Origin of the sequence: Brevundimonas alba (assembly GCF_011927945.1) — a bacterium.
Classification (GTDB): Bacteria; Pseudomonadota; Alphaproteobacteria; order Caulobacterales; family Caulobacteraceae; genus Brevundimonas; species Brevundimonas alba.
On the sequence record NZ_JAATJM010000001.1, the window covers coordinates 1,917,318 to 2,025,981 of the forward strand.

Here is a 108,664-nt window from a genome sequence, read left to right on the forward strand (position 1 = left end):
CCGCAGATGGTCCCATGACTTCGGCCCATGCTCCATGTGCGCCACCAGCGCCGTCAGCGCCGTCACGCTCATCGGCAGCATGAAGAAGGCCCAGATGCCCGACGCATTGATCATCCACATGTCCCACGGCATCGGCCGCGTTCCGCGCAGCACCATGAAGAAGGCGAAGACCGCGATCAGCGCCGGCGCGGCGGCCGCCAGCACGGCCGCCAGCGACCGGTTCAGCTTGCGCGCCTCGACGAACAGCGGCGCGAGGAAGGGGGAGGCGGTCATCAGGCGAACTCCGGCTGGGCTTTGACGGCGGCGGTGGGCGCGGGCGGCGAAACCTCGCGGTAGATGCCCTCTAGCGAGCGCGACCGCGCCCCGATGGCGAACACGGCGATATCGGCCTCGATCAGCGCCCGGTTCAGCGAGGCGGAAGCCGTCCGCGCATCCTCCCCCGGCTTCAGCCGCGCCGTCAGCCCGTCCTCCGTCGGCAGGACGTCGAATCCGCGCGCCCGCGCCAGCGCCGTGGCCCGCGCCGCGTCGTCCGTCTGCAGTGCGATCTCCGGCGCCAGATCGGCCTTCAGCCGGCTCAGCTCGCCCTCCAGCACCAGCTTGCCGTGGCTCAGGATCCCCACGTGCGTCGCCGTCTGCTCGATCTCGCCCAGCAGGTGGCTGGACAGCAGCACCGTCGCCCCCGTCCGCTCCGGCAGGGCTCGCAAGAACCGGCGCATGTCGGCGATCCCGTCCGGGTCCAGCCCGTTGGTCGGCTCGTCCAGCACCAGCACCGGCGGCGCACCCAGCATGGCCCGGGCCAGCCCCAGCCTCTGCCGCATCCCCAGCGAATAGTCCGACACCCGCCGCCTTCCGTGCTCGGTCATCTCGACCACCTCCAGCACCCGGTCGATCTCCCGCGCCGGCAGGCCCAGCAGGCTGCGCGTCAGGTCCAGATTCTCCCGCCCGGACAGATTGCCGTAGAAGCCGTGCGCCTCCAGCAGCGCCCCGACCATCCGCGCCGCCCCGATCCGGTCCCTTCCGATGTCGACGCCGCACACCAGCGCCGACCCCCCGCTCGGCCGGATCAGCCCCAGCAGCATCTTCAGCGTCGTCGTCTTGCCCGCGCCGTTGCGCCCGAGGAAGCCGTACACCGCCTTGTCCGGAACCGTCATCGACACGGCGTCGACGGCCAGATGGCGTTTGAAGCGGCGCGTCAGGTCGTGGGTCTCGATGGCGGCGGGCATGGTCGCGCTCTCGTTTCGTTTAACTCTTGCATAAAGCTGCGGCCCGGCTATCTTTAAGTCAAGATTAAAGATCAGACAGCTTCGGACCCGCCTGATGAGCCAGCCAGACCTCACCCGTTTCCGCCGCATGTGCGCCCAGTTCCGCTGGCTCGCCGTCTTCATGGTCGTCACCATCGGCGCGGCCATGGTGCTGACTTGGGTCGGCGCGCCGCTGTTCTACTGGCTGCGCGACGCCCGGCCGCCCTTCACCGGCCGGACGCTCGGCTATCTGATCTGGTTCTCGCCGGTCGTCTTCTACCTGTTCGCCGTCTGGTCGATCGGCTCGGCCATGGGCCAGCTGTCGAAAGGGCGGCTGATCCAGCCCACCCTGTCCACCGCCCTGCGCCGCGTCGGCCTGTCGCTCGGCCTCGGCGGCGTCATGAGCGTCTTCGTGGTCTCCAACCTCGTCCGCCTCGTCGACCACGGCCGCGGGGCCTTCCTGCATTTCGACGTGGCCGGCATGACCCTCGGCATGATCGGCGGGGCCCTGTTCCTGCTCGGCCAGGTGGTCGAGCAGGCCGGCAAGGTCCAGGCCGAGCTGGACGAGATGATCTGATGCCGATCCGCGTCACTCTCGACCAGCTGATCGTCAAGAAGGGCCTCAAGGCCCGCGAGCTCGCCGCCGAGGTCGGCCTCTCGGAAACCCAGCTGTCCCTGTTCCGCTCCGGCAAGGTCAAGGGCATCCGCTTCCGCACCCTCGCCAAGCTCTGCGCCGCCCTCGACTGCAAGCCGAAGGATCTGCTGGACTACGACTTCGATCCCGCCGACCTGCTGGCGGCGGAGGAGGATTGAGAAAGGCGGCGCGCGGGTCCCCCGTCACGCCGCCTCTCACGGCCGGTTTCCCGCCCATCGCCTTCGGTCAGTTCGCCGTGTAGCGGTACTCGGTGATCTCGCAAACGTTGATGCGATACCGGTTCAGCACGTCGCCATCGACGAACCGCGCCCGGAAATCATAGACGCAGGCGCCGGTGCCGTCGTCGATGTTGATCCGGATCGAACGTCCGCTGGGCAGGACCTCGGAGCCCAGGATGTCCTCTTCCCAATTGTCCTGACCCGAGTTGGACGCGTAGAAATGGGTCATGGTGACCCCCGTCTGATTGATGATCAGGACCCGGCGATCCTGTCCGTCCCTCGACTGGAATCCCATGGATCCCAGGGTCGCCGCGGTCATCAGGGCAGCCACCATGGTCCGCCGCGCAAGCACGTTAAGCATCACAGTCTCCCTTGAATACGGACCGCCTTCTGGTCGGTCCGGCGATGAACTCAGTTGATCTGGATTGAGCCTGTCCGACCCGCAGCCACGCGAATGCGACCGCGCGCGTCGCCGACTCCGAGCGTCCCGGCCGCCACGTCCCAGCAGCCCGCTGACACCGTGAAGCTGTAGGAACCGCCCGGCGGGATCGCCATCCCCGACGGCAGCCGGTTGAGGCCATAGGTCGAGGCGTCGCAGCTGGAGATCAGCACGGCATGGAGCTGGTCGCTGGTGGCGTTGAGCACCCGGATCGTCCCCTGCGGCTCGCCCGGCCGGATCAGGGGGCCGCCCGTGACCATGTCGGCGCAGCCCGCGAGGGCGACTGTCAGGCCCAGCGCCCAAAGAAACCGAAAGGAGGATCTCATCGTCTGGTCTCCCGCAGGGCCCGCCGGCGCGCCGATCTCCATGATCGCCGAAGCCCGCGGGACGCCCCGTGTGAGACCACAATCCTCCCGCCGCCGGGCAGGCGTCATCATCAATACAGATGAGACGCTCCGCGCCCGCGCACGGCGTCGGTCGTGATGCTCCGTCTCAGTTCGGCGCAAGCGCCACGCCGGCCAGCAAGGCCACCACCTCGGCCTGCCGCGTGGACCCCGTCTTCTCAAGGACGCGGCGCACCTGGGACCGGATCGTGGTGACGGCCACGCCGCCATGGGCGGCGATCTCCTCGACGGTTCGTCCGGTGGCCAGCGCCTGCGCGACCCGCGCCTCAGACGGGGTGAAGTCGAACAGCGACCGCATCACCTCGATCGGCGGGGCGCGGCCTGCGGCGACCGGCGTGGCCAGCAGCAGGGCATAGCTCCGTCCGAAGATGTCGTTCGCCGACCGTCTCACGGGGATGAGGTGCAGCACCATCTGCGGCTTGCCGAGGTCGTCGCGCAGCGGAAACGAGCAGGTCGCCGCCTCGTGAGATGTCGACAGGCCGGCTATGGCCGCTGCGAGCATGGTGTTGGCCGCCTTGTCGCCGAGCACCAGACGGTTGTTCGCTCCGAACTTCACGCTTTCGGGCAGGGCCTGCATCAGGGCGTTGGCCTCGATCACAAGCCCGGTCTCATCCAGCAGCAGGGCGGGCAGGTTCAACGCCGTCAACGCCTCGCTCGCTCCTTGGGCGCGCTGCAGGCCGAGACGCGAGGTGACCAGCGCGCTCCTCGCGAGGTGGGGGCGCAGTTCATTCAGCCGCCGGACATGCTCCGGCTCGACCGGCCCTCGGTCGAAATCGCGTTCGATGCTGAAGACGATGCTGTCGCCCGTCGGTATCTGCAGGCCGGTGCCTGCCGACCACCCGAGGCCCCGCGGCCGGAAGAAGTCGCGGTAGATCGGGTCTGTGCGCAGCTGGTCTTCCGTCCAGAAGTCCTGCTCGACGAAGAAGGACGGCTGGCTCTGCCCCATCAGGCATACCCGCCGGCTGCAGCGCTCGAACCAGCCGTCGTTGACGTATTCGTCGAACACGCCGCGAATGTTTTCCGACGCGGTCCAGTAGAGCGCCTTTCGCGCCGAAAAAAGCAGTCCGCCGCGCGCTTCCGTCAGCAGGGCGAGGTCGTCCAGAACCGCAGGCCACAGCTCGGGCACGACGGAACATTCGTAAATGCGGTCGATGAACTCGGTCTGCATTCGTCCGCCGGATGGCTGTGTGTTGGCGCGAGCTTCGCGGCACATCTAGCGCCTTTTTGACCCGCCTCATATCGCCGACCCACGCGCCCGTCCGGCTGGTCGGGGCCGCTGGCGCAGATTATCAGACCGACCACCCCTGCCGCCCCGCCCAGGCCTGAGCCAGCGGGGGCCATGCCGCCGCCGGCCGGCCTTCGATCAACCGTATCCCGAACCCGTGCCCGCCCTCTTGGAACAGGTGCGCCTCGGCCGCCACGCCCGCCGCCCTCAGCGCCGTCAGCAGCTGCAGGCTGTTCTCCACCGGCACCGCCACATCGTCCATCGCGTGCAGCAGGAATGTCGGCGGCGCTCCGCGCCAGTCCATCCGCTCCAGCGAATAGCGCACGATCGCCTCTTCCGTCGGCGCCTGGCCCAGCAGCTCGCGCCGCGAACCGGCATGGACGAACGGATCGGCCATAGTCGCCACGGGATAGAGCAGGATCGACAGGTCCGGCCGGAACGAGGCGCCGTCCGCCGCGTCCACCGTCGCATAGGTCGCATCCCTCCGCGCCGTCAGCATCCCGGCCAGATGCCCGCCCGCCGAGGCGCCCAGCACGGCCACCCGCCCGGGATCCAGCCCGTCCGCCGCCGCCCGCGCTCGCACCAGCCTCAACGCCCGCTGCGCGTCCTGCAGCGGCGCATCCGCCCCCGCGGCCCAGCCGTCGCCGGGCAACCGGTAGCGCAGCACGAAACAGGTCACGCCCGCCGCCGCGAACACCCGCGCGCAGTCCAGCCCCTCCTTGTCCACCACCGCCCATTTGTAGCCCCCGCCCGGGATCAGCAGCAGCGACGCCCCATTTGCCCGCGCCGGCCGCAGGACGGTCAGCAGCGGCTCGGTCGTGTATTGCGCGAACCGGTCGTGGAACGCCGGGTCGCTCGACCGCTCCACCACCCTCGGCGTCACGGCGGCCCGCTCCCCACCCGGCGCCGCGCCCGGCCACAGCCGGATCGTCTCGACCGGATCGGCCGGCGCACGTGTTTGCGACACCGGTGTCATGGCGGCCGCGGCCAGGCCCAGGGCGGTGCGTCGGTTCAGGGTCATGGGAGGCCTCCTGACGGGAGGGTAGGGCGTGCAGCCGAGGCGGGGCAAGCTCTGGGCTTCCCTTCTCCCCTTGCGGGAGAAGGTGCCCCGGAGGGGCGGATGAGGGGTGAGACACCTATCTCACCGGTCAGCCGCTTCCGTCGGGTGCCGGAGAGGCTGACACAGCCCCCTCATCCGGGCCTCCGGCCCACCTTCTCCCTCAAGGGGAGAAGGACGCCCATGACGCTGTGCTTGCAATCCGGGTTTCTATAGTCGGATCGCGCCGACAAACCTTAGCGAGTTCAGCCACATCGGCTTTTCTCAACCCGATCTTCTGCGCACGCTATCCGGCGGCCGTATAATACGCGCGTTCGTTTCCGCCGTCGGTCTTTGACAATCCATCCCGCCCGCGCCGTCAAAGGTGCAGCCGCCACACACCCACTGAATTCGCTCAGCATTGCGGGCAAACCGCACGCTCCGCACGCTTCGCACTGAGCGGACTCTTCGGACGCTACGGCCTCTACGGACGCTGTTTTTTCAGTTTATACCCGGGTAAAACCGCCCTCAGGCCAGTTCGACCGCCATCGCCACGGCTTCGCCGCCGCCGATGCACAGGCTGGCCACGCCCTTCTTGCCGCCGCGCGCCTGCAGCGCCGCCAGCAGGGTGGACAGGACCCGGGCGCCCGAAGCGCCGATCGGGTGGCCCAGCGCCGTCGCCCCGCCGTTCACGTTCAGCTTCGAGTGTTCGATGCCCAACTCCTGCATGGCGATCATCGGCACCACGGCGAAGGCCTCGTTGATCTCCCACAGGTCGACGTCCGAGACGTCCCAGCCGGCCTTCTTCAGCGCCTTCTGCATCGCCGGCACCGGGGCCGTCGTGAACAGGCCCGGCTCCTGCGCATGGGCCGAATGGCTGACGATGCGCGCCACGATCGGCAGACCCAGCGCCCTGGCTACGCTCTCGCGCGTCATGACGACCGCCGCGGCGCCGTCCGAGATCGAGGCTGACGAGGCGGCGGTGATCGTCCCGTCCTTCGCGAAGGCCGGCTTCAGGCCCGGGATCTTCTCCGGCATGGCCTTGCCGGGCTGTTCGTCCTCGACGACCGTCTCCGTGCCCTTGCGGGTGGTCACCTCGACCGGCGTGATCTCGGCCTTGAAGGCGCCCGAGGCGATGGCGTGGCGCGCCCGCGTCAGGCTCTCGACGGCATAGGCGTCCTGCGCCTCGCGCGTGAACTGATAGGTCCCGGCCGTGTCCTCGGCGAACGAGCCCATCGGCTTGCCGGGCGCATACGCGTCTTCCAGCCCGTCCATCATCATCGAGTCGACGATGACGTCATGGCCGATCCGGGCGCCCGACCGGTGCTTGTTCATCAGATACGGCGCGCCGCTCATGCTCTCCATGCCGCCCGCCACGATCACGTCGGCCGTGCCGGCGGTCAGGGCGTCCGAGGCCATCATCATGGCCTGCAAGCCCGAGCCGCACATCTTGTTGACCGTCGTCGCCTCGACGTGGCGGCCCAGACCGGCGCCGATCGCCGCCTGACGCGCCGGGGCCTGGCCCAGCCCGGCAGGCAGCACGCAGCCCATGTAGATCTGCTCGACCTTCTCCGGATCGACCCCGGCCCGCTCGACCGCCGCCTTGACCGCCGCCGCGCCCAGTTCGGTGGCTTTCACGCCGGCCAGCGCGCCCTGGAAGCCGCCCATAGGCGTGCGGGCGAAGGAGCAGATGACGATGGGGTCGGACATGGCGGAAACCTTGGGAGGGGGTCTTGGAAATCGGTGGGCTAGATCGGCTGTTTGCGGGCGCGGTGCAAGCGTCCGGCTACTGGGGCGTCATCGGGCCGCGGCGCACCTCGCCGCCGCCCCAGCTGCGCGAGGCGGCGACGAAGCCGAACTCCGGCAGCCGGTCGCGGTGCGCGTGGGCGGGCGTCCGCATCAGGGCCCGGGCCAGCTTGTTCAGCGGGCCCAGCGGAGTCTCCGCCTCGACCCGCTCCAGCCACGCCGCCAGCTTCGGCCAGCGCGTGGGATCGACATTGACCTGCACCGCCCCCGCATTGACGAAGGCCGGCGCCACGCTGAGATCGGCCATCGACAGGTCGCCGAACAGGAAGCCGCTCTCCGGCGTCACGCCCTCGAGGTAGTCGAGGATGACCGGCAGCTCGACGTCGCGGGCGTGCTCGACCTTGGCCTGGTCGATCTCGCTGCCGAAGAAGCGGGGCTTCACCGCGATCTCGAAGAACAGACGCCAGCCCAGCACGTCGAACAGCCGCGTGTCGGCGAACTCCTCCAGCCAGCGCGCCTTCGCCCGCTCGACGGGATCGGCCGGCCACAGCGACGGACCGGGGCGCGTCTCCTCGATGTACTGGACGATGACGCTGGAGTCGCACAGCGTCACCTCGCCCTCGACCCACACCGGTATCCGCCGCAGTGGGCTGATCCGGCCGAAATCGTCATTGCCCATCAGGCCGACGATCGGGTCCAGCTGCACCTCCACCCCTTTCAGGGCGCAGGCGGCCAGCACCTTCCGGACGTAGGGCGAGACCGGATTGCCGACGATGGTGACCGGCTCCACGACTCAGGCCGCCTCTTCGTCCATGCGCGGCATCATCTCGCCGACCGTCGGACGGTTCTCGGCGAGGTTCAGCTGGATGTCCCGCGGCTTGACGATCTCGTTGCAGTGCCCGCAGGCGATGCGCGGCGCCAGGTCGTGACCGCAGGCCCTGTGCACCATCGCCACCCCGGCGTCGGCGTCGCCATAGACGTGCTTGGCGCCCCAGCCGTGCAGGGTGACCAGCACGCCGTACAGGTCCTTGCCCTTGGCCGTCAGGACATATTCGTTGCGCGGGGGCCGCTCGGAGTAGAGCCGCGGCTCCAGCACCCCGTGCTGCACCAGCGACTTCAGCCGCGCCGCCAGCACGTTGCGGGCGACGCCCAGCCGTTCCTGCCACTGCTCGAACCGGCTGACCCCGTTGAAGGCGTCGCGAATGACCAGCAGCGTCCACGGGTCGCCGATCACCTCGAGCGTCGCGGCGATCGAACAGCTCTGGCGAGAATAGTCTGCGGTGCGTCCCATGCGGCGAAAGTGACCCCGCGTCAGCCTTTTGGCAAGAGGGTTGCCAATCTAAACGGACTAGGTCAGTCTTGTTTGGCTACGGACACGCCGCGGCGTTTCCGGATCCCTCGACCTTGGGCGGGAGGCTTCGGCCTTCCGCCCGTCCTTTGCCCGCGATACTCCGGACCCATGACCCAGCAGACCCTCGCCGAGGCCCTGACCCTGACAGACGACGGTGCCGGCAGCCTGACCGCCCGTCTCGACGGCGGCTTCTCCAACGCCCCGCAGTCGGCCCCGCAGGAACGCGGCGCCCCGTTCGGCGGTCTGATGGCCGCGCTCGCCGCGGGCGCCATGCGGCAGGGGCTGGGCATCGAAACGCCGCTGCAGAGCCTGACCATCCAGTACCTCGCCGCCGCCCGCTTCGAGGAAGCGGCCTTCCGCCCCGTCCTGAACCGCGGCGGGCGCAACGTGGTCTATGCCTCCGTCACCGGCGGCCAGCCGGATCGCCCCGCCATCCAGGCCCTCGGCACATATGGCCGCGACGTCGCCGGCCCGGTGCTGACGCCTCTCGCCATCGCTGGCGGACGGCCCGACGACCTCGAACCCACGCCGCTCGACACCGGCTTCGGCCCCTGGTTCACCCGCCACATCGACCACCGCTTCGTCGCCGGCCCAAAGCTGTTCGGCGAGAACGCCGGCCGCACCCCCGAACTGGGCTGCTGGATGCGCACCGTCGACAGGGCCCCGCTGGACGAGGCCCGGCTCCTCTTCCTGCTCGACGGCCTCTATCCCACCTATTTCACGGCCTTCCCCGCCCCGCCGATCATCTCCGCCAGCATCGACCTCCGCGCCGACCTGCTGACCGAGATCACCCCCGAGACCTCGCCCGAGGGCTGGGCCTATTTCCATTTCACAAGCCGGGATGTGGGCGGCGGCTGGGCGGTCGAGGACGGCGTGGCCCATACCCCGGACGGCCGGCCCATCGCCCTGGTCCGCCAGCGCCGGAAACTGATGCCGACCCGCGGCGTCTAGCCCAGCGGATCGCCGCGCAGCGCTATCAGGGGGATGACGATCTCTTCCTCATCGTCCAGATGCCGGGTCAGCTCCGGCGCCACGCGGTCCAGAACCTCCGCCAGCCGCGCCGCCCGGTCCGCCGCATCCCCTGCGCCGCTCGCCACCGCCTGATGCATCGCCCGGCCCGTGTCGACCATGGCCTCGATATGGTGGTGGATGGCGTCGTGGTCCCGATCCAGCAGGTCGATGCCGGCCGCGATCCGCGGCTCCAGCTGCTGAAGTGCCGGGAAATAGTGGCCGCTCTCGATCCGGTGGTGCCCGTCCAGATGCTGCAGGAAGTCCTGCAGCGCCGGGATCAGCGCTCCATGAAGCGCCCGCACATCGATCTGCCCGCCGCGCCAGGCGCCGACCATCCCCGCCATCTGCGCCTGATGCGCCCGGAAGCCGCCGTGCATGTGCAGCCAGCGCCGCGCCGTCGGATGCAGCCCACCGAGGCTCCACCGCTCACGCGGAAAGGCCTCATGCAGGTAGCGATACTCAGGCGGCAACCCGGCGCGCGACGCGAGCGCCAGCGGATCGTCCGCCTCAGCCAACGGCCGCGGTCGTCTTGATGAAGCCGCCGCCCAGCAGCCGGTCGGGATCGGCGGGGTCGTAGAGGGCGCAGGCCTGTCCCGGCGCCACGCCTTCCTCGCCCGTGTCGAACGTCACCGTCACGGCTCCGTCCGCCAGCGACAGCCGGGCAGGCGAGGGCGGACGCGTCGAGCGCACCCGCGCCAGCACCGGCGCACCGGCTTCGGCCGCCGCCTCGATCGAGGCTTCGTCCCCCAGCCAGTTGGTCTCGTCCAGCGTCAGCGCCGCGGTCAGCAGCGCCTCGCGCGGCCCCACGATCACGTGCCGCCGGGCCGGATCCAGCTTCGTCACGAACAGCGGCTCGCCGACAGCGACGTTCAGCCCCCGCCGCTGGCCGATGGTGTAGTCGGTGATGCCCGAGTGCTTGCCCAGCACCCGGCCGTCCATGTGCACGATCTCGCCGGCCTCGCGGCCCTGAGGGCGCAGCTTGTCGATCAGTGTCCGGTAGTCGCCATTGGGCACGAAGCAGATGTCCTGGCTGTCCGGCTTGGCGGCGATGCGCAGGCCCAGTTCGGCCGCCACGCCGCGCACCTGCGGCTTCTCCAGATCGGCCAGCGGGAAGCGCAGATAGTCGAGCTGCTGCGCCGTGGTGGCGAACAGGAAGTAGGACTGGTCGCGCGAGTGATCGACCGCCTTGCGCATCTGCGCCCGCCCGCCCGCCACCGACCGGCGCACATAGTGCCCCGTGGCCATGGCTTCGGCCCCTAAGTCGCGAGCGACGTCTAGCAGATCGCGGAATTTGACCGTTTGGTTGCAGCGGATGCAGGGCACCGGCGTCTGGCCCGCCAGATAGCTGTCGGCGAACTGGTCAATGACCGCGTCCCGGAACCGGCTTTCGTAGTCCAGCACATAGTGCGGGATGCCCAGCATATCGGCTGCGAGGCGGGCGTCGTGAATGTCCTGACCGGCGCAGCAGGCGCCCTTCTTCTTCAGCGCCGCGCCGTGGTCGTAGAGCTGGAGCGTCACGCCCACGACGTCATAGCCCGCCTTGTGCAGCAGGGCGGCCACCACAGTGGAGTCCACGCCCCCGGACATGGCCGCCACCACGCGCGACCCGACCGGCAGCCCGACAGCCGCGCGCGCAGCCTCGACCGCCGCGTCCATATCGGCGCGGGCAATGGTCGGGACGGGGCAGATGTCCTCGGCGAGCGTCATGGCGCGCTATCTAGTGTGAAAGGCGTTCGATTTCGAGGCCGCCCGCGATTCAGCCGAAAACGACAACGGCCGCCCCCGTTTCCGGAAGCGGCCGTCGTATCGTCGGGGAGTGTCTTTAGCTGCCGCGTCCGTAGTGCTGGATGCGGGTGGTGCGCAGGCCCTGCATGCCCCACTTGTCGATCGCCTTCTGCCAGGCGAGGAATTCCTCGGCCGTCAGCCGGTAACGCGCCAGCGCGTCATCCAGGCTGATCAGTCCGCCGCGCACCGCAGCCACGACCTCGGCCTTGCGGCGGATCACCCAGCGGTCCGTATTGGCCGGCGGAAGATCGTGCAGGGTCAGGGGCGTGCCCGTCGGGCCGACCACGTACTGTTCGCCTTGATTGTTAAGGCGTCGCTCTTGCAACATGGGCTTATGCCTCATTGACCACCATCACTATGGTTCGAACCGTAGCGGTCGGCGGCTAAGGGCCGTTTAAGCGTCGTGGTGAAGGAAAAGCTAAAATGCTCCCCCTTCGCCGGCTCCCTGTTCAATGAAGATTTCATTGAGGTTTACGCCCCCTTACCCCGAGATCAGCGTTTGATGCTGATGAGTTCAGCGAGCATTTCGTCTGCGGTGGTGATGATCTTGGACGAGGCGGAATAGGCCCGCTGGGTCGTGATCAGGCCCGTGAACTCGGCGGAGAGATCGACGGTCGAGGCTTCCAGCTGCGAAGACCCGATCGTGCCCGCGCCCCCAGTGCCGGCGGCTTTCAGGTTGTAGGTGCCCGACCCCTGGCTAACGCGGAAGGCGTTGCCGGTGGACTCCAGCAGGGCGTCCGGGCTCGGGAAGGTGGCTAGGGCGATCTGGGCGATGCGGCGGGTCACGCCGTTGTCGAAGATGGCGGTGACGAAGCCGGTGTCGTCGATCTTGACCTCCGACAGGTTGCCGAAGGCGGTGCCGTTGGTCAGCACGGCCTGAACGACCGAGGCGCTGTCGTACTGGGTCAGACCGCCGGCGGCTGCGGTCAGGTCGAAGGCCAGCACCTGGTCGTCGATGCCGAGGCCGGTGGCCCATTTGACAGCGCCGGCAGCCGGAGCCGTAGCGTCCGAGGCTGCAAAGTTAAGAGTGGCGGCCGACGGGTCCGGGAACAGGGCGGCGGCGCCGAGGGCTTCCATGGCGTCCACGTCCAGACGGCCGTCCTGCGTGAAGGCTACAAGGCCGGTCTTGAGCTGGCCGTTCGCCAGCCCCGCGCCCGTGGTCACGTCCGACGCGGGGATGGCGCGGATCTCGGCGTACCATTGGTTCGGCACGGTGCTCTTTAGGAACGACAGGGCGATGGTGCGCTGGCCGCCCTTGGAGTCCGAAACGGGGATGGTGAGTTCGAAATCGGGCTTCACGCCGGCGCCCGTTTCGGGATCCCACATCGCCATCGAGTTGGTCGTGGGGCTGTAGGCGTTCGCCCCAGGCGGCGTCGCCGTGGCGTCGCTCGCCTCGGACGAGATGGCCTGGCTGGACTTGATGTTGGCGTTCAGTTGCACGCGGGTGGTCGGCTCGGCGGTGCCGCCGACGGAGCCGACGTTGATGGTGCGCAGGCGGTTCAGGTCCGACGGGTCGCTGGCGATGTTGCCGTCGGCGTCGACGGGCCAGCCCTGCAGATAAAGGCCGGCGGTGTTCTTCAGATAGCCCAGATTGTCGACGCGGAAGGCGCCGGCCCGGGTGAACAGGCGGGCGTCGGTGACCTGGACGTTCTCGGCCTTCTCGGTGACGACGAAGAAGCCCTGCCCGGCGATGCCGAGGTCGGTGTTCGAGGTGGTCCGCTGCAGCTGGCCGGCCTGGCTGGTATAGTGGCGGGCGCTGGAGAGCACGCCGCCGGCCGAGTAGCCGGCGCCCTGCACCTGGCTGTTGATCACGGTCTGGAACTCGGCGGCCGAGCGCTTGTAGCCGACCGTATTCACGTTCGCGATGTTCTGGGAGATCGCCGCGAGGGCGGCGGAGTTGGCGGTCAGGCCGGACACGCCGGCCAGTAGTGCGCTGTTGATGCTCATGGCGCGGGGCTCCTTACGAGAACAGTTTCATGGGATTGAGCGACGAGGCGATCGAGGCCAGCAGGCTCTCGTCCTCTTCGTCGGCGGGAGGGGGCGTTGCGGCGGTGCGGGCTTCCTCCAGCGCGATCACGCTGGACAGCGGCAGGATGGAGTTGCCGACGGTCAGATAGGCCTCGCCGTCGTACATCTCGACGCCGGTGATGCGGCCCTTGGTCAGGACCTGGGCGTCGATGGCGCCGCCGGCGGCGTTCTTGGCCGTGATCCGGAGGGAATAGACCTGGCCCTCCTGTCCGTCGTTCCCGCTGGTGGCCTCGCCATCCCAGGCGAACTCGTGCACGCCGGTGGTCTTGTTCGGCGCATCGCCCGACCACACCACATTGCCGGAACCGTCCAGCACCTCCAGCTTCACGGAGGCGGCGTTGGAGGCGATCTCGTAGTTCCACTCGGCCTCGCCATCCGTGAACTTGGTCGCCGACCAGGCCGCGGTGGCTTCCTTGCCGATGTAGTTGGCCGCGCCGGCCAGACCGCCGCCGCCCTGGGCCGAGACGAGGCTCTTCAGCAGGTCGTTGGTCAGCAGTTGCTGCTCGACACCGGCCATCTGGGTCAGCTGTGCGGTGAACTGGTTGGAATCGACCGGCGACAGGGGGTCCTGATTCTTCAACTGCGAGGTCAGAAGGGTCAGGAAGGTCTCAAAATTCGAGGCCAGCATCCCCGTGCCGGCGTTAATCCGGCTTGTCGCATTGTTGGTGGTGGTGACGGCGTCGACCATCGTCAGACCTTCATGTCCACGCCCGAAGGCGAGAGGGAGAGCGCCAGCCATTTCGGCGGCTGCGCCATGTCGATTTCGTTGTTCAGGCGCGATGCCGAGGCGAAGGCTCGTGCCTGTTGGTGGCGCGTGTCCTGCCCCCGGTCGAAGGCGCTGGAGCCGCTGTCGCGGTCGACAAATTCGAACGCGTCATCGGCCATCTGGAAGCCGGCGGCCTCGAGTTGGCGGCGCAGTTCATCGGCCCGTCCGCGCAGGTCCGTCGCGGCGGCCGGATTGTCGAACGCTAGACGAGCGGCCAGGCGGCCCTCCGAGTCGATGTCCAGCTTGACGTCCACACGGCCCAGTTCGGCCGGGCGAAGGGCGATCTCGAACCGGGTCGATCGCCCTTCCAGCTTGCGCAGTATCTGCGCGGCGATCTGCGCCGTCGCATCGATAGTGGCGCGGGAGAGGGTCGAAAGGCTGTGCTCGCGCACGGGAGCCGCGGGCGCGTCCGCCTGGGCCGCGGCGCCGTCGCTCACGGGAGAGGTTTCGGCGGGCGCAGCGTCCGTCTCTCCGGCCGGAGCCGGAGCAGGGGACGGCCCAACGGGCGGCGCCGAGGGTTTTTCACCTTCGGCGGTCGGAGCGGATCGACCTGTCGGAGCCTCTGCCGCGCCCTTCAGCTCGGCGGTCGCCGCCTCAGCGGGCTTCGCTGTTTCATCCAGCGGTTTCGCGGTCCGCTCCGCCAGCGCCCGTAGCGGCGCCGGCGGAGGGACAGGAGCTTCAGCCGCGTGACTGCTCGTCCGTGCGGCGGCCTCGGCGGCCGGCGTGTCGGCGACGGGTTCAAGCGCCGCTTCGGCCGGCAGAACCTGCGGCTCTGTCGGTTTCCCGGAGGGCTGCGCCGGAAGGACGAGGGCATCCTCGCCCTTGCCGGGCGGGGTTCCGGGTAGGACCTGTGGGCCAGGACCCTTGCCCGCCGTCGTGCCGGGGAGAACCTGGGGCTCCAAGCCTTTGGGCGTATCGGCGCCGGGCAGAACCTGCGGTTCCAGACCCTTGATGTCGGGTGCGCCCGGGAGGACCTGAGGCTCGGTCCCCTTGGCGTTGATAATGGCGGGCAGGACCGAAGGCTCTGCATCGGTGGTGTCCGCGACACCGGGAAGGACCAGAGGATCGGTCGCGGCGTCAACAGACGGCTTCGCGCCATCGATCGTCAGGGTCGTATCGTCTCCGCCCGCGAAGGTGTCGCGGTCGATGCCCGTGCGAGCCTCGACCCCCGCCCTCGTCCGGAGTGCATTGCGCGGAGCGCCTTCGTTCGACAGCTCGACCGCCAGCAGGTTTCCGAAGCCGGATGCGCCAGGCCCCGACGACCCACGAGGAGTCGCCTTGTGGACAGGCGCCAGTATGGAAAGCACGGCTTGCGCGGACATGGTCCCGAGGGGGTGTCGCCGGAGCGAAGGTGGCTTGGGCGCTTGCTGCGCCGAACATTCGGAACCCACGGCGCAAGTCGCGGGCCAGTTCACCAATCACGAACAACCATCGGAAAACACGAGAAACTTCGCCGAGCTCGCGGAGGCCGCGGCAGTGAAGAAGCGGTCGAATCTTGCCGCGTGCCGACGTTTCTTGCCCGGCGCCAGCGCTCGGCGCCTTCGGCCCGGCGGTTGGCCCGCCGCTTGCGCTCCTTGCCGCTCATGACACAGGCGCGAATTACGATCTCGCGAGAATTCAGTGACTTGGCCGGATCGCTTGCGGGCGAAGCCGGGCAAAAAGGGCGCGTCGGCTGGCAGGCCTTGCCGGGCGCCAGTGTAATGGAGGCCGCTGCATGTCCCTGAACGCGATCATGAACACGGCGACCAGCGGCCTTGCCGCGGCCCAGACCCAGTTGCGTGTGGTCTCGGACAACGTCTCCAACGTCAACACGCCCGGCTACGTCCGCAAGATCGCCGACCAGGTCACCCTGACCAGTCAGGGGATGGGCGCGGGCGTCGAGGTGGCGCGCATCCGTCTGGCGACCGACCGCTTCCTTCAAGCGGCCAGCCTGAACGCCGGCGCGGAGGCGGCGCGTCAGGGCGTTCGTTATGAACTGTACGACCGCATTCAGTCGCTGTTCGGCGATCCCGGTGGTGACAGCGGCTTCTTCTCGCAGGTCGACGGCATGTTCTCGGCCTTCGCGGCCAGCGCCGAAGACCCGACCTCGTCGCCGCGTCGGCAAGACGCCCTGTTCCGCACCCAGGCCCTGTTCGACGAGGCCGGACGGATCGGCGAACAGATTCAGGCGGTCCGCGAGGATGCGGACGGCCGCATCCAGAGCGCCGTCGAGAAGGCCAACAACCTGCTGCAGCAGATTGAGGGGCTGAACCTCGAGATCGCCCGGGCGACGGTGGTCAGCGGTGACGCGTCGGGTGCGGAGACGGCGCAGTCGGCCCTGATCGGTCAACTGGCGGAGCTGATGGATATCCGCGTGTCGGTGCGGCCGGTCGGCGGCGTCTCCATTCGAACGGGCGCCGGAACCCTGCTGGCCGGGGAGGGGGCGGCGACGCTCAGCTATACCCGGGCAGGAACGGTCACCAGCGAGACGGCCTTCAACGAGATCTGGGTCACCGAGCCCGGGGGGCAGAAGCGCTCGCTGCTCGACAGCGTGGTGTCCGGCGAGATCAAGGGGCTGGTCGAGCTTCGCGACGTCGAGGCTCCCGCGACGGCCGAGCGTCTGGCGGAACTGGTCTCGCATGTCGCGGACGAACTGAACCGGGCCCACAACGCCAACAGCTCGGTGCCGGCCCCTACCAGCCTGACCGGCCGCAACGTCGGCCAGACTTTCGAGAGCGCGATCGCCGGCTTCACGGGCGGGACGACGGTGGCGATCACCAACGCCGCCGGCGTCGTGCAGAGCCGGGCCGATATCGTCTTCAGCGGCGCGACGATGACCGTGAACGGCGTGGCGGCCACCCCGACCACCTTCCTGAGCGTGCTGAACGCCCAGCTCGGCGGCGCAGCGACCGCCAGCTTCGTTGACGGCAAGCTGACCATCGCGGCGAGCGGCGGGAACGGCGTGGCCGTGGCCGACGATCCGAACAGCCCCTCGGCCAAGGCCGGGCGCGGCTTCTCGCACTACTTCGGCCTCAACGACCTCATCTCGACCGACCGCCCGGCCTTCTACGAGACCGGGATGACGGCGGCGTCGCAGCATGGGTTCACGGCGGGCGAGGCGCTCAGCTTCCGCTTCACGGGCGCGACCGGCTCGAAGCTCCGCGACATTCAGGTGACGGTGCCCCCGGGCGGAACCGTTGGCGATCTGGTCACGGCGCTGAACGATCCGGCCACCGGCGTCGGCCGCTTTGGCTCGTTCGCCTTGGCCGCCGACGGCTCCCTGAAGTTCACCGGCAACGGCAGCCCGCCGCCGACGATGAGCGTCCTCGAGGACACGACCATCCAGGTTCCGTCTGGGGTTTCGGTCACCGAACTGTTCGGCATCGGCGGCGTGCGTGCCTCGCGGGCGGACGGCTTCTCGCTGCGGACCGATATCCGGCAGAGCCCTGCGAAGCTTGCGCTGGCCCAGCTCAACCTGACCGCCGCGGTCGGCACGTCGGCGCTGAGCACAGGCGACGGACGAGGGGCCCTTCTGCTCGCCGACGCCGGCGAACGGGCGACCACCTTCTCCGCAGCTGGCGACTCCTCGGGCGGAGTGATTTCCGTCTCGCGCTACGCCTCCGAACTGTCCGGCGAGATCGGCGGGAAGGCGGCGGCGGCCAAGAACCGCAACGACACGGCCGCCGCGCTCGCAACCGAGGCCTCGTCCCGCCAGACCGCCTTCGAGGGCGTCAATCTGGACGAGGAACTGGTGCTGATGACCACCTATCAGCAGGCCTTCAACGCCTCGGCCCGGATGATCCAGGCGGCCAAGGACATGTACGACACGCTTCTGGGGATGATTTGATGACCCGCGTCGCGACTTTCGGAAACTACCAGTCCGCCCTGCTCGACCTGATGAAGGCGCAGACGCGGGCGGCGGACGCACAGGAGCGGGTCTCGACCCAGAAGAACGCCACCGATCTGACGGGCTTTGGCCGACAATCCGAGACCCTGACCGCGCTCAAGGGCGCACAGAGCCGGATCCAGGGCTTCATCGACACATCGAAGGCGGTGTCGGCTCGCCTGACGACGCAGGACCTGGCCATGAACCAGATCGGCGACGGCATCGCGGGTCTGCGGCAGGCGGTGGGAAGCGCCCTCTCCACGGATTCGGCCGGCTCGCTGATGCTGGAACTGGAGGGCCATTTCCAGGAAATCCGCGGCGGTCTGACGATGCGGCATCAAGGCGGCTATCTGTTCGCCGGAGCCTCGACGACGACGAGTCCAATGACAGTGGCCAGCCTTGGTGAGTTGGCGGCGGCGCCGGACGTGCCGTCGGTTTTCCAGAACGACACGCTAAAAACCGCCAGCCGGGTGGCCGAGGGAACGACCCTCGAGACCGGCTTCCTCGCCGACGAATTAGGCGGAGAAGTGCTGGAAATCCTGCGCGACATCCAGACCTTCCATGCCGGGGCCAACGGGCCGCTGACCGGCAAGATGACCGAGGCGCAGAAAACCTTCCTGACGACCCAGCTCGGTCGGCTGGAGCAGGCGGCGACCGCCGTGATCGACAAGATCGCCAAGACGGGCTCGATGGCCAATCAGGTCGAGAGCATCACCAAGAGCCACGAAGCCCAACTCGGGTCTCTCGACGAACTGGTGTCAGATCGCACCGACGCCGACATGGCCGTGGCCATCACCGATCTGCAGCTGTCGCAGGTCGCGATCCAGGCCTCGGCGCAGGTGATTTCGCAGCTGCGGCAGGTGTCGCTGCTCAACTATCTGACCTGACGCGACAAAACGCCTCTGCAGCTACGCTGGACGCACCGTTCCGGGCGGAACATAGTGCGAACACATGGCGCAGATCGATCTCCGGCGAAAGCTATCCATCCTCGCGGACGCGGCGAAATACGACGCCAGCTGCGCCTCATCCGGCACATCGAAGCGGGACTCGCTGGGCGGCAAGGGCGTGGGTTCCACCGAAGGCATGGGCATCTGCCATGCATACACGCCCGATGGCCGCTGCGTTTCGCTGCTCAAGATACTGCTGACCAATTTCTGCATCTACGACTGCGCCTATTGCATCAACCGGGCGAGCTCAAACGTGCCGCGGGCGCGGTTCTCGGTCGACGAGGTCGTCGAGCTGACGCTGAATTTCTACAAGCGGAACTACATAGAGGGCCTGTTCCTCTCGTCGGGCATCATCCGCTCGGGCGATTACACGATGGAGCAACTGGTGCTGGTGGCGAAGAAGCTGCGCACTGAGCACGACTTCCGCGGCTACATCCATCTCAAGCTGATCCCGGAAGCCGACCCGAAGCTGGTCGAGGAGGCGGGCCTCTACGCTGATCGGCTGTCCGCCAACATCGAACTTCCTCGAGACGAGGCGCTGAAGCGACTGGCTCCGCAGAAGGACGTCGGCGTCATCAAGAAGGCCATGGGCCAGGTGCGGCTGGCGGTCGAGGCCGCGAAGCCGGAGAAGCGCGACCGCATCAAACCGCCGAAGTTTGCGCCCGCCGGCCAGTCGACCCAGCTGATCGTCGGGGCGGACGGGGCGCCGGATACCGAGATCATGGATCGCAGCGCCTCGCTCTACGGCGGCTACGGCTTGCGGCGCGTCTATTATTCGGCGTTCAGCCCGATCCCGGATTCGTCCAGCGCCCTGCCGCTCGCCAAGCCGCCGCTGATGCGCGAGCACCGGCTGTACCAAGCCGACTGGCTGATGCGTTTCTACGGGTTCTCCGCGCCCGAGATCGGCGAAGCGGCGACGGATGGGATGCTGGACCTCGCCATCGATCCCAAGCTGGCGTGGGCGCTGAACCGGCGGGAGCAGTTCCCGGTCGATGTGAACACCGCGCCGCGAGAGATGCTGCTGCGCGTGCCGGGATTGGGCGTGAAATCGGTCGACCGGATCGTGTCGGTCCGGCGCTGGCGGACGCTGCGGCTGGAGGACATCGCCCGCCTGTGCCGCGGCATCGACAAGGTCCGCCCCTTCATCACGACCCTGGACTGGACCCCGGGCGGGCTGACCGACGCCGCCGATCTGCGCGCCCGCATCGCGCCCGATCCGGCGCCGGTGCAGATGAGCCTGTTCTGATGCACGTCGGGGCGCTGGCCGGGGAAACGGATTTCGAAGGCTGGCGGCAGTCGGCGCGTGCGTTCCGGCTGGCCGGCGTGCCACCGGAACGGGCGGCATTTCGGGTCGGGGCCGGCGGCGACGGGCTGTTCGACGAGAGCCTGCCGCCGCCGTCCCCGGATGCGGCGCCGTTCACAGTCCCCAAGGCCTTCGTGGATCTGGCGCAGGAGGTGATCCTGCACCGGTCGGAGGACCGGTTCGATCTGATGTACCGCCTGCTGTGGCGGCTGGAGGCCGAGCCTGATCTGATGAAGATCGTCACCGACGCGGATGTCGCCGACGCTTTGGAGAGAACGAAGAACGTCAGCCGTGCCAGCCACAAGATGAAGGCCTTCGTCCGCTTCCGGCAGATCGAGGAAGACACCGGCGAGCGATGGATTGCCTGGTTCGAGCCCGCGCACCGGGTGGTGGAGAAGACCGCACCTTTCTTCGCGCGAAGGTTCTCGACCATGCACTGGTCGATCCTCACCCCGGACGGCTCGGCGTTCTGGGACGCGGAGACGCTGACGTTCGGGCCGCCGGCAACGCGCGACATGGCGCCGACCGAGGATGAGATCGAGGAGTTCTGGAAGACCTACTACGCCTCGACCTTCAACCCGGCGCGGTTAAAGACGAAGACGATGCAGGGGGAGATGCCGCGCCGCTACTGGAAGAACCTGCCCGAGGCGTCGCTGATCCCGGAACTGGTGGCGCAGTCGACGGTTCGGACGGAGGCCATGGTCGCCGCGCCCGCTCCAGAACCCAACGCCCGTCTGGCCAAGACCCTCTCGCGAATGAACCGCGACCAGTCGTTCGAGAAAGGCTTCGTCCCCTCGACGCTGCAGGAACTGGATCAGGCGGTGCAGGCCTGCCGCCGTTGCCCGCTGTGGCGCGACGCCACGCAGGGGGTCTGCGGCGAAGGTCCGAAGAAGGCGCGGCTGATGATCGTCGGCGAGCAGCCGGGCGACCAGGAAGACCTCGCCGGGCATCCCTTTGTCGGCCCCGCGGGCAAGGTGCTGGACGTCGCGCTGGACGAGGCGGGCATCGACCGCGACGACGTTTTCGTCACCAATGCGGTCAAGCATTTCAAACACGAGCCGCGCGGAAAGCGGCGCATCCACAAGACTCCGGCGGTGAGCGAGGTCAGCGCCTGCCGCTGGTGGCTGGACGCCGAGCGCCGTCTGGTGAAACCGAAACTGATCGTGACGCTGGGCGCGACGGCGGCGCTGGGCGTGCTCGGGCGGAAGGTGGCGGTGACTCAGGAGCGCGGTCACGGCATCGATCTGGCCGATGGCGCGAAGGCGCTGCTAACCGTCCACCCGTCCTATCTGCTTCGTATACCCGAAGCCGCGGCCAAGGCGGCGGAGCGTGAACGCTTCACGCTCGACCTGAAGCGAGCCAAGACGCTGCTCTGACAATACATTTTCAGCGTGGCTGAACGATTACGCCCGGGCGGCGTTCTTCCGCTCTGCCCCAGCTTTGCCGTGGTCGGACCGTAGGCAAATCGAACGGCGCAATCTAGGTAGGGGCATGGCCGCAGCGGACTTCGAGATCGACGAGGGCGGGGGGACGTTGACCCTGCGCCTGACGGGCGACTGGACCGCGACCAGCCTTGGCCGGATTTCGCGCCGGCTGGACGACGACCTGCATCAGCGCTGCGTCGACGCCGTCGATCTGAAGGATCTCGGCCGCTTCGACACGGCGGGAGCGCTCGCCATCGTTCAGGCCAGCAACTGCGTTCTGCCAGCCTCGGCCTGGAGTCAGCGCCCCGAAGCGGGGCGGACCTACGCCATGGTCGAGCGGCTGGAGCGCGAGAGCGCCGGTCCGCCGCGCCGGTCGCCCGGATGGGTGCGGGGCTTCGCCAAGGTCGGCCGTGGCGTTCAGGACATCGTCGCCGAGGCTACGCTGTCGATGGCTTTCCTCGGGCGACTGATCACCGCCTCGGGCACGGCGATGAAGCATCCCGGCCGCATCCGCTGGGCGGCGTGGTTCAGCCAGGGTGAGCGCTCGGGTCTCGACGCCATGCCGATTGTGGCTGTCACCAACTTCTTCATCGGCGCGGTCATCGCCTTCCTCGGCGCCAACCTGCTGACCCAGTTCGGCGCCGGCGTCTTCACGGTTCAGCTGGTGGCCGTCGCCACCTTGCGGGAACTGGCGGTGCTGATCACCGCCATCCTGTTGGCCGGGCGTTCGGCCTCGTCCTTCGCCGCCGAGATCGGTTCGATGCGAATGAACCAGGAGGTCGACGCCATGCAGGTCATGGGAGTCAATCCGTTCCAGGCGCTGGTCATCCCGCGGCTGACCGCGATGATCGTGATGATGCCGCTGCTGACCTTCATCGGTATTCTGGCGGGGCTGTTCGGCGGTCTGCTGGTGACCTGGAGCCAGCTCAGCTACGGGCCTGCCTTCTTCGTTCAGCGGATCAGCGAAGATCCGATGATGGGAACGCATCTGATGGTGGGTATGACCAAGGCGCCGGTCTTCGCGGTCGTTATCGCCGCCATCGGGTGCCGGCAGGGCATGGCCGTCGCCGGCGATGTGGAGAGTCTTGGCCGACGGGTGACCGCGGCCGTGGTGCAGGCCATCTTCGCCATCATTCTGCTGGACGCCATCTTCGCGCTGATCTTCCTGGAGCTGAACCTGTGAGCGCCGTCGAAGCACAGGCCAAGCCGGCTCCAGAACCCGAACGCCTGATCGAGGTGCGCGGACTGCTGAGCCAGTTCGGCGAGCGGACGATCCACGAGGACCTCGACCTCGATGTCGAGCGGGGCGAGGTGCTGGGCGTGGTGGGCGGCTCGGGTACGGGCAAGACGGTGCTGCTGAATACGATCATCGGACTGAAGGAGCCGGAGGGCGGCACGGTGAAGGTGCTCGGCCACGACCGCGCCGACCTGAGCAAGGAGCAGGAGGCGGACTTCGAGCGCCGCACCGGCATCCTGTTCCAGCAGGGCGCGCTGTTCTCGTCTCTGAGCGTGATCGACAACGTCGCTTCGCCGCTCGTCGAGCATACGCGGCTGTCGAAGGACGTGATTCGGGAGCTGGCCGAGATGAAGATCGCCATGGTCGGGCTGAAGCCCGAGGCGCATCATCTCAAGCCGGCCGAGCTGTCGGGCGGGATGCGCAAGCGGGTCGGACTGGCCCGGGCGCTGGCGCTGGATCCGGAACTGCTGTTCTTGGACGAGCCGACGGCGGGCCTGGATCCGATCGGCGCCGCGGCGTTCGACGACCTGATCCGCCAGCTGTCCGATGATCTCGGGCTGACGGTCTTCATGATCACCCACGACCTCGACAGCCTCTATGCCATCACCGACAAGGTGGCGGTGCTGGCGGACAAGCACGTCGTGGCCAAGGCTCCGGTGCAGGAACTGGAAAAATCGGACCATCCGTGGATCCGGGAATACTTCCTCGGCCCGCGCGGTCGCGCCGGCAAGAAGGCCGCCTGAGGAGAGCGGAGAGATGGAAAGAGACGCCCACTATGCCGCCGTCGGCATCGCCACCGTCGCCCTTCTGGCGGCGCTGGCCGTGTTCGCCATCTGGCTGGCCCGGCTGCAATTCAACAGCGACTACGACGTCTATGACATCGTCTTCTACGGTCCGGTTCGCGGTCTGTCAGAGGGTGGCGAGGTGCATTTCAACGGCATCCGCGTCGGCGAGGTCACGGACCTGAACCTCGATCCGAACAAGGGCGATCAGGTGATCGCGCGCATCCGTATCGACGGCACCACGCCGGTTCGCGTCACGTCGCGCGCCCAGCTGGAGCCGCAGGGCATCACCGGCCTCAACTACATCCAGATCACCGCGGGCAATCCGAACAGCGCGATCCTGAAGACCCAGTATCCCGACAACGTCGTGCCGGTGATCCAGAGCCAGCCGTCGCCGATCGCGGAGCTGCTGTCGGGGTCCGGGACGGTGCTGGCGCAGACGGTGGATGCGCTGAACCGGATCAACCGGGTGCTGTCGGACGACAATGTGCGGTCCTTCTCGACCAGCCTGAAGAACATCGAATCCCTGTCGACCGAGCTTGAGGCGCGGAAGGGAATGTTCGAGCAACTGGAGCAGGCCCTGACCCGCGCCAACGCGGCCATCGAGGAGTACCGCCTGCTGGGCGCCGACGCACGGCGGATCGTAGACACCGACGGCCGCGAGGCCATCGCCAACATCAACAAGGCGGCGCAGCAGGCGGAGCAGGCGGCGGCCTCGGCCAACCGCACGATCGGCGGCCTCGAGCGGCCGGTCGGCGACTTCGCCACGACGACGCTGCCGCAACTCCAGCAGACCATCCAGTCGCTCGACGAGGCGACGCGGTCGCTGCAGGGCCTCATCGACGAGGTCCGCAGCAGTCCGCGCGACTTCATCGGCCGTCCCGCCTCCAATGAGATCGAGGTCCAGCCATGACCCTTCGCGCCATTACCCGCCTCGCCGCCGCCGGAGCGCTCGCCGCCCTCGTCGGCGCCTGCGCCCTGCTGTCCTCGCCCGATCCGGTGCAGCTGTACCGGTTCGGTTCGGACGCCAGCACGTCGCCGACGAGCCCGATGGCGCAGTCGCCGATGCCGGTGCTGATGCGGCCCGTGAACTTCCCGGAGGCGTCCAAGGGCGATCGCATCCTCGGCGTGACAGGCCTTGAGGCGGCCTACATCAAGGGAGCCCGCTGGGTATCGCCCGCTGAAGATCTGTACGGCCAAAGCCTGCAGGCGGCGTTCGCGAGCCAGGCGACGCGGGTGCGGATCATCGGCCTGCGCGAGGCGTCGACCGCCGTGCGGACGCTGGACATCGACATTCAGGCCTTCGAGGCGCGTTACGCCGCCCCGGGAGCCGTGCCGGAGGTGCTGGTCACCGCGCGGGCGCGGATTCTGCGCTATCCCGAGCGGACGGTGGTGACGGAGAAGGCCTTCACGGTCCGGCAGCCAGCGGCCGAGAACCGGATCGGCGCGATCGTCGAGGCCTTTGATATGGCCAGCCGCGACCTGAATACGCAGATCGTCAGCTGGACCGAGGCGAACGTCGGCTGATCAGAGCGGCGCGCGCAGGGCGGACAGGCGGCCCTCGATCTCGCCGCGGCGGGCGCGGGACGCGGTCAGTTCGGCGAGCGTGCGGTCAATGCGGGCCAGCAGGGCGTCGCGCAGGCTTATCAGCCGCTCGCGATCGGGGCGCACCTTCTTCGGGCGTTTGCCGGCGAGACCGAGGGCTTCGCTCCAGCCCTGTCGCCATTCCACGAAGCCGTCGCCGCAGGCTTTGAGCGCCTCCGCAGCGCGGGCGTCTGCGTTCTGGGCACCGCGGATCAGGGGCAAGGCGCCGAGGGCGGCGGCGCGGCAGGCGTCGAGTGTCGCCTTGCGCTCTTCCAGAGGATGCGGCGGGGCGTCGTCGGCGGCGACGTGGCCGGAGAGGCGGCGGGCGGCGGCGAGGAGGTGGGCGTCGATCTCGACCATGGCGTCGCGTAGTTCGGACCAGAGGCCGTCCAGAGCCCCGGAGCGGCGGGCGGCGTCCTCGATCCGGCCGGTCAGATCGTTGGCGACATCGGAGACGGCGGCCGCAGCGTGGCGGAAGCTTTCGCGGAAGGCCTTGAGCCGGCCGTTGCGGCTGTCGAACAGGCCGGCGAGGCCGCGGCGGGGTTCGAGCGCCGACGGATCGAGCCGGGCAAGGGCGGCGCGGGCGTTGGCGAGACGTTCGGCGGCCGCGGCCAGATCGCCGGTGCGGGCGGCGGCGAGCGCCTGTTCCAGTTTGGCGACGGCGGCGGCCCGGGCGGGCTCGGCGAAGGCGTCGGTCGTGGCGTCATCCGAGGCGGAGTGGATCGCCTCGACGCGGGCGGCGTCGGGCGTCGGGGCGTGGCCCTGCCAGCGGTAGGCTCCGTCGGCCATCACTCAGACTCCGGCTCCGGCACCCTGCCGGCGCGAGACTATGGCTACGACTTGGGCGCGGTGGCAACGGCGACGCTTGAGCCGATTGCTGCTTCGGGCGGCGGATGATACCCGGCTGGAGCCCTCCGGCCCGGGAGATCGACACTGGACGCTCAGTTGCACCGAAGGATGGTCCTGGCCGGGCTGGGGTATGCCGGACTGGCCGGATGCGCCTCGGGGCCCGCCGCTCTGACGACATCGACACGGCCGCGTTTTCAGCCCCAGCCCTTCGCGCGGCTGCTGACCGATCCGGGGCGGCTGAGCCGGATCACGGTGTGCCTGAGGCCTTTCCGGGCGCAGGGGCCGCGGATCGAGGTGGAGCGGGTCGGCGACAAGCGGGTGGTTCACAACTATGGCCATGGCGGCTCGGGCTGGTCGCTCTCGTGGGGATCGGCCGTCGCGGCGCGCGATCTGGCGCTGGAAGGTGGTCAGCGGCAGGTGGCCGTCATCGGCTGCGGCGCGCTGGGCCTGACCGCGGCGCTGCAGATCCTGAGGGCGGGGGCGCAGGTCACGATCTATGCGACCGAACGGACGCCCTATACGCGGTCCGCGCGGGCGACCGGCGTGTGGTCGCCCCAGTCGCGGCTGTCGCTGGAGGGCGGCACGGATGCCGGCTTCCCGGCGCGCTGGGAGGCGATGGCGCGGGCGTCCTGGGCGGCGCATCACAGCTTCATCGGGCTGGACGGCGATCCGGTCCGCTTCATCGACACCTACGAGCTGGAGGATGGGTCGGGGGGCGGCGGGGCGGTTGGACCGGCGCCCGTCGACACGTCGGTCCGGTTCCAGCATCTCCGGGGCCAGCTGACCGATATCGGCCCGGACGGCCGCGACCTTACCGCGGATGAGCATCCGTTCCCGGTCGCGAGCGCCCTAGTCTATCCGAACATGACCTTCAACGTCGCCGAATATGCGCGGCAGATCACGGAGGCCTTCCTGATGGAGGGCGGGCGGATCGCGCAGCGGACGTTTCACGCGCCGTCGGAGCTGGCGGAGCTGGCCGAGCCGGTGGTGGTCAACTGCACCGGATATGGCGCGCGGGCGCTGTTCGGGGACGAGAGCGTGATTCCGGTGCGGGGCCAGATCGGCTGGCTGACGCCGCAGCCGGAACTCACCTACGGGCTGAACTACCGGTCGATCAGCATGGTGCCGCGCCACGACGGGATCGTGATCCAGGCCAATGGCTCGGGCGAGCGGGTCGGTTATGGCATCGACGACGAGACGCCGAACCGGGCCGAGACCGAAGAGGCCCTCGCGGTGCTGGCGACGCTGTACCGCGAACGTTAGCCGACGCCGGGGGCGACGGTGTAGGTGGCCTCGGTCTTGGAGGCGACTTCCTCGAGGGTGACGCCGTCGGCCAGTTCGATCAGTTCGAGGCCCGCGCCGTCCGGCTTGACGTCGAAGACGCACAGGTCGGTGATGACGCGGCTGACCACGCCCGTGCCGGTCAGGGGCAGGGTGCAGGCCTTCAGCACCTTGGACTGGCCGTGCTTGTTGGCGTGATCCATGACCACCACCACGCGCTTGACGCCGGCGACGAGATCCATGGCGCCGCCCATGCCCTTCACCAGCTTGCCCGGGATCATCCAGTTTGCGATGTCGCCGTTCTCCGCCACTTCCATGGCGCCGAGGATGGACAGGTTGATGTGGCCGCCGCGGATCATCGCGAAGCTGTCCGAGGAGCTGAAATAGGAGCTCTCGGGAATCTGGGTGATCGTTTGCTTGCCGGCGTTGATCAGGTCGGCGTCGACGTCTTCGTCATAAGGGAAGGGGCCCATGCCGAGCATGCCGTTCTCGGACTGGAGGGTGACCTCCATGCCTTCGGGGATGTAGTTGGCGACGAGCGTCGGGATGCCGATGCCGAGGTTCACATAGAAGCCGTCCTGCAGCTCCTTCGCGGCGCGTTCGGCCAGTTGTTCGCGGGTGCGGGGCATGGGATCAGCCTTGTTGCGGGGCTTCGGCGGCGGCGGCAGGCGCCGCGGACCGGGTCGACTTGCGGAGGTCGCGGGCGGCGTCGGACAGGTCGTCGCTCAGCGAGCAGGTGTTGAGCATGATCAGGATCAGCAGGATGACGATCCAGACGAGCTTGTCGTTGATCTTCTTCAGCAGGTCGTAATGGGCCTGGTCATTCATCACGCGGTCTCCCGCTGACGGATCGTGCGCTGTTCGATGCGCTTCTCGGGCACGGTCAGGACGATGCGGTCGACGTAGATGCCGGGGGTGTGGATGTGGTCCGGGTCGATCGAGCCCGTGGGGACGATCTCCTCCACCTCGACGACGCAGGCCTTGCCGGCCGTCGCCATCATCGGATTGAAGTTGCGGGCCGTCTTGCGGAAGACGAGGTTGCCGCGCTCGTCGGCCTTCCAGGCCTTGACGATGGACAGGTCGGCGACGAGGCCGGTTTCCATGACGTACTGGCGGCCGTCGAACTCGCGGACTTCCTTGCCCTCGGCGACGAGGGTGCCGACGCCAGTGGCGGTGAAGAAGGCGGGGATGCCGGCGCCGCCCGCGCGGATGCGCTCGGCCAGGGTGCCCTGCGGGTTGAACTCGAGTTGGAGCTCGCCGGCCAGATACTGGCGTTCGAACTCCTTGTTCTCGCCGACGTAGGACGAGATCATCTTGGCGATCTGGCGCGTCTCCAGCAGTTGGCCGAGGCCGAAGCCGTCGACGCCGGCGTTGTTGGAGATGACCGTCAGACCCTTGGCGCCGCTGTCGCGCAGGGCCGCGATCAGGTGCTCGGGGATGCCGCAAAGGCCGAAGCCGCCGGACATGACGGTCATGCCGTCGAACGTCAGGCCCTCCAGCGCGGATTTCGCGTCGGGGAAGATCTTCCGCATCGCTTCCTCTTATTTTTCACCGCCTGATGAATATCGACGGCCTTTCGCCGTCCGTAACGCGGGCAGGGGCGGGGAGCAAGGGCGGCGGGGCGCCGTGGCGATGGCAGTCGAACGGGGCTGAGGGTGGTTTTACCCGGGTACAAACTAAAAAAAGGGGTCCGAAGAGTCCGGAGAGTCGGTTTTGCTCTTGGGGACGCCTGTGGCGGCGAGAGCGGATTTCGATTGTCAAAGACCGGTGGCGGAAACGAGCGGGAGCATTATACGGCCACTGGATAGCGTGCTCAGAAGATCAGCTCGAGAAAAGGCGATGTGGCTGAAGTCGCACGGGTTTGTCGCCGCTATCCGACTACAGATCCGCGGATTGCAAGCACAGCGTCGTGGCGATTTCGTCTCCCCCTGTCGCGGGCGATGGGGAGGAGACGAGAGTGGCACGTTAACCTTTTTCTTCGCGTGAGGCGGGCGTGCGATGGTCAGGGGGCGGGGATAGCGTAAAAGGCGAGGCTTGGGTGACTGGCGTTCGGGGGACGAGTTGCGGGCTGGCGTCAACACATTGACGGTGACCTTCGTGGTCGGGGTGCTGGCCGGACTGCTGCTGACGCCGGACGGGCGGCACTGGCTGCGCAATCCGACGGTGATGCTGGGCGACCGGGCGAATGCCTCGGCCCCGGCCGAGCGGCTGCCAGCCGCCCCCGCACCGGTCGTGGCGGTCGCCGCACCCGCCATGCCGGCCGTTACGCCGCTGTCGGCGCGGCTTACGCACGGGCCGCTGCGGATTGGCGTGTTCGGTGACTCGATGGCGGACGGCCTTTACGCCGGCCTGTACCGCGACCTGCGCGACCAGCCGAAGGTGACGGTGACGCGGTTTTCAGAGGTGTCGACGGGCCTGTCGCGATACGACTACGTCGACATCCAGGCCAAGACCGAGCGGCAGATCAACGAGACGCCGGTCGATGTGGCGGTGATCCTGTTCGGCACCAATGACGCCCAGGGCATCAGCCTGGATGGCGTGATCCACGACTTCGGCACCGAGGGCTGGAAGGCCGCCTATGCGACGCGGATCGACAATCTGGTGGCGATGCTGCGTAGCCGCGACGTTGCGGTCTACTGGGTCGGACTGCCGCGCATGAAGAGCGAGCGGTTCGACGGCCGGATGGCGCTGATCAACGGCGTCGTCGAGGCCCGGATGAAGGCGCTGGGCGTGCCGTATCTGGAGACCACGGGCCTGACCTCGAACGACGAGGGGCGCTACGAGGCCTATCTGCCGAACCCCAGCGGGCGGAAGGTGCTGATGCGGGCCAACGACGGGATCCACATGTCGATGGCCGGCTATCTGCGCATGAGCGGACCGGTGGCCGAGCGGCTGAAGCGGGACGCCGGGCTGTCAGTTCCTTCTACCGCTCATCCCCGCGAAGGCGGGGATCCAGTCCTGTCCAGCGAAGCGCCGGGGCTTGAGGACAATGGGCGTGGGGACTCCAGGGCACGACCGGTCACCCAAAGAACTGGGTCCCCGCCTTCGCGGGGATGAGCGGTTGAGAAGGGGGCGCTTCAATCCGGGTCTGGCGGGAGCCGTGCTGGCCACGCTTCTGATCGCCGCGCCGGCCGCCGCCCAGACGGCCTATGAGGCCATGGCGCCGCTGGAGCCGGGGACGGGGGTGTGCCCGAGCGGCCTGTGCCAGCCCGAGGGGCTGCAGACGTTCTTCACAGGGCTGGCGATGACGGAGGCGGGGCGTCGAACCCGACCGGTGCATGTGCTGCAGATCGGGGACAGCCACACGGCCGGAGACCGGATCACCGGCAAGCTGAGGGTGGAGCTGCAACAGCGGTTCGGCCGCGCGGGCCGGGGCGTGCTGCCCCCCGGCGTGCCCTATGACGGTTACGCGCCCTTTCATGTCGCCGTGGGCTCCGCGGGCTGGGTGACCGAAATAGCGCCGCTGCAGCCGCCTGCTGGGACGGCCTCGCCGCGTGTCGGGCTCAGCGGGGCTCGGTCGACCGGCGCCGGCGATGCGGTGATGGGCTTTGAGCTGGAGCCCGGGTCGGAAGCCACGGGGGTCGGCGTCTGCGGCCGGGCGAGGGGGCCGGGCCCCGGTCTCGCGATCGAGTTCAGGGGCACGATCCAGGCGCTCGACTTCAACGGCGGGGGACCGGAGGCCGAGGTCTGCCGGTCGATGGCGTTCGGGGGTGCGACGAACGACGTGCGGCTGCGGCCGCTCGGCGATGGCGTGGTGATCGATTCCGTGAGGCTGGACGGGGCGGGGCCGGGCGTCGTGCTTTCGAACCTGGGGCGGGTGGGCGCCACCCTGCGCGATCTGGCGGCGCGGGACGAGGGGACCGTCTCGGCCGAGCTGGAGGCGTGGCGACCGGACCTGATCGTGCTGGCGTTCGGCACCAACGAGGGGTTCGACGACGCCTTCGAGCCCGCCGCCTACGAGGCGCTGCTGCGGGGGCAGGTGGCGCGGCTGAGGACACTGGCGCCCGGCGTGTCCATCATGATCCTGGGCGCTCCGGACGGGCAGCGCAGTGGGGTCGCGGGAGGGTGCAGCGCGGATGGCGTGCGGGCGCCGCCGCCTTCGCTGGCGTTGGTCCGCGACGTGCAGGGACGGGTCGCCGCCGACATGGGTGTGGCGTTCTGGGACTGGCATGGGCGGATGGGCGGCGACTGTTCGGCGGACCGGCTGGCGTTGAGGGCGGAGCCCTATATGCGGGGCGACCGGGTGCATTTCAGCAGCGCCGGGTCGGACTGGATCGGCGGCGTGCTGGCCGGCGATCTGCTGGGCGCCTACGACGCGTGGAAGGCGACCGGTAACACGGGTTCTGGGGGCGCGGAGTAGATGCTGTTCCCCACGCTGGCGTTCGGCGTCTTCTTCCTGATCGTCTATTTCACCGCCTGGTCGCTGGATCGCGAGAACGGCAAGCGGAAGCTGTTCCTGCTGCTGGCCAGCTGGTTCTTCTATGCGCAGTGGGACTGGCGGTTCGTCGGCCTGCTGATCGGATCGGCAATCCTGAACTGGGGCGTGGCGGCGCTGATCGCGCGCGACCGCGAGCGGCGGGGCGTCGGCCCGGGTGAAAAAGGCGGCAACGGCTGGCTGGTGGCGCTGGGCGCGACGGCCAATCTGCTGATCCTCGGCTTCTTCAAATACTACGGCTTCTTCGTTCAGGAGGCGGGGGAGCTGCTGGCGCGGTTCGGATGGGAGCGGGACCTGCCGCTGCTGCAGATCGTGCTGCCGGTCGGGATTTCCTTCTTCACCTTCCAGGGCGTCAGCTACGTCGTCGACGTGCATCGCGGGAAGACGCCGCCGGCGAAGAGCCTGCTCGACGTCATGCTGCTGATGAGCTTCTTCCCGCATCTGGTGGCGGGGCCGATCGTGCGGGCGTCGGACCTGCTGCCGCAGTTCGACCGGACGCCGCGGCTGACCCGCGAGATGGCCACCCACGGCCTGCTGCTGATCGTGTGGGGCCTGTTCAAGAAGACGGTGATCGCGTCGGAGCTGTCGACGCATCTGGTCGATCCGGTGTTCTTCGATCCGACCGCGTTCGGGGCGCTGGACATCGCGGCGGCGGTCTATGGCTATGCGGTCCAGATATACTGCGACTTCTCGGCCTATTCGGACATGGCGATCGGGCTGGCGGCGCTGCTGGGCTATTCCTTCCCGAGGAATTTCGACCAGCCGTACCGGGCGGCGTCGATGCAGAGCTTCTGGCGGCGCTGGCACATCAGCCTGTCGAGCTGGCTCAGGGATTATCTCTACGTGCCGCTGGGGGGCGGCCGACGGGGGCTGTTGGCCAGCTGCATCAACGTCTTCATCACCATGGTTCTTGGGGGGCTATGGCACGGGGCGGCGCTGACCTTCCTGGCGTGGGGCGCGCTGCACGGGGGCGTGCAGGTGATCGAGCGGCTGGGACGGGCGGTGTTCAGGCGGCCGGAGGGGGCCGAGGAACGACGGTCCGTGCTGCTGACGGTGGTGGGGGTGCTGGTGACCTTCCACATCGTCTGTCTCGGCTGGATCCTGTTCCGGGCCGAGAGCTTCGATCTGGCGCTGCAGGTGCTGGAAGGGCTGGGGCGCGCGGGACCGGCGGTGATGCTGACGCCGCTGCTGCTGGCGCTGATCGTCGGCGGGCTGGCGATGCACTGGCTGCCGCCGCGGGCCATCGAGGGGATGGCCGAGCGGCTGAAGGGGGCGCCGTCGATCACGCTGGGCCTGCTGATCGGGGCGGCCATACTGCTGGTCGAGGCGGTGCGGCCCGAGGGCGTGGCGCCCTTCATCTATTTCCAGTTCTAGGGCGTTGGAGGGAGGCATGACGAACTATCGCGACGAGCCGCCGATCCCGCTGGAGCCGTTCCCGACGGTGCGCGGCGACTCGCCGTTCCCGCCGCTGGCCGAGAGCGTGGCGCCGCCGGCGGCCGCCGAGCCCGACCCGCCGAGCGACTGGATCGAGCGGGCCGACGCCCACGACCTGCCGACGCGGGAGAATGCGCTGGTGGCGCTGGGGCGGTTCGCCTTCCCGCCGGCGCCGCCGCTGGACGAGGAGGGCGTGGCGGCGCGCGACCGGCGCTGGACCAGCCGGACGGTGATGGTGGCGGCGGTCTTCCTGCTGGTGTTCAACGCGGTGTCGCCGCTGAACTGGTCGCGGCAGCAGCCGCCAGGCTGGGTCCCGGAGACGGTGCGTCAGCTTTCGGAAGTGTGGGTGGCGCGGCTGGCGGTGTTCGGCGTGGACATGCCGCGGCAGGGCGTGCGCGAGGGCTGGGATGCGGCGCGGCGGGCGCGGTTCGTCGGGCAGACGCAGGATTCCGGAACGGCGGCGGACGGCTCGACAGCGGCGGCGGAACCGTGAAAGCTGCGCCCTAGCCGGCGCACGCGCAGGGCTGTGGGGACGGGGGCGTTTCGATGAGAATGAACCGGCGCGCGGCGCTGGCCGGAGGGGCTGCGGCGATCATGGCGGCGGGCGCAGCGCAGGCGCAGACGCCAGCGCGCATCCGCAAGGGCGCGGGCTCGCTGACGGTGACCAGCGACGACGTCGTCGCGTTCGGCGAGGCGGTGCGGACGATGAAGCGGCGCAACGACGCCCTGTCGTGGACGCGCCAGACGCAGATCCATCACCGCAGTTCGCAGCACAACAACGGCCTGTTCTTGCCGTGGCACCGGCAGCAGCTAGTGCATATGGAACGGATCGTTGCGCGGCTGACGGGGCACGACAGCTTCGCCATGCCGTACTGGGACTGGCAGGAGCATCGGTTCCTGCCGGACTGGGTCGCGGGACGGGATGCGCCGCTGTACGAGCGGGAGCGGGCGCGGGGGGTGGAGACGCTGGACTTCGCGGCGGCGCGCTGGGCGGAGTCGCCCTATTCGGCCAAGTTGGCGTCGGACGATTTCCCGACCTTCTTCGGCAAGCTGCCGGAGGGGGCGGGGATGGTCGAGGGCTACGGCCACAACCACGTCCATCAGCTGATCGGCGGGGCGATGAAGCACCCACGGACCTCGGCGCAGGACCCGATGTTCTGGCTGCACCACAGCAATGTCGACCGGGTCTGGGCGACCTGGCATCGCAACCGGGGCGGAGAGGGGCTGTATCCGGCGGATTGGACGGGGCTGACGGTGACCGGCTTTGTCGATGCGGACGGGCGCGAGGTCAGACAATTGCCGGTGGGCGGGACGCTGGAGACGCGGCCGCTGGGGTATGACTACGACCGGCTGTATCCTTTCCCGGTGTTCAATGTGCCGGAGGCCGGGCCGCCCGGGGCGACGCGGCGGGTTCCGGTCGGTGGACAGAGCTGGACGGTGCGGGCCGACGCCGCGCCGGGGAGCGGCCGGATGCGGCTGGACCTGCCGGACCAGGCGGTGGCGCGGATGCGGGAGGCCGACGACACGCTGATGATCGTGGGCGAGGGGGCGGTGGCCTATGCCCGGGAGGCGGGGCTGGAGGACCGGTCGCTGGAGATCCGGCTGACGACGGGAGGGCGGGAGCGGCCGCTGGGCTCGTCTCCGACCTTCGTGCACCTGCCGGAGCCGGGCGAGCATCAGCATCATCGCGGGCCCTATGTGCTGCCGTTCCGGTTCGGGGAGGAGGTGCTGAACCTGCTGGCCTCGGGCGACGGGCCGGCGGCGGTGACGGTGTTCGCGGAGGACTTGGATCCGGCGGCGGGGCGGGCGGATGCGCGGGCCGAGTGGATCGAACTGAAGCTGACGCTGACGGAGACGCGCTGGGCATGACCCGTTTGAGACTCGTCCTGATGCTGCTCCTCGCTGCGCTGGCCGCGGCGCCCCTGGCGAGCTGTTCGATCTTCCAGCAGCAGGAGCCGTCCTACATCCCGCCGCCACCGCCGCCACCGCCGCCCCCTCCGCCGCCACCGCCTCCGCCGCCGCCCCCTCCGCCGATCGTCACCGCGCCGCCTCCGGCGCAGGCCGACATGTGGCCGGCGGGGCTCGTGCCGATGTGCTTCCAGAGCCCGGCGGAAGAGGACGGCTGGGCGCGAGCCAAGGTGCTGGATGCGGCCGCGGCTTGGGAGGCCGTGGCCAGGGTGGACTTCGACATCCGCGCCGACTGCGCCGACAGCCCGACGATGGGGCCGAACCGGCGCATCCCGATCCGCATCGTCCACGACCCGGAGCTGTTCGCCTCGGCCAGCCATCTGGGCGTCAATCTGGTGCGCGGCGGGACCGTGACGCTGAACGCCGAATATCTGGTCACCAACCGCATCTGCGGGCGCCGCGGCAGCGTGGGCGGGGAGAGCTGTTTCTACGCCGACGCCCTGCACGAACTGGGGCATGCGCTCGGTTTCAGCCACGACCACGTCAGCCCGCGCGCGCCGGACTGCGTGGCGCGGATGGAGACGCCGGAGCCGGAGGACGCGGAGGAGACCTATTACGACGCGGCCTCGATCATGAACTACTGCAACGCCGAGCGGTGGAAGGGCCAGTTGAGCCCGGCGGACATCTGCTCGATCCGTGCGGCCTATGGCGACCGGGAGGGGCGGATGCCGACGCGGGCGAGCTGCTATGCGATGACCGGCGCGGCGCCGCGGCGGCCTTGACCCGCGCGGACGGGCGACCCTAGCCTGCCCCGCCCGCTGGACGGACCGGCGGCACTGGGGAGTGAACATGCGTCATCGTCTTCTCGGCCGGGCCCTGCCCGCCTTCGTGCTGATCGCCGCGCTCGCCGGGCCCGCGCTGGCTCAGGACGGGCTGACCTATCAGCAGCCACCGGCGCCGATCGCGGACATTCTGGACGCGAAGCCGACGCCGACGCCGAGCCTGAGCCCCGATCACGCGACCCTCGCGCTGTTCGACCGGTCCAACCTGCCGCCGATCGCGGAGCTGGCGGAACCGATGCTGCGGCTGGGCGGATACCGGATCAATCCGAGGAACAACGGCCAGTCGAATAGCCGGGTGACCTGGCTGACGGGGCTGGATCTGCAGCAGGCCATTCCAGGCGGCGCGACCGCGAGGATCGTTCTGCCCGCCAACGCCCGCTTCCTGTCACCGTCGTGGTCGCCGGACTCGCGCTCGATCGCCCTGCTGATGGATGCGCCGACCGGGCTGGAGCTGTGGGTCGTCGACGTGTCGCGCGGCATGGCGCGGAAGTTGACGGACGCGCGGGTCAACGCGGCCGGGGGCGGGGCGTTCGACTGGCTGCCCGACAGCTCGGGCCTGATCGTACGCATGACGCCCGAGGGCCGGGGCCCGGCTCCTGACGTAAGCCGCGCGCCGAGCGGCCCGACGATCGAGGAAAGCATGGGCCGGGCGGCTCCGGCGCGGACCTATCAGGACCTGCTGTCCAGTCCGGGCGACGAGGCGCTGTTCGACTACTATTTCACTTCGCAGCTGACGCTGGTTCCGCTGAACGGCGCGCCGAGGACGCTGGGAGAGCCGGCGATCTATCTGGGCTCGAGCGTGTCGCCGGACGGCCGCTATGTGCTGCAGACGATGGCCAGGCGGCCGTTCAGCTATGTCGTGCCGGCCTCGCTTTTCCCGGCCACGGTGAGGGTGACGGACCTGCAGGGGCGTGAGGTGCACCGGATCGCCGACCTGCCGCTGCGCGACAATATCCCGACGCCCTTCGACGCCGTGGCGCCGGGACCGCGCTCGGTGCAGTGGCGGGCCGACGCCCCCTCGACGCTGGTGTGGACCGAGGCGCAGGACGGAGGCGATCCGCGCACGCCGGCGGAGGTGCGCGACCGGGTCCTGATGCTGGCCGCGCCGTTCAGCGGGCAACCGACGACCCTGGTCGATCTGAAGGAGCGCTATGGCGGCCTGACGTGGGGCGATGCGGATACGGCGCTGGTCTACAGCCGCTGGTTCAACACCCGCCATGAGACGCGGATCGTCGTCGATCCGTCGAACCCCGGAGCGGGGCGGGTGCTGCTGGAGCGGAATTATCAGGATCGCTACAACGATCCGGGCTTCCCCCTGACCGAGCCGAATGCGGCCGGCTTCCCGGTGGCGCGGTTTGCGTCGGATGGACGGGTACTGATGACCGGCGCGGGGGCGACGCGGGAGGGGGAGTATCCGTTCCTCGCGGCCATGGATCTCAACAGTGGTCAGACCGAGCGCCTGTGGACTTCGGCCAACGGCGACTACGAGAGCGTGGTCGGCATTCTGGACGACGCGGGCCGGCGGCTGGTGACGCGGCGCGAGACCCGCAACGATCCGCCGAACCTGTATCTGCGCAATCTGGACGACGGCCAGTCTGACGCTCTGACGGCCTTCCCCGATCCGGCGCCGCAGCTGGCCGGCGTGTCTAAACAGCTGATCAGCTACACCCGCGCCGACGGGGTGCAACTGTCCGGCACGCTGTATCTGCCGGCGGGCTACGACAAGGATCGCGACGGTCCGCTGCCGCTGGTGATGTGGGCCTATCCGGCCGAGTTCACCGACGCGGCGGTGGCGGGGCAGGTCGTCGATACGGCCAACCGGTTCACCCGGCCGGGCGGCATCAGTCATCTGTTCCTGCTGACCCAGGGCTATGCGGTGCTGGACGATCCCTCGTTCCCGATCATCGGCAAGGACGGGGCCGAGCCGAACGACACCTATATCGAGCAACTGACGGCGGACGCGCAGGCGGCGGTCGATGCGGTCGTCGGGATGGGCGTGGCGGACCGCGACCGGATCGCGGTCGGCGGGCACAGCTACGGCGCCTTCATGACCGCCAACCTGCTGGCCCATACCGACCTGTTCCGCGCCGGTATCGCGCGCTCTGGCGCTTACAACCGCACCCTGACGCCGTTCGGCTTCCAGTCCGAGCAGCGGACCTACTGGGAGGCGCCGGAGACCTATGACGCCATGTCGCCTTTCGCCTATGCGGACAAGGTCAACGAGCCGATCCTGCTGATCCACGGCGAGGCGGACGACAATTCGGGCACCTTCCCGATCCAGTCGGAGCGGTTCTATGCGGCGTTGAAGGGGCACGGCGCTACGGTGCGCTACGTGGTCCTGCCGCTGGAGGCGCACGGCTATCGCGCGCGGGAGTCGGTGGGCCACACGCTGTGGGAGATGACCCGATGGCTGGATACCTATGTGAAGAACGCCCCGCCGCGGTAGGAGCGAGGCTCCCGGCTGCAGAGGCGACAAAGAAAAAGGGCCCGGGGGGTGAACCCCCGGGCCCTTCGTCACGCTGGAGGGCGGATCAGCCCTTTTTCGCGTCCGCGGCGCTGCCGACGCCGCCGTCGGAGACGTCTCCGACGATGGGATTTGCGGCCTGGGTCTTCTGCTCACCCGAGGCCTCGGTTCGAGGGCGGCTCTGTCGCCAGGTGTCGAAGTCGGATGAGAATTTCTGGCGGCGTTCGTCGCGCCAGGACTTGTAGTCCTGATCGAAGGCCGAGAGCTGCTGTTCGCGCCAGTGCAGGTAGTCGGGCTCGAACTCGTGGTGCTCATGCGTCTGGCCGCCCATGCCGCGGCCGGAGCCTTCCCAGATCTGCGAGCCGGGGGCGTAGGCGTGCTGGCCCTGCTGGCCGGCGTGCTGTTGGCCGCCGCTGTAGTTCTGGGCGCCGTAGTTCTGGCCGCCAACATTCTGGCCTTGCGACCCGCCGCCGTAGCCCGGCTGAGAGCCCGACTGCTGGTAACCGGAGGGGCCATACGGACCGGAGGGACCGCTCTGTGGTGACCAGCCGCCGGACGAGCCCTGACCATACTGGCTCTGGCTCGACTGTCCCTGCCCATACTGGCCTTGGCCGTACTGGCCCTGCGCGGACGAGCCCTGCTGGCCGTAATAGCTCTGAGCCGACGGGTTGGGCTGGTTCTGGCCGTGGCCCCAACCGCCCTGGCCCTGCCGGCCCTGCTGGTCATTGCCTTGGTGGCGGAAGGCCTCGGCGGTGCGGCCGCCGTCGCCATTGCCCCAGGTCCAGCTGCGATCCTCGGTGGCGCGCTGTCCGTCGCCGCCCTGCGAGCGCCAGTTGTCGTGATCGGGCCGACCGCTCTGGTCCTGATGACGGAAGGGATTCTGCATCGTCCTGCACTCCGTTGGTGAGACTTTCCAAACGGGGCGTGGCAAGGGGATGTTCCGGGGAACGGCCGCGCTCACGAAGGTGTCAGCGCCGGTCGCGGCGGTGCAACATTCCTGTTGCGCAAGCGTAACTTATCGGGCCACGCTCGTGGTTCGTTGCAGCGGGAGCGGCATGGCCTTCGACGAGATGTCAGGAGACGCGACCGCCTATGGGGCGGACGTCCGGGAGAGCTATCGGGGGCTGGCGCGCTGGCTCGCCGATGCGCCCGACGGCCTGCTGCAATCCCGTTCGCGCCAAGCCGAGCTGTTCTTCCGGCGGATGGGGATCACCTTCGCCGTCTATGGCGATGCGGAATCGAGCGAGCGGCTGATCCCCTTCGACGTGGTGCCGCGGATCATCGGCGCCGCGGAATGGGCGGGGCTGGAGGCCGGGCTGGTCCAGCGGGTCAATGCGATCAACCTGTTCCTGGCCGATGTCTACGGACGGCAGGAATGCCTGAAGGCGGGCGTGGTGCCGGCCGAACTGATCCTGACCAACCCGCACTATGTGCCCGAGATGCAGGGCCGCCGGCCGCCGCGCGGCGTCTGGGTGCAGATCGCCGGCGTCGATCTGGTGCGCACGGGCGAGGATGGCTTCTACGTGCTGGAGGACAATTGCCGCACGCCCTCGGGGGTCTCCTACATGCTGGAGAACCGCGAGATGATGATGCGGTTGTTCCCGGACCTGTTCGCCGACTATCCGGTGCGGCCGGTCGAGACCTATGCGGACATGCTGCTGGCCAGCTTGCGAGCCTGCGCGCCGGAGGCGGCGGGGGCCGATCCGACGATCGTGGTGCTGACGCCCGGGCCGTTCAACTCGGCCTATTACGAACACAGCTTCCTGGCCGACAAGCTGGGGGTCGATCTGGTCGAAGGACGCGACCTGTTCGTCGACGACGGCAAGGTGTTCATGCGCACGACGCAGGGCCGCCAGCAGGTCGACGTGGTCTATCGCCGGATCGACGACGATTTCCTCGATCCCCTGACCTTCCGGCCGGACTCGGCGCTGGGAGTGCCCGGGCTGATGGCGGCCTATCAGGAAGGGTCGGTGACGCTGGCCAACGCCGTCGGGACGGGCGTGGCCGACGACAAGGCGGTCTATACCTACATGCCGGAGATCATTCGCTTCTTCACCGGCGAGGAGCCGATCCTGAAGAATGTGCCGACGTGGCGGTGCCGCGAGCCCGAGGCGCTGAAGCACGTGCTGGCCAATCTGCAGGATCTGGTGGTCAAGGAGGTCGGCGGGTCCGGCGGCTATGGCATGCTGGTCGGGCCGGCGGCGTCGAAGGCCGAGGTCGAGGCCTTCCGCAAACGGCTGATCAACGATCCCGACGACTTCATCGCCCAGCCGACGCTGGAGCTGTCCACCGCGCCGACGCTGGACAAGGGCGAGCTGGCGCCGCGCCACGTCGACCTGCGGCCATTCGTGCTTTCGAGCCCCGAGGGGGTGAAGGTGGCGCCGGGCGGGCTGACGCGGGTAGCGCTGAAGCCGGGCTCGCTGGTGGTCAACTCCAGTCAGGGCGGCGGGACCAAGGACACCTGGGTGCTGGACGTCTGATGCTCTCAAGAACCGCAGACAGCCTGTACTGGACCGGCCGCTATATCGAGCGGGCGGATTTTCTGGCGCGCATCCTGGAGGCCACGATCCGGTTGGCGGCGATTCCGACGCGCGGCGACGGAGACGCGAGCACCGTCTGGGCCAGCGCCCTGGCCAGCGCGGGCGCACCGAAAGCGCTGGGACGGTCGCCGACGGAGAAGTCGGTGCGCGAATACCTGGCCTTCTCGCCCGAGAATTCGTCGTCGATCACCGCCAGCATCACCCGGGCGCGGACGAACGCCCGGTCGGTGCGCACCGCCCTGACGGTCGAGCTGTGGGAGGCGATCAACGGGGCGTGGAACGGGCTGGCCGAGCAGGGACAGCCGACGCGGCGCGACGACTTCACGCGGTTTCTGGAGTGGGTGAAGGGCGTGACCCTGGCGGTCGAGGGCGCGACCTCGCGGACCATGCTGAGGAACGACGGCTACTATTTCCTGCGGTTGGGGGCGGCCATTGAGCGGGCCGACAACACGGCGCGGCTGCTGGACGTGAAGTATCATCTGCTGCTGCCCGAGGGTGAGCGGGTCGGCGGACAGCTTGACTATTTCCAGTGGACCACGCTGCTGCGCGAAGTGTCGGCGCTGACGGCCTATCGCTGGGTCTATCGGGACAGCGTCAAGCCGTGGCTGGTGGCGGACCTGCTGGTGCTGAACCGTCAGATGCCGCGCTCGCTGGCCAGCTGTCAGGCCTCGATCGTGCGCTATTTGGAGCGGCTGGCCGGCGACTACGGGCGGCGGGGTCCGGCACAGAGGCTGGCGGCGGACCGGATGCGGTCGTTCGACAATTCGCGCATCGAGGCCATCTTCCAGTCCGGCCTGCACGAATATATCCAGGCCTTCCTCGCCGAGAACGGGCGGCTGGGTCAGGCCATCCACGACCAGTACCTGAGTTAGGGCGTCCGTGCGCATCCAGATCGACTACGCCACGACCTACGCCTACGACCGGGCGGCCCGGTTCATCATCCAGACGCTGAGGCTGACCCCGCGCTCCAGCGAGGCGCAGCAGGTGCGCCACTGGCAGGTGGAGACGGACATCGATTCCAGGCTGCACCGGTCGGAGGACGCCTTCGGCAATGTGGTGCACACCCTCTACACCGAACAGCCGACGCAGAGCCTGACCGTCCGGGTTTCGGGCGAGGTGATCACCAGCGACACGGCGGGGGTTGTGCCGCCGGATCAGGAGACGCTGTCGCCGCTGGTCTTCCTGCGGGACACCCATCTGACGAAGCGGGACCGGCTGATCTCGGTGTTCGCATCCGAGTTTTCGGCCCATCCGCCGCTGGACCGCCTGCACCGGCTGATGGCGGCGATCCACGGCTCGGTGGCGTTCGAGGTGGGGGTGACGACGCCGACGCACACGGCGGCGGAGGTGCTGGCCCTGGGCCGGGGGGTCTGTCAGGACCACGCCCACGTCTTCATCGCCTGCGCCCGGCAGATGGGGGTGCCGGCGCGCTATGTGTCGGGGCATCTGCTGCGGCGGGATACGGCGGATCAGGAGGCGGCGCACGCCTGGGCCGAGGCGTGGCTGGAGGATCTGGGCTGGGTCGGGTTCGATCCGGCCAACGGCGTCTGCCCGACCGACCGCTATGTGCGGATCGCGACGGGGCTGGACTATCTGGGCGCGGCGCCGGTGCGGGGCGCCAGCTACGGCGGCGGGGGCGAGCGGCTGGCGGTCCGGCTGTCCGTGCGTGATGCCGACATGCAACAGAGCCAGCAACAGGCGTAGTCGCGGGATCGACGGGGCAGGGAATCTGTTACCGTTCCCTGATGACGGACGTTGGTCGGATGCGGCGCACCTCATGACCTACTGTGTGGGGATGCTGGTCGAGGACGGGTTGGCGATGATCGCCGACACCCGGACCAATGCCGGCGTCGACAATATCTCGTCCTATCGCAAGCTGCATGTCATCGATCAGCCGGGCGACCGGGTGCTGGGCGTCTGTACGGCGGGCAATCTGTCGGTGACCCAGACGGCGATGGCCATGGTCCGCGAGGGCGTGCACCTGAAGGTCGGCGAACCGCCCGAGACGCTGGAGACGGCGCCGAGCCTGTACCGCTGCGCCCAGTTGCTGGGCCATGCGCTCCGCAGCGTCCGGCAGTCGATTGCGCCGGCGCTGGAGGCGGACAGCCTGAACACCTCGGCCTCGATGCTGCTGGGCGGTCAGATCGCCGGCGGGGAGATGGGGCTGTATCTGATCTACAGCCAGGGCAATTTCATCGAGTGCGGGCGGGACACGCCCTATCTCCAGATCGGCGAGCTGAAATACGGCAAGCCGATCCTCGAGAGCGGACTGGCCTATGACACCCCGCTGGCGGAGGCGGTGAAGCTGGGGCTGATCTCGTTTTCGACGACGATGCGGTCGAACGTGTCGGTCGGCGCGCCGTTCGACATGCTGACCCTGCGCCGCGGCTTCCTGAGCGGGGACGTGCGGCGGATCGAGGAAGACGACGCCTATTTCAACGACCTGCACGACCAGTGGACGCGGGCCCAGTCGGCGGCGCGGCGGGCCATGCCCGAGCCCCCGTGGATGATGGGCGGACCGAGGCTGGCGGTCAGCCGCTAAGACCGGCGGTTGCGGCGCGGCGTCATCGGGATACGGTGACGCATGATCCGATCGAAGATGCACCGCCGCTCCGCCCTCGCCCTGATGGGCGGTTCCGTTCTCGCCGGGATGTCCGGTCTGCCCGCCGCCGCGCAGTCAGAGGCGGCCCAGCCGGAGGACTGGGCTGCGCTCGGCGCCGATGTGAAGGCCGAGTTCAGATGGGCCTGGGACCACTACGTCGACAGGGCGTGGGGCAAGGATGAGATCAATCCGGTGTCGGGGACGGCGCAGTCCTTCTTCATCGAGGGGCATGATCTGGGCCTGTCGCTGGTCGAGGCGCTGGACACGCTGTGGATCATGGAGCTGGACGCAGAGTTCCAGCAGGGAGTCGACTGGGTGAAGTCGAACCTGCACTTCGACATCGACGGCTATTCGCAAGTTTTCGAGACCAACATCCGGCTGGTGGGCGGCCTGCTGTCGGCGCATCTGGCGTGCGGCGATCCGGTGTTGCTGGCCAAGGCTAAGGATCTGGCCGACCGGCTGCTGAAGGCGTTCGAGGCGTCGCCGCACGGGCTGCCGTACCGGTATGTGAACCTGAAGACCGGAGCGGTGCGCGACCCGGAGACCAACCTCGCCGAGATCGGCACCTATGCGACCGAGTTCGGAGTGCTGGGCCAGCTGACGGGCGACGAGCGCTACTATGCGGCAGCCAAGCGGGCGATGAAGCACGCGCTGGATATGCGGTCGGACATCGGCCTGATGGCGGCGAACATCCATGCCGAGACTGGGCAGTTCACCAGCCGCAACGCGTCAATCGATGTCTACGCCGACAGCTTCTACGAATACCTATGGGACAGCTGGGAGCTGTTCGGCGACGAGGACATGAAGCGCTGGGCGCAGGAGTGCCTGGCGGCGATGGTCGCGCATCAGGGCCGGCGCTACGCCGGGCGGCTGTGGTTCCCGATGGTGGATTACGAAACCGGGGCGGTGACGGGGACCTCGCAGACGGTGCTGGGCGGGTATCTGGCGGGGCTGCTGGGGCAGGCGGGCTTCAAGGCGGAGGGGGATGACTTCCTCGCGACCTACACCGCCATGCAGGAGCGCTACACTATCGTTCCGGAGTCGATCGACGTCACGACGGCGACGCCGCGCGGGAAGCGCACCGGCCTGCGGCCGGAGTTCGCCGACGCGTGCCTGAACCTGTGGCAGCATGACCGCGACGACCGCTACCGGGCGCTGACGGCGATCCACTGGCGCAACATGAAGGCCACCTCGAAGGCGACCTATGGCTACACCTCGCTGGCCGACATCACGACGCGGCCGATGGCGCAGGGCGACAACTGCCCCGGCTACTGGTGGTCGGAGCAGATGAAATACTACTTCCTGATGTTCGCCGAGCCGAAGCGGGTGGACCTGAACCGGCTGGTCCTGAGCACGGAGGCGAATGTGCTCAGGGGGTTTGTGCGCACTTAACGGTCAGTCGGCCGTGCTCATCGAATACGGCCGCGCCTCGGGCCCCGCGCCCCACGCCGTGTTCGGCTCCGCTCCCATCACGAACCGCAACTCCCCGCCGGCCATGATCTCGTCGTGGCCGATCCAGGTGCGGGCGAGGGGGCGGCCGTTCAGGGTGACGGACTGGATGTAGGGGTGGTCGTCCGACAGGCCCTCGGTCGCGATGGTGAAGCGGCGGCCGTTGGCGAGGTTGAGGACGGTGCGGTCGGTGAAGGGGCGGCCGATGACGTATTGGCCCGAGCCGGGCGTCACCGGATAGAAGCCCATGGCGCTGAACATCAGCCATGCCGACATCTGGCCGACGTCGTCGTTGCCGGCGAGGCCATCGGGGCGGGAGTGGTACTGGCTGTCCATGATCTGCTTCAGCCGCGCCTGCGTCCGCCATGGGGCGCCGGCGAAGACATAGGCGTAGGCCGAGTGGTGACTGGGCTCGTTGCCGTGGATGTACTGGCCGATCAGACCGGCGATGTCCTCGGCGTGCGAGTAGTCGAGGCCCGAGTTGTCGAAGTCGAACATGGCGTCGAGCTTGGCCACCGTGGCCGCGTCGCCACCCATGGCTCCGACCAGCGCGGCCATGTCCTGGGGCACGAACCACGAATACTGCCAGGCGTTGCCCTCGGTGTAGTCCGATCCGTAGTTGATGGCGGTCGGGTCGAACGGCTCGCGGAAAGAGCCGTCGGCGAGGCGGGCGCGAACGAAGCCGGTCTGCGGGTCGAAGGTGTTGCGCCAGAAGCCGGCGCGGCGGTCGAACCCGGCGGCGACATCCGCCTTCCCCAGCCGCTCGGCCATGCGGGCGATGGTCCAGTCGTCATAGGCGTATTCGACGGTCTTGGACGCGGCCTCGGGCTCGCGATCGATGGGCACATAGCCGAGGTCCATATAGTCGCCGAGGCCGCCGTAGGGGCGGTAGCTGGCGCTGGCGATCATGGCGTTCAGGGCGGCCTCGCCGTCGACGCCGGGCAGGCCCTTCAGATACGCATCGGCGATCACCGGGACGGCGTGATAGCCGATCATGGTCCAGGTCTCCTGACCCGCGAACGACCAGACGGGCAGGATGCCGTAGGGGCTGACCCGCTGGGCCGCGATCAGCGAGTTGACCATGTCGGCGTTGCGGAAGGGCGGCTGGACCAGGGTCAGCAGCGGGTGTTCGGCGCGGAAGGTGTCCCACAGGCTGAAGGTCGAGTGGACGGTGAAGTCGGCCTGATGCACGCCGTTGTCGGGCCCGCGCCAGCGGCCGTCGGCGTCGCTGTGCACCGAGGGGGCGATCAGGGTGTGGTAGAGGGCCGTGTAGATGCTGGTGCGCATCTCCGGCGCGGCCTCGATCTGGACGACGTTCAGGGCCTCCTCCCACTGGGCGCGGGTGTTGGCGCGAAGGCCGTCGAAGTCGAAGGCCCCGCCTTCGGATTCGAGATTGGCGAGAGCGCCGGCCTCGTCGACCGAGGAGATGGCGACCTGGACCAGCAGCGGCGCGTCGATTTCGCCGAAGTCGAAGGCGGCCTCGAGCTGGCGGCCCTCGACCTGCTGACGGTCGTCGGGGGTGCGCCCGGGCTGGCGGAAGCCGCGGTAGGGGACGTTCTCCTCGCGATCGCGCAGCTGATAGCCGGTGACCGGTTTCGAGAAGCGAATGGCGAAATAGAACTGGCGGCCGGGGGCCCAGCCGCGGGTCTCCCGGAAGCCGGTGACCGTGCCGTCGGCATGCACCCGGATGCGCGACCACAGGACCTTGCCCGGGTAGTCGTAGATCGAGGGGCGGAAGTCGATCAGCACGCGCGCCGGCCGGCCTTCCGGGAAGGCGTAGCGATGCAGGCCGACGCGGACGCCGGTGGTCAGTTCGGCCCGCACGCCGGAGTCGGTCAGGTTGACGGCGTAGTAGCCGGGCTCGGCGACCTCGGAGGCCTTGTCGTAGCGCGAGCGGTAGCCTGAGCCGGGCTGGTCCGCGGCGCCGGCGTCCCATTGCAGCTCCCCCGACTGAGGCACGACCAGAAGGTCCCCGAGGTCGGAATGGCCGGTGCCGGAGAAATGGGTGTGGGAGAAGCCGAGGATGGTCGGATCGTCGTAGCGGTAGCCCGAGGCCCAGTCGTAGCCTTCGCGCAGCAGCTTGTAGTCGGTGTCGGGGCTGAGCTGGACCATGCCGAACGGGGCGACCGCGCCGGGGAAGGTGTGGCCTTTGCCGGCGGTGCCGATGAAGGGATCGACCGCGTCATAGGGGGAGGGGACATCCTGCGCCCCCGCCGCGCCCGCCAGCCCGACCGCCAGAACCGCCGCCATGATCGCCATCCGCATCAGCCCGTCCCTCCGTCGACGAGGGTGAGCCTAGCAGTCCGGCGGACCGACGCCAGTCGAAGCGGCGTCAGAACCAGCCGTTCTCGCGATAGGCCGGCAGGCCGGCCAGCTGACCGTCCGGATCCAGCGCGATCATCCAGTCGCCGATGAAGGCCAGATGGCTGTCCAGCCGCGCCTCGAGGGCGAGGAGAAGAGGCGCGTCATCTTCGGCGCCCGGCAGAACCAGCGGCTCGTCGGCGATTTTGAACGCCTCCGCGTCGGGCAGGACGAGGGGCTGGTCGTCGACGAGGGCCGGAAGGACCAAGCCGCCGTCGTGCACGAGGGTTGGCAGGACCTGGGCGCTGAACGCCTTGCCGACCGGCTCAAACGGCGCCGGTCCGGCATAGGTCAGGGTCATGGTCGTGTTGTTGGCGAAGCGCAGGACCTCGACCGAGGTGACGAAGGTCGAGCCGTCGCGGCCGGCGACGCTGTCGACGATCCGCCAGCCGGCGCCTTCGGCGGTGATGGTGTAGTTGGCGGCGACGCCGCGCAGCTGGACCTCGTCAGTCCCGAGACCGCCGTTGATGGTGTCATTGCCGCCCTTGCCGCTGAAGATGTCATTCAGGGCGCCGCCGGTCAGGACGTTGTTCATCGTATTGCCGTTGCCGACGAACTTGCCCGGGCCGGTATAGATCAGGTTCTCGACGTTGTTTCCGAGGGTGTAGGTGCCGACGCGGGCCTGAATGGTGTCGACGCCCTCGCCCGCGGACTCCACCACGGTATCGAAGGCGTCGAGAATGTAGAGATCGTCGCCCATGCCACCCTGGAGCTGGTTGGCCGCTCCGCCGGAGCCGCCCATCAGGATGTCGTTGCCGCCCAGACCGAGGAGGACGTCGGTGCCGTTGCCGCCCTGGATGACGTTGTCCCCGGCAGTGCCGAAGATGGTGTCGTTGAAGTTCGAACCGATGGCGTTTTCGATCGAGGTGAAGGTGTCGATGGCGCCGTCGCCGTCGGCGGTCGCCTTCTGCAGGTCCAGGCGGATGGTCGCCCCGGCAGCCGCGAGTGTGTAGTCGACGGTGTCGAGGCCGCCGCCGCCGTTCATCGTATCGGCCCCGCCGCGGCCCCGCAGGACATCGTCGCCCGCGCCGCCGGACATGACATTGGCCGCCGCATTGCCCGTGCCGGCGAAGTTGCCGACGCCGCCGAAGATCAGGTTCTCGACGTTGTTGGCCAGCACATAGGTGTTGATCCGGGCGTCGACCGTGTCCGTGCCGTCGCCGACGAACTCGGTGACCGTATCGGCCGCCTCCAGCACATAGGTGTCGTCGCCGGCGCCGCCCTGAAGGGCGTTCAGCGCACCCGCGCCCCCCCACAGGACGTCGTTCCCGCCGAGACCGAGGAGGGTGTCGGTGCCGAGCCCGCCGCGCAGGACGTTGACGCCGCCATCACCGATCAGGGTGTCGTTGAAGGCGGAGCCGGTCAGGTTCTCGATGCTCGTAAAGGTGTCGGTCCCGCCGTCGCCGTCGTTGGTCGACTTGTTGGCGTTGAGCTGGGCGTTTACGCCCGCGGCCGCAGTGGAATAGTCGGCCGTGTCGATCCCGCCGTCACCGTTCAGCACATCCACGCCTGCGCCGCCCGCGAGGACATCATTGCCGCCGGCGCCGTTCAGGGTGTCGTTTCCGAGATTGGTGCGGATCACATTGGCTTCGGCATTGCCGGTGATCGTGTCGTTGCCGCCGCCGGTGATGACGTTCTCGAAGGTGGTGTAGATCTCTCCATAGTTGGTCGCGCCGCTGACCATGTCGATCACGTAGTCCCCGTCCCAGGTCCGGGTGTCCAGCGTGTCGATGCCCGAGCCGCCGTCCAGCACCTCGTTGACCGAGTCCGTCAGGCCAGCGATGATCAGGTCGTCGCCGCCTTCGCCGTAGTAGTGGCCCTCGCCGCCGGAATAGAGGATGTCGTCACCGCCCTCGCCGTGGACATCCTCCTCGGTTCCGTCGCCGCCGTGGATGGTGTCGGCGCCCTCGCCCCCATAGATGGAATCGATCCCGTCTCCGCCGTCGATCAGGTCGTCGCCCCCGCCGCCATCGATGACGTCGTCTCCGATCCCGCCGTTCAGGATGTTCGCGCCGGACGTGCCCAGCAGGTAGTCGCCGTTGCTGTCCTGACCCTGGATGGTCACGGTCACCGTCGCCGTTCCGCCTCCGGCAAGGGTGTAGGTGAAGGTGTCGGCATAGGTCTGGTTGGACGCCCCGGACGCCGGGCCGGGCAGGAAGAGGAAGACGCCGTTGGGGTTGTAGTTGAACGTCCCGTTGGCGTTCAGCTTCAGCAGGGCGCCGGAGGGCAGGGCGATCTGGATTCCGACCGCGGCGCCCGATCCGTTCACGGCGGAGACGCTGAGCGCCGGGCCGTCAGGATCGGTGTCGAGCCCCGAGCCATTGTTGAGGAAGACACTGCCGCTGAGGATTGCGCTCTCGTTTACCGAGACCGCGTCATTGACCGCGATCGGCGCGTCGGGGACGTTGGCGATGACGGCTGTCGCGGGGCTGGTGCCGGATTCGGACCCGCCGTTCAGATCGACGTAGCTGATCACCACCCGCATGATCCCGCCCACGTCGGCGTCTCCGAGGGTGTAGGTCGCCTGGTCGAGACCGACATTGACGAAGCCGGAGCCGGTGTCCCGCTGCCACTGATAATGGAGGACGCCGAGGCCATCTACATCGGCCATGGTCGAGACGGCCGTCAGAACCTGGTCTTCGGTCGCCGTGCCGGTGATCGAGGCTCCACCGGTGTGGGGGTCGTTGACGTTGGCGATAGTCGACGTCGCGGCGCTGGTGACGGCCTCGGACGTGCCCTGCTGGTCGACATAGCTGACGACCACACGGACCACGCCCCCGACGTCGGCATCCCCGAGGGTGTAGGTCGGCTGGTCCGCGCCGGCGTTGACGAAGCCGGACCCGACGTTTCGCTGCCACTGGTAGTGGAGCGTGCCCAGGCCGTCCGGATCGAACAGAGAACCGGTGTCGGCGGTCAGCACCTGGTTCTCCGTGCGCGTGCCGGTGATCGAGGGCGCGCCGGAGGGCGAGTCATTGACGTTCGAGATCGACGCGCTGGACGGACTGGTGGCGCTCTCGGAGAAGCCCTGCTGGTCCGTGTAGCTCACGACAACCCGGACCACGCCGCCGACGTCGGCGTCGCCGAGGGTGTAGGTCGACTGGTCCGCGCCGACGTTGGAGAAGCCCAGTCCCACGTTGCGCTGCCACTGGTAGTGCAGGGTCCCGAGGCCGTCGACGTCGGCCAGCGTCGAGACGGCGGTCAGGAGCTGGTCCTCGGTCGGCGTCCCGGTGATCGACGCCCCGCCGGTATGGGGGTCGTTGACGGCCGAGATCGAGGCGGTGCCGGAGCTGGAGGCGGACTCCGCCGTGCCATGGCCGTCGGTGTAGCTGATGATGACGCGAACCACTCCGCCCACGTCCCCGTCGCCGAGCGTGTAGGTCGACTGGTCCGCGCCGACGTTGACGAAGCCGAGGCCGACGTTGTGCTGCCACTGATAGTGCAGGGTTCCGAGGCCGTCCGGGTCGGCCATGGTCGAGACCGCGGTCAGAACCTGGTTCTCGGTCGGTGTGCCCGTGATCGAGGCGCCGCCTGAGTGCGGATCATTGACGTTGGAGATCGGAATGGTGGCGGCGCTGGTGGCGGACTCGGCCGTGCCCTGCTGATCGACGTAGCTGATGACAACGCGGACCGTCCCGCCGACATCCGCGTCGCCGAGGACGTAGGTGGCCTGGTCGAGACCGACATTGACGAAGCCGGCTCCGGCGTTCCGCTGCCACTGGTAGTGAAGCGTGCCGAGACCGTCGACGTCGGCGAGCGTGGAGACCGCCGTGAGCGTCTGGTTCTCGACACGGACGCCCGAGACCGAGGCGCCGCCGGTGTGGGGATCGTTGATGTTGGAGATCGAGGCGGTTGACGCGCTGGTGGCGGACTCCGGCGCGCCGTTGCCGTCGGTGTAGCTGACGATCACACGCACGATGCCGCCGACGTCTCCGTCGCCCAGCGTGTAGGTCGCCTGGTCCGCACCGACGTTGACGAAGCCCGAGCCGACGTTGTGCTGCCACTGGTAGTGGAGGGTCCCAAGGCCGTCGGCGTCGGCCATGGTGGAAACGGCCGTCAGGACCTGGTCCTCGGTGGCGGAGCCGGAGATGGCGACGCCGCCGGTATGGGGCGCGCTCGAGGGACCGGAGCCGGCGGCCGCCCCGAGGAGGATCTGCGCCTCCCGGCCGGCCGCGCGGTGGTCGGCGTTTCGGTCAGTCCGGATTGAACGCATGGTCGGGTCCTTCGCGGGGAGCGGGGACCAGGCAGCCACCGCAGTACCACCGCGCACATCGCGGCTCGGAACGCACGGCTACGGATACCTATCGATGTTACATAAGCACCACCCCGACCGGGGGTCCACTCCCCGCGGAGGGAAGGCAAGACGGGCGGTGCGGCCTTCGACCGCCGGCGATTGCGTCAGGAAGAACGGACGATGGTGGGTGATGTAGGGTTCGAACCTACGACCCGCTGATTAAGAGTCAGCTGCTCTACCAACTGAGCTAATCACCCGGACCATTCGTCGGGCAGGGCCTCGCAAGGTCCGTGCCGTCCCGCGCTGTTCCGGTCTGGGACCGGCCCCGGCGAGAGGGGGCGTTCCTAATGGCATTGCCTCTCGCGTGCAAGGGGATTTGCCGCTCCGTTCCGGTTTGTCGCAGGAGGGGCTAGGCTGTGCGGAATCAGCCGCCGGGGCGGCGAGGGGGAGACGATCATGGCCTTCTGGAACCGCCGCCGCTCGATCGATGCGATGACGGCCCCGCACAGCGGGCCGGCGCTCAAGAAGACGCTGGGCTGGCCTCACCTGATGGCGTTGGGGGTGGGGGCCATCGTCGGCACCGGCATCCTGACGCTGATCGGCGTCGGAGCGGGGCTGGCGGGACCGGCGGTGATGGTCAGCTTCGCCATGGCCGGGCTGGTCTGCGCCTGCGCGGCCCTGGCCTATGCCGAGCTGTCGACGATGATGCCGACGGCGGGCAGCGCCTACACCTATTCCTACGCGGTGCTCGGCGAGCTGATCGCCTGGATCGTGGGCTGGAGCCTGATCCTCGAATACTCGCTGGTGGTGTCGGCCGTGGCGGTCGGCTGGGCCGGCTATGCAACGCCCTTCCTGCACGGCATCGGCATCGACCTGCCGCTGGCCCTGACAGCGGGGCCGCACGCGGGCGGGATCATCAACCTGCCGGCGGTCTTCATCATCGGCGTGGTGACGGGTCTGCTGCTGCTCGGCACGCGCGAGAGCGCGACGGTCAATGTGGTACTGGTGCTGATCAAGATCGCGGCGCTGGCGGTGTTCGTCTTCATCGCCCTGCCGATGTTCGACGCCTCCCACTTCCAGCCCTTCATGCCCAACGGCTTCGGGTCGCCGCAGCTGCCGTTCATGGAGCAGATCACCGGCCATCCGGCGGTGGCGCAGACCGGGGTGATGGCGGCGGCGGCGATCATTTTCTTCGCCTTCTATGGCTTCGACGCTATCTCGACGGCGGCCGAGGAGACCAAGAAGCCCGAGCGCGATCTGGCTATCGGCATCGTGGGCTCCATGCTCGTCTGCACGGCCCTGTATCTGCTGGTGGCGGCGGCGGCGATCGGCGCGCGGCCGGTGTCGGAGTTCGCCTCCAGCACCGAACCGCTGTCGCTGATCCTGAGGGAGCTGGGCTCGCCGTGGGCGGCGCAGGTGGTGGCTGGAGCGGCGGTGATCGCCCTGCCGACCGTGCTGCTGGCCTTCCTGTTCGGCCAGAGCCGCATCTTCCTCGGCATGGCGCGTGACGGCCTGCTGCCGCGGCGGCTGGCCCATGTCTCGGTGCGGGGCGTGCCGGCGGTGGTGACGGTCTTCACCGCCGTGGTGGTGGCGGTTCTCGCCGGGCTGCTGCCGCTGGACGAGCTGGCCTCGCTGGCCAATGCCGGGACGCTGTGCGCCTTCGCCGCCGTCGGCGTTTGCCTGATGGTGCTGCGGGTGCGCGATCCGGGCCGCAAACGGATGTTCAGGGCGCCGCTGTGGTGGCTGGTAGGGACGATCACCATCGTCGGCTGTCTGCTGTTCTTCTTCAGCCTGAGGCCCTTCACCCAGACCGCCTTCTTCATCTGGAACGGCATCGGTCTGGTCATCTACCTGGCCTGGTCGGCGTGGAACTCGCGTCTGGCCAAGGGCGAGGAGGCCGAGGGCTGATGGCCCGCCGGGATCTGTCCGGGGCGGTCGACTTCGCCGTGCTGGAGCGGATGACCGGCGTGGACGACGCGGTCAGCGAGGAGGTGCTGGGCCTGTTCGCCCAGCAGGCGGCCCTGTGGTCGCCGATGCTGGACGTGCGCGAGGACGGATGGCGGGACGGGGTGCATACGATCCGCGGGGCCGCGGCCGGGATCGGAGCCGGGGCGCTGGCCGAGGCCTGCGCGGCGGCCGAGGCGGCGGAAAAGGCGGATGCGCCGCCGCTGCTGGACCGGGTGCGGGACGCGCTGGACCTGGCGCTGGCCGACGTGGCGGCCTGGCGGCACGAGCTGATGCTGAAATCCCTGCGCTGACGCCGGAGCCCCTTGGCACTGTTTTCGGAATTCGGCGTGCCAACAGTGCCACGGGCTCTGTTTTCACAGAGAAAACGGGGGACGCTTGGCTCAGGCGTGCCAAACGGAGTTCACGGCCCCGAGGGGTTCGCGCCGACGATGTCAAAGACCATCGCAGCAGATGGCGGGGCGCGGTCGGCGCCGCAAGATGTGATGAGGAATATATTCCTTATGACCGCCTAGGTTCGCGTGCGGTCGAACGTCTCGAACTCGTGGGCGATACAGCGGTCGATGAGCAGGCGCCACACCGGCTCGGCGATGGCGGGCGAGAGGCCGGCGGGGCCGGCGGCGGCGAGCACCTTGCTCACCACGTCCTCGATGCGGGCGTCGTCATGGACGACCGAGCGGTCCGGCTTGATGCGGGCGGCGGCGTCCATATAGCGCTGGCGTTCGGCCAGCAGGGTGACGAGGGCGCGGTCGAGGGCGTCGACCCCCTGACGGACCTCGGCCATCGACTGGCAGGCCTCGGGCGCGACGCGGGCGTCGATGGCGACCGTGACCGGCGCGTCATTCAGGTCAGCCGACAAAGGCGCGCTCCAGCACATAGTCGCCGGGCTCGGCGTTCGAGCCCTCTTTCAGGCCAAAGGTCTCCAGCAGTTCGCCGGCTTCCTTGATCATGGCCATGGAGCCGCACAGCATCACCCGGTCGGTCTCGGGGGAGAAGCCGGCGGGGAGGCCGAGATCGGCGAAGACCTCTCCCGAGCGGATGCGGTCGGTGATGCGGCCCGGCGTTTCGAAGGCTTCGCGGGTGACCGTCGGATAATAGGTCAGCTGTGCCCGCGCCTCGTCGCCGATCAGGGGATCATCGTGGATTTCGGAGGTGAAGAAGTCCCGATAGCTGAGGTCGGCGACGTTGCGCACGGTGTGGCAGACGATGACCTGACCGAAACGGCTGTAGGTGTCGGGGTCGCGGGCGACGCTGAGCCAGGGCGCCAGGCCGGTGCCGGTGCCGATCAGCCAGAGGCGTTCGCCGCCAGTCAGGGCGTCCAGCACCAGGGTGCCGGTGGGCTTCTTGCCCATCAGGACCGTGTCGCCGGGCTGGATCTTCTGCAGGCGGGAGGTGAGGGGGCCGTCCGGCACCTTGATCGACAGGAATTCCAGCGCCTCGTCCCAGCTGGGGCTGGCGATGGAATAGGCGCGGAGGACCGGCTTACCGCCGTCTTCGCCGGGCAGGCCGATCATCACGAACTCGCCCGAGCGGAAGCGGAAATCCTCGGGCCGGCGGATGCGGAAGCTGAACAACTGGTCGGTCCAGTGATGGACCCACAGCACTTCCAGCTCGTGGAAGGGCGAGGCTTTGGCGGGCGGAGCGGTGACGGCGACGTCGGTCATTCGGGGCTTATTAGGGGGCGGAAGCCGGAGGGGGAAGGGATGGGGTGTCGCGCGGGCCCAACAAGGGGATGACGGCGGCGGAATTCGCCTTTAGCGTCCCCTTCATGCGCAACATTCTCCTCGCCTCCACCCTGTTCCTTGCGGCCCAAACGCCGTTCTCCGCCGCAATGGCGCAAACGCCGGACCCGGCGGTCCTGACACCTGAGCGGGTGTTCGCCAATCCGTCCCTGTCCGGTCCGGTGGCCAAGGGCGTCAGCCTGTCGCCGGACGGCGAACTGGTCGCCTTCCTGCGCTCGCGCGAGGACGACGCGGACGTGCAGGACCTGTGGGCCGCGCCGACGGGCGAGGGCGAGCCGTTCAAGCTGATCGACGCGCGGGCGCTGGTCCCCGACGCGGGCGAACTGTCCGAGGCCGAGAAGGCCCGGCGCGAGCGGATGCGGATCAGCGCGCGCGGCGTGGTCGAATATTCGTGGGATGAGCAGGGCCGCTACATCCTGGCGCCGCTGGAAGGCGACGTCTTTCTGGCCGAGCGCGCGGGCGGGGCGGTGCGCCGCCTGACCGAGACCGAGGCGGACGAGATCGACGCCAAGGTGTCGCCGGAAGGCAATTTCGTCTCATGGGTGCGGGATCAGGATCTGGTCGTCTATGACCTCGCCAACGGCCGCGAGACGGAAGTGACGACAGACGGCGACGGCCTGATCAGCTGGGCCACGGCCGAGTTCATCGCCCAGGAAGAGATGGACCGCGACACCGGCTACTGGTGGAGCCCCGACGAGCGCTACATCGCCCTGCAGCGGACCGATGAATCGACGGTCGACATCGTGCCGCGGCTGGACATCACCGGCGGCGGCGCGACGGTGGTCGAGCAGCGCTATCCGCGCGCCGGCCGGCCCAACGCGGTGGTCGAGCTGTATGTGCATGACCGCCAGAGCGGCCGCCGCACCAAGGTCGATCTGGGCGAGAACACCGACATCTATCTGGCGCGGGTGAACTGGTCGGCGGACGGGCGGACGCTCTATGTCCAACGCCAGTCGCGGGATCAGAAGACGCTGGACCTGCTGAGCGTCGATCCGGCGACGGGCGCGTCGAAGGTGATCGTGACCCAGCGCTCCGACGCCTGGGTGCCGCTGAGCAACGACTTCAAGGCGCTGGAGAACGGCGACTTCATCTGGTCGTCGGAAGAGTCCGGCTGGAAGCACCTGTATCTCTACGCCCGTGACGGGCGCCGCCTGCGCGCGATCACGAGCGGGCGTTATCCCGTCAAGTCGTTGAACGGGGTCAACCAGCAGACAGGCGATGTCTTCTTCACTGCCTCGATGCGCGACGGGCGCGAGGCGCCGACTGAGCAGCAGCTGTTCCGCACCAGCCTGCGACGGACCATGCGGCCGGTCGCCGTGACGCCGGAAGGCGGATGGTGGAGCGCCTCGGTCAACCGGACCGGCACCGCCTTCGTCGGCAACTACACCGATCTGGATACGCCGCCGCAGTCTGGCCTGTACCGCGCCGACGGGACCTTCATCCGCTGGATCGAGGAGAACCGGCTGGACCAGAACCACCCCTATTATCCGTACCTGTCGCGGCGCGGCCAGGTGACGTTCGGTTCGATGCAGAGCCATGGCGAGACGCTGGTCTGGCAGATGACCACGCCTCCGGGCTTCGATCCGACGAAAACCTATCCGGTGGTCATGCAGGTCTATGGCGGCCCGTCCGGGGGCGGGGTCAAACAGGGCTGGCAGCCGGCCAGCAATCAACTGTTGACTGAGGCGGGCTACATCGTCTTCCGCCTCGACAACCGCGGCGAGGGCGACCGCTCGGCGGCGTTCAAGCAGGCGCTCTATCTGAAGATGGGACAACCTGAGATCGAGGATCAGGTTTTGGCCGCCGACTATCTGAGATCATTGCCTTTTGTGGACGATGACCGCATCGCCATGATGGGCTGGTCCTATGGCGGATTCATGAGCCTGAGGGCCATCACCGAGCCCCGAATGGGCCTCGCCGCCGCCGCCGTGGGCGCGCCGCCGACCCGCTGGGACCTGTACGACACCCACTACACCGAGCGGTTCATGTCGACGCCGGAACTGAACCCGGAAGGCTACGCCGCCTCGGACGCCATTCCGCGCCTGCCGAACATGACCGGGCGGATGCTGCTGATGCACGGCATGGCCGACGACAACGTCATCCTCGAGAATTCCACGCGGGTGATCGATGCGATGGAAGCCGCCTCGCACCCCTTCGAACTGATGCTCTATCCCGGCCAGCGCCACGGCGTGCGGGGCAATGAAAGGCAGCTGCACCAATGGCGGACGTATCTCGACTTCTTCGACCGGACCATCGGTTCGCGGTCGCCCGCCGCACAGGACTGATCGCGGGGGCGGCGGCGGTTCTGTGGGGGTGCGCGGGCGACCACACAGCGCCATCCCACCCCGTGCCGCGGATGCCGGGCGCGGCTTATTACGTCGATGCCGGAAACCGGTCCTATATGGCCGCCGGTCTGGAGCAGGCGATCCGCTTTGATCAGGGCCGAACTGACTCGTCCAACAGTGTGATCCGGGTTGCTGCCGACGTCAGTCAGCAAGCTCTCCGCGCCCGCGGCGAGCTCCAGGGGCTGCCGATCCTGCTGAAGGACAACATCGAGACCACGGACATGCCGACCACGGCCGGCTCCTTGGCGCTGATGGACAACGCGCCCGGTCGCGACGCGCCCCTGGTCGCCCGCCTTCGCGGCGCCGGAGCTGTCATCCTCGGCAAGGCCAACCTGTCCGAATGGGCCAACATCCGCTCTTCGAATTCGATCAGCGGCTGGAGCGCGGTCGGCGGGCAGGCGCGCAATCCCTATGATCCGGAGCGAACGCCGTGCGGGTCGTCGGCGGGGAGCGCGGTGTCGGTGGCCATTGGGCTGGCGCCGGCGGCCATCGGGACGGAGACGGACGGCTCGATCACCTGCCCTGCCTCGGTCAACGGCGTGGTCGGGTTCAAGCCGACGGTGGGGCTGGTGTCGCGAACCCACATCGTGCCGATCAGCCATTCGCAGGACACCGCCGGGCCGATCACGACCACTGTGGAGGACGCGGCCATCGTGCTGTCGGTCATCGCCGGCTCTGACCCGCTGGACCCGGCGACGGCCGAAGCGGATGCGCGCAAGGTCGACTATCGCGCGGCGCTGGACGCCGACAGCCTGCGGGGCGCCCGGATCGGGGTCATGCGCTATGCGGTGGCGAACTATTCGGCGGAGACGCAGGCGGCGTTCGAGCGGTCGCTGCAGGCGATGCGCGACGCGGGGGCGGAACTGGTCGAGATCACCGAAGGGCCGAACCAGCAGGGGCTGGGCGCCATGGAATTGACGGTGCTGATGACCGAGCTGAAGGCGGATCTGAACACCTATCTGGCCTCGACCGACCCGGCGCAGGTGAAGACCCGGACGCTGGCGGACCTGATCGCCTTCAACGAGGCGGAGCCCCGCGAGACGGTTCTGTTCGGCCAGGAGCTGTTCCTCGCGGCCGAGCAGACGAAGGGTCTGGACGATCCGGCCTATCTGGAGGCGCGGGCCAGTTCGCTTCGGATGGCGGGCGCGGAGGGCATCGACCGGATGATGCGCGAGAACAATGTCGTGGCGCTGACGGCGCCGACGACGTCCCGGGCCTGGACCAACGATCCGAATGACGAGGATCGGGCGCAGGGATCGGTATCGCGGATGCCCGCCATCGCCGGCTATCCGCACCTGACCGTGCCGATGGGTTTCGATCGCGGGATGCCGGTGGGCATCAGCTTCATCGGCGGCAAATGGGATGACGCGAAGGTGCTGTCGCTGGGCTATGCCTTCGAACAGCGGACGCACGCGCGACGGGCGCCGGACGCGGTGCAATAGATCAGGTCCGCCACGGCGGAAGGGGAGACGAAATGAACGGGCTCAAGGGACTCTTGGTCGGCGTCGCTCTGCTGGCGCTTGGTGGCTGCGCCACGCCGAACGAGGACGGCTCCTGGACGATGCACGGCTCCGCCGGCGAGTCGGTCTTCGCGCCGCCGAGTGTCGCGGCCATCGTTGATGGCCGTGTCGCCGGCCGGGACGCCCTGGACGGCTCGATCGCGGTGATGCTTAGCGCGGACAACCTCGAAGCGGGGTCCTTGAACGCGATCATCGCCGGTCACCCCGCTATTCTCAGCGACGAGGAAATCGTGATCCCCGCGGGCCCGCTGAATGGCCTCCCCATCCTGCTGAAAGACAATATCGAGACGCGGGACATGCCGACGACGGCGGGGTCGCTGGCGCTGGCGGACAATGCGCCGGGGCGGGACGCGCCGCTGGCGGCGCGGCTGCGCGAGGCGGGGGCGGTGATCCTCGGCAAGACCAATCTGTCGGAGTGGGCCAATATCCGATCGTCGAACTCGACCAGCGGCTGGAGCGCCGTGGGCGGGCTGACGCGCAATCCGCACGCGCTGGACCGCAACGCCTGCGGCTCGTCCTCGGGCAGCGGGGCGGCGGTGGCGGCGGGGCTGGCTCCGGCGGCCATCGGCACCGAGACGGACGGCTCGATCACCTGCCCGGCGGCTATCAACGGCATCGTCGGTTTCAAGCCGACCGTGGGGCTGGTGTCGCGGACCCACATCGTGCCGATCAGCCATTCGCAGGACACCGCCGGGCCGATGACGCGGACGGTGGAGGACGCGGCCATCGTGCTGTCGGTCATCGCCGGCTCTGACCCGCTGGACCCGGCGACGGCCGAAGCGGATGCGCACAAGGTCGACTATCGCGCGGCGCTGAACGCCGGGTCGCTGCGCGGCGCGCGGATCGGCGTGATGCGGTTCGCGGGCGGCTATACGGCGGACACCCTGGCGGTGTTCGAGCAGAACCTGCAGGTGCTGCGGGACGCAGGCGCCGTGCTGGTTGACCTGACCGAGGCTCCGTCAGACGAGGGGGCCATGGGCTCGGCCGAGCTGACCGTGCTGCTGTACGAGCTGAAGCACGACCTGAACGCCTATCTGGCCTCGACGCGGCCGGATCAGGTGCGAACGCGGACGCTGGCCGAGGTGATCGCGTTCAACGAGGCGGAGCCGCGGGAGCTGTCGCTGTTCGGACAGGAGCTGTTCCTGCAGGCGCAGGCCAAAGGCGGGCTGGACGAGCGGGAGTATGTGGAGGCGCGGGCCACCTCGCTGCGACTTGCCGGGGCCGAGGGCATCGACAAGCTGATGCGGGAGCACAGGCTGGTCGCCCTTGTCGGGCCGACGACCGGCCCCGCCTGGACCACCGACGTCGTCAACGGCGATCACTACGGCGGCGCCGTGTCGACCATGCCCGCCATCGCCGGCTATCCGCACCTGACCGTACCGATGGGCTTCGTCGACGGGCTGCCGGTCGGGATCAGCTTCATCGCGGGCAAGTGGGACGACGCGAAGGTGCTGTCGCTGGGCTATGCCTTCGAGCAGCTTACGCATGCGATCCGGCCGCCGACGTTCGTGCGAACGGTGGACGAGACCGACAGCCTCGCGCCGCTGCTCGCGCCCGTGGCCCGCTGACGCCGGGAACCTGCGGAGGCGGTCAAGCCTTTGGGGCGGATGAGCTTTGCCGCCAACGCCGTCGGGTCCGCCGCCGCCCTGTGTTCGATCACCAGTTTCGCGCCGCAGATGGTCAAGATCTGGAAGACCAAGGACGCGTCGTCCGTCTCGCTGAAGACCTATTCGCTGACGGTGACCTGTTTCGTGCTGTGGACGGCCTATGGCGTCATGACCGAGGCCTGGCCGATCACCATCGCCAACGCCTGCGCCCTGGTCATGTCGGGCGGGGTGCTGGCGATGAAGTGGAAATTCCGCGACGGCTGAGGGTCAGATGCGGTCGCGGATCGCCTCGATGATCCGCTCGCACGCCTGTTCCGGCGTCAGGGCGGCGGCGTCGATGCGGATGTCCGGGTTCCCGGGCCGCTCGTAGGGGCTGTCGATGCCGGTGAAATTGGTCAGGTCGCCGGCGCGGGCCTTGCGGTAGAGGCCCTTGACGTCGCGGGCCTCGACCACCTCCAGCGGGGCGTCGACGAAGATCTCGACGAACTCGCCCGGAGCCATCCGTTCGCGCGCCATGCGGCGCTCGGCGGCGAAGGGCGAGATGGCGGAGACCAGCACGATCAGGCCGGCGTCGGCCATCAGCCGGGCGACCTCGGTGATGCGGCGGATGTTCTCGACCCGGTCGGCGTCGGTGAAACCGAGGTCCTGATTGAGACCGTGGCGGACGTTGTCGCCGTCCAGCATGAAGGTGTGCCGGCCGTCGGCGAACAGCCGCTTGTCGACGAGGTTGGCGATGGTCGACTTGCCGGCGCCGGACAGACCGGTGAACCACAGCACCAGCGGCTTCTGGCGCTTCAGCGCGGCGCGTTCGGCGCGGCCGACGTCGAGCGCCTGCCACTGGACGTTGGCTGAGCGGCGCAGGGCGAAGTTGATCAGGCCGGCGCCGACGGTCTCATTGGTCTGGCGGTCGATCAGGATCAGGCCGCCGAGGTCGCGGCTGACCGAATAGGGCTCGAACACAAGAGGCGCGTCGAGGTGCAGGTGGCAGACGCCGATGTCGTTAAGCTCAAGCGTGCGGGCGGCGAGCGGCTCCAGCGTCTCGACATTGACCTTGTGGCGGATGTCGGTGACCTGGCCCGTGACGGTGGCCGAGCCCAGTTTCACCACATAGGCGCGGCCGGGCAGCAGGGGCGCGTCGGCCATCCAGACGACGTGGGCCTCGAACTGGTCGGCGGCCTCGGGCGGGGCATCGGCGGCGGCAAGCAAGTCGCCGCGGGAGACATCGAGGTGATCGGTCAGGGTCAGGGTGACCGACTGGCCCGGGCCGGCCTCGGTCAGATCGCCGCCCATGGCGACGATGCGATCGACCGTGGCGTCGCGACCGGAGGGCAGGACCCTGAGGGCGTCGCCGGGCCGCACGATGCCGCTGATGATCCGGCCGGCATAGCCGCGGAAGTCGGCGTCGGGCCGATTGACCCACTGCACCGGCATGCGGAACGGGCCGGGTTCGGCCTCGGCCAGATCGGTGGTCTCGAGCCACTCCAGCAGGGTTGGGCCGTCGTACCAGGGCTGGTTGGCGGAACGAGCGACGACATTGTCGCCCTCGAGGCCGGAGACCGGGATGGCTGTGACTTCGGTCAGGCCCAGCTCGGCGGCGAGGGCGCGGTAGTCGGTTGCGATCTCGTCGAACAGGTCCTGCGACCAGCCGACCAGATCCATTTTGTTGACCGCCAGCAGCACGCGCCGGACGCCCAGCAGGCTGACCAGATATGAATGCCGGCGGGTCTGGGGCAGAAGCCCCTTGCGGGCGTCGACCAGAACGATAGCGATATCGGCCGTCGAGGCCGCGGTGACCATATTGCGCGTGTACTGCGGGTGGCCCGGCGTGTCGGCGAGGATGAAGCGGCGGCCGGCCGTCTCGAAATGGCGGTAGGCGACGTCGATGGTGATGCCCTGTTCGCGCTCGGCGTCGAGGCCGTCGAACAGGCGCGAGAAGTCGGGCTCGCCGGACGCGGTGCGGATGGCGGCCAGCTGGTCGTCGGGCACGGCGCCGGCGTCGTGCAGAAGGCGACCGATCAGGGTCGACTTGCCGTCGTCGACGGAGCCGCAGGTGATCAGGCGGACGAGGTCGCGGGCCATCAGAAATAGCCCTCCCGCTTCTTGATCTCCATAGAGGCGGAGGGGTCGCGATCGATGGTCCGGCCCTGCCGCTCGGAGGCGCGGGAGGCGGCCATCTCGGCGATGACGGCGGGCAGGTCGGCGGCGTCGCTGTCGATGGCGCCGGTCAGCGGATAGCAGCCCAGGGTGCGGAAGCGCACGCGCCGCCTCTGCACCGTCTCGCCGGGGTGCGGGGCCATGCGGTCGTCGTCGAGCATGATCAGGGCCCCCTCCCGCTCGACCACCGGACGTTCGGCGGCGAAATAGAGGGAGACGACCTCGATCTCCTCACGCCGGACGTAGCGCCAGACATCCATCTCGGTCCAGTTGGACAGGGGGAAGACGCGGACCGACTCGCCCTTGTGAACGCGGGCGTTGTAGAGCCGCCAGAGCTCCGGCCGCTGGGCCTTGGGGTCCCAGACGTGGGTCCGGGTGCGGAAGGAGAAGATGCGTTCCTTGGCGCGGCTCTTCTCCTCGTCGCGCCGGGCGCCGCCGAAGGCCGCGTCGAAGCCGTAGTGGTCCAGCGCCTGCTTGAGGCCCTGGGTCTTCCAAAGGTCGGTATGGACGGTGGCGCCGTGATCGAAGGGGTTGATGCCCTGCGCCTCGGCCTCCGGATTGCGCCAGACCAGCAGATCCATGCCGGCCTCGGCCGCCGCGCGGTTGCGGAAGTCGTACATCTCGCGAAATTTCCAGGTCGTATCGACGTGCAGCAGCGGGAAGGGCGGCGGGGCCGGGAAGAAGGCCTTGCGCGCCAGATGCAGCATGACCGCCGAATCCTTGCCAGCCGAGAACAGCATGACAGGGCGGGCGCACTGGGCCGCGACCTCACGCATGATCTGGATGGATTCCGCCTCCAACTGGTCGAGATAGCGGTCGTCGGGCAAGGGCAAGGCGGTGGTCCGGCTGGGAAGTGCGCGACCCTGACCGAGCGGGGCCGTGGGATCAAGCGGTCAGGCGACAGGAACGACGGCGGTGGTTTCGATCTCGACCCGGGCGGCGTCCTCGATCAGGCCCTTCACCTCGACCACGGCCATCGCCGGGTAGTGGGCCCCGATCCGCTCGCGCCAGACCGCGCCGATCTCCCGCAGGGCGGCCAGGTATTCGGCCTTGTCGACCACGTACCAGGTCATGCGGACCATGTGTTCGGGGCCCGCGCCGGCTTCGGCGAGGACGGCGAGGGTGTTGTCGAGGGTCTGCCGGAACTGGGCGGCGAAGCCGGTGGGGAAGCGGCCCTGTACGTCCCAGCCGATCTGGCCGGCGACGAAGACCATCCGGCCGCTCGCCTCGACGCCATTGGAATAGCCCCTGGGTCGGGGCCAGCCTTCGGGCAGCAGGACGCGGTTCATGCCGGGGTCTCCACGAAGGGCTGGATGCGGGCGCGCAGGGCGTCGGGCCACGGCTCAGGCTTCAGGGAGGCGCCGACGTAGACGATGGTCTGGGTCGCCTCGAAACGGAGCTGATCTCCGGCGCTGATGCGATGGCGCAGGCCGCAGGAGGCGCCGCCCAGACGAGTGACGGTCAGGGCGAAGGTCAGGTCGTCCTCGAGCCGCGACGGGGCGATGAAGCGGGCCTCGACGGCGGCGGTCGGGACGCTGACGTGGCGCTCGAGGTGGAGTTCGCGGAAGGAGGCGCCCAAGGGCCCGGCGAACCAGTCCTCGACGACGCCATTCAGCATCTCGAAATAGCGCGGGAAGAAGACGATGCCGGCGGCGTCGCAGTCGGCGAAGCGCACGCGGCGGGCGGTGGTGAAGGTCTGGCCGGTCATGCGTCGGCCTTCAATCTGAAACGCTGCAGCTTGCCCGTCTGGGTCTTGGGCAGGGCGTCCACGAAGTCGAGCGCGCGGGGGTATTTGTAGGGGGCGATGACGGATTTGACGTGGGTCTGCAGGCCGGAGCGGAGGTCATCGGAGGCCTCGTGGCCGGGGTTGAGGACGATGAAGGCCTTGACGATCTGACCGCGTTCCTCGTCCGGGGCGCCGATGACGGCGGCCTCGGCGACCGCGGGATGGCGCAGCAGGGCGTCCTCCACCTCGGGCGCGCCGATGTTGTAGCCGGAGGAGATGATCATGTCGTCGGCGCGGGCGACGAACCAGAAATAGCCGTCCTCATCGAGCCGATAGACGTCGCCGGTCAGGTTCCAGCCGTTCTGGACGTAGGCGGACTGGCGCGGATCGTCGAGATAGCGGCAGCCGGTGGGGCCGCGGACGGCGAGGCGGCCGGTCTCGCCCGGCGGCAGCGGGTGGCCCTCGGCGTCCATGATGCGGGCCTCGTATCCAGGGACCGCCCTGCCGGTGGAGCCGGGGCGAATGTCGTCGCCGCTTGCCGAGATAAAGATGTGGATCATCTCGGTCGAGCCGATGCCGTCGATGATGCGCACGCCGGTGGCCTCATGCCATGCGTCGGAGGTTGCCGCGGGCAGGGCCTCGCCGGCGGAGACGCAGGTGCGCAGCGACGACAGATCGTGCTGGTCCGCCAGCTTGAGCAGGGTGCGGTAGCCGGTCGGGGCGGTGAAGATGGCGGTGGCGCGGCAGCGCTCGATGGTTTCCGCAAGGGCGTCAAAGCCGGGGCAGGGCACGAAGGCGGTGGCGGCGCCGGCGGCGGCCGGGAAGACCACGAGACCTCCGAGCCCGAAGGTGAAGGCGATCGGCGGGGTGCCGACGACGACATCTCCAGGCGTGAGGTCGAGCGTGTGCCGGGCGAAGGTGTCGGCCATGGCGAGGACGTCGCGATGGAAATGGACGCAGCCCTTGGGCTTGCCAGTGGTGCCGGAGGTGAAGGCGATCAGGGCCGGGTCATCGGCCGCGGCAGCGACGGCATCGAAGCGTGTGCCGGCCGGCAAGGACTGGGCGGCGCGCTGCAGTTCGGCCGAGGTCATGACATGGGTGAGGCAGGCCGTTCCGGCGCGTGCTTCGGTCACGGCGTCGGCGAGCGTCTCATAGACGAGGGCGTGGCTGATCCGGGCCTTGTCGATCACCGTCGTCAGTTCGGAGGCGCGGAGCATGGGCATGGTGGCCACGACCACGCCGCCGGCCTTGAGGATGGCGAACCACGCGAGGACGGTCCACGAACTGTTCGGGCCGTGCAGCAGGACGCGATTGCCGGGGACCAGACCCATCTGCTCGACCAGCACCTTGGCCATCCGGTCGGAGATCAGGTCTACCCGGCTCCACGAGAACTCGTGGTCGTGATCGATCAGGGCGCGACCGTCCGGCCCGGCGGCGGCAATGGCGCGGCGGAGCAGCTCGGCGCCGGCGTTGAGCCGCTCCGGATAGACCAGTTCAGGCAGGCCGAAAATGAACTCCGGCTGCTGGTCCTTCGGCGGCAGGTGGTCGAGGACGAAGCGGTCGAGGTGGGCCGTCTCAGCCATGGGCGCCGCCCGCCATGGCCGCCAGCGCCTGCCGGGCGATGACGATCTTCTGCACCTCGGAGGCGCCCTCGTAGATGCGCAGGGCGCGAATCTCGCGATAGAGCCGCTCCACCGGATGGCCCGCCGTGACGCCGAGGCCGCCGAATATCTGCACGGCCGCGTCGATGACCTGCTGCGCCTCGTCCGTGGCGTAGAGCTTGGCCATGGCCGCCTCGCGGGTCACGCGCGGCGCGCCCTGATCCTTCAGCCAGGCGGCGCGGTAGATCAGCAGGGCCGAGGCGTCGATCTTTAGCGCCATGTCCGCCAGCGAGGCCTGCACCAGCTGGAGGTCGCTCATCGGGGCGCCGAACAGGGTGCGCGACGTCGCGCGGGCGGCGGCCTCGTCGAAGGCGCGGCGGGAGAAGCCGAGGGCGGCCGCGGCGACGGTGGAGCGGAACACGTCCAGCGTGGCCATGGCGATGCGGAAGCCCTCGCCCGGCGCGCCGAGGATGCGGTCGGCGTCGATGCGGCACTGATTGAACCGGATCGTGGCCAGCGGGTGGGCGGCCATCAGGGGGATGCGCTCGACGATCTCGCAACCGGGCGTGTCGGCGTCCACCACGAAGGCGCCGAGGCCCTTGGCGCCGCCCTCGCCGGTGCGGGCGAAGACGACATAGCGGTCGGCCAGGCCGCCGTTGGAGATGAAGGTCTTGGTCCCGTCCAGCACCCAGTGGTCGCCTTCGCGGCGGGCGGTGGTGGACAGGGCGGCGACGTCGGAGCCGGCCTCGGGTTCGGACAGGGCGAAGGCGGCGATGGTCTCGCCGGAGGCGACGCCGGGCAGCCAGCGGGCCTTCTGGTCGTCGGTCGCGAACAGGCTGATCGGGCCGGAGCCAAGACCCTGCATGGCGAAGACGAAGTCGGCGAGACCGGAGCGGCGGGCGAGCGTCTCGCGGGTGAGGCAGAGGGTGCGGACGTCAAGCCTGCCGTTCGCGTCGGGCACGGCCTTCCGGAGCCATCCGCCCTCGGCCAGAGACCTGAGGATGGCGCGGCAGTCGCCGTCGAGGTCGTGGTCGCCGTGCAGTTCCAGCGCATCGGTGTTCGCCGAGGCCCACGCCTCCAGATCGGCGGCGAAGGCGCGGTGGCGGTCCTCGAAGAAGGGCCAGTCGAGGAAGGTGCGGTCGCCCATGCTCAGTCCCCCTCGAACACCGGCTCGCGTTTCGCCGCGAAGGCTTCGTAGGCGCGGCGGAAGTCGTTGGTCTGCATGCAGATGGCCTGGGCCTGGGCCTCGGCCTCGATGGCGGCGTCGAGGCTCATGTCCCATTCGACGTTGAGCTGGTTCTTGGTGACGCCGTGGGCGAAGGTTGGTCCCCTGGCCAGCGAGACGGCCAGATCACGGGCGGCTTCCAACAGGGCGTCGGGCTCGACCAGGCGGTTGTGGAAGCCCCAGCGCTCGCCTTCGTCGGCGGTCATGACCCGGCCGGTGAACAGCAGTTCGGACGCCCGGCCCTGACCGATCTGGCGAGGCAGGATGGCGCAGGCGCCCATGTCGCAGCCGGCCAGACCGACCCGGGTGAACAGGAAGGCCGTCTTCGTCCGCGCAGTGGCGATCCGCAGGTCCGAGGCCATGGCCATGATGGCGCCCGCGCCGACGCAGACTCCGTCCAGCGCGGCGATGATCGGCTGCGGACAGCCGCGCATGCCCTTGACCAGATCGCCGGTCATGCGGGTGAAGTCGAGCAGGGCAGGCATGGCCATTTCGGTCAGTGGACCGATGATCTCGTGCACGTCACCGCCGGATGAGAAGTTCCCGCCCGCGCCGGTGACGATCACCACCTTGCAGTCGCGCGCGTGGACCAGGGCGCGGAACAGGTCGCGCATCTCGGCGTAGGACTCGAAGGTGAGCGGGTTCTTCCGCTCCGGCCGGTTGAGGGTCAGCACGGCCACGCCGTCGTCATCGACGGACCAGAGGAAATGTTCGGCCTTGTATTCGCGCGCCTTCATGGGTGGGCATCCTCGTGAACAGCGGCCCGGAGCGAGCGTTTGGTCTGCTCGAGCAGGGCGGTCAGGTCTTCGGCCTCGACCCCGGTCAGGCCGCCGAGAAGGGTCTCGATCCAGTGCTCGTGCGCCCGGGCCATGGCGGCGAAACGGGTGCGTCCGGCGGCGGTCAGGCGGACGCGCTGCACCCGGCGGTCGGCGCCGGGAAGGTGTTCGATCAGGCCATCGGCCTTGAGCCGTTGGGACAGGCCAGTGACGTTGCCGTTGGAGACCATCAGCATGCGGGAAACCTCGCCCATGGTCAGGCCGGCCTCGCCCGCGCGGTCGAGCGCCGACAGCATGTCGAACCGGGGGAGGGTCGAGCCGAACTCGTCGCGCAGCCGCTGGGAGATGGTCTGTTCGATGGTGGTGGCGCAGGTCAGCAGCCGCAGCCACAGGCGGAGGGAGCGCTTGCCGTCGGGCGCGCCGCCGAGTCTGTCCGGCAGGGGAGCGGCGGCGGTCACAGCTCGCCTCCCGCCACGGGCAGGGCCGCGCCGTTGATCCCGGAGGCGCCGTCGCCGCACAGCCAGACGATGGTCTGGGCCACTTCGTCGGGGGTGATCAGCCGGCCTTGAGGATTGGAGGCGGCGAGGGCGGTGCGCGCCTCGTCTTCGCTACGGCCGGTCTTGCCGACGATGGCGTCGACGGAGCGGGCGACGAGATCGGTGTCGGTGAAGCCGGGGCAGACGGCGTTGACGGTGACGCCCTTCGAGGCGACCTCCATGGCCAGCGCTCGCGTCAGGCCGACGAGGCCGTGCTTGGCTGCGACATAGGCCGAGACGTAGGCATAGCCCTTCACTCCCGCGGTCGAGGCGACGTTGACGATGCGGCCCCAGCGGCGGGTCAGCATGCCGGGCAGGACCAGCCGTGCGGCCTCGGCGGGCGCCTCAAGGTTCAGGGCCAGCATGGCGCGGAGGTTGTCGGCGCTGGTCTTGAGGAAGGGCGCGGAGGTGGCGGCGCCGGCGTTGTTTACGAGGATGTCGATCGGCCCGAACCGGTCGCGTCCGGCCTCAATGGCCGCGGCGAGGGCGTCGGGGTCCGTGACGTCGGCGGGGGCGGCGAAGGCGAGGTCGCCGATGCGGTCCGCGCTCTCGTTCAGTCGCCCGATGTGGCGGCCGATGAGGGTGACCTGACAGCCGGCCTCGGCCAGCCGCTCGGCGGTCGCGCGGCCGATGCCCGAGCCTGCGCCGGTGACCACGGCATGATGTCCGGAGAGGCTCATACGGGGCCGGCCTGCTGCTGTTTTTCGAGGTTGCGGGCCAGTTGGGCGAAGCCTTGGCGGTACTGCACCGGCGGCTGGACGCCGCGCCAGCCGAGCTCCGCGGCAGCCCTCAGGCTCCAGTTCGGATCGGCCAGATGGGGCCGGGCGAGGGCGCACAGGTCGGCGCGGCCGGCCGCGAGGATGCTGTTGACGTGATCGGTCTCGTAGATGTTGCCGACGGCCATGGTGGCGACGCCCGCCTCATTGCGGATGCGGTCGCTCAGGGGCGTCTGGAACATGCGGCCGTAGACGGGTCGCGCCTGTTCCGAGGTCTGGCCCGCCGAGACGTCGATCAGGTCGCAGCCGGCGTCGGCGAAGGCGCGGGCGATGGCGACGGACTCCTCCGGCGTGATGCCTTCGTCGACCCAGTCGGTGGCGGACAGGCGGACGGACATCGGCTTGTCGTCCGGCCATACGGCCCTCATGGCGGCGAAGACCTCGAGCGGGAAACGAAGGCGGTTGCCCAGCGAGCCGCCGTATTCGTCGGTGCGCTGATTGGAGAGCGGGGTCAGGAAGGACGACAGCAGATAGCCGTGGGCGCAGTGCAGTTCGACCATGTCGAACCCTGCCTCGTCCGCCCAGCCCACGGCGCGCACGAAGTCGTCGCGGACGCGGTCCATGTCTGCGCGGGTCATCGCCCGCGGAACTTGATCGCCGTCGGACCAGGGGATGGAGGAGGGGGCGATCAGCCCCCAGCCGTCCTGAATCAATGGTTGATCGGCGCGCGGGCCCCACGGCCGTTCGACCGAGCCCTTGCGCCCTGCATGGGCGAGCTGGAGCGCGATGCGCGAGCCTTGAGCATGGACGAAGTCGACGATGCGGGTCCAGGCGTCGCGGTGCTCCGGCCGATACATGCCGGCGCAGCCGGGGGTGATCCGGGCGTCGGCGGAGACGTCGGTCATTTCGGTGAAGACGAGGCCCGCCCCGCCCAGCGCCCGGCCGCCGAGGTGCACGAGGTGGAAGTCGCCGACCGTGCCATCCTCGGCCGAATACATACACATGGGCGAGACGACGACGCGGTTCGGCACCGTCAGGCCGCGCAGGCGCAGCGGCGCGAACATGGGCGGCGGCGGTGCGGAGGAGGGCGGAGCGCCGGCGGCCTCGGCGAACCAGCGCTCGACCCCGGTCAGGAAGTCGCGGTCGCGAAGGCGCAGGTTCTCGTGGCTGACGCGCTGGCTGCGGGTCAGCAGGCTGTAGGCGAACTGCATCGGATCGAGGCCGACATAGCGGTCGACCGTCTCGAACCACTCGGTCGAGTTGCGGGCCGCGCTCTGCAGCTTCAGCACCTCGACCCGGCGCTCGGCCTCATAGGCGGCGAGGGCGGCGTCGAGGTCACCGCCTTCGGTCAGGGCGCGGGCCAGGTGGATGGCGTCCTCGAAGGCCAGCTTCGTCCCCGAACCTATGGAGAAGTGGGCGGTGTGGGCTGCGTCGCCCATCAGCACGACCTTGCCGTCACGCCAGTTCGAACAGGCCACCCGCGGGAAGTTCAGCCAGGCCGAGCCGCGCAGGTGGCGGGCGTTGCTGATCAGGGCATGGCCGCCCAGCCACTCGGCGAACAGGCCCTCGGCCGCGCGGCAGGTCTGGTCCTGATCCATGGCGTCGAAGCCAAGGCCGCGCCAGGTCGCCTCCGAACATTCGACGATGAAGGTCGAGGCGCCCGGCTCGAACTGGTAGGCGTGGGCCCAGATCCAGCCGTGCGGCGTCTCGACGAAGGCGAAGGTGAAGGCTTTGAACGACTGGTTCGTGCCCAGCCAGATGTATTTGTTGGTCCGCACGTCGATGTCGACGCCGAACGTCTCCGGGTTCTCGTTGCGGACCCGGCTGTTGAGGCCATCGGCGGCCACGATCGTGTCGGCGTCAAGCGCCCGGATGTCGGCGACCTCGCTCTCGAACCGCAGGCCGACGCCGAGGGAACGGGCCCGATCCTGCAGGATGTTCAGCAGACGCTTCCGACCGATCCCCGCGAAGCCGTGGCCGCCGGAGCGAATGGTCTGGCCATGGATGTGGACGTCGATGTCGTCCCAGTGGACGAAGGCCGCCTCGATGATCGCTGCGGTCTCGGGATCGTTGGCCTTGAGGTTGGCGAGCGTCTGGTCCGAGAAGACCACCCCCCAGCCGAAGGTGTCGTCGGGCCGGTTACGCTCATGCACCACGACGTCGAGCGATGGATCGCGCAGTTTCAGAGAGATGGCGAGGTAAAGGCCGCCGGGACCGGCGCCCACGATGGCGATGCTTCTGACGGCGGATCGCGTCGACATATTTGAAGCTTGAAATATTTTTTGGCCCGAGTCGAGGCCCGGGATCAGACCTCGGCGTGGCGGTCTACGTGGCTCAGCTCGTGGAGCATGTGACTGCGCATGTCTCTGGGCGTGAGGCCGTATGCGCTCTTGAATGCCCGGTTGAACCCCGAGAGGTCGGCGAAGCCGCTGGCGAACGCAATGTCGGCAATGGAGCGATGCGCCTCTGCGATGTCTTTCAGGCAGCGACGCGCTTCGGTCAGCCGGCGCCGAACCAGCGACTGGCGGAAGCTCATGCTCGAATGTTCGAACAACCGGTGCAGATAGCGTTCCGACACGCCGGCTTTCACGGCGACTGCCCGTGGTGTCAGGCCGGGATCGCGATAGTGTTTGTCGATCTGTCGCAGCATGGTCTCGAGACGGGCCGAGCGCAGCGTCGCGGGCCCGGTCTCAAGGGTGTCGATCGCCGTGCCGAAACTGAGCGCGATCAGGTCGTGGAAACCGCCCTCGAGCCAGGCGCGGGCCCGCTCGTCCTGGGTGGGAGAGAGGCGCAGCACCATCTCCGTGTAGTCATTCAGCAATACGCCGGCGGGACTGGTTGCGGACAAGGTGCGCGCGGTCATGTTTTCGAATTCGTCTATCCGCCGCCCCAGCGCACTCCGTGGCATGACGATGCACTGAAGAGAGCCGGCGGCCGCCATCGCCCCGCTCATCGGCGACGCGGAATCGAGCAGGATGAAATCGCCACGTTCCAGAGCGGCGTTCCGGCCGTTCTGAGAAAATCGTCGCCCCCCCGACCGCTCACGCATCAGCGCGACGACATCCATCGGAGACCGGCTGATCTCCTGCGAGCCGCGTATGACGTCGTACTGGCTGGTGGCGGTATCCATGAAGACGGTTTCGCCGACGAGCAGAGCCGTGTGCGTGCCGGTGAACGCCTCTTCGTTGCGGAAGATGGGCGCGGAATACATGTACGGCTGGCAGACTTCCTCGCGCCAGAAGGCCTTGCGGTCCACCTCCGGGAGCGCGTTCGTATCGATCCGCACGCCCATGACGCCGTCATCCCCGATGCGCGGCAAGAAATGACGACTTCAACCGCAGTCGTCAACTGACGAATACATCAACCAAGAGAAATGAAGGTTTCCCGGTTAAAGTAAACATGATCGGCTTCATTAAGTGGCGCGATGTGCGCGCTGCGCCCATTCCATGCGGTCAGCGCCAAGACGGTGCACACGACGCCTCCTAAGCCTCGTCGCAGGTCTGCCGCTCTGTGGCGGCCTTGTGGACGGATCAATCTGCCGGCTGCGCCAGGCGTGGACGGGCGAGGACGCGGAATATGGCTGTCACCACAACATACGGTCTGGCCCACCTTGGAGAAGGCGCCGCAGGAACCATGGACGCGGAGGCGGATGTCTTCGGCCTTGCCAGCGGCGGATACGGCTTCGCCGGCACGGATGCCGGCACCACTTCAGGCAACACAGGCTTGGCGCCATTCAGTCTGGTGACCGGCGTTGACCCTTCCGCGGCCGAGCTGACCAACGGGAACATCGTCATCGCCGGCGAAGACGCCAGCAGCATCCTGTTCCGCATTGTGGGGCCGAACGGCGCGACCGTGCTGAATACGGTGAGCGGGATCGACGCCAACACCTCGAACGCGGACGTCGCCGCATTGACGGGCGGCGGCCTCGTCATCGTCTGCGAGGATCATTTTGGGGCAACGGACAGCGACATCGACATCCGCATCTTCGACAATGCCGGCGGCGTGATCGCCAACTTCGTGGCCGACGGCACGACCGCCGATGACCGCAACGCCAAGGTCGCAGCCCTGGATAACGGCACGTTCGCCGTGGCCTGGACCCGCACGATCGGCGCGGAAACCGAGATCTGGTTCGCCGTCTACAGCGCCACCGGCGCCGTTATCGCGGCGCCCCAGCTGCAGGACACGGTCGGAACGATCAACCGCAACGTCAGCATCTGCGCGACGTCGACGGGTTTCGCCATGGCCTATGAAGACAACGGCTGGAACGGCGATGTCGACATCACCCTGAGCCGCCGGGGCTTCACCGGGACCTTTATCGGCAACACCGAGATCGCAGGCAACGCCACCGCCGACGAAGGGCCGCAGATCGCCCGATTCGGCAACGGCATGCTGGCGGTGTCGTATGGAGACAATGCCGCGGCCGGGAATACCGACGTCGTGGTCAAGCTCGTCGACCCTGCGACCGGGCAGGTCATCGCAAGCCAAGCGGCCCGTGGTATTCCGCTGCTCGGCAATGATGTCGTCAACAACGCCCTGACTGGCTACGGCTATTCCACCATCGTTAGTCTGGAAACCAATCTGACGACGGGTCAGGTTTACTACGATCGCCTTCAAGTGCGGCGTTCTTCTGCGGGTGACGGCGCGGACGACGTCATCGTCGGTGACGACCTCGTCGACCTCATGAGTGGGGGAGAAGGCGCGGATCAGCTGTCGGGTATGGGCGGGGCCGATGTGCTCTCGGGCGGAGGCGGGAACGACCAGCTGGACGGTGGCGCGGACATCGACATCATGAATGGGGGTCTCGGCGACGACGTCTTCACCGCCAACAATACGGCGGATCAGGCGGTCGAATTGGCGAACGAGGGCGTCGACACGGTCGTCTCATCGACGAGCTATACGCTCGGGGCCAACGTCGAGAACCTCTTCCTCGTTGGTGCAGGCAACTGGGCGGGCGTCGGCAACGACCTCGTCAATCAGATCCACGGCAACAGCGACGCCAACTTCCTCGACGGCGGCGGCGCCGCCGATGTGATGACCGGCGGCCTTGGGAACGACACCTATATCTTCGACAACGCCGGCGATCTCGCCGTCGAACTGGCGAACGAAGGTCTGAATGACGGCATCTCGAGCGGCGTCATCGACCTGGTTCTACAGGATGGCGACAACATCGAACGGATCGAACTGACCGGACTCGCGAATTTGAACGCCACCGGCAGTTCGACCGACAACGGCGTGAAGGGCAATGCCGGCAACAATGTTCTGAATGGCGGCGCAGGCGCCGATTTCATCGAGGGCCAGGGTGGTGCGGATACGCTGATCGGCGGCGAGGGTGGCGACGTCATGCTCGGCGGCGCAGGAGACGACACCTACTTCGTTGATTCGAAACAGGACTCTTTCCACGAATTCGACAATGAAGGCGTGGATCACGTCTTTTCGACGGTGACGCTGAGCCTGTTCTCGGCCGTTGAAAACGCAACCCTTCAAGGCGGCTCCAACGTCGACGTTTTCGGGAATAATCTCGTCAACGTGATCACTGGCAATGCCGGGAATAACTACGTCGACGGCGCAGGCAGCAACGACACGCTGTTCGGGGGCGACGGCGACGACACCTTGGTTGGCGGAACGGGCGCTGACACCCTGACCGGTGGCCTCGGTAACGACGTCTTCGTCGTCGACAGCGCGGGCGACGTGGTCGTCGAGCTCGAAGGGCAGGGGGTCGATCGGGTGGAGAGCTCGGTTCACTACAGCCTGTTCGGCGATGTCGTTGAGGACCTGACCCTGCTGGGGTCGGCGCACATCGACGGCACGGGAAACTCGCTTGGCAACCGGATCACCGGGAACAGCGGGAACAACACGCTCGCGGGTTACGACGGGAACGACATCCTGACGGGCGGAACCGGCGGCGACCTGATGTATGGCGGCTGGGGCGACGATGTCTTCTATGTCGACGACATCGGCGACTCGGCGGTGGAGTTTGACGGCCAAGGGACCGACCTGGTCTATTCCTCGATCAGCTTCAGTCTTGTGGGCCAGCATCTCGAAAACGCCACCATGATCGCTGGGAACAGCGGCGATCTGACCGGAAACCAGCTCAACAACCGTCTCGCAGGCAGCGCCGGGTCGAATATTCTGAGCGGAGCCGGCGGGAACGACATCCTTGTCGGCGGCGCTGGGGTCGATACCCTTGACGGCGGCGCTGAAACCGATCTGGCCGACTACTCCACGGCCGGATCCGGCGTCACCGCAAACCTCGAAGCCGGTGTGACCAGTAATGATGGCGACGGCTTCACCGATACCCTGATCTCGATCGAGAACCTGACCGGCTCGGCCTTCGGAGATGTTCTGACAGGCTCAGGCGCTGCTAACACGCTGATCGGCGGCACCGGCGTCGATGTGCTGAACGGCGGCGGCGGGATCGATACCGTGAGCTATGCCGACGCCTTGAGCGGCGTGGCCGCCCAGCTGAACGCCAACAAGGCGACGAACGACGGGCAGGGTGGCACGGACACCTTCTTGAGTATCGAGAATCTGACTGGATCGAACTTCAATGACACCCTGATCGGCGACAGCGGCGTCAATGTGCTGCGGGGCGGGACGGGGACTGACACCCTGCTGGGTCTCGGCGGCGCGGACGTTCTGTGGGGCGGCGCCGGGGCGCTGAATGCTCTGCAGGGCGGCGCGGGCGACGACATCTACGTGCTGGAAGCCGCCGACAGCGTGACCGAGTTCGTCGGCGACGGCATCGACACCGTCGACGCCCGCATTCTCACCTATGTCCTGGCCAACAACGTCGAGAATCTGCTGTTCGGCGGGAACGGCGACTTCAACGGCACCGGCAATGCGCTGGGCAACACCATCACCGGGGGAGCGGGATCGGATAACCTGCGCGGTCGTGGCGGTGTGGATGTGCTGATCGGCGGGCTGGGAACGGATACGGTCGATTATACGCTCGCCGCCGCCGGGGTGACCGCCCGGCTGGACCTGCAAAAGGCCACCAACGACGGGGACGGCGCGACCGATACCTTCACCTCGATCGAAAACCTGACCGGTTCGAACTTCAACGACCTTCTGATCGGCGACGGCAACTCCAATATCCTGATGGGCGGCGTCGGCTCGGACACTCTGCTGGGCGGCGGCGGCGCCGACCTGCTGATGGGTGGCTCGGGCGGCGCGAACAACCAGCTGCAGGGCGGGCAGGGCGACGACTGGTACGTCCTCGACGCCTTCGACACCTGTGTCGAGTTGGCGGGTGAGGGGCTGGACACCATCGAGGCGCGGGTCGGCACCTATACGCTCGGGGCCAATATCGAGAACCTGCTCTACACCGGCCCCGGCAAGTTCGTGGGCAACGGCAACACCATGGACAACGTCCTGACCGGCGGCGCGCTGGACGACATCATGCGCGGCAAGGGCGGCAATGACACCGTCTTTGGCGGCGCCGGCAAGGATGAGGTGCAACTGCGCGGCGTCGCGGCCGAATACACCGTTGCCGTCGAAGGCAACGGCTACCGGATTGTCGACACCGTCGCCGGCCGCGATGGATCAACCTTCGTCGATAGCGTCGAGGTCCTGCGCTTCGTCAACAACACGACCGTGACCCTGAGCTACCCCCCGCCGGCTGAGAAGATTCTGGCCCCCCAGATCCTGCCGACGCTGTTGGACGACGACGCCTTCGTCCTGCCGCACGTGACGGACGATCAGCCGCTGGTCCTGCCGGGTTCGGAGACGCTCAAGTTCCACGGTGATCCGCTGGTCCTGCCGCAGATCGAGGCGCCGCTGTTCGTCAATCTCGAGTTCCATCTGCCGCCCTCCAGCGACTGGATGATCACACTCGGACATGACGGAGGCATTCTCGGCGACCCGATCTGACGGGAGACCAGGGACAAAAAAAGGGGGCCGCGCTGTCACGCGGCCCCCTTTCCGTTTTCGGAGAGGTCAGAAGCGGTAGCGGGCGCCGATGAAATACTGGCGGCCGGTGTGGTGATACACGGAGGTGCTTTCGCGATCCGCGCCATCGCCGACGAACTGATGGTTCTCCTCGTCGGTCAGGTTCAGCGCCTCGAAGGTCACCTCGACCTGGTCGGTCAGCTGATACGAGGCGGAGGCGTCGATGTTCAGCGTCTCCTTCTTGCCCTCGACCTGGTTGCCGTTCCGGCCCGGGACGTTCTGGATGTAGCCGTCACGCGACGCCGCCGAGACCCGCGCCGAGAACTTGTCGTCCTCGTAGTAGAGGGTGGCGTTCCACGACTGCGGCGACAGATTGATCAGGTCGTCGGTCTGGAAGGCCGTGCACAGGGCATTGGCGCAGTAGTCGATCTCGGATTCGACGTGGGTGTAGTTCAGCTGAACCCCGGTGTTGCCGAGCGGACCCGGCAGGAAGCGGAAGGGCTGCTGGTAGCTGACCTCGAACCCCTTAAGCGGGCCGCCTTCGGTGTTCACCGCGGCGGTCAGCTGGAAGATCGTGGTTGGCGAGCAGGCGCCGCTGCAGAAGCCCGGCGCAAAGGCGGACGGGTTCAGTGCGGTCAGGGCGGTGTAGGGCAGGTCCTGACGCAGGATCTGAATGTAGGTGTCGATGTCCTTGTAGAAGTAGGCGAAGGACAGCAGGCTTTCCTCGGCGAAATACCATTCCACGCTGAGGTCGTAGGTATTGGCCCGGAACGGCTCCAGCTTCACATTGCCGATCGAGGCCGTGAAGTTCGGACCTGACGCCGCCAGCGACGTCGTCGGAACCAGATAGTTGGTGCCTGCCAGGGTGTTGCCGATCTGCGGCCGGGCCATGACCTTGGCCGCGCCGAAGCGGATCAGCAGGTCCTCGACCGGCTCGAAGGTCAGGTTCAGCGAGGGCAGGGTGTCGGTGTACTCGTTCTCGCCCTGGACAAGTGTGCCGCCGCCGGTCGAGCTGTAGCCTTCGGCTTCGAGCCACGTCGTCACCTGGCGGACGCCGACGTTGCCGCGGACCGGCATGCTGAACAGGTCCAGATTGAAGTCGGCCTGGAGATAGAAGGCCAGATCTTCTTCGTGGATGCTCCGGTTGCCGCCCCGCGCGTTGCCGTTGGTGATGCTGGTCAGGCGGAAGTCGCCGCCCGGCACGCCGGTGTCGCAGTTGCAGTAGATGTCGAACAGATCGGCGATCGCGTTCAGGTCGGGGCGCAGCCACGAGCTGTCCGTGCCGCCGGGGATCAGGTTCGTGCCAAAGCCGGTCAGCAGGTTCGAGATGTCCGCCACGGTCACGCCGGGCGGCAGCGCCGGCACCACCGTCTCGTCCGTGCGGCGGAAGTCGAAGGAGGTCGAGTCGTAGCTCTTCCAGTTGACCCCGGTCTTCACCGTCAACCACTCCTGGGCGTCATACTCGAGGTCGGCCTGCGCCGAATCGAAGACGGTATCGACGCCGTTCGGGCGCAGGCGGATTTCCGAGCGGGGAACCGCTGCGGTCGAGGGGCGCCACTGCCAGTTGGCCGGATCGGTGACGTCGAAGCCGTAGTTGATGACCGGCGCGTCCGGATTTCCCCGGAAGTCCCACGAATAGCCCTGGGTGTTGGACCGGTCGAGGGTGACCGTGGTCTGGATCGGGTTGTCGAAATTCGATTCCGCCCGACCGAAATAGTAGCTGCCGCGCAGGCGATCGCTGAAGTCGTGCTGGGCCGTCAGGCTGACCTGCAGGAACTCGGTGGACAGCACGTCGAAGCGGCTTTCCGAGCGGACATCGACGTTGTCGAACAGGCCGTAGACCAGCATGTTGTTTTCGACGACGGCGTCACGGACGCCGATCTGGGTCTGGCCGCCGGCGGCCGCGTTGCGGCTGAACGACAGGGCTTCGAGGAAGTCTTCCTGGCGTGTGGCGTCGAGCTTGGAATACAGAACGTCGAGCGAGAATAGGGTCGTGTCGGCGGGACGCCACTGGAAAGCGCCCGTGACGCCAAGACGCTCCTGCGTGTGGCTCAACCGGCCATAGCGCGGCAGGCGGGGAATGAAGACGTTGGGATCATTGGCGAGGGCGAAGGCGGCATTGTTGGACGCCGTATTGGTCGGCCGGAGCACGCCGGTGGCGCAGTTGGTCGCGCTGGCGCCGTTGCCAGACGAGGGATTGCGCTGGATGCCGGCCGTCGTGGGATCGACGTCATAGTCGAAGGGGCTGCAGAAGCCGCCGCTGTTGCCGCTGCCCGGCGCGGCGGCCGGGGCCCAGCGGACCGAACTGAAACCTTCTTCCAGCGAGTCGCGCTCGCTGTAGGCCACGGACACCAGGGCCCCGAACTCGTCGTTCTGACCGAAGGTGTTGCTGAGCAGCAGAGCGGTGCGCGGGCTCCAGGTTTCCGACAGGTCGTTGTAGCCCCCCTGCACGGAGAGGGCGGCGGTGGCGCCGCGATAGTCGAACGGGCGCGAGGCCTGCAGGTCGACGGTCGCGCCCAGCGAGCCTTCCTCGGTTTCGGCGGCGGCCGTCTTGCGGACGGTGATGCTCTGGAAGAGTTCGGAGGCGAAGACGTTGAAGTCGAAGCCGCGGCCGCGGTTGGCGCCGCCGGAAGAGTCCGTGCCGCCGGCCGTGGCTTGGGCTTCCATGCCGTTGATACGGGTGCGGGTGAAGTCAGCCCCCAGTCCGCGAACAGTGATCGAGCGGCCCTCGCCGGCGTCGCGGTCGATGGCGACGCCCGGCACGCGCTGGATCGACTCGGCCAGGTTGAGGTCGGGGAAGTCGGCGATGTCCTCGGCGACAATGACGTCGACGACATTGGTCTCGCGCCGCTTGGCGTCGAGGCTGGCGCTGAGGCTGGCGCGGAACCCGGTGACGATGATTTCGTCGACCTGGGTCGGGCCCTCCTGCGGATCCTGGGGCGCGGTCTGGGCCGCGGCGGCCCCCACTCCGAGTGAAAGGGCGACCGCCAGGCCCGAGGCTCCGGCGAACAGGGTGCGACGCAGGGCGCGCGGCCCCGACTGAATGGCTTGCATCATATGCCTCCTCCCAATGGGCATACAGGACGCCGGAGTGACCCCGGTCTATCGATTTTTGCGGGCGGGTCCTTGCTGGCCTTCCCGTTTGACACCGGTGTCATCTTCGCGCGAGATGCGCCCTGACACCGGTAGCAATTGAGAGCGTAACCCGATGATCCGCGTTTTCGCAAGGCCGCTTCGACACAAAGCCGCCACAAGCGCTGCGGTAACGGCGCTATGCGTGTCGCTGTGGGCACACCCCGTGGCGGCGCGCGGCCAGACGCTCGCCTTCCCGGGGGCTGAAGGCGCGGGGCGTTACGCGGAAGGCGGGCGGGGAGGGGCCGTCTGGCGGGTCACGAACCTGAACGACGCCGGGTCCGGAAGCCTGAGGGCGGCGGTGGAGGCCGAGGGCCCACGCACCGTCGTCTTCGACATTGGCGGGACGATCCGGCTCGCCACGCCCCTGACCGTCCGGCGGGGGCGGATCACCATCGCCGGGCAGACCGCGCCCGGCGGCGGGATCACCCTGCGCGACCATCCACTGGTCATTGCCGCGGACGACGTCGTCATCCGCCACATCCGCTCGCGGCTCGGAGACGAGAGCGGAGTCGAGGCGGATGCGATCTCGATAGAGCGCGGACGGCGCATCATCCTGGACCATGTCTCCGCCTCATGGTCGGTGGACGAGACCCTGTCGGTGGGCAGCCGGTACGATCCGCCGGAGCGCGGAATCTACGATGTGACGGTGCAGTGGTCGGTGATCGCGGAGGCCCTGAACGCCTCGGGCCACGCGAAGGGCGATCACGGCTACGGGTCGCTGGTCCGGGGTGGTCACGGCGCGCGCATGACCTTCCATCACAATCTGTGGGCGGCGCACCGGGCGCGGATGCCGCGACCGGGCAACTACAATCCGCCTGCCGCGGATCCGGTCGGCCCGCTCTTCGAGTTCCGCTCCAACGTCTTCTACGACTGGGGCGGTTCGCATGCCGGCTACAATGCGGACACGGAGAGCCTGTCGACCTATGCCTTCGACGGTAACGCCTACCTGCCCGGACCGGACTCCGGGGGCCTGTGGGCGTTCGAGGAATCGAACCCGCTGGCCCGGGCGTGGTTCGCGGACAACGCCATGGACGGCGTCGTCCCCGGAGATCCGTGGAGCCTCGTTCGGGAGAGTGATCGACCGGGCTATCGGCTGCCGGCGCGACCCGAATGGGCCGAGGCAGCCGGTCACTCGCCGGAGGAGGTCGTGAACCGGGTACTGGATCAGGCCGGTGCGAGTCCTCGCGACTCCGCAGACGAGCGGATCGTCTCAGGCGTTCGCGGACGCAGCGGCCGCATTATCGACAGTCAGGCGCAGGTCGGCGGCTGGCCCGAACTCGAGGCCGGGCGTCCGTGGGAAGATAGCGACGGCGACGGCCTCCCTGACAACTGGGAGCGGGCCAAGTCCCTCGACCCGTCGAATCCGGCGGACGGCGCCGCCGATCCCGACGGCGATGGTTTCACGAATCTCGAAGACTGGCTGAACGCGTTGGCAGGGCGGTGACCCGCTCGTCCTCGCGGCGGCGGGCGATGTCGATCCACTGATCGGCAAGCTTGAGCAGACCTTCGCGGCGGGCGAGGTCCCGCTCGCTGACGGCCTCAGCGATGAGCTCTTTCACTTTGGGGGGCAACCGGCGGGGTAGGGGCGGGGAATCATAAGTTGGCTTCACGACATTGGGACCTGTCGAACCGCCCCCCGTCGCCATGGTTCCGTACGGCACAGCCGGATGGGCTGGCTAGCGGGCGAGCCAGCCTCCGTCGACGGGAAGGATCGTGCCGTGGACGTAGGCGGCGGCGTCCGAAGCCAGAAACACCGCCGCGCCTTTCAGGTCCGCCGGATCGCCCCAACGGCCGGCGGGTATGCGGGCGAGGATATCGCGGTTCCGCGTCTCGTCAGCCCGCAGGGCCTCCGTGTTGTTGGTGGCGAAATAGCCGGGCGCGATGCCGTTGACGTTGATCCCCTTGCCCGCCCATTCGCAGGCCAGCAGGCGGGTCAGCCCGGCCAGACCGCTTTTCGACGCGGTATAGGAGGGCACACGAATGCCGCCCTGGAAGCTCAGCATTGAGCAGATGTTGATGATCCTGCCGCCGCGGTTGGCGCCGACCCATGTCCGCGCCACCGCCTGCGAGAGGAAGAAGGCGGTCTTCAGATTGGTATCAATGACCGCGTCCCAGTCTTCCTCGGTGAAATCGAGGCTGTCGGCGCGGCGGATGATGCCGGCGTTGTTGACCAGAATGTCGATCGCTCCGACGGCCTCAACCGCCCGGGCCACCACATCGGCGATGGGGGCGGTCGAAGACAGGTCGGCGGGAATGGCGTGCAGCGCCCGACCGGCCGCGGCCACGAGTTCGGCCGTCTCCGTCGGGGCCGAACGGCCGACCGCGACGATATCCGCACCCGCCTCGGCGAGGCCGACGGCGATGGCCTGACCGAGTCCGGTGTTGGCGCCAGTGACGAGGGCCTTGCGGCCGCTGAGGTCGAAGGGGCTCATTTCAGCTGGCAGATGTCGAGGACGTTCATGTCGGTGTAATCGAGGTTCTCGCCGCCCATCGCCCAGATGAAGGTGTAGTTTGACGTGCCCGAGCCCATGTGGATCGACCACGGGGGCGACACCACCGCCTCGCTATCGGCGACCACGATATGCCGCTGCGCGCCCGGCTCCCCCATGAAGTGATAGACCCGGTCGTTGTCGGACAGGCCGAAGTAGAAATAGACCTCGGACCGGCGATCGTGCAGGTGCGGCGGCATGGTGTTCCAGACGCTGCCGGTCTTCAGGATCGTCAGGCCCAGCAGCAGTTGGCACGACTGGCAGGTCGCCGGGACGATGTACTGGTAGATGGTCCGCTCATTCGACGTCTCCAGCGCGCCCCGCTCGAGCGGCACGGCCTGGCTGAGCGAGATATGCTTCGTCTCGTAGCGGGCGTGGGCCGGGGTCGACGCCAGATAGAAGCGCGTGTCGCCGACGAAGGTGACCGCCTTCGACCCCATGGCGATGTAGAGGCCGTCGTTGGCGGCCAGCGTATAGGCCTGACCGTCGACGGTGACCGTGCCAGTTGTTCCGCCGACGTTGACGACGCCCAGCTCGCGCCGCTCGAGGAACGGGTGGCCCGCGGCCGAGGCCGGCTCGGTCTGGTCGGGCAGTTTTACGGTGGCTCCGCCGGGCTGCACGCCGCCGATCACGAACCGCTCGTAGTGGGTGTAGTGCAGCCTGATCTCGCCCGCGGCGAACAGGCCGTCGATCAGATAGCGGTCGCGCAGCTGGTCGTTGGTGACGCCGTCCATCATGTCCGGATGGGTCGCGTGATAGGTCTTGCAGTACATGGAGATCACCTTGTCCGGGTCGAAGCGCGTCGTCTAGGTAACCGGTGTCATGACGCGGAGCAAGGCGCGGCGGGCGAGGGCGTTATGTCGGTTTGGGGGTGCTCCAGAGCACCTCGTCGCTTCCGGGCAGTTCTGATTTGGGCGCGAAACAGTTTCGTTCAAGAATGGCGCGCGGACTTTTTATCCGCAGACTGCGGCACCCTCAGCGGAAGAGGGGGATCAAATGCGTTTCTTGCTGTCGACCTACGGGTCGCGAGGCGACACCGAACCCTTGGCCGCACTCGCGTTGGCGCTGAAGGCGGAGGGCGCGGACGCCGTCGTATGCGCCCCGGCGGATCAGGAGTTCGTGGATCTTCTCGCCCGGGCTGGAGTGGAGTTCGCGCCCGCCTTCATGCCGGTTCGCCAGTGGATCGACGAGGCCCGCAAGGCGCCTCGGCCGCTGCCGGAGCTGGCCGCGATCATGATACCGGCGCAGTACGAGGCGATTTCCGCCGCCGCCGCCGGATGCGACGCGATCGTGGCTACGGGACTGTTTCCGTCCACTGCCGCCGCGTGGTGCGTGGCCGACAGGCTGGGCCTCCACTACGCACAGGTCGCCTTCTGTCCGCTGACCCTGCCGTCGCATCATCACAGCCCGTTTCCGCGACCCGGCTATCCCCTGCCGCCCGAAATCACCGATGCGAGGCAGTTGTGGGCGCTGAACGCGGAGCACATGGACGCCCTGTTCGGCGAGGCGACCAATGCGCAGCGCGTCGCGGTGGGATTGTCGCCGGTCGAGAATGTCCGGGACCATGTCCTCACCCGCCGGTCCCTGCTCGCCGCCGACCCGGTGCTGTGGCCTTGGGAGCCGACCGATATGAGCGACCCCGTCCAGACCGGCGCATGGATCCTTCCGGACCATCGGCCACTGCCGGCGAATCTGAGGGCCTTCCTGAACGCGGGCACGCCGCCGGTCTATGTCGGCTTCGGCAGCATCGCCCTGCCGACCACCCGGGCGGCGGCGCAGACCGCGATCGAAGCGGTCAGAGCCAAGGGCTATCGGGTCGTCCTCGCCAGCGGCTGGGCCGACAGCGCGCCGATCGAGTCCCGCGATGACTGCTTCGTCGTGGGGGAGGTCAACCAGCAGGCCCTGTTCAGTCGCGTGGCTGCCGCGGTGCACCACGGCGGGGCCGGCACCACGACGGCGGCCGCGCGCGCTGGGGCCACCCAAGTCATCGTGCCCCAGATCGTGGACCAGCCCTTCTGGGCCAAGCGGGTCGCCGGGCTTGGCGTGGGGGTGGCGCACGAGGGTGCGGTTCCGACGCCGGAGTCGCTGTCCGCGGCGCTCGACGCCGCCCTGTCGCCCGAAATGCAGGCGCGAGCGACGGCCGTGTCGGTCCGGATGTCCGATCAGGGGGCGATGGTGGCGGCGAAGCGGCTGATCGAGGCGGTCTCCACTCGCGGCTCGCCGGCTTGAGGGTTACCGGGTCGGCGCCGCCGTCGAGTCGCGCACCACGAGCGAGGGATCGACCTCGGGCTGGACCAGCGTGGCGGGGTCCAGTCCGCGCAGGCCGGCGGTCAGCTTCTCGGCGGCCATCCGGCCCATGTCGCGGATCGGCAGGCGGACGGTGGTCAGGTTCGGCCAGACGCGCGAGGCCATCGGCAGGTCGTCGAAGCCCACGATGGAGAGGTCGCGCGGCACATCGAGGCCGGCGTCTCGAGCCGCCTTCATGACCCCGATCGCCATCTCGTCGTTGCCGGCGAAGATGGCGGTCGGCGGCTCCGGCATGGCGAGCAGGCTGTTGGCCGCCTCGACGCCGGATTCGAAGGTATAGGCGCCCTGCCGGACATAGGCGTCCTCGAGCTTCAGACCGTGCTCGGCGAGCCCGTCACGGAAACCCGCGCCCCGCTCGTGCGAGGACCGGAAACTGTCGGGGCCGGAGATGAAGGCGATGCGCCGGTGGCCCAACTCGGCGAGGTGCCGGGCGGCCTGGGCCGCGCCGCGGCTGTCGTGGGTCACAACCATGCAGGCGGGCTCGTCCAGCGACACCGAAGCGATGCGGACATAGGGACAGTCGGCGTCCCTGAGGATTGCGATGACGCGGTCGTCCTCGGAAACCGAGGGCGGCATCACGACCCCGAACAGCTTCTGGCGCACGACGAAGCCGCGCACCTCCTCGAGGAAGGTGTCCGAGGCCCGGTTGCAAGGGTGGACCACCAGTTCGAGGCCGGAGCCGCGCACCCCGTCCAGCACCCCCTGCTGCATGTTGACGACGTAGTTCGGGCTGGGGTTGTCGTAGATCATCCCGACCAGGAACGATCGGCGGAAGGCGAGCCCCCGCGCCTGCGGATCGGGGGTGAAGCCGTGCTCCGCGATGACGGCCTGGACGCGCTTGCGGGTCTCTTCCTTGACGAAGGGCGAATTGTTGATGACCCGCGAGACGGTCTTCTTCGACACCTCGGCGAGGCGAGCGATGTCGTTGATGGTCGCGGGCTTGCCGCCCGTCCGTTTGGTCTCGTTCACGCGCGGTCTCTCTGATCGAACGCTGTCCTTAGACGGAAGCGCGCCCTCTGTCAGCGCCGCTCAGGTGCCGCGCCGCTGGGCCGGACGGTCCAGCACCTCGTCGCGCAGGGGCGTCATGAAGCGCAGGTCCCAGTCGTCCGGATTGAACGGCTTGCGGGTCGCCTCGACGATCGCCGGATAGCCGCCGACCTCCCGTTCGTTGTCGATGATCTCGCCCCGGCCCTCGGCCACCTCGGCGATCAGCAAGACATCGCGCATGTCGCGGTCCCAGGGGCGGGCGCCGGCCTGCGACAGGACGGAGACCTGCACCTGCTCCGCCGGAATGGGCGTCAGGCCGTCCCACCAGACGGGCGGACGGCGGGTCTCGATGATCCGCGCCGGGGCGGTGGTGTAGCGGCCGAACATCCGCAGAGGCTCGCCGACCTGATCAACGGCGATATTGTCGCGGCCGTAGAATTCCACGTCGCCCGCGCCGCCGATCATCATGAAGGCGAGGCGGTCGGTCGGCGTGGAGGGGCCGGCGCGCAGGACGTTGCCGACGACGGTCATCTTGCCGACCTCGTAGGGATGGTTCAGCCACTCCTCCGGCGCGAGGTTGTAGTGAATGGCGCGCGGACCGGGATCGTAGATCAGGTTGTTGGCGATGACGCCGTGCACCCCGCCCTTGAACAGGGGGCTGCGCTCGTAGTTGTGGGCGTACAGGTTGCCGACGATCAGCAGTCCGGTGACGTTGTCGTGGATCAGCGAACCCTTGGAGTGCTCGCCCTTCGAATGGCTGGCGTAGGCGAGGCTCTCGGCGACAATGTTGTTGGAGAAGGTGATGTCGTGGCTGGTCCCGGCGCGCCATTCTTCCGGGGTGGAGCCGGTGAAGCGGGGGCCGGACGCCGACAGATTCTCGTCAGTGCCCCATTCGAGGCTGCAGTGGTCGACAATGACGTTGTACGCCGTCTGGGTGGAGATGCTGTCCTCGTCCCAGCCGCTCATCCACTCCTGACCGGCCGAGCCGGGACGGATGCGGATGTGCTGCACGATCACGTCGTGGCCGCCGATGTCCATGCCGCCCCGGATCAGGGTGATGCCGGGCGAGGGGGCGGTCTGGCCCGCGATGGTGATGAAGGGGTTGGCGATCTTCAGCGTCTTGCGGTTCAGGTCGATGACTCCGCCCACCTCGAACACCACGATCCGGGGACCATCGGCTTCGATGGCCGCGCGCAGGGAGCCGGGTCCCTCGCTGTTCAGATTTGTGACGCGGATGATCTCGCCGCCGCGCCCGCCGATGGTTCTCGCCGCCCAGCCTTGGGCTCCCGGGAAGGCCGGCAGACCAGCTTCTGCCGCGGCGGGGGCGGGCGTCTGCGCCACTCCGACCATGGGAAAGGCGAGGGGGAGCGCGAGGGCGGCGGCGACGGCCGCGATGCGGGCGAGGGTCATGTTTCCATCCTGTCACAGGGTCGCCTGTGGCCGCGACCTTCATCATGGGCGCCGCCACTGGAGCGCCGCCGGATTCAAATTGACACCGGTTTCCTTCCTGCGCAATGTCTGGCGTAACAGGGAGGCGGCGTGAGCCACGCACACGACAATTCAAGCGGTTCGCCGATCGCGCGCGCCTTCGTGGACGCCCGCCGCGCCGGGCGTGCGGTTGCGTCCTACCCGGGTGTTCAGCCGGGCTCAATGGACGCCGCCTATGCGATTCAGGACGAGGCCATCGCCGCATGGCCGGACGACGTCGCCGGCTGGAAACTTGGCCGGATCAACGCGCCGCACGACGCCCGCTTCGGCGCAGGACGGTTGGCGGGACCGATCTTCTCGAAGGCTGTCTGGACCGCCGGCGCTGCGCCGACGCCCTTCCGTGTCATCGATGGCGGCTTCGCGGCCGTGGAAGCCGAATATCTTCTCGAGCTCGGAGAGACCGCGCCCGACCGCGATGGCTGGACGGCGGACAGCGTGGCCCCGCTGGTCGCGCGCGTGTTCACCGGCGTCGAGATCGCGGGCAGCCCGTTTGCCGGCATCAACGATCACGGGCCGGCGGTGACCGCCTCGGACTTCGGCAACAACGCCGGCCTGATCCTCGGGGCGGAGATCGCCGACTGGCGGGATCGGCTCGCTGGACTGACCTGCTCCATGAGCATCGACGGGGCGGTCGTCGGCCGGGGCGGGGCCGCGTCGATCCCCGGTGGCCCGCTCGATTCCCTCGCCTTCCTGCTCAATCTGCTGCACCGTCGCGGACGGCGGCTGGAGGCGGGGCAGCTCATCTCGACCGGCGCGGCGACAGGCGTGCACGACATCCTCGCCGGCCAGTCGGCGGTTGCGGACTTCGGTCCCGACGGACGCATCGAATGCGTCGCCGTTTCCGCAGGGAGAGAGCCGTCGTGAGCCTTACGCGCAGAACGCTCGGGCTCGCCGGATTCGCGGGCCTCGCCGGTCTCTCGGCCTGCGCGCCGCGGCAGGCGGCGAATGGACAGACCGTGTTCAACGCCGTTGACGTCCACCCCGCGGATTATCCGACCGTCACGGCCGTCAAATGGATGGGCGAAGAGCTCGGCCGCCTGACCGATGGTCGGCTGGGCGTGCGCCAGTTTCCGGCGGGCCAGCTCGGCACCGAGGACGATTCCATTGGCCTGACCCGTTTTCAGGCCGTCGATATTTGCCGTGTCGCCGTGGCCGCCCTGAACAACGCCTTCCCCGAGACCCGTCTGCTGGCGCTGCCCTATGTGTTCCGTTCGGTTGGGCACGTGCGTGCCGTGGTCGACGGCGAGATCGGCACCGAACTGCTCAACGTCTTCGAGCACCGGGGCCTTGTCGGACTGGCCTATTACGACGCCGCGCCGCGCTGCTTCTACAATGTGCGCCACCCGGTCATCGAGCCGGGGCATCTGCGCGGGCTGAAGATGCGGGCTCCGCAGTCCGACATCTTCCTCGACTCAATCCGGGCCATGGGCGCCAATCCGACGCCGCTGACCTTTGGCGCCGTGTTCTCGTCGCTGCAGACTCATCTGATCGACGGGGCCGAGAACAACTGGCCCAGCTATCAGTCGAGCCGCCAGTTCGAGGTCGCCCGCCACTGGAGCCAGACGGAGCACTCCTTCTCGCCGGACGCCCTGCTGATGTCGAAGGCCAGTCTGGAGCGGTTGAGCAAGGCGGATCAGGACCTCGTTCGCGACGTCGCCCGCCGCTCGGTGCCCCTGATGCGCGTGGAGTGGGACCAGCGCGAGGCCAAGGCCCGCGAGACGGTGCTCGCCTCCGGGGTGCAGGTGTCCGAAGTCGACAAGGCCGCCTTTGCCGCCACCGTCCGTCCGGTGCTGGACAAATATCTTGCCGAGCCGCGCCTGCGCGCGCTCCACAAACGTATCGCAGCGGTCGCCTGAACGACCGCGCAAACCTCGGCGCTCAGGGAGGGCCCGAATGTCTGAACCCCGACGCGGACCCGTCCGCGCCCTCGACGCCCTGGCGGGTCTCGTCATGGGACTGGCCGGCGCGGCGCTCGTGGGCATGGCGCTGGTGCAGGCCTGGCAGGTCTTCGCCCGCTATGTGCTGAACGACAGCCCCGGCTGGACCGAGCCGCTGGCCCTGTTGCTGATGAGTTTCGCCGTGATGTTCGGCGCGGCCGTGGCTGTGCGGCGCGAGACCCATTTTGCCTTCCAGACCTTCCGTGACGCGGCGCCCGAGCGAGGCCGCTGGCTGCTCAAGTCGCTCTCGCGGCTGATCGCTGCCGCGTCGGGGGCAGGCCTGATGGTGCTGGGCGGGACGCTGGTGGTCGACGAATGGCCGGTCGCCATGGCGGGGGCGCCCCTGCCGTCGGGTCTGAAGTTCGCCGGCCTGTGCGTCGGCGGCGCGCTGATCCTGCTGTTCGCCGTCGAGCGGCTGCTGACCGGAGACTATCTCGCGCCGGAAGCGGTCGCCGGGGCGGAGGACTGAGCATGGAATACGTCATCCTCTTCGGCCTGCTTGCCATCCTTCTGGCCATCGGCGTTCCTGTCGCCTTCTCCCTGCTGGCGGCGACGCTGGCGACCGTCCTCTACCTGGCCCTGCCGCCGATCGTGGTGTTCCAGCAGATGGGGTCAGACATCACCTCGGTCGCCCTGCTGGCCATTCCGCTGTTCATCTTCACCGGCGAACTGATGATGAAGGGCGGCCTGTCGGACCGGATGATCGCCCTCGCGTCCTCAATGGTCGGTCACGTCCGGGGCGGTCTGGGACAGGTCACCGTCGTCGGCTCGACCCTGTTCGGCGGCGTGTCGGGCAGCGCAATCGCCGACGTCTCGGCCATCGGCGGCACCATGATCCCGCAGATGCAGAAGCGGGGCTATGAGGCGGATTACGCGGTCAACGTCACCATCTCAGCGGCGCTGGTGGCCCTGCTGGTGCCCCCGTCGCACAACATGATCCTGTATTCCGCCGCGGCCGGAGGCGGGGTGTCGATCTCCGACCTGTTCGCTGCGGGCATTCTGCCGGCCCTGATGCTGGCGGCCGCCCTGATGGTCACCGCCTATGTCGTGGCCCGCAGGCGAGGCTATGCCGCGGAGCCCTTCCCCGGTTTCGGCGCGGTGGCGACCCGGCTGGTCGCGGCCATACCGGGCCTGCTGCTGGTCGGCATCATCTTCGGCGGCATCCGCGCCGGGGTCTTCACCGCCGTGGAGAGCGCCTCGATCGCCGTGGTCTACGCCACCGTCGTCACCGGCCTGATCTATCGCCACATGACCTGGACCGCGTTCAAGGCAGCCTGTGTGGGAGCGGCGCGGACCTCGGGCATGGTGCTGTTCATCATCGGCTGCGCCGGCGCCTTCGGCTGGCTGATGGCCTATCTGCAGGTTCCGACCATGATGGTCAGCCTGCTGCAGGCCCTGACCGACAATCCCATCCTGATCCTGCTGCTGATCAACGTCATCCTGCTGATCCTCGGCACCTTCATGGACATGGCGCCGCTGATCATCATCTGCACCCCGATCTTCCTGCCGGTGGCCAAGGCCTTTGGCGTCGATCCGGTCCAGTTCGGCGTCATCCTGCTGCTCAACTGCGGCATCGGACTGATCACCCCGCCGGTCGGCTCGGTCCTGTTCGTGGGCAGCGCCATCGCCGGCATACCCATGACGCGGGCTCTGAAAAGCATCTGGCCGTTCTGGCTGGCTTGCGCGGCGGTCCTGATGCTGGTCACTTTCATCCCGGCGCTTTCGCTGTGGCTGCCCTCGCTGATGAAATGACCGACCTGCTGGCGTTACGCCGCGCCGAAGACTGCCGCTGGGACTGTGTCGCGCTCGGCGAGGTGATGCTGCGCCTGGACCCGGGCGAGGGCCGCATCCGCACCGCCCGCAGCTTCCAGGTCTGGGAGGGCGGGGGCGAATACAACGTCGCTCGCGGTCTGCGGAAGACGTTCGGCCTGCGGACCTCTGTGGTGACCGCCCTGCCGCGCAACGAGCCGGGGGCCCTGTGCGAGGACCTGATCCTGCAGGGCGGCGTCGACACTTCGCACATCCTCTGGCGCGAGGCGGACGGCGTCGGCCGCAATACCCGCATGGGCCTGAACTTCACCGAGCGGGGCTTCGGCGTCCGCGCGGCCCTCGGCGTCTCGGACCGCGCCAATTCCGCGGCCTCGCAGATGCACCCCGCGGAGGTGGACTGGGACGCCCTGTTCGGCGGCGAGGGTGTCCGCTGGCTGCACACCGGCGGCATCTTCGCGGCCCTGTCGGAAAGCACGGCGGAGACGACTCTGGCCGCCATCCGCGCAGCGAAGCAGCATGGGGTGGTCGTCAGCTATGACCTAAACTACCGGGCCAGCCTGTGGTCCAGCCATCCCGATCCGGATGCCGCCCGGCGGGTCAATCGAGAGATCGCGGGGCTGGTCGATGTGCTCGTCGGCGACGAATACGCCTGGGCGTCCTGCCTCGGCGTTCAGTCCGACGACGCCCGCGCCGACTCCTGCGACAGCGCGCCGTTCGACCGGCTAGTCCAGCGCGTCGCTCCGGACTTCCCGAACGTGAAGGTGTTCGCCGCCACCCTGCGCGATCCGCTGTCCGCCTCGGTCAACCGCTGGGGCGCCGTGCTGTGGGCGGGCGGGCTCCGTTACGAAGCGCCGGTGAAGGAGATCGCCGTCCTCGACCGTGTCGGCGGCGGCGACGGTTTCGTCTCCGGGATGGCATGGGCGTTCCTGACGGGCAGGGGACCGCAGGCGGCCGTCGAGCTGGGCGCGGCGCACGGTGCGCTCGCCATGACGACGCCGGGCGACAACGCCATGACGTCGCTCTCAGAGGTCGAGGCTGTCGCGGCCGGCGGTGGAGCCGCAGCGATCCGCTAAGCGCAGCTCGCCTCTGGGACGGCCGCGTTTCACGCCGGCTGCAGAATGTTTTGGAAACCCCGGAGAGCCCATCATGGGTGCGCGGCGCCCACCCCGGATCGCCGACGGCTGGCGGCGCCCGGAACCCTGTAGATGACATCCTTGCGAGGCGATCGGCGAAAACGGGCTCTTGCGATCGCCGCCTTGCTGCTGATCCTTGCGGTGCTGATCCTCACCGGGTTCGAACTGCTCAAGGAGTTCGGCAGCAGCCGCGCCGTTCGGGCGGAAGTCGACCGCTCCTACCAGACCCGGCTGCAGATCCAGGGCGTGTTCTCGCTGCTTCAGGACGCCGAGACGGGCCAGCGCGGCTATGTCATCACAGGCGACGACCGGTTTCTCCAACCCTACGACGAGGCGCTTCGCGACCTCGACCGGCAGATGGATCGTCTGGGGGAGATGTTCAGCGATCAGCCGGAGCAACAGCGGGATTTCCGTGAGCTCAAGTCTCTCGCCGCGCGCAAGTTGACGCTGATGGAGTCCGGAATCGTCGCCCGGCGGGATGTCAGCGCCGAGGCAGCCATGTCGGTCGTGGCCAGCGGACAGGGCAAGATAGTCATGGACGATGTCCGTGTCGTCGTGGCGAGGATGATCCGGGCGGAAGCGGCGCAACTGGACCGTCACTCCGCCGCGGCGGAAGCGCGCACGCGTCAGACGGAAATGCTGGCTGCAGCGGTCTTCGCCGCCCTGTTGATCGCGGTTCTGACTTCCGCGTTCCTGGCCTGGCGTTATGTGCACAGCCGGCGGGCCATGCTGGCCGATATTCGCGCCGTCGCGGCCCGGCAGCAGGCCATTTTCGACGGCGCCATCGACGCCATTATCACCCTGAATCCCAGTGGCACCATCGAGACCTTCAACAAGGCCGCCGAACGCATGTTCGGCTATCGCGCCGGTCAGTTGGAGCGCCGCGATGTCTCGCTGCTGGTCGATGTCGCGCCGGACGGCGTAGGACCGTTCCTGTCCCGTCTGACCGCCTCGCAGGGCCTGCTCGAGAACGGGCTGGTCCGTCAGGTCGATGCGCGGCGGAGCGACGGGACCACCTTCCCGGTCGACGTCGCCCTGGGGCCGATGGAGCTGGAGAGCGGCACCCATGTGGTCGCGGTGGTCCGTGACATCTCCGAACGCCGCCGGGTCGAGCAGATGAAGGAGGAGTTCGTCTCCACCGTCAGCCACGAACTGCGCACCCCCCTGACTTCGATCGCCGGATCGCTCGGCCTGCTGACGGGCGGCGCCGCGGGCCCGCTGCCAGAGAAGGCCGGCCGGCTGATCCAGATCGCCCACGCCAACAGCCAGCGGCTCGTGCGGCTGATCAATGACATCCTCGACATCGAGAAGATCGAGGCCGGCAAGATGAGGCTGGACATGTCCGCCCTCGACCTGCGCGACATCGCGCGGCGCTCGATCGAGGGGGTGCAGGGCTTTGCTGACGGAATGGGCGTCAGGCTCGATCTCGCCGAAGGTCCGCCGACACCGGTTCGAGGCGACGCCGACCGCCTGATTCAGGTGGTGACCAACCTGTTGTCCAACGCCGCCAAATTTTCGCCCGAGGGTAGTGAGGTGCGGGTCACCGTCGATCCGGAAACCCGCATCGCGAGGCTCAGCGTCTGCGACCAGGGGCCGGGTATCCCGGACGCCTTCCGTTCGCGCATCTTCTCCAAATTCGCCCAAGCCGACGGCTCGGACACGCGGGCCCGCGGCGGCACGGGCCTGGGGCTGGTGATCGCACGTGAGATCGCCGAGCGGCACGGCGGCCGGCTCTGGTTTGAATCGGCGGAGGGGGAAGGGGCCACCTTCCATCTCGATCTTCCACTGGCGGTCGAGCCGGCGGTCCGCGCGGCCGGCGAAGAGCCCCGCCTGCTGATCGTCGAGGACGACGCCGACGCGGCGCAGATTCTCAGCGAAATGCTGCAACACGACGGCTTCACGACCGACATTGTCGGGACGGGTCGGGAGGCTCTGGCCGCCGCGCGAACAGGAACCTACGCGGCCCTCCTAGTCGATCTGCAGTTGCCGGACGCCGGCGGCATTGCCCTGATCCGGGCCTTGCGGTCGAACCCGGAGACCCGGGATATTCCGGTCGTCGTAGTCTCCGCCGACACGGCCAGGGGCAAGGCGCGCGGGCGCTCGCTTGAGGTCGTCGACTGGATGGAGAAGCCGTTCGACCAGTCCCGGCTGCGGGCGGCGGTCGCCGCCATCGACCAGCGCCGCTCCGACCGCCGGGCGCACATCCTGCACGTCGACGACGACCGCGACATCCTCGAGGTCACGGCCGCCGCCCTGTCCGGCATGGCCGACATCACCCCGGCCGCCAGTCTCGCCGAGGCGCGCGCCGTGCTGGGCCGGATGACGCCCGATCTGGTCATTCTGGATCTGGGTCTGCCCGACGGTTCCGGACTGGAGCTTCTGGCTGACATGGGGGACGAGGAGGGCCGCACGGTCCCCGTCATCGTCTATTCGGCCCAGGAGATGGACTCGGCGCTCGGCGACCGGGTCGAGGCCGTGCTGACCAAGTCACGCGCCTCGCTGACGGTGCTGACCCGCACCGTCCGGCGTTTGACAGACGACAGGAGACCCTGACCGATGCTCAAGATACTGCATGTCGATGACGAACCCGACATCCGCGAGGTCGCGGCCCTGTCGCTGGAGATGGACCCGGAGGTGGAGGTGCGGTCCGCCGCCTCGGGCGATGAGGCGCTGGAGATTCTCGGTGGGGGGTTGAGGCCCGATGTGATCCTGCTGGACGTGATGATGCCGCGACTGGACGGTCCGGGCACGCTGGCGCAGCTCCGTGAGCTGACCGGCCTTGAGGCGACACCGGTGATCTTCATGACCGCCCGGGCGCAGGCGCACGAGCATGGCCGCTTTATTGATCTTGGAGCCATCGGGGTGATCGTGAAGCCGTTCGATCCCATGACCCTGGCGCGGCAGGTCCGTGACCTGCTGGCGCAGGAGCGGCCGTGACCGATCCGCTGGCGCCGCTGAAGGCGCGGTTCCGCCTCCGTGCCGCCGAAGACCTGGAACGGCTTGAGCGCCTGTGGACCGAGGAGCCTGATTCGGCCGACATCCGTCGCACGGTCCACGATCTGGCCGGCTCGGCCGGCATCTTCGGCCATCCGGCCCTCGGAGAGGCGGCGTTGGCGATCGACGACCGCTACGCGTCGGGAGGCCATCCGGAACAGCCGCAGATGGACCTGCTCCTGCAGCGGCTCCGGGAGGCCGCCGGCTAGTCGCGGACCAGATCGTTCAGATACGGGCGGATCGCGAGGATCGCCTGGGTGCGGTTGTTGACCGCCAGCTTTCGGAAGATGGCCGAGACGTGCTGTTTCACCGTGCCCTCGGTGATGTCCATCTCCGCCGCGATCTGCTTGTTCAGCCGTCCGTCGGCCATGGCCACGAGCACCCGAAGCTGGGTCGCCGATAGGCTGGCCAGCTGGTCGCGGAAGCTTGCCTCCGCGGGCGCCTCCTCCGCCGGCTCGGAGAAAGGCGCTTCGCCGCGCAGGATGTCGCCGACGGCGTTGACCAGTTCGCTGACCGGCGCGGATTTGCTGAGATAGGCCGCGACCCCGAATGTGCGCGCCATGGCGATCGAGTGGGCGTCCGCGCGGGCGGAGACGATGGCGATGGGCTTGCCGGGCAGGATCTGCTGCAGCTGCAACAGCGCGCTGAAGCCGGTCGCGTCGGGCAGCATCAGGTCCAGCATGACCAGTGCGATCCGCGCTGCGTTGGCCCGGGCGTAGGTCTCGGCGTCCGCCGCCGACGTCACCCGCCCCACGTCCATGTGCGGGTAGGCCGCGCGGATGGAGAGCTCGAACGCCTCCCCGACCAGCGGGTGGTCGTCCACGATCATGACGATCCAGCGCATCTAAAGGCTCCAGCCGCGTCGGTGCACGGCGTTTGCCCCCTCTGGGGCGGCACTGTTGGCGGCGCTAGTTAACAAAGTATTTACAGCAACCCGTGATCGCGTACCGTTGGTGTCTCATTCCGATACACTTGGAGATATGACTTCGAATACTTGGGTTCAAACCTATAACTTTGGTTCGATTTGGGCGTTATTGGCGGACCGCAACGTGGACTGGCTGATCGGCCGGGAGCATTTGCCCCTCACCGAAACGCAGCCAATCACCCCGGAGCCACCCATGAACAAGTTCCTCGCCGCCGCCGCCGCCGTCGCCCTCACCGCCATCGCCGCCCCGGCCATGGCCCAGTCGACCGCCTCCACTACGGGGACGGGTTCGATCACCGTCATCCGCCCGCTGACCATCACCAAGAACGCTGACCTCAAGTTCGGCACCGTCGTTCGCCCCTCGACCGGCGCGGGCACCGTCGCCGTCAGCGCCGCCGGCGCCCGGACCGTGGCGGGCGGCGTCGTCGGCCTCGCCTCGGGCGACACGCCGCAAGCCGCCCAGTTCACCGTCGACGGTGAAGGCGGCCAGTCGATCTCCGTCACCATCCCGGCCACCTTCACCATGGCCAACGGCACCGACAACCTGACCGTCACGACCACCAACAACCTGGTCGGCGCCGCCGGCTCGCAGACCCTCAGCAATGCGCTGGGCTCGGCCGGTTCGATGTCCTTCCGCGTCGGCGGCACCGTGCCGGTGGCCTCGACCACCGCGACGGGCGCCTACACCGGCACCTTCACCGTCTCGGCCGCCTACAACTAGGCCGCCTGCATCTGCCCGGGCCGCCTGACAGGGCGGCCCGGTTAACCCGTCTGGAGGCGAACGGCGCTAGCCTCGCCTCCAGTACCGCGTTCAGGACCGATCATGTTCAAAGCCGCCGCCGTCGCACTCGCCGCCCTCGTCATGACGCTGGCTGGACCGGCCGCGGCCCAGGTCGGCGCCGATCTGAACATCTCGCCGCGCCGGGTGACCTTCGACGGCTCCGAGCGGTCCGCCTCGGTCTATGTCTTCAATCAGGGCGACGCCCCGGCGACTTATACCGTCGAACTCGTAGACCGGCTGATGCAGTCGGACGGCCAGATCGTCGCCGTCTCTGATGCGCCCGACGCACCCCAGCCGCGCTCCGCCGCGGCCTACATCCAGCATACGCCCCGGCGGGTGACGCTCCAGCCGCGCGAGAGCCAGGTCATCCGTCTGCGGCTCCGCCCGCCGGCGACCGGCGAGGCCGGTGAGTATCGCACCCACCTGACCGTCACGGCCCTGCCGCCCGAGGACAGCGGCTTCACCGCCGCCCAGGCCGCGACCGCCGGCGCGGACGAGGTCTCGCTGCAGATCGTCGCCCTGTTCAGCGTCAGCATCCCCCTGATCGTGCGCGAGGGCGAAGTCGATGTGCGCGCTGATGTGGGCGCTCCGGTACGGCTCCCTGCGGCCGATGGGGCCCCCAACGGCGGCGTGCAGCTGGACCTGGTCCGGCTCGGCGCCAACTCGGTCTATGGCGACGTCGAGATCTACGCTGGGCAGGGCGCGCGCGAACGCCTTGTCGGGGCCCTGCGTGGCGTGGCCGTCTATCCCGAGATCGAGCGCCGCTCGGTCGCCGTGCCCTTCGCCGAGCCGGTCGGCGCCGACGAGCCGATCCGGGTCGTCTACAAGGACGACGATACCCGGCCGGGCGCCACTCTCGCGACGGCTGCCGTCCCGGCCCCATGAGCCGGGCCCGCCTTCTGGCCGCAGCCGGCGTCGGCCTGTCGGTGCTGGGCGCGCCGTCGGTCGCGCCGGCGCAGGACGTCGTGGCCAGTCTGGTTCAGGCCGCCGACCCACAGCCGTTCAGCCCGGACGACCTTCTGTTCATGGAGGTTACGGCGGACGGCTATCAGCTGGCCGAGACGATGAATGTCTACAGCTCGCGGAGCGGCGTGTTCGTGCCGCTGGGCGAGTTCGCCCGCGTGCTCGACTTCGCCGTCGGCGTCTTTCCGGCCGAGAGTCGCGCCGAGGGCTGGGTGGGCTCGCGCGACCGGGAACTGCAGGTCGATCTGCGCCGCCGTCAGGCCACCGTCGGGGGCCGCACGATCAGCTTCGAGGCGGGGCAGGCCGCGATCTACGACGGTGACGTCTACCTCCGGCTGGACCTGATCGAGCTGCTGCTGCCGGTCCGGCTGCGCGCCGACGTCAGCGCCCAGACCCTGGCCGTCGCGCCGACGGAGCCCCTGCCGTTCCAGCAGCGACTGGCGCGGGAACAGCGGGCGGCGGGGCTCGGCGGCGCGCCCGCGAACGTCCGGGTGCTCGAGGCGCCGGCGCCCTATACCCTGTTCACGGCGCCAAGCTTCGACGTCAATCTGGGCGGGCAGATCGCGCGGGACGGCTCGAACCAGACGCAGGGCTATGACGTCCGCATGGCCGGCGATCTGCTCTACACCGGCTTCCAGGGCTTCGTCGGCTCCGATCAGGACGGCGCGCCGAACGATGTCCGGGTGCTGTTTGAGCGCAAGGATCCCGACGGACGCGCCCTCGGCCCGCTCGGCGGTACGCGCGCCGGGGCCGGCGATGTCTTCACGCCGTCGATGTCGCTGGGCGCGGGCAGCTTCGGCGGACGGGGCGTCTACTACACCTCCGCGCCGCTCGAGGCGCTGGACCTGTCGACGCCGCTGGACCTGCGCGGCGAACTGCCCCTCGGCGAGGATGTCGAGCTGTACGTCAACGAGGTGCTGCAGGCGACGCAGGCCTCGGCGACCGCGGGCCGCTATGAGTTCCTCGATGTGCCGCTGACCTATGGGCTGAACACCATCCGGCTGGTCTTCTACGGGCCGCAAGGTGAGACCCGCGAGGAGGTTCGCCGCGTCAATTTCGGGGCAGGGCAGGCGGCCAGAGGGCAGCTGGTGTTCCGCTTCGGCGCCGTCGAGCAGAACATCCCGGTCTTCGATGTGGGCGAGCGGATCGCCGACGCCTCCACCGGCGAGGCGCGGGTGGCGGCCCTGTTCGACTACGGCCTCAGCTCGACCGTGACGATAAGCGGCGGCTTCGCCCGCTACACACCGCAGGGTCGAGAGGCCCGCTCGATCGGAACCGCGGGCCTGCGCGCGTCGCTCGGCGGTCTGGCGGCCCAGCTGGATCTTGCGGCCGACAGTGAGGGCGGCTCCGGCGCGACCCTCGGCCTGGCGGCGCGGCCGTTCGGGGTGTCACTGGTCGGCCGTCACTCCGAATATCGCGGCGGCTTCGTCGACGAGACTCGCCAGCCGGGATTCGGAGCGGCGGCCCTGATGCGCAGCAGCGACCTGCGGGCCGACGCCCAGTGGGAAGTCGCGCCTTGGCTGACCCTGCCCCTGTCGCTCGACATGCGCCGGCTGGAGCGTGAGGACGGGACCGATCTGTTCACCGCCGAGATGCGCACCTCGGCCCCGGTAAACCGCTACTACCTCTCCACGGCTCTGGCCTATGAGAACGAGAAGACCCTCCTCGAGCGGCGGGATCGGCTCGTCGGCAGCTTCGATGTGGCGACCTTGGTCGCGGCGCGCGCCCAGTTGCGCGGCGGGGTGAGCTATGAGCTGTCGCCCGACGCAGGCCTCGACACCGCCTACGCCAATCTCGACTACCAGATCAGCGAGCGTCGCGCCGTCCGGCTCGGCGTCGTCCGTACGCTCGGCGCCCAGAAGACCACCACCCTTCAGGCGTCGGGCCATTACCGCGCCGATCGCTTCGACATCGCCCTGACGGCGGCCTGGGAGGCGGATCGCGGCGACTGGCAGGTCGGGGTTCAGCTCGGCTTCGGCCTCGCCTTCGATCCATACAGCCGGCGCTACGGGTTCACCCGTCCGGGCGTGTCGAGCGGGGGTCTGGTGGCGGTCAACGCCTTCGTCGACGCCAATGGCGACGGACGTCGTCAGGCGGACGAGGCCCCGGTTTCCAACGTCGTGCTTGAGACCCCCGCCGGCGGCGCGGTCACCGGAATCGACGGCCGCGTGCTGGCGACGGGCCTCGGCGACGGCGGCCGCGCCCGGATGCGCGTCAATATCGAAGGACTGGACGACCCCTTCCTCGTCGGCTCGGCGGATGTCGTGCAGACGGTGCCGCGGCCCGGCCGCGTGACCACCATCGACTATCCCCTGCAGGTCACGGGCGAGGTCGAGATCACCGCCCGCCTGCGCCGCGACGGCGCCGCCCGCACCCTCGCCGCCCTCGAACTGAGGCTCATCCCCGACAAAGGCGATCCGATCGCGGTGCGCACCGACCATGCCGGCGTCGCCTTCGTCGATGGAGTGCGTCCCGGCCGCTATCGCATCGAGCTCGACCCCGATCAGGCCCGCGATCTGGGGCTGGAACTCACCGCCGCGCCGGAACTCGTCATGCCGCCCTCTGGCGGCTTCGTGCGTGGGGGCGATATCTTCGTCGCCGTCAAAGCCCCGGAGGCTGCCCAATGACCCGCATCCTGATCGCCGCTGCGGCCCTGTTGCTGGGTCTGCTCGCCGCCGGCCCGACATCGGCCCAGATCAGCGTCACCCGGACGCCCGCGACCTCGCCGGTCATCGGGCGCGTGGTCCGGGGCAGCGCCGCGACAACCTTCTCTGTCAGCACCGCCGGTGTGGTGACGCGCACATCCGGCAATGCGATCCGGCTCAGCACCACGTCGGTGACGCCGCCCACCGTGACGATCAGCTGCGGCACGGGCTCGGCCTGCAACAACAACGACGTGCGGGTCACCATCACCGCGACCGGAGCGTCCGACGACGGCAGCATCAGCCGGTTCCGCGTCGGAAGCCTGACCGGCGCCACCTATCGGACGTTGGCGCCGGCGGAGGGAGCCAGCCTCGTATTCGACCTGCGTCCGCTGGGCATGAACCGTTCGGCGTCGTTCGTCCTCGGCATGGACGTGTTGCTGGCGGCGGCGTCCGACAGCGGCACCGACACATTCACCTACACCGTCACGGTCGCCTTCCGATGAGCCGCACCCTGTTCTTCGCCGCCATACTGCTCGCCGTCGCCGCTCCGGCGCTCGCGCAGGAGAGTGTGCCGCACCCCGTCGCCAGCGGTTCGATCACCATCGAGCGGCCCCTGACCGTCGCCTCCGTCCAGCCCATGAGCTTCAGCCCGGTGAGCAGCCGCGCCGAGGCCGCGGTGACGGCCAAGGCGGGCGAGGCCGTGATCCGGATTACCGGCGATCCCGGCCGCGTCTATCGCGTGACCCTCCCGGACAGCATCCTCGCCCAGCCGGGCGGCCTGACCGTCGACAGCTTCACCATCGTCAGCGACAATTCCGGCGACATCACCTCGAGCCTGACTGCACGGATGGACTCGACCGGCCGGGACCGCCTCCGCATCAGCGGCCTTCTCCGCGACGCGTCCGGCCTGAGCCTCAGCGACGTCACCGCCGCCGTGCCGGTCGGTGTGGACTACGAATGATCCCCGGCCGGTTGATGGCGCTGCGGCCAGAATGTCGTATGTGCTGTCCGGGTCTGCGCTGATGCGCGCAAGCCCCGGGAGGGCGCCTTGTCTAACCGGGTTCTGATCGTCGAAGACGACGCCATGCTACGCGAGGCGATGGACCTCATCCTGACCCAGGCGGGATATCAGGTGCTGACCGCCGCCACCGGCGCGGGCGTCACCGCCCTCGCCACGCGGTTCGAGCCGCATCTGGTCCTGCTGGATGTAAGCCTGCCCGACACCAGCGGCGTCGAGGTGCTGCGCAACCTGCGTCGCTGGAACGTACGGGTTCCGGTCGTCATGGTCACCGCCAACCGCACGCCGGAAATCGTCCGCGACGTCATGGCCTCGGGCGGCAATGGCTACCTCCTCAAGCCCTTCGAGCCCAAGGACCTGATCGACCGCGTCCGCCGCGCCCTCTCTCCGTCGTCACCTCGCACTGGCGGGTGAGACGGGTCTGAGCCCTCGAGCGGGCGAGGTTCGTCACTCGAACGCCAGTCGCACCGGGTGGCGCGACCCTTCGTGCCCTGTCACGCCGCTCGAATGGATGAGCGAGGCGATTGCGTGATCGAGCGGGTCGGGTAATGTCCGCGCGCTCCCGCAAAAAAGGACCGTCTCATATGCGTCTTCGCGCCGTCTCGCTCGCCGCCCTCATCGCCGTAATCGCCCCCGCCACGCCGGGTCTGGCGCAGACCGCCGCCGCCCCGACCGCCGTGACCGCCGCGCAGGCCGCCGAGCTTCGCGCCGCGCCCGTGGCCGAGCTGGTCTCCGAGGTGAACATCCCGTGGAAGCGGTTCACGCTCGACAACGGCCTGACCGTGATCGTGCACGAGGATCGCAAGGCCCCGGTCGTCGCCCTGTCTGTGTGGTACAACGTCGGCTCCAAGGACGAGCCCGCCGGTTCGACCGGTTTCGCCCACCTGTTCGAACACCTGATGTTCGGGGGGTCTGAGAACGCGCCGGGCAGCTATCTCGGCCGTATGCGGAACCTGGGGCCGTCGAACCTGAACGGCACGACCTGGTTCGACCGCACCAACTATTTCGAGACCGTTCCGACCCCGGCGCTGGAGCAGGCCCTGTTCCTTGAAAGCGACCGCATGGGCTATCTGCTCGGCGAGGTCGGCCAGGACGTGCTCGATCTGCAGCGCGGCGTGGTCCAGAACGAGAAGCGTCAAGGCGACAACCAGCCTTACGGCCTGTTCGAATACGCCCAGCTGGAAGCGCTCTTCCCGGAAGGCCACCCGTATCGTCACTCGACCATCGGCTCGATGGCCGATCTTGACGCAGCCAGCCTCGAGACGGTGCGCAACTGGTTCCGCGAGAACTATGGTCCGAACAACGCCATCGTGGTCCTGTCCGGCGACATCGACGAGGCCACCGCCCGGCCGCTGATGCAGAAATATTTCGGCCGCATTGCCCGCGGCCCGGTGAACACCCCGGCCGAGGCGGATGTGCCGACCCTCGCCGCCCCGATCGTGGCCACCATGCATGACCGGGTGGCCAATACCCGCCTGACCCGCAGCTGGGCCGTGCCGGGCCTGCTGAGCGACGACGCCGTGCCGCTGTCGGTCGCCGCCTCCGTGCTGGGCGGCCTCGCCTCCTCGCGCCTGGACAACCAGTTGGTCCGCGATGAACAGACGGCTGTCGGGGTTTCGTCCTCCCTGTCGGATTTCCACCGCATCGGCATCTTCGACATCTCGGTCGATGTGAAACCCGGTCAGGACGCCGCCGAGGTGGGCCGTCGCCTTGACGCGATCGTCGCCGACTTCATCGCCCATGGTCCGACCGAGGAAGAGGTCGCCCGCGTCGCCACCCGCTATGTCTCCGGCCGGATCCAGAGCCTGGAACAGGTCAACGGCAAGGCGAACGTCCTCGCCGAAGGCCAGCTGTATGCGGGCGATCCGGACCACTACAAGAAAGAGCTGGCTGAATACGCCTCGGTCACTCCGGCCGAGGTGACTGCCGCCATGCAGCGCTGGCTTACCCGTCCCGTGTTCGACATGACCATCGCTCCGGGCGAGCGTGAAGCCTATGCGGAAGCCGCTCCGTCGGGCGCGACCCCGGCGCCCGCTGCCGAAATCCAGCGTGTCGCCCGCGATCCGATGCCCACCATCGGCCAGGTCCCTGACCTGCAGTTCCCGGACGTCGAACGCGTGACCCTGTCGAACGGAGTGAAGGTCGTCTACGCCCAGGTCGACACCGTTCCGGTGACACGCGTGGCCGTGGAGTTCGACGCCGGCTACGCCGCGGACCGCGCCAACCGCCTGGGCGCCCAGGCCATGATGCTGGACCTTCTGGACGAAGGCACGACCAGCCGTGACGCCAACCAGCTGGCCCAGGAAGAAGAACGTCTCGGGGCTTCGATCAACCTCGGCGCGACCATGGACCGGACCTCGGCCGACCTCTCGACCGTGACCGCCAATCTGACGCCGTCGCTGACGCTGCTGGCGGATGTAGTTCGCAACCCGGCTTTCGCCCCGGCGCAGATCGAGCGCATCCGCGCCCAGCGCCTGTCCGGCCTCGCCAGCGAGCGCACCAACCCGGGCGCCATCGCGGCCCGCGCCCTGCCGCCGCTGCTGTACGGCGAGAACAACCCGTACGGTCGGTCCTTCACCGGTTCGGGCGACGACGCCACGCTGACCGCGCTGACCCGCGCCGATCTGGTCGCCGAGCACGACGCCTGGGTGCGCCCGGACAACGCGACCATCTTTGTGGTGTCCGATCTGCCGCTGTCGCAGGTGACGCCGCAGCTGGAAGCCGCCTTCGGCGACTGGCGTGCGCCCCCGACGCCGAAGGGAACCAAGACCTTCGCCGCCGCCATCCCGGCGACGACCAGCCGCATCGTTCTGATCGACCGGCCCCAATCCCCGCAATCGCTGATCTACGGCGGGGCGGTCCTGCCGGTCTCGGGCACCGATGACCTGCTGGCCCTGAATGCTGCGAATGTGACCCTCGGCTCGGACTTCCTGTCGCGCATCAATGCGGATCTGCGCGAGACCAAGGGCTGGTCCTATGGCGTGCGCGGCGGGGTCAACGCCCTGGAGCACCGCGTCCCCTACATCGTCAACGCGCCGGTTCAGGCCAACCGCACCGGTGAATCCGTCGCCGCCCTGATCGCCCAGTACGACCGCTTCCTGACCGCCGACGGGGTCACGCCGCAGGAGCTGGAACGGACCATCAACGGCAACACCCGCTCACTCGCGGGCGGCTTCGAGACATCGGCGCAGATTCTCGGCGCCCTGCGGTCCAACGCCCTCTACGGCCGCCCCGACGACTATCAGGCCACGCTGGCCAGCCGCACCCGCGCGCTGACCGCCGCCCAGATGGACGAAGCGGCCCGGCAGGCCATCCATCCGAACCAGTTCGTCTGGGTCGTCGTCGGCGACGCCTCGGTGGTCCGCCCGCAACTGGAGGCTCTCGGCCTGCCGCTCGAGGTGCGCCCCGCCCAGTAGTCGCGCCGGGATAAAGACAGCCGCGAGCCGCTGAGGCGGGCGGCTGTCCCTCCATCGATCCCCATGCCGGCGGACCTTCCCGGCGGCGCGGATCTTCTGCCGATGCCGCGCCCTCAGTCCGGTGCGCTCGACCCGGCATCCTCGCTGGCGCGCAGAAGTTCGCGGTCCGTTGTGAGCAGGCGCCGGTACTCGCGTGGTGTCATGCCGTAGCGCTGGCGGAAGGCGCGACTGAGGTGGGGGGCGTCGCTGAAACCAAGCCGATGGGCGATGCCCCCGATCGGTTCAGCCCGATCGATGTCAGCCAATGCGACGCGCGCCCGGCCCAGCCGCTCTGTCATGATATAGGCCTGAACGCCGCCATCGGACTGGAAGGCAGCGAACAGCCTTCCCCGCGATACGTCGAGGGCGCGGCACAAATCCGATACGGCGATCCCCCCGCTGCCAAGACGTTTTTCGATTTCCTCGGCGGCCCGCCGCCGCAGCGCCTTCTCCGCCCCAACGGGGGAGGGGCTGCTTGTCCGCGCCTCCGCCAGCGCGAGGGCGAGGAGATCGAGAAATGCCCGTCCCAACCGATCCGCATGCGCCAGATCAAGTCGGTGCAGGGCCTCCCGAACATAGGCCGCGTGCGCGAAAAGCATCGTCGCCGGCTCTCCCGATACCACCAGGCCGTGCAGGTCGTGCAGGGGGGCAAGAACCTCAGTAGCCACCGCACGGGGGATCACCAGACTGTAGGTGCGGCTCGCCGTCGAGACGTGCAGCGACGGTCTCGCGAGGTCGTGGATGTGGAAGGTGCCCGAGGTTTCACGGAAGGCCCGCCCGTCCATGTCGCCGTGCGCGGCGCCTTCGATCATCATGCTGAGAATGAGGGGATCGAAGTCAGACACCCGGATGTCCTGGATCCGCCGTTCCCAGCGCATGCCGGTGATCTCGCAGTAGACGAACACGACCGGGCCGAGCTGGGCCGACTCCCAGCGGGTGTCGAACGGCTCGTACGGCTCGGTGCGGAAGACCGGTTCGGTGCGGGGCCAGTCGCGCAGATACCACGCCTGATAGCGCTCTGAGACCGGCAGGTCCGACGTCGAATAGTAAAGGATGGGAATCGGCTCGCGCTCAGACGCGACGGAATCACTGGGGTCGGCCTGCTTCACGCGTACTCACTCGCCGGCGGTGTGCCGGTGCGCCAGTGTAACCGTAAGGCGAACGCCGATACAACAATGAGTCACGATCATTCAAGCAAGACGGTGAACGAGCCCCTAATGCCAACGGTATGGAGAGCGGCCGCGCTATAGACGGCTGCCTGCACGGACTATCGGGGGATTTGTCCATGTTCGCCTTTGCATTCGAGGAGCGCGGCGTCGCGTTCGCCTTCGGCCCGGACGGGTCGGGGCGCCGGTGGAGGCCGTGCGCGGCTGCACTGCGGTTGGCAGGTCCGGCGTCGTGCAGGGTCTAGCCAGGTCAAGCGTGGCTTTTGTTGGCGTGAGCAGTCCCGACGCGTACCTCGGCGCCTGGCCGTCGCATGGAACGCGGCCTGCGTTCCTGATGGACTACGACCACCAGATCCTTTGGGCCAATGACAACTTCCGCGCGCTGGATCGTCGTTCGGTGCTGCGCGTCCACGACGGCGCGCTGGCCTTCAGCGACCGGAACCGCCAGTCCGATTTCGGAGCCTTCGTCGGGCAACTGGGCGACGTGGCTTCAGCCTGGATTCTCGACAAGGCGGAGGGGGCCTTCCTGCTGCTGCGATGCGCCCGGCTCGTGCCGGAGGGTCATGCACCCGCCGTCGCTTGCGTCGTCTACGACAGCCAGGATCGAGCAGGCGCCGTGTGGGGCGATTTCGGCCCGCGATTCGGTCTAACCGCGGCCGAGGCGGTGCTCGCTCGCCGGCTTGCCGACGGCGAATTGCTGGCAGACCTGGCGTCCAGTCTGTCGATCACCCAGGAGACCGCCAAGACTCACCTGCGCCGTATCTACGCCAAGCTTGGCGTGGGCAGCCGGGAAGAGTTCTACGCCCACCTGCTCCCCTTCAGGATCAGCTGAAGCCCGTCGAACGCCCACTACCGACCGAGTCAGTAACCGGTGCATCAGGCGCTGGCGTGAACAGTCGTGAATGTCGGATTAGTGGTTAATGGGCCGAAGTCGCCAATCACGCGAACAAACGGCTCTGTACGTTACCGTTCATTGGAGAGGGTTAACTGGTCAGAGTTCCTGACGGGCCCGATGCGAAATCGCGCATTTGGGGAAACTGCCTCAAATGATTGGCAATTCGGCGGCCATACCCAAAAACGGGGATGCTTAACAAAACATGACCGCTCAATAGTGCTGCAATAAGGGGGGCCGGGTTCAGAAAACCCGAGCCATGTCATGTGGAGAGTCCGGGGACGACTTTGTCCCTGCAAGTGCACGCGCCCGCTGGGCGTCACCAATACAGCATCGCCTAAAACGCCGGCCTGATCCGGCGTGCGGACTCCTGCGTCCGTGAGTCCGCCTATCGACCCTCGCCTGGCGCCCGGAACCCCGGATCGTTCGGCGCCACGCCAACCAACCGATTTCGCGGACCCAAGAGGCCCGCAGACCCGAAGGAAGCTGACCATGCCCGCCAACAATGACGTTTTCGACCTCACCGAAGATCAGACCATCAGCGGCAATCTGTTCGCCAACAACGGCGCCGGCGCCGACACGGGCGCGGGTCCCCTGATCGTGTCTACCTTCAATCAGCAGCCCCTTGTTGGCGGCGTCGTGGTCATCGAGTTTCCCGGCGACCAGGGCGTCATCACCGTTTATGAAAACGGCGATTTCACATTCGTTCCCGGTTCGTACTGGGATGCGCTTGCCGAGGGCGGTGTGGGCTCGCTCGGCGGTTCCTACCAGATGCGAGATGACAACAACGTCTTCTCGGTCGCCGACTTCACACTCAACTTCACCGGCACGAACGACGCGCCGGTAAACGGCGGCGATGTGACCATCGACCTCAACGAGGACGCGGTCAGCTCCGGGCAGGTCCCGCCCGCCAGCGACGTCGACGGGATGACCTTCACCTACGAACTGGTCGGTACCGCTCCCGGCCTGTCCATGGATGCGACCGGCGCCTGGGAGTTCGACGCCAGCGACTATGACTATCTCAAGGCTGGCGAAGAGAAGGTCATCATGATCGACTACCTGGCCCGCGACGATGCTGGCGAGGCCTCCGACCAGCAGACGTTCACCATCACCATCACCGGCACGAACGACGGCCCGGTTGCCGCTGTGGCGACCAACAGCGTCACCGAGGACGCGACGGTTACTGGTTCGGTGTCCGCGACGGACGCCGACGATGGCGTCGCCAGCTACGAGCTGACCGACGAAGCCCCCGCCGGCCTCACCTTCAACCCGAACGGCAGCTACAGCTTCGACGCCGCGTCGTATGACAGTCTGGAAGCGGGCGAGACCGAGACGG

92 protein-coding genes and 1 tRNA gene (1 of these 93 running past the window's edge) are annotated in these 108,664 nt (G+C 68.4%); 50 read left to right on the forward strand and 43 right to left on the reverse strand.

What is annotated here, in order from left to right; translation table 11 throughout:
- Together GGQ87_RS09380 and GGQ87_RS09385 are read right to left on the reverse strand one after the other, a co-directional pair.
- Positions 1-273, reverse strand: the 5' end (the start) of a protein-coding gene (locus tag GGQ87_RS09380; protein ID WP_168046839.1) for an ABC transporter permease. The gene continues 468 nt to the left of window position 1, outside the view; the window shows 273 of its 741 coding nt (coding positions 1-273); it begins with the start codon at positions 271-273; its stop codon lies beyond the left edge, outside the window.
- Complete coding sequence (locus GGQ87_RS09385; RefSeq protein ID WP_168046841.1) at positions 273-1,223, reverse strand: ABC transporter ATP-binding protein; 951 nt, start codon at positions 1,221-1,223, stop codon at positions 273-275. The genes GGQ87_RS09380 and GGQ87_RS09385 overlap by 1 nt, the downstream gene beginning before the upstream one ends.
- Positions 1,224-1,317: 94 nt before the next feature.
- Here GGQ87_RS09385 and GGQ87_RS09390 point away from each other — a divergent pair, with 94 nt between their 5' ends.
- Positions 1,318-1,818, forward strand: coding sequence for a DUF2975 domain-containing protein (locus GGQ87_RS09390; RefSeq protein WP_168046843.1), 501 nt, complete (start codon positions 1,318-1,320; stop codon positions 1,816-1,818).
- Complete coding sequence (locus tag GGQ87_RS09395; protein WP_168046845.1) at positions 1,818-2,054, forward strand: helix-turn-helix domain-containing protein; 237 nt, start codon at positions 1,818-1,820, stop codon at positions 2,052-2,054. Before GGQ87_RS09390 ends, GGQ87_RS09395 begins: the two co-directional genes overlap by 1 nt.
- Before the next feature lie 67 nt (positions 2,055-2,121).
- On the opposite strand, the gene GGQ87_RS09400 is transcribed toward GGQ87_RS09395, so the two are convergent.
- The 7 genes from GGQ87_RS09400 to GGQ87_RS09430 form a co-directional block, all read right to left on the reverse strand.
- Positions 2,122-2,475 carry a hypothetical protein gene (locus tag GGQ87_RS09400; RefSeq protein ID WP_168046847.1) on the reverse strand — a complete coding sequence of 118 codons (354 nt, stop codon included), beginning with the start codon at positions 2,473-2,475 and terminating at the stop codon, positions 2,122-2,124.
- A gap of 50 nt (positions 2,476-2,525) precedes the next feature.
- Entirely contained in the window at positions 2,526-2,879 is a 354-nt protein-coding gene (locus GGQ87_RS09405) for a hypothetical protein (protein WP_168046849.1), read from the reverse strand.
- A gap of 166 nt (positions 2,880-3,045) precedes the next feature.
- Positions 3,046-4,170: a helix-turn-helix transcriptional regulator gene (locus GGQ87_RS09410; RefSeq protein ID WP_168046851.1), complete on the reverse strand. Its 1,125-nt coding sequence runs from the start codon at positions 4,168-4,170 to the stop codon at positions 3,046-3,048.
- Positions 4,171-4,246: 76 nt separating this feature from the next.
- Entirely contained in the window at positions 4,247-5,203 is a 957-nt protein-coding gene (locus GGQ87_RS09415) for an alpha/beta hydrolase (protein ID WP_168046853.1), read from the reverse strand.
- A 543-nt stretch (positions 5,204-5,746) separates the two neighbouring features.
- Entirely contained in the window at positions 5,747-6,928 is a 1,182-nt protein-coding gene (locus GGQ87_RS09420) for a thiolase family protein (RefSeq protein ID WP_168046855.1), read from the reverse strand.
- Positions 6,929-7,004: 76 nt separating this feature from the next.
- The gene (locus tag GGQ87_RS09425) at positions 7,005-7,754 is read right to left on the reverse strand and encodes a glutathione S-transferase N-terminal domain-containing protein (protein WP_168046857.1); all 750 of its coding nucleotides are present in this window, start codon (positions 7,752-7,754) and stop codon (positions 7,005-7,007) included.
- Positions 7,755-7,757: 3 nt separating this feature from the next.
- Positions 7,758-8,255, reverse strand: a complete 498-nt coding sequence (locus GGQ87_RS09430) for a winged helix-turn-helix transcriptional regulator (RefSeq protein WP_168046859.1) — start codon at positions 8,253-8,255, stop codon at positions 7,758-7,760.
- A 168-nt stretch (positions 8,256-8,423) separates the two neighbouring features.
- On the opposite strand from GGQ87_RS09430, the gene GGQ87_RS09435 reads away from it, so the two are divergent.
- On the forward strand, positions 8,424-9,266 hold the full coding sequence (locus tag GGQ87_RS09435) for an acyl-CoA thioesterase (protein ID WP_168046861.1): 843 nt from the start codon (positions 8,424-8,426) through the stop codon (positions 9,264-9,266).
- Here GGQ87_RS09435 and GGQ87_RS09440 read toward each other — a convergent pair.
- From GGQ87_RS09440 to GGQ87_RS15570, 6 genes are all read right to left on the reverse strand, one after another.
- The gene (locus GGQ87_RS09440; RefSeq protein ID WP_168046863.1) at positions 9,263-9,841 is read right to left on the reverse strand and encodes a hemerythrin domain-containing protein; all 579 of its coding nucleotides are present in this window, start codon (positions 9,839-9,841) and stop codon (positions 9,263-9,265) included. The two genes, GGQ87_RS09435 and GGQ87_RS09440, sit on opposite strands and share 4 nt — an antisense overlap.
- A complete protein-coding gene (gene mnmA / locus GGQ87_RS09445; RefSeq protein ID WP_168046865.1) occupies positions 9,834-11,033 on the reverse strand; it encodes a tRNA 2-thiouridine(34) synthase MnmA in 1,200 nt (399 codons plus the stop codon). The genes GGQ87_RS09440 and mnmA overlap by 8 nt, the downstream gene beginning before the upstream one ends.
- 115 nt (positions 11,034-11,148) lie before the next feature.
- Entirely contained in the window at positions 11,149-11,439 is a 291-nt protein-coding gene (gene sciP, locus GGQ87_RS09450; protein WP_168046867.1) for a CtrA inhibitor SciP, read from the reverse strand.
- A 164-nt stretch (positions 11,440-11,603) separates the two neighbouring features.
- Positions 11,604-13,058: a flagellar hook protein FlgE gene (gene flgE / locus GGQ87_RS09455; RefSeq protein WP_168046869.1), complete on the reverse strand. Its 1,455-nt coding sequence runs from the start codon at positions 13,056-13,058 to the stop codon at positions 11,604-11,606.
- Positions 13,059-13,071: 13 nt separating this feature from the next.
- Positions 13,072-13,827 carry a flagellar hook assembly protein FlgD gene (locus tag GGQ87_RS09460; RefSeq protein ID WP_168046871.1) on the reverse strand — a complete coding sequence of 252 codons (756 nt, stop codon included), beginning with the start codon at positions 13,825-13,827 and terminating at the stop codon, positions 13,072-13,074.
- Positions 13,828-13,829: 2 nt separating this feature from the next.
- Entirely contained in the window at positions 13,830-15,227 is a 1,398-nt protein-coding gene (locus GGQ87_RS15570; RefSeq protein ID WP_209282428.1) for a flagellar hook-length control protein FliK, read from the reverse strand.
- Between the two features lie 392 nt (positions 15,228-15,619).
- Here GGQ87_RS15570 and flgK point away from each other — a divergent pair, with 392 nt between their 5' ends.
- The 8 genes from flgK to GGQ87_RS09505 all read left to right on the forward strand — a co-directional run bounded on the left by flgK (position 15,620) and on the right by GGQ87_RS09505 (position 24,990).
- Positions 15,620-17,731 (forward strand): flagellar hook-associated protein FlgK, encoded by a 2,112-nt coding sequence (gene flgK, locus GGQ87_RS09470; protein ID WP_168046873.1) that lies wholly within the window; start codon positions 15,620-15,622, stop codon positions 17,729-17,731.
- Positions 17,731-18,657 carry a flagellin gene (locus tag GGQ87_RS09475; RefSeq protein WP_168046875.1) on the forward strand — a complete coding sequence of 309 codons (927 nt, stop codon included), beginning with the start codon at positions 17,731-17,733 and terminating at the stop codon, positions 18,655-18,657. Before flgK ends, GGQ87_RS09475 begins: the two co-directional genes overlap by 1 nt.
- 64 nt (positions 18,658-18,721) lie before the next feature.
- On the forward strand, positions 18,722-19,963 hold the full coding sequence (locus GGQ87_RS09480; RefSeq protein ID WP_168046877.1) for a putative DNA modification/repair radical SAM protein: 1,242 nt from the start codon (positions 18,722-18,724) through the stop codon (positions 19,961-19,963).
- Positions 19,963-21,396 carry a UdgX family uracil-DNA binding protein gene (locus tag GGQ87_RS09485; protein WP_168046879.1) on the forward strand — a complete coding sequence of 478 codons (1,434 nt, stop codon included), beginning with the start codon at positions 19,963-19,965 and terminating at the stop codon, positions 21,394-21,396. The genes GGQ87_RS09480 and GGQ87_RS09485 overlap by 1 nt, the downstream gene beginning before the upstream one ends.
- A gap of 115 nt (positions 21,397-21,511) precedes the next feature.
- Positions 21,512-22,627 carry an MlaE family ABC transporter permease gene (locus GGQ87_RS09490; protein ID WP_168046881.1) on the forward strand — a complete coding sequence of 372 codons (1,116 nt, stop codon included), beginning with the start codon at positions 21,512-21,514 and terminating at the stop codon, positions 22,625-22,627.
- Entirely contained in the window at positions 22,624-23,424 is an 801-nt protein-coding gene (locus GGQ87_RS09495) for an ATP-binding cassette domain-containing protein (RefSeq protein ID WP_168046883.1), read from the forward strand. The genes GGQ87_RS09490 and GGQ87_RS09495 overlap by 4 nt, the downstream gene beginning before the upstream one ends.
- Positions 23,425-23,437: 13 nt before the next feature.
- A complete protein-coding gene (locus GGQ87_RS09500; RefSeq protein ID WP_168046885.1) occupies positions 23,438-24,376 on the forward strand; it encodes an MlaD family protein in 939 nt (312 codons plus the stop codon).
- Complete coding sequence (locus GGQ87_RS09505) at positions 24,373-24,990, forward strand: ABC-type transport auxiliary lipoprotein family protein (RefSeq protein WP_168046887.1); 618 nt, start codon at positions 24,373-24,375, stop codon at positions 24,988-24,990. The genes GGQ87_RS09500 and GGQ87_RS09505 overlap by 4 nt, the downstream gene beginning before the upstream one ends.
- Here the strand turns inward: GGQ87_RS09505 and GGQ87_RS09510 are convergent, their stop codons facing one another.
- On the reverse strand, positions 24,991-25,836 hold the full coding sequence (locus GGQ87_RS09510) for a toxic anion resistance protein (RefSeq protein ID WP_168046889.1): 846 nt from the start codon (positions 25,834-25,836) through the stop codon (positions 24,991-24,993). It abuts the gene before it with no gap.
- A gap of 156 nt (positions 25,837-25,992) precedes the next feature.
- Between GGQ87_RS09510 and GGQ87_RS09515 the strand changes: the two genes are divergently transcribed.
- Complete coding sequence (locus GGQ87_RS09515; RefSeq protein WP_245161453.1) at positions 25,993-27,159, forward strand: FAD-dependent oxidoreductase; 1,167 nt, start codon at positions 25,993-25,995, stop codon at positions 27,157-27,159.
- Here the strand turns inward: GGQ87_RS09515 and GGQ87_RS09520 are convergent.
- From GGQ87_RS09520 to GGQ87_RS09530, 3 genes are read right to left on the reverse strand one after another with little or no spacing between them, the layout of a single operon-like run.
- Positions 27,156-27,806: a 3-oxoacid CoA-transferase subunit B gene (locus GGQ87_RS09520; protein ID WP_168046891.1), complete on the reverse strand. Its 651-nt coding sequence runs from the start codon at positions 27,804-27,806 to the stop codon at positions 27,156-27,158. The two genes, GGQ87_RS09515 and GGQ87_RS09520, sit on opposite strands and share 4 nt — an antisense overlap.
- Positions 27,807-27,810: 4 nt before the next feature.
- Entirely contained in the window at positions 27,811-28,005 is a 195-nt protein-coding gene (locus GGQ87_RS09525) for a hypothetical protein (RefSeq protein ID WP_168046893.1), read from the reverse strand.
- Positions 28,005-28,709, reverse strand: a complete 705-nt coding sequence (locus GGQ87_RS09530) for a CoA transferase subunit A (protein ID WP_168046895.1) — start codon at positions 28,707-28,709, stop codon at positions 28,005-28,007. Before GGQ87_RS09530 ends, GGQ87_RS09525 begins: the two co-directional genes overlap by 1 nt.
- Before the next feature lie 502 nt (positions 28,710-29,211).
- Here GGQ87_RS09530 and GGQ87_RS09535 point away from each other — a divergent pair.
- The 7 genes from GGQ87_RS09535 to GGQ87_RS09565 all read left to right on the forward strand — a co-directional run bounded on the left by GGQ87_RS09535 (position 29,212) and on the right by GGQ87_RS09565 (position 38,242).
- Positions 29,212-30,234: an SGNH/GDSL hydrolase family protein gene (locus tag GGQ87_RS09535; protein ID WP_245161454.1), complete on the forward strand. Its 1,023-nt coding sequence runs from the start codon at positions 29,212-29,214 to the stop codon at positions 30,232-30,234.
- A gap of 43 nt (positions 30,235-30,277) precedes the next feature.
- Positions 30,278-31,537, forward strand: coding sequence for a GDSL-type esterase/lipase family protein (locus tag GGQ87_RS09540; RefSeq protein WP_168046897.1), 1,260 nt, complete (start codon positions 30,278-30,280; stop codon positions 31,535-31,537).
- Positions 31,538-32,986, forward strand: a complete 1,449-nt coding sequence (locus GGQ87_RS09545; RefSeq protein ID WP_168046898.1) for an MBOAT family O-acyltransferase — start codon at positions 31,538-31,540, stop codon at positions 32,984-32,986.
- A gap of 16 nt (positions 32,987-33,002) precedes the next feature.
- Positions 33,003-33,539, forward strand: a complete 537-nt coding sequence (locus tag GGQ87_RS09550; protein ID WP_168046900.1) for a hypothetical protein — start codon at positions 33,003-33,005, stop codon at positions 33,537-33,539.
- Between the two features lie 53 nt (positions 33,540-33,592).
- Positions 33,593-34,915, forward strand: a complete 1,323-nt coding sequence (locus GGQ87_RS09555; protein ID WP_168046902.1) for a tyrosinase family protein — start codon at positions 33,593-33,595, stop codon at positions 34,913-34,915.
- Positions 34,912-35,736 (forward strand): zinc metalloprotease, encoded by an 825-nt coding sequence (locus GGQ87_RS09560; RefSeq protein ID WP_168044692.1) that lies wholly within the window; start codon positions 34,912-34,914, stop codon positions 35,734-35,736. The genes GGQ87_RS09555 and GGQ87_RS09560 overlap by 4 nt, the downstream gene beginning before the upstream one ends.
- Before the next feature lie 67 nt (positions 35,737-35,803).
- Positions 35,804-38,242, forward strand: coding sequence for a prolyl oligopeptidase family serine peptidase (locus tag GGQ87_RS09565; RefSeq protein ID WP_168046904.1), 2,439 nt, complete (start codon positions 35,804-35,806; stop codon positions 38,240-38,242).
- A gap of 85 nt (positions 38,243-38,327) precedes the next feature.
- On the opposite strand, the gene GGQ87_RS09570 is transcribed toward GGQ87_RS09565, so the two are convergent.
- On the reverse strand, positions 38,328-39,146 hold the full coding sequence (locus GGQ87_RS09570) for a hypothetical protein (protein WP_168046906.1): 819 nt from the start codon (positions 39,144-39,146) through the stop codon (positions 38,328-38,330).
- Between the two features lie 169 nt (positions 39,147-39,315).
- Here GGQ87_RS09570 and GGQ87_RS09575 point away from each other — a divergent pair, with 169 nt between their 5' ends.
- From GGQ87_RS09575 to GGQ87_RS09595, 5 genes are all read left to right on the forward strand, one after another.
- Positions 39,316-40,740: a circularly permuted type 2 ATP-grasp protein gene (locus tag GGQ87_RS09575; RefSeq protein ID WP_168046908.1), complete on the forward strand. Its 1,425-nt coding sequence runs from the start codon at positions 39,316-39,318 to the stop codon at positions 40,738-40,740.
- Complete coding sequence (locus tag GGQ87_RS09580; protein ID WP_168046909.1) at positions 40,740-41,672, forward strand: alpha-E domain-containing protein; 933 nt, start codon at positions 40,740-40,742, stop codon at positions 41,670-41,672. The genes GGQ87_RS09575 and GGQ87_RS09580 overlap by 1 nt, the downstream gene beginning before the upstream one ends.
- A gap of 7 nt (positions 41,673-41,679) precedes the next feature.
- Positions 41,680-42,504, forward strand: a complete 825-nt coding sequence (locus GGQ87_RS15625) for a transglutaminase domain-containing protein (RefSeq protein WP_168046911.1) — start codon at positions 41,680-41,682, stop codon at positions 42,502-42,504.
- 73 nt (positions 42,505-42,577) lie between these two features.
- A complete protein-coding gene (locus GGQ87_RS09590) occupies positions 42,578-43,342 on the forward strand; it encodes a proteasome-type protease (RefSeq protein WP_168046913.1) in 765 nt (254 codons plus the stop codon).
- 42 nt (positions 43,343-43,384) lie between these two features.
- Positions 43,385-44,794 (forward strand): glycoside hydrolase family 47 protein, encoded by a 1,410-nt coding sequence (locus GGQ87_RS09595; protein ID WP_168046915.1) that lies wholly within the window; start codon positions 43,385-43,387, stop codon positions 44,792-44,794.
- Positions 44,795-44,797: 3 nt separating this feature from the next.
- Here GGQ87_RS09595 and GGQ87_RS09600 read toward each other — a convergent pair whose 3' ends face one another.
- The 3 genes from GGQ87_RS09600 to GGQ87_RS09610 form a co-directional block, all read right to left on the reverse strand.
- On the reverse strand, positions 44,798-47,116 hold the full coding sequence (locus GGQ87_RS09600) for a GH92 family glycosyl hydrolase (RefSeq protein ID WP_168046917.1): 2,319 nt from the start codon (positions 47,114-47,116) through the stop codon (positions 44,798-44,800).
- A gap of 67 nt (positions 47,117-47,183) precedes the next feature.
- Complete coding sequence (locus GGQ87_RS09605) at positions 47,184-51,422, reverse strand: beta strand repeat-containing protein (RefSeq protein ID WP_168046919.1); 4,239 nt, start codon at positions 51,420-51,422, stop codon at positions 47,184-47,186.
- 202 nt (positions 51,423-51,624) lie between these two features.
- Positions 51,625-51,700: transfer RNA gene (locus tag GGQ87_RS09610), tRNA-Lys, on the reverse strand.
- 199 nt (positions 51,701-51,899) lie between these two features.
- Between GGQ87_RS09610 and GGQ87_RS09615 the strand changes: the two genes are divergently transcribed.
- Entirely contained in the window at positions 51,900-53,351 is a 1,452-nt protein-coding gene (locus GGQ87_RS09615) for an amino acid permease (protein ID WP_168046921.1), read from the forward strand.
- Positions 53,351-53,701, forward strand: a complete 351-nt coding sequence (locus GGQ87_RS09620; protein WP_168046923.1) for an Hpt domain-containing protein — start codon at positions 53,351-53,353, stop codon at positions 53,699-53,701. The genes GGQ87_RS09615 and GGQ87_RS09620 overlap by 1 nt, the downstream gene beginning before the upstream one ends.
- Before the next feature lie 218 nt (positions 53,702-53,919).
- Here GGQ87_RS09620 and GGQ87_RS09625 read toward each other — a convergent pair whose 3' ends face one another.
- Together GGQ87_RS09625 and GGQ87_RS09630 are read right to left on the reverse strand one after the other, a co-directional pair.
- Positions 53,920-54,285 carry a chorismate mutase gene (locus GGQ87_RS09625; protein ID WP_168046925.1) on the reverse strand — a complete coding sequence of 122 codons (366 nt, stop codon included), beginning with the start codon at positions 54,283-54,285 and terminating at the stop codon, positions 53,920-53,922.
- On the reverse strand, positions 54,257-55,072 hold the full coding sequence (locus GGQ87_RS09630) for a ferredoxin--NADP reductase (RefSeq protein WP_168046927.1): 816 nt from the start codon (positions 55,070-55,072) through the stop codon (positions 54,257-54,259). The genes GGQ87_RS09625 and GGQ87_RS09630 overlap by 29 nt, the downstream gene beginning before the upstream one ends.
- 104 nt (positions 55,073-55,176) lie before the next feature.
- Here GGQ87_RS09630 and GGQ87_RS09635 point away from each other — a divergent pair, with 104 nt between their 5' ends.
- The 4 genes from GGQ87_RS09635 to GGQ87_RS09650 all read left to right on the forward strand — a co-directional run bounded on the left by GGQ87_RS09635 (position 55,177) and on the right by GGQ87_RS09650 (position 60,886).
- Positions 55,177-57,435 (forward strand): S9 family peptidase, encoded by a 2,259-nt coding sequence (locus GGQ87_RS09635; RefSeq protein ID WP_168046929.1) that lies wholly within the window; start codon positions 55,177-55,179, stop codon positions 57,433-57,435.
- A gap of 71 nt (positions 57,436-57,506) precedes the next feature.
- Entirely contained in the window at positions 57,507-58,937 is a 1,431-nt protein-coding gene (locus tag GGQ87_RS09640) for an amidase (protein ID WP_245161455.1), read from the forward strand.
- Positions 58,938-58,969: 32 nt separating this feature from the next.
- On the forward strand, positions 58,970-60,583 hold the full coding sequence (locus tag GGQ87_RS09645; RefSeq protein ID WP_245161456.1) for an amidase: 1,614 nt from the start codon (positions 58,970-58,972) through the stop codon (positions 60,581-60,583).
- Positions 60,584-60,622: 39 nt separating this feature from the next.
- Complete coding sequence (locus GGQ87_RS09650; RefSeq protein WP_168046931.1) at positions 60,623-60,886, forward strand: SemiSWEET family sugar transporter; 264 nt, start codon at positions 60,623-60,625, stop codon at positions 60,884-60,886.
- 3 nt (positions 60,887-60,889) lie between these two features.
- Here the strand turns inward: GGQ87_RS09650 and cysC are convergent, their stop codons facing one another.
- The 11 genes from cysC to GGQ87_RS09705 are packed head-to-tail and all read right to left on the reverse strand — an operon-like array spanning position 60,890 to position 72,675.
- Entirely contained in the window at positions 60,890-62,701 is a 1,812-nt protein-coding gene (gene cysC / locus GGQ87_RS09655) for an adenylyl-sulfate kinase (RefSeq protein ID WP_168046933.1), read from the reverse strand.
- Complete coding sequence (gene cysD / locus GGQ87_RS09660) at positions 62,701-63,609, reverse strand: sulfate adenylyltransferase subunit CysD (RefSeq protein WP_280644102.1); 909 nt, start codon at positions 63,607-63,609, stop codon at positions 62,701-62,703. The genes cysC and cysD overlap by 1 nt, the downstream gene beginning before the upstream one ends.
- 60 nt (positions 63,610-63,669) lie before the next feature.
- Complete coding sequence (locus GGQ87_RS09665; protein WP_168046935.1) at positions 63,670-64,065, reverse strand: RidA family protein; 396 nt, start codon at positions 64,063-64,065, stop codon at positions 63,670-63,672.
- On the reverse strand, positions 64,062-64,484 hold the full coding sequence (locus GGQ87_RS09670; RefSeq protein WP_168046937.1) for an acyl-CoA thioesterase: 423 nt from the start codon (positions 64,482-64,484) through the stop codon (positions 64,062-64,064). Before GGQ87_RS09670 ends, GGQ87_RS09665 begins: the two co-directional genes overlap by 4 nt.
- Positions 64,481-66,085: an AMP-binding protein gene (locus tag GGQ87_RS09675; RefSeq protein ID WP_168046939.1), complete on the reverse strand. Its 1,605-nt coding sequence runs from the start codon at positions 66,083-66,085 to the stop codon at positions 64,481-64,483. The genes GGQ87_RS09670 and GGQ87_RS09675 overlap by 4 nt, the downstream gene beginning before the upstream one ends.
- A complete protein-coding gene (locus GGQ87_RS09680; RefSeq protein WP_168046941.1) occupies positions 66,078-67,250 on the reverse strand; it encodes an acyl-CoA dehydrogenase family protein in 1,173 nt (390 codons plus the stop codon). The genes GGQ87_RS09675 and GGQ87_RS09680 overlap by 8 nt, the downstream gene beginning before the upstream one ends.
- Positions 67,251-67,252: 2 nt before the next feature.
- Positions 67,253-68,065: an enoyl-CoA hydratase family protein gene (locus GGQ87_RS09685; protein WP_168046943.1), complete on the reverse strand. Its 813-nt coding sequence runs from the start codon at positions 68,063-68,065 to the stop codon at positions 67,253-67,255.
- Positions 68,062-68,562, reverse strand: a complete 501-nt coding sequence (locus GGQ87_RS15420; protein ID WP_168046945.1) for a MarR family transcriptional regulator — start codon at positions 68,560-68,562, stop codon at positions 68,062-68,064. Before GGQ87_RS15420 ends, GGQ87_RS09685 begins: the two co-directional genes overlap by 4 nt.
- Complete coding sequence (locus GGQ87_RS09695) at positions 68,559-69,320, reverse strand: SDR family NAD(P)-dependent oxidoreductase (protein ID WP_168046947.1); 762 nt, start codon at positions 69,318-69,320, stop codon at positions 68,559-68,561. The genes GGQ87_RS15420 and GGQ87_RS09695 overlap by 4 nt, the downstream gene beginning before the upstream one ends.
- Complete coding sequence (locus tag GGQ87_RS09700; protein WP_168046949.1) at positions 69,317-71,617, reverse strand: bifunctional salicylyl-CoA 5-hydroxylase/oxidoreductase; 2,301 nt, start codon at positions 71,615-71,617, stop codon at positions 69,317-69,319. Before GGQ87_RS09700 ends, GGQ87_RS09695 begins: the two co-directional genes overlap by 4 nt.
- Before the next feature lie 44 nt (positions 71,618-71,661).
- Positions 71,662-72,675, reverse strand: coding sequence for a helix-turn-helix domain-containing protein (locus tag GGQ87_RS09705; protein WP_168046951.1), 1,014 nt, complete (start codon positions 72,673-72,675; stop codon positions 71,662-71,664).
- Positions 72,676-72,932: 257 nt separating this feature from the next.
- On the opposite strand from GGQ87_RS09705, the gene GGQ87_RS09710 reads away from it, so the two are divergent.
- A complete protein-coding gene (locus GGQ87_RS09710) occupies positions 72,933-77,225 on the forward strand; it encodes a beta strand repeat-containing protein (RefSeq protein ID WP_168046953.1) in 4,293 nt (1,430 codons plus the stop codon).
- A gap of 66 nt (positions 77,226-77,291) precedes the next feature.
- Here the strand turns inward: GGQ87_RS09710 and GGQ87_RS09715 are convergent, their stop codons facing one another.
- The gene (locus GGQ87_RS09715) at positions 77,292-80,300 is read right to left on the reverse strand and encodes a TonB-dependent receptor (RefSeq protein WP_209282429.1); all 3,009 of its coding nucleotides are present in this window, start codon (positions 80,298-80,300) and stop codon (positions 77,292-77,294) included.
- 220 nt (positions 80,301-80,520) lie between these two features.
- Here GGQ87_RS09715 and GGQ87_RS09720 point away from each other — a divergent pair, with 220 nt between their 5' ends.
- The gene (locus tag GGQ87_RS09720; protein ID WP_342448339.1) at positions 80,521-81,822 is read left to right on the forward strand and encodes a pectate lyase family protein; all 1,302 of its coding nucleotides are present in this window, start codon (positions 80,521-80,523) and stop codon (positions 81,820-81,822) included.
- 232 nt (positions 81,823-82,054) lie between these two features.
- Here GGQ87_RS09720 and kduD read toward each other — a convergent pair whose 3' ends face one another.
- Positions 82,055-82,810, reverse strand: coding sequence for a 2-dehydro-3-deoxy-D-gluconate 5-dehydrogenase KduD (kduD, locus tag GGQ87_RS09725; RefSeq protein WP_168046959.1), 756 nt, complete (start codon positions 82,808-82,810; stop codon positions 82,055-82,057).
- Positions 82,807-83,640: a 5-dehydro-4-deoxy-D-glucuronate isomerase gene (gene kduI, locus GGQ87_RS09730; protein WP_209282430.1), complete on the reverse strand. Its 834-nt coding sequence runs from the start codon at positions 83,638-83,640 to the stop codon at positions 82,807-82,809. Before kduI ends, kduD begins: the two co-directional genes overlap by 4 nt.
- A gap of 223 nt (positions 83,641-83,863) precedes the next feature.
- Between kduI and GGQ87_RS09735 the strand changes: the two genes are divergently transcribed.
- Positions 83,864-85,096, forward strand: a complete 1,233-nt coding sequence (locus tag GGQ87_RS09735; protein WP_168046961.1) for a glycosyltransferase — start codon at positions 83,864-83,866, stop codon at positions 85,094-85,096.
- Between the two features lie 3 nt (positions 85,097-85,099).
- Here the strand turns inward: GGQ87_RS09735 and GGQ87_RS09740 are convergent, their stop codons facing one another.
- Both GGQ87_RS09740 and GGQ87_RS09745 read right to left on the reverse strand, forming a co-directional pair.
- Complete coding sequence (locus GGQ87_RS09740; RefSeq protein ID WP_168046963.1) at positions 85,100-86,143, reverse strand: substrate-binding domain-containing protein; 1,044 nt, start codon at positions 86,141-86,143, stop codon at positions 85,100-85,102.
- Positions 86,144-86,203: 60 nt separating this feature from the next.
- The gene (locus tag GGQ87_RS09745) at positions 86,204-87,571 is read right to left on the reverse strand and encodes a pectate lyase family protein (RefSeq protein WP_168046965.1); all 1,368 of its coding nucleotides are present in this window, start codon (positions 87,569-87,571) and stop codon (positions 86,204-86,206) included.
- A gap of 129 nt (positions 87,572-87,700) precedes the next feature.
- Here GGQ87_RS09745 and GGQ87_RS09750 point away from each other — a divergent pair, with 129 nt between their 5' ends.
- The 8 genes from GGQ87_RS09750 to GGQ87_RS09785 all read left to right on the forward strand — a co-directional run bounded on the left by GGQ87_RS09750 (position 87,701) and on the right by GGQ87_RS09785 (position 95,692).
- Positions 87,701-88,513 (forward strand): 2-keto-4-pentenoate hydratase, encoded by an 813-nt coding sequence (locus tag GGQ87_RS09750; protein WP_168046967.1) that lies wholly within the window; start codon positions 87,701-87,703, stop codon positions 88,511-88,513.
- A complete protein-coding gene (locus tag GGQ87_RS09755) occupies positions 88,510-89,505 on the forward strand; it encodes a TRAP transporter substrate-binding protein DctP (RefSeq protein ID WP_209282431.1) in 996 nt (331 codons plus the stop codon). Before GGQ87_RS09750 ends, GGQ87_RS09755 begins: the two co-directional genes overlap by 4 nt.
- Before the next feature lie 37 nt (positions 89,506-89,542).
- Positions 89,543-90,055 carry a TRAP transporter small permease gene (locus GGQ87_RS09760; protein WP_209282432.1) on the forward strand — a complete coding sequence of 171 codons (513 nt, stop codon included), beginning with the start codon at positions 89,543-89,545 and terminating at the stop codon, positions 90,053-90,055.
- Between the two features lie 2 nt (positions 90,056-90,057).
- Complete coding sequence (locus GGQ87_RS09765; protein WP_168046971.1) at positions 90,058-91,338, forward strand: TRAP transporter large permease; 1,281 nt, start codon at positions 90,058-90,060, stop codon at positions 91,336-91,338.
- Positions 91,335-92,429, forward strand: coding sequence for a sugar kinase (locus tag GGQ87_RS09770; RefSeq protein WP_168046973.1), 1,095 nt, complete (start codon positions 91,335-91,337; stop codon positions 92,427-92,429). Before GGQ87_RS09765 ends, GGQ87_RS09770 begins: the two co-directional genes overlap by 4 nt.
- 183 nt (positions 92,430-92,612) lie before the next feature.
- A complete protein-coding gene (locus GGQ87_RS09775; protein ID WP_168046975.1) occupies positions 92,613-95,042 on the forward strand; it encodes a CHASE3 domain-containing protein in 2,430 nt (809 codons plus the stop codon).
- Positions 95,043-95,045: 3 nt separating this feature from the next.
- Positions 95,046-95,426, forward strand: coding sequence for a response regulator (locus tag GGQ87_RS09780; RefSeq protein WP_168046977.1), 381 nt, complete (start codon positions 95,046-95,048; stop codon positions 95,424-95,426).
- Complete coding sequence (locus GGQ87_RS09785; RefSeq protein WP_168046979.1) at positions 95,423-95,692, forward strand: Hpt domain-containing protein; 270 nt, start codon at positions 95,423-95,425, stop codon at positions 95,690-95,692. The genes GGQ87_RS09780 and GGQ87_RS09785 overlap by 4 nt, the downstream gene beginning before the upstream one ends.
- Here the strand turns inward: GGQ87_RS09785 and GGQ87_RS09790 are convergent.
- Positions 95,689-96,327 carry a LuxR C-terminal-related transcriptional regulator gene (locus GGQ87_RS09790; protein WP_168046981.1) on the reverse strand — a complete coding sequence of 213 codons (639 nt, stop codon included), beginning with the start codon at positions 96,325-96,327 and terminating at the stop codon, positions 95,689-95,691. The genes GGQ87_RS09785 and GGQ87_RS09790 overlap by 4 nt on opposite strands.
- Before the next feature lie 274 nt (positions 96,328-96,601).
- On the opposite strand from GGQ87_RS09790, the gene GGQ87_RS09795 reads away from it, so the two are divergent.
- The 7 genes from GGQ87_RS09795 to GGQ87_RS09825 all read left to right on the forward strand — a co-directional run bounded on the left by GGQ87_RS09795 (position 96,602) and on the right by GGQ87_RS09825 (position 105,231).
- Positions 96,602-97,129 (forward strand): DUF4402 domain-containing protein, encoded by a 528-nt coding sequence (locus GGQ87_RS09795; RefSeq protein ID WP_168046983.1) that lies wholly within the window; start codon positions 96,602-96,604, stop codon positions 97,127-97,129.
- A 102-nt stretch (positions 97,130-97,231) separates the two neighbouring features.
- Positions 97,232-98,074 (forward strand): fimbrial biogenesis chaperone, encoded by an 843-nt coding sequence (locus GGQ87_RS09800; protein WP_168046985.1) that lies wholly within the window; start codon positions 97,232-97,234, stop codon positions 98,072-98,074.
- Positions 98,071-100,779 carry a hypothetical protein gene (locus GGQ87_RS09805; RefSeq protein WP_168046987.1) on the forward strand — a complete coding sequence of 903 codons (2,709 nt, stop codon included), beginning with the start codon at positions 98,071-98,073 and terminating at the stop codon, positions 100,777-100,779. The genes GGQ87_RS09800 and GGQ87_RS09805 overlap by 4 nt, the downstream gene beginning before the upstream one ends.
- Positions 100,776-101,300 carry a hypothetical protein gene (locus tag GGQ87_RS09810; RefSeq protein WP_168046989.1) on the forward strand — a complete coding sequence of 175 codons (525 nt, stop codon included), beginning with the start codon at positions 100,776-100,778 and terminating at the stop codon, positions 101,298-101,300. The genes GGQ87_RS09805 and GGQ87_RS09810 overlap by 4 nt, the downstream gene beginning before the upstream one ends.
- On the forward strand, positions 101,297-101,758 hold the full coding sequence (locus GGQ87_RS09815; RefSeq protein ID WP_168046991.1) for a DUF4402 domain-containing protein: 462 nt from the start codon (positions 101,297-101,299) through the stop codon (positions 101,756-101,758). Before GGQ87_RS09810 ends, GGQ87_RS09815 begins: the two co-directional genes overlap by 4 nt.
- 87 nt (positions 101,759-101,845) lie before the next feature.
- Positions 101,846-102,229, forward strand: coding sequence for a response regulator transcription factor (locus tag GGQ87_RS09820; protein ID WP_168046993.1), 384 nt, complete (start codon positions 101,846-101,848; stop codon positions 102,227-102,229).
- 170 nt (positions 102,230-102,399) lie between these two features.
- Positions 102,400-105,231: a M16 family metallopeptidase gene (locus GGQ87_RS09825; RefSeq protein ID WP_168046995.1), complete on the forward strand. Its 2,832-nt coding sequence runs from the start codon at positions 102,400-102,402 to the stop codon at positions 105,229-105,231.
- Positions 105,232-105,344: 113 nt separating this feature from the next.
- Here the strand turns inward: GGQ87_RS09825 and GGQ87_RS15630 are convergent, their stop codons facing one another.
- The gene (locus GGQ87_RS15630; protein ID WP_168046997.1) at positions 105,345-106,379 is read right to left on the reverse strand and encodes a helix-turn-helix transcriptional regulator; all 1,035 of its coding nucleotides are present in this window, start codon (positions 106,377-106,379) and stop codon (positions 105,345-105,347) included.
- A 391-nt stretch (positions 106,380-106,770) separates the two neighbouring features.
- Here GGQ87_RS15630 and GGQ87_RS09835 point away from each other — a divergent pair, with 391 nt between their 5' ends.
- Both GGQ87_RS09835 and GGQ87_RS09840 read left to right on the forward strand, forming a co-directional pair.
- Positions 106,771-107,268: a helix-turn-helix transcriptional regulator gene (locus GGQ87_RS09835; RefSeq protein WP_168046999.1), complete on the forward strand. Its 498-nt coding sequence runs from the start codon at positions 106,771-106,773 to the stop codon at positions 107,266-107,268.
- A gap of 552 nt (positions 107,269-107,820) precedes the next feature.
- Positions 107,821-108,664: VCBS domain-containing protein (locus tag GGQ87_RS09840; protein ID WP_168047001.1), on the forward strand; the 844-nt coding region annotated here is incomplete at its 3' end.

What these genes read in the sequence shown, in the direction of transcription:
- GGQ87_RS09575 (WP_168046908.1), top strand. Translation starts at nt 39,316, where the DNA reads ATGGCCTTCGACGAGATGTCAGGAGACGCGACCGCCTATGGGGCGGAC.
- GGQ87_RS09580 (WP_168046909.1), top strand. Translation starts at nt 40,740, where the DNA reads ATGCTCTCAAGAACCGCAGACAGCCTGTACTGGACCGGCCGCTATATC.
- GGQ87_RS09390 (WP_168046843.1), top strand. Translation starts at nt 1,318, where the DNA reads ATGAGCCAGCCAGACCTCACCCGTTTCCGCCGCATGTGCGCCCAGTTC.
- GGQ87_RS09570 (WP_168046906.1), bottom strand. Translation starts at nt 39,146, where the DNA reads ATGCAGAATCCCTTCCGTCATCAGGACCAGAGCGGTCGGCCCGATCAC.
- GGQ87_RS09435 (WP_168046861.1), top strand. Translation starts at nt 8,424, where the DNA reads ATGACCCAGCAGACCCTCGCCGAGGCCCTGACCCTGACAGACGACGGT.
- GGQ87_RS09670 (WP_168046937.1), bottom strand. Translation starts at nt 64,484, where the DNA reads ATGACCGGCCAGACCTTCACCACCGCCCGCCGCGTGCGCTTCGCCGAC.
- GGQ87_RS09430 (WP_168046859.1), bottom strand. Translation starts at nt 8,255, where the DNA reads ATGGGACGCACCGCAGACTATTCTCGCCAGAGCTGTTCGATCGCCGCG.
- GGQ87_RS09545 (WP_168046898.1), top strand. Translation starts at nt 31,538, where the DNA reads ATGCTGTTCCCCACGCTGGCGTTCGGCGTCTTCTTCCTGATCGTCTAT.
- GGQ87_RS09765 (WP_168046971.1), top strand. Translation starts at nt 90,058, where the DNA reads ATGGAATACGTCATCCTCTTCGGCCTGCTTGCCATCCTTCTGGCCATC.
- GGQ87_RS09800 (WP_168046985.1), top strand. Translation starts at nt 97,232, where the DNA reads ATGTTCAAAGCCGCCGCCGTCGCACTCGCCGCCCTCGTCATGACGCTG.
- GGQ87_RS09395 (WP_168046845.1), top strand. Translation starts at nt 1,818, where the DNA reads ATGCCGATCCGCGTCACTCTCGACCAGCTGATCGTCAAGAAGGGCCTC.
- GGQ87_RS15570 (WP_209282428.1), bottom strand. Translation starts at nt 15,227, where the DNA reads ATGTCCGCGCAAGCCGTGCTTTCCATACTGGCGCCTGTCCACAAGGCG.
- GGQ87_RS09770 (WP_168046973.1), top strand. Translation starts at nt 91,335, where the DNA reads ATGACCGACCTGCTGGCGTTACGCCGCGCCGAAGACTGCCGCTGGGAC.
- sciP (WP_168046867.1), bottom strand. Translation starts at nt 11,439, where the DNA reads ATGTTGCAAGAGCGACGCCTTAACAATCAAGGCGAACAGTACGTGGTC.
- GGQ87_RS09480 (WP_168046877.1), top strand. Translation starts at nt 18,722, where the DNA reads ATGGCGCAGATCGATCTCCGGCGAAAGCTATCCATCCTCGCGGACGCG.
- GGQ87_RS09500 (WP_168046885.1), top strand. Translation starts at nt 23,438, where the DNA reads ATGGAAAGAGACGCCCACTATGCCGCCGTCGGCATCGCCACCGTCGCC.
- GGQ87_RS09505 (WP_168046887.1), top strand. Translation starts at nt 24,373, where the DNA reads ATGACCCTTCGCGCCATTACCCGCCTCGCCGCCGCCGGAGCGCTCGCC.
- GGQ87_RS09645 (WP_245161456.1), top strand. Translation starts at nt 58,970, where the DNA reads ATGAACGGGCTCAAGGGACTCTTGGTCGGCGTCGCTCTGCTGGCGCTT.
- GGQ87_RS09620 (WP_168046923.1), top strand. Translation starts at nt 53,351, where the DNA reads ATGGCCCGCCGGGATCTGTCCGGGGCGGTCGACTTCGCCGTGCTGGAG.
- GGQ87_RS09565 (WP_168046904.1), top strand. Translation starts at nt 35,804, where the DNA reads ATGCGTCATCGTCTTCTCGGCCGGGCCCTGCCCGCCTTCGTGCTGATC.
- GGQ87_RS09485 (WP_168046879.1), top strand. Translation starts at nt 19,963, where the DNA reads ATGCACGTCGGGGCGCTGGCCGGGGAAACGGATTTCGAAGGCTGGCGG.
- GGQ87_RS09525 (WP_168046893.1), bottom strand. Translation starts at nt 28,005, where the DNA reads ATGAATGACCAGGCCCATTACGACCTGCTGAAGAAGATCAACGACAAG.
- GGQ87_RS09665 (WP_168046935.1), bottom strand. Translation starts at nt 64,065, where the DNA reads ATGAACCGCGTCCTGCTGCCCGAAGGCTGGCCCCGACCCAGGGGCTAT.
- GGQ87_RS09410 (WP_168046851.1), bottom strand. Translation starts at nt 4,170, where the DNA reads ATGTGCCGCGAAGCTCGCGCCAACACACAGCCATCCGGCGGACGAATG.
- flgK (WP_168046873.1), top strand. Translation starts at nt 15,620, where the DNA reads ATGTCCCTGAACGCGATCATGAACACGGCGACCAGCGGCCTTGCCGCG.
- cysC (WP_168046933.1), bottom strand. Translation starts at nt 62,701, where the DNA reads ATGGCCCGCGACCTCGTCCGCCTGATCACCTGCGGCTCCGTCGACGAC.
- GGQ87_RS09675 (WP_168046939.1), bottom strand. Translation starts at nt 66,085, where the DNA reads ATGGCTGAGACGGCCCACCTCGACCGCTTCGTCCTCGACCACCTGCCG.
- GGQ87_RS09745 (WP_168046965.1), bottom strand. Translation starts at nt 87,571, where the DNA reads ATGACCCTCGCCCGCATCGCGGCCGTCGCCGCCGCCCTCGCGCTCCCC.
- GGQ87_RS09460 (WP_168046871.1), bottom strand. Translation starts at nt 13,827, where the DNA reads ATGGTCGACGCCGTCACCACCACCAACAATGCGACAAGCCGGATTAAC.
- GGQ87_RS09630 (WP_168046927.1), bottom strand. Translation starts at nt 55,072, where the DNA reads ATGACCGACGTCGCCGTCACCGCTCCGCCCGCCAAAGCCTCGCCCTTC.
- GGQ87_RS09805 (WP_168046987.1), top strand. Translation starts at nt 98,071, where the DNA reads ATGAGCCGGGCCCGCCTTCTGGCCGCAGCCGGCGTCGGCCTGTCGGTG.
- GGQ87_RS09685 (WP_168046943.1), bottom strand. Translation starts at nt 68,065, where the DNA reads ATGAAGGCGCGCGAATACAAGGCCGAACATTTCCTCTGGTCCGTCGAT.
- GGQ87_RS09780 (WP_168046977.1), top strand. Translation starts at nt 95,046, where the DNA reads ATGCTCAAGATACTGCATGTCGATGACGAACCCGACATCCGCGAGGTC.
- GGQ87_RS09715 (WP_209282429.1), bottom strand. Translation starts at nt 80,300, where the DNA reads ATGATGCAAGCCATTCAGTCGGGGCCGCGCGCCCTGCGTCGCACCCTG.
- GGQ87_RS09550 (WP_168046900.1), top strand. Translation starts at nt 33,003, where the DNA reads ATGACGAACTATCGCGACGAGCCGCCGATCCCGCTGGAGCCGTTCCCG.
- kduD (WP_168046959.1), bottom strand. Translation starts at nt 82,810, where the DNA reads ATGAGCCCCTTCGACCTCAGCGGCCGCAAGGCCCTCGTCACTGGCGCC.
- GGQ87_RS09595 (WP_168046915.1), top strand. Translation starts at nt 43,385, where the DNA reads ATGATCCGATCGAAGATGCACCGCCGCTCCGCCCTCGCCCTGATGGGC.
- GGQ87_RS09475 (WP_168046875.1), top strand. Translation starts at nt 17,731, where the DNA reads ATGACCCGCGTCGCGACTTTCGGAAACTACCAGTCCGCCCTGCTCGAC.
- GGQ87_RS09385 (WP_168046841.1), bottom strand. Translation starts at nt 1,223, where the DNA reads ATGCCCGCCGCCATCGAGACCCACGACCTGACGCGCCGCTTCAAACGC.
- GGQ87_RS09650 (WP_168046931.1), top strand. Translation starts at nt 60,623, where the DNA reads ATGAGCTTTGCCGCCAACGCCGTCGGGTCCGCCGCCGCCCTGTGTTCG.
- GGQ87_RS09590 (WP_168046913.1), top strand. Translation starts at nt 42,578, where the DNA reads ATGACCTACTGTGTGGGGATGCTGGTCGAGGACGGGTTGGCGATGATC.
- GGQ87_RS09835 (WP_168046999.1), top strand. Translation starts at nt 106,771, where the DNA reads ATGGACTACGACCACCAGATCCTTTGGGCCAATGACAACTTCCGCGCG.
- GGQ87_RS09695 (WP_168046947.1), bottom strand. Translation starts at nt 69,320, where the DNA reads ATGAGCCTCTCCGGACATCATGCCGTGGTCACCGGCGCAGGCTCGGGC.
- GGQ87_RS09615 (WP_168046921.1), top strand. Translation starts at nt 51,900, where the DNA reads ATGGCCTTCTGGAACCGCCGCCGCTCGATCGATGCGATGACGGCCCCG.
- GGQ87_RS09605 (WP_168046919.1), bottom strand. Translation starts at nt 51,422, where the DNA reads ATGCGTTCAATCCGGACTGACCGAAACGCCGACCACCGCGCGGCCGGC.
- GGQ87_RS09555 (WP_168046902.1), top strand. Translation starts at nt 33,593, where the DNA reads ATGAGAATGAACCGGCGCGCGGCGCTGGCCGGAGGGGCTGCGGCGATC.
- GGQ87_RS09510 (WP_168046889.1), bottom strand. Translation starts at nt 25,836, where the DNA reads ATGGCCGACGGAGCCTACCGCTGGCAGGGCCACGCCCCGACGCCCGAC.
- GGQ87_RS09625 (WP_168046925.1), bottom strand. Translation starts at nt 54,285, where the DNA reads ATGTGCTGGAGCGCGCCTTTGTCGGCTGACCTGAATGACGCGCCGGTC.
- GGQ87_RS09790 (WP_168046981.1), bottom strand. Translation starts at nt 96,327, where the DNA reads ATGCGCTGGATCGTCATGATCGTGGACGACCACCCGCTGGTCGGGGAG.
- GGQ87_RS09520 (WP_168046891.1), bottom strand. Translation starts at nt 27,806, where the DNA reads ATGCCCCGCACCCGCGAACAACTGGCCGAACGCGCCGCGAAGGAGCTG.
- GGQ87_RS09795 (WP_168046983.1), top strand. Translation starts at nt 96,602, where the DNA reads ATGAACAAGTTCCTCGCCGCCGCCGCCGCCGTCGCCCTCACCGCCATC.
- GGQ87_RS09600 (WP_168046917.1), bottom strand. Translation starts at nt 47,116, where the DNA reads ATGCGGATGGCGATCATGGCGGCGGTTCTGGCGGTCGGGCTGGCGGGC.
- GGQ87_RS09400 (WP_168046847.1), bottom strand. Translation starts at nt 2,475, where the DNA reads ATGCTTAACGTGCTTGCGCGGCGGACCATGGTGGCTGCCCTGATGACC.
- GGQ87_RS09490 (WP_168046881.1), top strand. Translation starts at nt 21,512, where the DNA reads ATGGCCGCAGCGGACTTCGAGATCGACGAGGGCGGGGGGACGTTGACC.
- GGQ87_RS09405 (WP_168046849.1), bottom strand. Translation starts at nt 2,879, where the DNA reads ATGAGATCCTCCTTTCGGTTTCTTTGGGCGCTGGGCCTGACAGTCGCC.
- GGQ87_RS09415 (WP_168046853.1), bottom strand. Translation starts at nt 5,203, where the DNA reads ATGACCCTGAACCGACGCACCGCCCTGGGCCTGGCCGCGGCCGCCATG.
- GGQ87_RS09700 (WP_168046949.1), bottom strand. Translation starts at nt 71,617, where the DNA reads ATGTCGACGCGATCCGCCGTCAGAAGCATCGCCATCGTGGGCGCCGGT.
- GGQ87_RS09825 (WP_168046995.1), top strand. Translation starts at nt 102,400, where the DNA reads ATGCGTCTTCGCGCCGTCTCGCTCGCCGCCCTCATCGCCGTAATCGCC.
- GGQ87_RS09735 (WP_168046961.1), top strand. Translation starts at nt 83,864, where the DNA reads ATGCGTTTCTTGCTGTCGACCTACGGGTCGCGAGGCGACACCGAACCC.
- flgE (WP_168046869.1), bottom strand. Translation starts at nt 13,058, where the DNA reads ATGAGCATCAACAGCGCACTACTGGCCGGCGTGTCCGGCCTGACCGCC.
- GGQ87_RS09680 (WP_168046941.1), bottom strand. Translation starts at nt 67,250, where the DNA reads ATGGGCGACCGCACCTTCCTCGACTGGCCCTTCTTCGAGGACCGCCAC.
- GGQ87_RS09810 (WP_168046989.1), top strand. Translation starts at nt 100,776, where the DNA reads ATGACCCGCATCCTGATCGCCGCTGCGGCCCTGTTGCTGGGTCTGCTC.
- GGQ87_RS09815 (WP_168046991.1), top strand. Translation starts at nt 101,297, where the DNA reads ATGAGCCGCACCCTGTTCTTCGCCGCCATACTGCTCGCCGTCGCCGCT.
- GGQ87_RS09530 (WP_168046895.1), bottom strand. Translation starts at nt 28,709, where the DNA reads ATGCGGAAGATCTTCCCCGACGCGAAATCCGCGCTGGAGGGCCTGACG.
- mnmA (WP_168046865.1), bottom strand. Translation starts at nt 11,033, where the DNA reads ATGACGCTCGCCGAGGACATCTGCCCCGTCCCGACCATTGCCCGCGCC.
- GGQ87_RS09640 (WP_245161455.1), top strand. Translation starts at nt 57,507, where the DNA reads ATGCCGGGCGCGGCTTATTACGTCGATGCCGGAAACCGGTCCTATATG.
- GGQ87_RS09760 (WP_209282432.1), top strand. Translation starts at nt 89,543, where the DNA reads ATGTCTGAACCCCGACGCGGACCCGTCCGCGCCCTCGACGCCCTGGCG.
- GGQ87_RS09635 (WP_168046929.1), top strand. Translation starts at nt 55,177, where the DNA reads ATGCGCAACATTCTCCTCGCCTCCACCCTGTTCCTTGCGGCCCAAACG.
- GGQ87_RS09710 (WP_168046953.1), top strand. Translation starts at nt 72,933, where the DNA reads ATGGCTGTCACCACAACATACGGTCTGGCCCACCTTGGAGAAGGCGCC.
- GGQ87_RS09560 (WP_168044692.1), top strand. Translation starts at nt 34,912, where the DNA reads ATGACCCGTTTGAGACTCGTCCTGATGCTGCTCCTCGCTGCGCTGGCC.
- kduI (WP_209282430.1), bottom strand. Translation starts at nt 83,640, where the DNA reads ATGTACTGCAAGACCTATCACGCGACCCATCCGGACATGATGGACGGC.
- GGQ87_RS09420 (WP_168046855.1), bottom strand. Translation starts at nt 6,928, where the DNA reads ATGTCCGACCCCATCGTCATCTGCTCCTTCGCCCGCACGCCTATGGGC.